The sequence below is a fragment of the Ruegeria sp. K7 genome, assembly GCF_056531785.1.
In genome coordinates this window covers 57,672-173,014 of sequence record NZ_JBQFMJ010000006.1, presented here as the reverse complement: position 1 = coordinate 173,014, position 115,343 = coordinate 57,672, and the positions used below count along the sequence as shown (strand labels likewise).

At 57.7% G+C, this 115,343-nt stretch carries 98 protein-coding genes and 4 pseudogenes (2 of these 102 cut by a window edge); 52 read left to right on the top strand and 50 right to left on the bottom strand.

Annotated elements, in window-relative coordinates; all coding sequences use genetic code 11:
• The 5 genes from ACR0FE_RS12370 to ACR0FE_RS12350 form a co-directional block, all read left to right on the top strand.
• Positions 1-1,979 carry the 3' portion of a protein kinase domain-containing protein gene (locus ACR0FE_RS12370; RefSeq protein WP_480912933.1) on the top strand. It extends 241 nt beyond the left edge of the window, so the window shows 1,979 of its 2,220 coding nt (coding positions 242-2,220); its start codon lies off the left edge, out of view; it ends in the stop codon at positions 1,977-1,979.
• A 209-nt stretch (positions 1,980-2,188) separates the two neighbouring features.
• Positions 2,189-3,226, top strand: a complete 1,038-nt coding sequence (locus tag ACR0FE_RS12365; RefSeq protein ID WP_480912932.1) for an FHA domain-containing protein — start codon at positions 2,189-2,191, stop codon at positions 3,224-3,226.
• 3 nt (positions 3,227-3,229) lie between these two features.
• Entirely contained in the window at positions 3,230-4,015 is a 786-nt protein-coding gene (locus ACR0FE_RS12360; RefSeq protein WP_480523466.1) for a PP2C family protein-serine/threonine phosphatase, read from the top strand.
• Between the two features lie 22 nt (positions 4,016-4,037).
• Entirely contained in the window at positions 4,038-5,300 is a 1,263-nt protein-coding gene (locus ACR0FE_RS12355) for a type 2 periplasmic-binding domain-containing protein (RefSeq protein WP_480912930.1), read from the top strand.
• Between the two features lie 45 nt (positions 5,301-5,345).
• Positions 5,346-6,455 carry a transporter substrate-binding domain-containing protein gene (locus ACR0FE_RS12350; protein WP_170611179.1) on the top strand — a complete coding sequence of 370 codons (1,110 nt, stop codon included), beginning with the start codon at positions 5,346-5,348 and terminating at the stop codon, positions 6,453-6,455.
• Between the two features lie 470 nt (positions 6,456-6,925).
• Here ACR0FE_RS12350 and ACR0FE_RS12345 read toward each other — a convergent pair whose 3' ends face one another.
• The 7 genes from ACR0FE_RS12345 to ACR0FE_RS12315 form a co-directional block, all read right to left on the bottom strand.
• Positions 6,926-9,139: an NADP-dependent isocitrate dehydrogenase gene (locus ACR0FE_RS12345; RefSeq protein WP_480912929.1), complete on the bottom strand. Its 2,214-nt coding sequence runs from the start codon at positions 9,137-9,139 to the stop codon at positions 6,926-6,928.
• A gap of 231 nt (positions 9,140-9,370) precedes the next feature.
• A complete protein-coding gene (locus ACR0FE_RS12340) occupies positions 9,371-10,396 on the bottom strand; it encodes a trans-3-hydroxy-L-proline dehydratase (protein WP_480907880.1) in 1,026 nt (341 codons plus the stop codon).
• Between the two features lie 9 nt (positions 10,397-10,405).
• Positions 10,406-11,647: an NAD(P)/FAD-dependent oxidoreductase gene (locus tag ACR0FE_RS12335; protein WP_480912928.1), complete on the bottom strand. Its 1,242-nt coding sequence runs from the start codon at positions 11,645-11,647 to the stop codon at positions 10,406-10,408.
• Positions 11,644-12,576 (bottom strand): 4-hydroxyproline epimerase, encoded by a 933-nt coding sequence (locus tag ACR0FE_RS12330; RefSeq protein WP_480912927.1) that lies wholly within the window; start codon positions 12,574-12,576, stop codon positions 11,644-11,646. Before ACR0FE_RS12330 ends, ACR0FE_RS12335 begins: the two co-directional genes overlap by 4 nt.
• A complete protein-coding gene (locus ACR0FE_RS12325; RefSeq protein WP_480912926.1) occupies positions 12,567-13,526 on the bottom strand; it encodes a dihydrodipicolinate synthase family protein in 960 nt (319 codons plus the stop codon). The genes ACR0FE_RS12330 and ACR0FE_RS12325 overlap by 10 nt, the downstream gene beginning before the upstream one ends.
• A 173-nt stretch (positions 13,527-13,699) precedes the next feature.
• Entirely contained in the window at positions 13,700-14,758 is a 1,059-nt protein-coding gene (locus ACR0FE_RS12320; RefSeq protein WP_480912925.1) for an ABC transporter ATP-binding protein, read from the bottom strand.
• Entirely contained in the window at positions 14,755-15,561 is an 807-nt protein-coding gene (locus ACR0FE_RS12315; RefSeq protein ID WP_480912924.1) for an IclR family transcriptional regulator, read from the bottom strand. The genes ACR0FE_RS12320 and ACR0FE_RS12315 overlap by 4 nt, the downstream gene beginning before the upstream one ends.
• Before the next feature lie 140 nt (positions 15,562-15,701).
• On the opposite strand from ACR0FE_RS12315, the gene ACR0FE_RS12310 reads away from it, so the two are divergent.
• From ACR0FE_RS12310 to ACR0FE_RS12265, 10 genes are all read left to right on the top strand, one after another.
• A complete protein-coding gene (locus ACR0FE_RS12310) occupies positions 15,702-16,961 on the top strand; it encodes an ABC transporter substrate-binding protein (protein WP_170611203.1) in 1,260 nt (419 codons plus the stop codon).
• Positions 16,962-17,058: 97 nt separating this feature from the next.
• The gene (locus tag ACR0FE_RS12305) at positions 17,059-17,982 is read left to right on the top strand and encodes a carbohydrate ABC transporter permease (protein ID WP_480912923.1); all 924 of its coding nucleotides are present in this window, start codon (positions 17,059-17,061) and stop codon (positions 17,980-17,982) included.
• Between the two features lies 1 nt (position 17,983).
• Complete coding sequence (locus ACR0FE_RS12300; protein WP_170619379.1) at positions 17,984-18,832, top strand: carbohydrate ABC transporter permease; 849 nt, start codon at positions 17,984-17,986, stop codon at positions 18,830-18,832.
• Complete coding sequence (gene melA / locus ACR0FE_RS12295) at positions 18,829-20,169, top strand: alpha-glucosidase/alpha-galactosidase (protein ID WP_170611212.1); 1,341 nt, start codon at positions 18,829-18,831, stop codon at positions 20,167-20,169. The genes ACR0FE_RS12300 and melA overlap by 4 nt, the downstream gene beginning before the upstream one ends.
• A 58-nt stretch (positions 20,170-20,227) precedes the next feature.
• A complete protein-coding gene (locus ACR0FE_RS12290) occupies positions 20,228-21,934 on the top strand; it encodes an IlvD/Edd family dehydratase (RefSeq protein ID WP_170619381.1) in 1,707 nt (568 codons plus the stop codon).
• Positions 21,934-22,701 (top strand): SDR family NAD(P)-dependent oxidoreductase, encoded by a 768-nt coding sequence (locus ACR0FE_RS12285; protein WP_480492027.1) that lies wholly within the window; start codon positions 21,934-21,936, stop codon positions 22,699-22,701. Before ACR0FE_RS12290 ends, ACR0FE_RS12285 begins: the two co-directional genes overlap by 1 nt.
• 4 nt (positions 22,702-22,705) lie before the next feature.
• The gene (locus ACR0FE_RS12280) at positions 22,706-23,599 is read left to right on the top strand and encodes a 2-dehydro-3-deoxygalactonokinase (RefSeq protein WP_480912922.1); all 894 of its coding nucleotides are present in this window, start codon (positions 22,706-22,708) and stop codon (positions 23,597-23,599) included.
• Positions 23,596-24,201, top strand: coding sequence for a 2-dehydro-3-deoxy-6-phosphogalactonate aldolase (locus ACR0FE_RS12275; RefSeq protein ID WP_170681339.1), 606 nt, complete (start codon positions 23,596-23,598; stop codon positions 24,199-24,201). The genes ACR0FE_RS12280 and ACR0FE_RS12275 overlap by 4 nt, the downstream gene beginning before the upstream one ends.
• Positions 24,198-25,058: an SMP-30/gluconolactonase/LRE family protein gene (locus ACR0FE_RS12270; protein WP_480912921.1), complete on the top strand. Its 861-nt coding sequence runs from the start codon at positions 24,198-24,200 to the stop codon at positions 25,056-25,058. Before ACR0FE_RS12275 ends, ACR0FE_RS12270 begins: the two co-directional genes overlap by 4 nt.
• Positions 25,055-26,974, top strand: a complete 1,920-nt coding sequence (locus ACR0FE_RS12265) for a beta-galactosidase (RefSeq protein ID WP_480912920.1) — start codon at positions 25,055-25,057, stop codon at positions 26,972-26,974. The genes ACR0FE_RS12270 and ACR0FE_RS12265 overlap by 4 nt, the downstream gene beginning before the upstream one ends.
• Before the next feature lie 38 nt (positions 26,975-27,012).
• On the opposite strand, the gene ACR0FE_RS12260 is transcribed toward ACR0FE_RS12265, so the two are convergent.
• The 9 genes from ACR0FE_RS12260 to ACR0FE_RS12220 form a co-directional block, all read right to left on the bottom strand.
• Complete coding sequence (locus tag ACR0FE_RS12260; protein ID WP_170807597.1) at positions 27,013-28,290, bottom strand: ABC transporter permease subunit; 1,278 nt, start codon at positions 28,288-28,290, stop codon at positions 27,013-27,015.
• Positions 28,287-29,207: an ABC transporter permease gene (locus ACR0FE_RS12255; protein ID WP_170611235.1), complete on the bottom strand. Its 921-nt coding sequence runs from the start codon at positions 29,205-29,207 to the stop codon at positions 28,287-28,289. The genes ACR0FE_RS12260 and ACR0FE_RS12255 overlap by 4 nt, the downstream gene beginning before the upstream one ends.
• A 12-nt stretch (positions 29,208-29,219) precedes the next feature.
• Positions 29,220-30,332 (bottom strand): ABC transporter ATP-binding protein, encoded by a 1,113-nt coding sequence (locus tag ACR0FE_RS12250; RefSeq protein ID WP_480912919.1) that lies wholly within the window; start codon positions 30,330-30,332, stop codon positions 29,220-29,222.
• A gap of 116 nt (positions 30,333-30,448) precedes the next feature.
• A complete protein-coding gene (locus ACR0FE_RS12245) occupies positions 30,449-31,573 on the bottom strand; it encodes an extracellular solute-binding protein (protein WP_170611241.1) in 1,125 nt (374 codons plus the stop codon).
• 142 nt (positions 31,574-31,715) lie between these two features.
• Positions 31,716-33,689 carry a beta-galactosidase gene (locus ACR0FE_RS12240; RefSeq protein WP_480912918.1) on the bottom strand — a complete coding sequence of 658 codons (1,974 nt, stop codon included), beginning with the start codon at positions 33,687-33,689 and terminating at the stop codon, positions 31,716-31,718.
• Positions 33,686-35,332 carry an amino acid ABC transporter permease gene (locus ACR0FE_RS12235; protein ID WP_480912917.1) on the bottom strand — a complete coding sequence of 549 codons (1,647 nt, stop codon included), beginning with the start codon at positions 35,330-35,332 and terminating at the stop codon, positions 33,686-33,688. Before ACR0FE_RS12235 ends, ACR0FE_RS12240 begins: the two co-directional genes overlap by 4 nt.
• A gap of 74 nt (positions 35,333-35,406) precedes the next feature.
• On the bottom strand, positions 35,407-36,156 hold the full coding sequence (locus ACR0FE_RS12230) for a basic amino acid ABC transporter substrate-binding protein (RefSeq protein WP_170611251.1): 750 nt from the start codon (positions 36,154-36,156) through the stop codon (positions 35,407-35,409).
• Between the two features lie 22 nt (positions 36,157-36,178).
• Positions 36,179-37,225: a LacI family transcriptional regulator gene (locus tag ACR0FE_RS12225; protein WP_170611254.1), complete on the bottom strand. Its 1,047-nt coding sequence runs from the start codon at positions 37,223-37,225 to the stop codon at positions 36,179-36,181.
• The gene (locus ACR0FE_RS12220) at positions 37,225-37,977 is read right to left on the bottom strand and encodes a sugar phosphate isomerase/epimerase family protein (protein ID WP_480912916.1); all 753 of its coding nucleotides are present in this window, start codon (positions 37,975-37,977) and stop codon (positions 37,225-37,227) included. The genes ACR0FE_RS12225 and ACR0FE_RS12220 overlap by 1 nt, the downstream gene beginning before the upstream one ends.
• Positions 37,978-38,190: 213 nt before the next feature.
• Here ACR0FE_RS12220 and ACR0FE_RS12215 point away from each other — a divergent pair, with 213 nt between their 5' ends.
• The 3 genes from ACR0FE_RS12215 to ACR0FE_RS12205 are packed head-to-tail and all read left to right on the top strand — an operon-like array spanning position 38,191 to position 42,024.
• Positions 38,191-40,389 carry a family 1 glycosylhydrolase gene (locus ACR0FE_RS12215; RefSeq protein WP_480912915.1) on the top strand — a complete coding sequence of 733 codons (2,199 nt, stop codon included), beginning with the start codon at positions 38,191-38,193 and terminating at the stop codon, positions 40,387-40,389.
• Positions 40,390-40,414: 25 nt separating this feature from the next.
• Positions 40,415-41,341, top strand: coding sequence for a carbohydrate kinase family protein (locus ACR0FE_RS12210; protein ID WP_480912914.1), 927 nt, complete (start codon positions 40,415-40,417; stop codon positions 41,339-41,341).
• 17 nt (positions 41,342-41,358) lie between these two features.
• On the top strand, positions 41,359-42,024 hold the full coding sequence (locus ACR0FE_RS12205; RefSeq protein WP_480912913.1) for a D-lyxose/D-mannose family sugar isomerase: 666 nt from the start codon (positions 41,359-41,361) through the stop codon (positions 42,022-42,024).
• A gap of 1 nt (position 42,025) precedes the next feature.
• Here ACR0FE_RS12205 and ACR0FE_RS12200 read toward each other — a convergent pair whose 3' ends face one another.
• Both ACR0FE_RS12200 and ACR0FE_RS12195 read right to left on the bottom strand, forming a co-directional pair.
• The gene (locus ACR0FE_RS12200) at positions 42,026-42,574 is read right to left on the bottom strand and encodes a tetratricopeptide repeat protein (protein ID WP_480912912.1); all 549 of its coding nucleotides are present in this window, start codon (positions 42,572-42,574) and stop codon (positions 42,026-42,028) included.
• Positions 42,575-42,628: 54 nt separating this feature from the next.
• A complete protein-coding gene (locus ACR0FE_RS12195) occupies positions 42,629-43,735 on the bottom strand; it encodes a hypothetical protein (protein ID WP_480912911.1) in 1,107 nt (368 codons plus the stop codon).
• A gap of 252 nt (positions 43,736-43,987) precedes the next feature.
• Between ACR0FE_RS12195 and ACR0FE_RS12190 the strand changes: the two genes are divergently transcribed.
• Positions 43,988-44,308 carry a hypothetical protein gene (locus tag ACR0FE_RS12190; protein WP_480912910.1) on the top strand — a complete coding sequence of 107 codons (321 nt, stop codon included), beginning with the start codon at positions 43,988-43,990 and terminating at the stop codon, positions 44,306-44,308.
• Positions 44,309-44,320: 12 nt separating this feature from the next.
• Positions 44,321-46,042 carry an alkyl/aryl-sulfatase gene (locus ACR0FE_RS12185; protein WP_480912909.1) on the top strand — a complete coding sequence of 574 codons (1,722 nt, stop codon included), beginning with the start codon at positions 44,321-44,323 and terminating at the stop codon, positions 46,040-46,042.
• 255 nt (positions 46,043-46,297) lie between these two features.
• On the opposite strand, the gene ACR0FE_RS12180 is transcribed toward ACR0FE_RS12185, so the two are convergent.
• Positions 46,298-47,350: a Hint domain-containing protein gene (locus ACR0FE_RS12180; RefSeq protein WP_480912908.1), complete on the bottom strand. Its 1,053-nt coding sequence runs from the start codon at positions 47,348-47,350 to the stop codon at positions 46,298-46,300.
• A gap of 216 nt (positions 47,351-47,566) precedes the next feature.
• Here ACR0FE_RS12180 and ACR0FE_RS12175 point away from each other — a divergent pair, with 216 nt between their 5' ends.
• Positions 47,567-47,845, top strand: a complete 279-nt coding sequence (locus tag ACR0FE_RS12175; protein WP_170611274.1) for a hypothetical protein — start codon at positions 47,567-47,569, stop codon at positions 47,843-47,845.
• 9 nt (positions 47,846-47,854) lie between these two features.
• A complete protein-coding gene (locus ACR0FE_RS12170) occupies positions 47,855-48,331 on the top strand; it encodes a phage holin family protein (protein ID WP_480912907.1) in 477 nt (158 codons plus the stop codon).
• Positions 48,332-48,492: 161 nt separating this feature from the next.
• Here the strand turns inward: ACR0FE_RS12170 and ACR0FE_RS12165 are convergent, their stop codons facing one another.
• The 9 genes from ACR0FE_RS12165 to ACR0FE_RS12125 form a co-directional block, all read right to left on the bottom strand.
• The gene (locus ACR0FE_RS12165) at positions 48,493-49,740 is read right to left on the bottom strand and encodes a Tm-1-like ATP-binding domain-containing protein (RefSeq protein WP_480912906.1); all 1,248 of its coding nucleotides are present in this window, start codon (positions 49,738-49,740) and stop codon (positions 48,493-48,495) included.
• 78 nt (positions 49,741-49,818) lie between these two features.
• Positions 49,819-52,281, bottom strand: coding sequence for an FAD-dependent oxidoreductase (locus ACR0FE_RS12160; protein WP_480912905.1), 2,463 nt, complete (start codon positions 52,279-52,281; stop codon positions 49,819-49,821).
• A 172-nt stretch (positions 52,282-52,453) separates the two neighbouring features.
• Positions 52,454-53,206: an IclR family transcriptional regulator gene (locus ACR0FE_RS12155; protein WP_480912904.1), complete on the bottom strand. Its 753-nt coding sequence runs from the start codon at positions 53,204-53,206 to the stop codon at positions 52,454-52,456.
• A gap of 81 nt (positions 53,207-53,287) precedes the next feature.
• Positions 53,288-54,343, bottom strand: a complete 1,056-nt coding sequence (locus ACR0FE_RS12150; protein ID WP_480912903.1) for an aldolase/citrate lyase family protein — start codon at positions 54,341-54,343, stop codon at positions 53,288-53,290.
• Positions 54,344-54,355: 12 nt separating this feature from the next.
• A complete protein-coding gene (hpaH, locus tag ACR0FE_RS12145; protein WP_480912902.1) occupies positions 54,356-55,156 on the bottom strand; it encodes a 2-oxo-hept-4-ene-1,7-dioate hydratase in 801 nt (266 codons plus the stop codon).
• On the bottom strand, positions 55,153-56,007 hold the full coding sequence (locus ACR0FE_RS12140; RefSeq protein WP_480912901.1) for a fumarylacetoacetate hydrolase family protein: 855 nt from the start codon (positions 56,005-56,007) through the stop codon (positions 55,153-55,155). The genes hpaH and ACR0FE_RS12140 overlap by 4 nt, the downstream gene beginning before the upstream one ends.
• A 69-nt stretch (positions 56,008-56,076) precedes the next feature.
• Entirely contained in the window at positions 56,077-56,919 is an 843-nt protein-coding gene (hpaD, locus tag ACR0FE_RS12135) for a 3,4-dihydroxyphenylacetate 2,3-dioxygenase (RefSeq protein ID WP_170611288.1), read from the bottom strand.
• Positions 56,920-57,060: 141 nt separating this feature from the next.
• Entirely contained in the window at positions 57,061-58,569 is a 1,509-nt protein-coding gene (gene hpaE / locus ACR0FE_RS12130) for a 5-carboxymethyl-2-hydroxymuconate semialdehyde dehydrogenase (RefSeq protein ID WP_480912900.1), read from the bottom strand.
• A gap of 3 nt (positions 58,570-58,572) precedes the next feature.
• The gene (locus ACR0FE_RS12125; protein ID WP_480912899.1) at positions 58,573-58,986 is read right to left on the bottom strand and encodes a 5-carboxymethyl-2-hydroxymuconate Delta-isomerase; all 414 of its coding nucleotides are present in this window, start codon (positions 58,984-58,986) and stop codon (positions 58,573-58,575) included.
• 109 nt (positions 58,987-59,095) lie between these two features.
• On the opposite strand from ACR0FE_RS12125, the gene hpaR reads away from it, so the two are divergent.
• On the top strand, positions 59,096-59,536 hold the full coding sequence (hpaR, locus tag ACR0FE_RS12120; protein ID WP_480492053.1) for a homoprotocatechuate degradation operon regulator HpaR: 441 nt from the start codon (positions 59,096-59,098) through the stop codon (positions 59,534-59,536).
• A 33-nt stretch (positions 59,537-59,569) separates the two neighbouring features.
• Here hpaR and ACR0FE_RS12115 read toward each other — a convergent pair whose 3' ends face one another.
• Together ACR0FE_RS12115 and ACR0FE_RS12110 are read right to left on the bottom strand one after the other, a co-directional pair.
• On the bottom strand, positions 59,570-60,922 hold the full coding sequence (locus ACR0FE_RS12115; RefSeq protein WP_480912898.1) for an aminotransferase class III-fold pyridoxal phosphate-dependent enzyme: 1,353 nt from the start codon (positions 60,920-60,922) through the stop codon (positions 59,570-59,572).
• 35 nt (positions 60,923-60,957) lie between these two features.
• The gene (locus tag ACR0FE_RS12110) at positions 60,958-61,737 is read right to left on the bottom strand and encodes an IclR family transcriptional regulator (RefSeq protein ID WP_480912897.1); all 780 of its coding nucleotides are present in this window, start codon (positions 61,735-61,737) and stop codon (positions 60,958-60,960) included.
• A 106-nt stretch (positions 61,738-61,843) separates the two neighbouring features.
• On the opposite strand from ACR0FE_RS12110, the gene ACR0FE_RS12105 reads away from it, so the two are divergent.
• The 8 genes from ACR0FE_RS12105 to ACR0FE_RS12070 all read left to right on the top strand — a co-directional run bounded on the left by ACR0FE_RS12105 (position 61,844) and on the right by ACR0FE_RS12070 (position 70,617).
• Positions 61,844-62,773, top strand: coding sequence for a tripartite tricarboxylate transporter substrate binding protein (locus ACR0FE_RS12105; RefSeq protein ID WP_480912896.1), 930 nt, complete (start codon positions 61,844-61,846; stop codon positions 62,771-62,773).
• Between the two features lie 56 nt (positions 62,774-62,829).
• The gene (locus ACR0FE_RS12100; protein WP_480441575.1) at positions 62,830-63,369 is read left to right on the top strand and encodes a tripartite tricarboxylate transporter TctB family protein; all 540 of its coding nucleotides are present in this window, start codon (positions 62,830-62,832) and stop codon (positions 63,367-63,369) included.
• Between the two features lie 7 nt (positions 63,370-63,376).
• A complete protein-coding gene (locus ACR0FE_RS12095) occupies positions 63,377-64,897 on the top strand; it encodes a tripartite tricarboxylate transporter permease (RefSeq protein ID WP_170611302.1) in 1,521 nt (506 codons plus the stop codon).
• Between the two features lie 5 nt (positions 64,898-64,902).
• Positions 64,903-66,387 (top strand): aldehyde dehydrogenase, encoded by a 1,485-nt coding sequence (locus ACR0FE_RS12090; RefSeq protein WP_480912895.1) that lies wholly within the window; start codon positions 64,903-64,905, stop codon positions 66,385-66,387.
• 1 nt (position 66,388) lies between these two features.
• Positions 66,389-67,681, top strand: coding sequence for an aspartate aminotransferase family protein (locus ACR0FE_RS12085; RefSeq protein ID WP_480912894.1), 1,293 nt, complete (start codon positions 66,389-66,391; stop codon positions 67,679-67,681).
• The gene (locus ACR0FE_RS12080; RefSeq protein WP_480912893.1) at positions 67,678-68,619 is read left to right on the top strand and encodes a phosphotransferase enzyme family protein; all 942 of its coding nucleotides are present in this window, start codon (positions 67,678-67,680) and stop codon (positions 68,617-68,619) included. Before ACR0FE_RS12085 ends, ACR0FE_RS12080 begins: the two co-directional genes overlap by 4 nt.
• Positions 68,620-68,890: 271 nt before the next feature.
• The gene (locus ACR0FE_RS12075; RefSeq protein ID WP_480492060.1) at positions 68,891-69,784 is read left to right on the top strand and encodes a tryptophan 2,3-dioxygenase; all 894 of its coding nucleotides are present in this window, start codon (positions 68,891-68,893) and stop codon (positions 69,782-69,784) included.
• Positions 69,781-70,617: an alpha/beta hydrolase gene (locus ACR0FE_RS12070; protein WP_480912892.1), complete on the top strand. Its 837-nt coding sequence runs from the start codon at positions 69,781-69,783 to the stop codon at positions 70,615-70,617. Before ACR0FE_RS12075 ends, ACR0FE_RS12070 begins: the two co-directional genes overlap by 4 nt.
• Here the strand turns inward: ACR0FE_RS12070 and ACR0FE_RS12065 are convergent.
• The 4 genes from ACR0FE_RS12065 to ACR0FE_RS12050 form a co-directional block, all read right to left on the bottom strand.
• Entirely contained in the window at positions 70,608-70,919 is a 312-nt protein-coding gene (locus ACR0FE_RS12065; protein ID WP_480912891.1) for a hypothetical protein, read from the bottom strand. The genes ACR0FE_RS12070 and ACR0FE_RS12065 overlap by 10 nt on opposite strands.
• Positions 70,920-71,404: 485 nt before the next feature.
• Positions 71,405-73,087: a D-lactate dehydrogenase gene (gene dld / locus ACR0FE_RS12060; protein WP_480912890.1), complete on the bottom strand. Its 1,683-nt coding sequence runs from the start codon at positions 73,085-73,087 to the stop codon at positions 71,405-71,407.
• Positions 73,088-73,097: 10 nt separating this feature from the next.
• Positions 73,098-75,164: a TRAP transporter large permease subunit gene (locus tag ACR0FE_RS12055; protein WP_480912889.1), complete on the bottom strand. Its 2,067-nt coding sequence runs from the start codon at positions 75,162-75,164 to the stop codon at positions 73,098-73,100.
• Between the two features lie 124 nt (positions 75,165-75,288).
• A complete protein-coding gene (locus tag ACR0FE_RS12050) occupies positions 75,289-76,341 on the bottom strand; it encodes a TRAP transporter substrate-binding protein (protein ID WP_480912888.1) in 1,053 nt (350 codons plus the stop codon).
• Between the two features lie 328 nt (positions 76,342-76,669).
• On the opposite strand from ACR0FE_RS12050, the gene ACR0FE_RS12045 reads away from it, so the two are divergent.
• The 4 genes from ACR0FE_RS12045 (at position 76,670) to ACR0FE_RS12030 (ending at position 79,596) form a co-directional block, all read left to right on the top strand.
• On the top strand, positions 76,670-77,443 hold the full coding sequence (locus ACR0FE_RS12045; RefSeq protein WP_170611327.1) for a FadR/GntR family transcriptional regulator: 774 nt from the start codon (positions 76,670-76,672) through the stop codon (positions 77,441-77,443).
• Between the two features lie 21 nt (positions 77,444-77,464).
• Positions 77,465-78,124, top strand: coding sequence for a class II aldolase/adducin family protein (locus ACR0FE_RS12040; protein WP_480912887.1), 660 nt, complete (start codon positions 77,465-77,467; stop codon positions 78,122-78,124).
• Positions 78,121-78,747: a class II aldolase/adducin family protein gene (locus tag ACR0FE_RS12035; protein ID WP_480912886.1), complete on the top strand. Its 627-nt coding sequence runs from the start codon at positions 78,121-78,123 to the stop codon at positions 78,745-78,747. The genes ACR0FE_RS12040 and ACR0FE_RS12035 overlap by 4 nt, the downstream gene beginning before the upstream one ends.
• Positions 78,748-78,915: 168 nt before the next feature.
• The gene (locus ACR0FE_RS12030) at positions 78,916-79,596 is read left to right on the top strand and encodes a GntR family transcriptional regulator (protein ID WP_480813568.1); all 681 of its coding nucleotides are present in this window, start codon (positions 78,916-78,918) and stop codon (positions 79,594-79,596) included.
• Between the two features lie 4 nt (positions 79,597-79,600).
• On the opposite strand, the gene ACR0FE_RS12025 is transcribed toward ACR0FE_RS12030, so the two are convergent.
• The 7 genes and pseudogenes from ACR0FE_RS12025 to ACR0FE_RS11995 form a co-directional block, all read right to left on the bottom strand.
• A complete protein-coding gene (locus ACR0FE_RS12025) occupies positions 79,601-80,557 on the bottom strand; it encodes a dipeptide ABC transporter ATP-binding protein (protein ID WP_480912885.1) in 957 nt (318 codons plus the stop codon).
• Positions 80,554-81,531 (bottom strand): annotated as a pseudogene (locus tag ACR0FE_RS12020) (ABC transporter ATP-binding protein). Before ACR0FE_RS12020 ends, ACR0FE_RS12025 begins: the two are co-directional and overlap by 4 nt.
• Positions 81,532-81,535: 4 nt before the next feature.
• A pseudogene (locus ACR0FE_RS12015) lies at positions 81,536-82,437 on the bottom strand (ABC transporter permease subunit).
• A pseudogene (locus ACR0FE_RS12010) lies at positions 82,437-83,383 on the bottom strand (ABC transporter permease subunit). Before ACR0FE_RS12010 ends, ACR0FE_RS12015 begins: the two co-directional pseudogenes overlap by 1 nt.
• The gene (locus ACR0FE_RS12005; RefSeq protein ID WP_170611338.1) at positions 83,383-84,477 is read right to left on the bottom strand and encodes a M24 family metallopeptidase; all 1,095 of its coding nucleotides are present in this window, start codon (positions 84,475-84,477) and stop codon (positions 83,383-83,385) included. The pseudogene ACR0FE_RS12010 and the gene ACR0FE_RS12005 overlap by 1 nt, the downstream one beginning before the upstream one ends.
• 70 nt (positions 84,478-84,547) lie before the next feature.
• A pseudogene (locus ACR0FE_RS12000) lies at positions 84,548-86,131 on the bottom strand (ABC transporter substrate-binding protein).
• A gap of 287 nt (positions 86,132-86,418) precedes the next feature.
• Complete coding sequence (locus tag ACR0FE_RS11995; RefSeq protein ID WP_170611340.1) at positions 86,419-87,036, bottom strand: TetR/AcrR family transcriptional regulator; 618 nt, start codon at positions 87,034-87,036, stop codon at positions 86,419-86,421.
• A gap of 206 nt (positions 87,037-87,242) precedes the next feature.
• On the opposite strand from ACR0FE_RS11995, the gene ACR0FE_RS11990 reads away from it, so the two are divergent.
• From ACR0FE_RS11990 to ACR0FE_RS11955, 8 genes are all read left to right on the top strand, one after another.
• Positions 87,243-88,172, top strand: coding sequence for an AEC family transporter (locus ACR0FE_RS11990; RefSeq protein WP_480912884.1), 930 nt, complete (start codon positions 87,243-87,245; stop codon positions 88,170-88,172).
• 103 nt (positions 88,173-88,275) lie between these two features.
• A complete protein-coding gene (gene fghA / locus ACR0FE_RS11985) occupies positions 88,276-89,109 on the top strand; it encodes an S-formylglutathione hydrolase (protein WP_480912883.1) in 834 nt (277 codons plus the stop codon).
• A 3-nt stretch (positions 89,110-89,112) separates the two neighbouring features.
• Complete coding sequence (gene sthA, locus ACR0FE_RS11980; RefSeq protein WP_170611346.1) at positions 89,113-90,570, top strand: Si-specific NAD(P)(+) transhydrogenase; 1,458 nt, start codon at positions 89,113-89,115, stop codon at positions 90,568-90,570.
• Positions 90,567-91,022, top strand: a complete 456-nt coding sequence (locus ACR0FE_RS11975; RefSeq protein ID WP_480912882.1) for a YaiI/YqxD family protein — start codon at positions 90,567-90,569, stop codon at positions 91,020-91,022. Before sthA ends, ACR0FE_RS11975 begins: the two co-directional genes overlap by 4 nt.
• A 201-nt stretch (positions 91,023-91,223) precedes the next feature.
• Positions 91,224-92,348: an MlaE family lipid ABC transporter permease subunit gene (locus ACR0FE_RS11970; protein ID WP_480912881.1), complete on the top strand. Its 1,125-nt coding sequence runs from the start codon at positions 91,224-91,226 to the stop codon at positions 92,346-92,348.
• Position 92,349: 1 nt separating this feature from the next.
• A complete protein-coding gene (locus ACR0FE_RS11965) occupies positions 92,350-93,165 on the top strand; it encodes an ABC transporter ATP-binding protein (protein WP_480912880.1) in 816 nt (271 codons plus the stop codon).
• 5 nt (positions 93,166-93,170) lie between these two features.
• Positions 93,171-94,487: an MlaD family protein gene (locus ACR0FE_RS11960; protein ID WP_170611354.1), complete on the top strand. Its 1,317-nt coding sequence runs from the start codon at positions 93,171-93,173 to the stop codon at positions 94,485-94,487.
• Entirely contained in the window at positions 94,484-95,134 is a 651-nt protein-coding gene (locus tag ACR0FE_RS11955) for an ABC-type transport auxiliary lipoprotein family protein (protein ID WP_170611356.1), read from the top strand. The genes ACR0FE_RS11960 and ACR0FE_RS11955 overlap by 4 nt, the downstream gene beginning before the upstream one ends.
• A gap of 14 nt (positions 95,135-95,148) precedes the next feature.
• On the opposite strand, the gene ACR0FE_RS11950 is transcribed toward ACR0FE_RS11955, so the two are convergent.
• The 3 genes from ACR0FE_RS11950 to ACR0FE_RS11940 are packed head-to-tail and all read right to left on the bottom strand — an operon-like array spanning position 95,149 to position 99,275.
• Positions 95,149-97,098, bottom strand: coding sequence for a vWA domain-containing protein (locus tag ACR0FE_RS11950; RefSeq protein WP_480912879.1), 1,950 nt, complete (start codon positions 97,096-97,098; stop codon positions 95,149-95,151).
• Positions 97,095-97,634: an RNA polymerase sigma factor gene (locus ACR0FE_RS11945; protein WP_480912878.1), complete on the bottom strand. Its 540-nt coding sequence runs from the start codon at positions 97,632-97,634 to the stop codon at positions 97,095-97,097. Before ACR0FE_RS11945 ends, ACR0FE_RS11950 begins: the two co-directional genes overlap by 4 nt.
• 60 nt (positions 97,635-97,694) lie before the next feature.
• Positions 97,695-99,275: an FMN-binding glutamate synthase family protein gene (locus ACR0FE_RS11940; RefSeq protein WP_480912877.1), complete on the bottom strand. Its 1,581-nt coding sequence runs from the start codon at positions 99,273-99,275 to the stop codon at positions 97,695-97,697.
• Positions 99,276-99,515: 240 nt separating this feature from the next.
• Between ACR0FE_RS11940 and ACR0FE_RS11935 the strand changes: the two genes are divergently transcribed.
• Entirely contained in the window at positions 99,516-99,884 is a 369-nt protein-coding gene (locus ACR0FE_RS11935; RefSeq protein ID WP_170611364.1) for a FluC/FEX family fluoride channel, read from the top strand.
• Positions 99,881-100,243 carry a FluC/FEX family fluoride channel gene (locus ACR0FE_RS11930; RefSeq protein WP_170611366.1) on the top strand — a complete coding sequence of 121 codons (363 nt, stop codon included), beginning with the start codon at positions 99,881-99,883 and terminating at the stop codon, positions 100,241-100,243. Before ACR0FE_RS11935 ends, ACR0FE_RS11930 begins: the two co-directional genes overlap by 4 nt.
• Here ACR0FE_RS11930 and ACR0FE_RS11925 read toward each other — a convergent pair.
• Genes ACR0FE_RS11925 through ACR0FE_RS11900 form a run of 6 tightly spaced genes read right to left on the bottom strand, consistent with a single transcriptional unit; the run spans position 100,240 to position 106,779 of the window.
• Complete coding sequence (locus ACR0FE_RS11925) at positions 100,240-101,763, bottom strand: DHA2 family efflux MFS transporter permease subunit (RefSeq protein WP_170825027.1); 1,524 nt, start codon at positions 101,761-101,763, stop codon at positions 100,240-100,242. The genes ACR0FE_RS11930 and ACR0FE_RS11925 overlap by 4 nt on opposite strands.
• On the bottom strand, positions 101,760-102,743 hold the full coding sequence (locus tag ACR0FE_RS11920) for an HlyD family secretion protein (protein WP_480912876.1): 984 nt from the start codon (positions 102,741-102,743) through the stop codon (positions 101,760-101,762). The genes ACR0FE_RS11925 and ACR0FE_RS11920 overlap by 4 nt, the downstream gene beginning before the upstream one ends.
• A gap of 38 nt (positions 102,744-102,781) precedes the next feature.
• A complete protein-coding gene (locus ACR0FE_RS11915; protein WP_480523335.1) occupies positions 102,782-103,108 on the bottom strand; it encodes a cytochrome o ubiquinol oxidase subunit IV in 327 nt (108 codons plus the stop codon).
• A complete protein-coding gene (locus tag ACR0FE_RS11910) occupies positions 103,101-103,733 on the bottom strand; it encodes a cytochrome c oxidase subunit 3 (RefSeq protein WP_170611372.1) in 633 nt (210 codons plus the stop codon). Before ACR0FE_RS11910 ends, ACR0FE_RS11915 begins: the two co-directional genes overlap by 8 nt.
• On the bottom strand, positions 103,730-105,820 hold the full coding sequence (locus tag ACR0FE_RS11905) for a cbb3-type cytochrome c oxidase subunit I (RefSeq protein WP_480912875.1): 2,091 nt from the start codon (positions 105,818-105,820) through the stop codon (positions 103,730-103,732). The genes ACR0FE_RS11910 and ACR0FE_RS11905 overlap by 4 nt, the downstream gene beginning before the upstream one ends.
• Positions 105,817-106,779 (bottom strand): cytochrome ubiquinol oxidase subunit II, encoded by a 963-nt coding sequence (locus ACR0FE_RS11900; RefSeq protein WP_480912874.1) that lies wholly within the window; start codon positions 106,777-106,779, stop codon positions 105,817-105,819. Before ACR0FE_RS11900 ends, ACR0FE_RS11905 begins: the two co-directional genes overlap by 4 nt.
• A gap of 177 nt (positions 106,780-106,956) precedes the next feature.
• On the opposite strand from ACR0FE_RS11900, the gene ACR0FE_RS11895 reads away from it, so the two are divergent.
• From ACR0FE_RS11895 to ACR0FE_RS11865, 7 genes are all read left to right on the top strand, one after another.
• Entirely contained in the window at positions 106,957-108,192 is a 1,236-nt protein-coding gene (locus tag ACR0FE_RS11895; protein ID WP_480913007.1) for a lytic murein transglycosylase, read from the top strand.
• A gap of 429 nt (positions 108,193-108,621) precedes the next feature.
• Positions 108,622-110,250 (top strand): peptide ABC transporter substrate-binding protein, encoded by a 1,629-nt coding sequence (locus ACR0FE_RS11890; protein WP_480912873.1) that lies wholly within the window; start codon positions 108,622-108,624, stop codon positions 110,248-110,250.
• Positions 110,251-110,316: 66 nt separating this feature from the next.
• On the top strand, positions 110,317-111,240 hold the full coding sequence (oppB, locus tag ACR0FE_RS11885; protein WP_039543927.1) for an oligopeptide ABC transporter permease OppB: 924 nt from the start codon (positions 110,317-110,319) through the stop codon (positions 111,238-111,240).
• A 10-nt stretch (positions 111,241-111,250) separates the two neighbouring features.
• Positions 111,251-112,180: an ABC transporter permease subunit gene (locus ACR0FE_RS11880; protein ID WP_170611380.1), complete on the top strand. Its 930-nt coding sequence runs from the start codon at positions 111,251-111,253 to the stop codon at positions 112,178-112,180.
• Between the two features lies 1 nt (position 112,181).
• Positions 112,182-113,987 (top strand): ABC transporter ATP-binding protein, encoded by a 1,806-nt coding sequence (locus ACR0FE_RS11875; protein WP_170816888.1) that lies wholly within the window; start codon positions 112,182-112,184, stop codon positions 113,985-113,987.
• A 215-nt stretch (positions 113,988-114,202) separates the two neighbouring features.
• Positions 114,203-115,096 carry a UTP--glucose-1-phosphate uridylyltransferase GalU gene (gene galU / locus ACR0FE_RS11870; protein WP_170681231.1) on the top strand — a complete coding sequence of 298 codons (894 nt, stop codon included), beginning with the start codon at positions 114,203-114,205 and terminating at the stop codon, positions 115,094-115,096.
• 57 nt (positions 115,097-115,153) lie between these two features.
• Positions 115,154-115,343, top strand: the start of a protein-coding gene (locus tag ACR0FE_RS11865; RefSeq protein WP_480912872.1) for a mannose-1-phosphate guanylyltransferase/mannose-6-phosphate isomerase. 1,244 nt of this gene lie beyond the right edge of the window; 190 of the gene's 1,434 nt are visible here — the first part of the coding sequence; the start codon lies at positions 115,154-115,156; its stop codon lies off the right edge, out of view.

Below are 115,343 nucleotides of genomic sequence, written 5' to 3'. Positions count from 1 at the left end.
AGGAAGATCTGCGCGCGATCATCGACCTGTTCATTCAGGAAGCCCGCAACCACGCGCGGCTTGTCCACCCCAATATCGTCGATGTGCATCAGGTGTTCGAAGACAATGACACCGCGTATATCGCCATGGACCTGATCCGGGGTTGCGACCTGCTGGACTACGTCGAGAACCCGGAAAACGATGGCGGGCCCGACTTTATCGTTCAGGTCACCGAAAAAATGCTGTCGGCCGTGTCCTTCATTCACCAAAGCGGCATGTTGCATCGTGACATCTCGCCCGACAACATTCTTATCGACGAAAACGGCGATCCTGTTCTGATCGATTTTGGTGCGGCCCGGGAACAGGCAGCACATCAGAGCGCGGCTCTTCTGACGCTTCGCGTGATCAAGGACGGCTATTCCCCCCACGAATTCTATGTGCGCGGGGCCGAGCAAGGCCCAAGCAGCGACCTGTATGTTCTTGCGGCGACCCTGTACCACGCGATCAGTGGCGAACGCCCCATAGATGGCCAGACCCGCCTGAACGCCTTCAACAGCAGCCAGGATGACCCTTACACTCCGTTGTCAGGGCAATTTGAAGGTTATCCCGAGGGATTTCTGGAAGCGATTGACAAGGCGATGGAAGTTCACGCCACGGACCGGTTGCAAAACGCGCTGGAGTGGTTGCGGATGTTCCGTGGCCCGAGCGTGATGTTCGACAGCTTTGCCTATCGCCCTGTGTCGGTCATCGTCGGCATGGACCGCAAAGATGACGAGGAAGAAAAAGCCCGCATCAAGGCCGAAAGCGAAAATGCCGAGGCGGTGGTTACCGCCCTGCTCGCGGGCAACCAGGACATCGTCATCGGCAATGACGATGACAAAGATCTGGCCAAATTCGCGCCCAAGGCCGACGAGCCGGTTGCGGTAGACACCGTTGTACAAAACCGGTCAGGCGGCAGCGGCAAAATGATTGCCGGCCTTGCCGTAGTCGCAGCACTTGCGGCAGGTGGTTACATCTTTATGGAGAGCAACAAAGGCACCGATATCTCCAGCACCACGGAAACAGCCAAACCTGCGGCCGAAACGGCGGAACCTGCGGTAATTGCCGCGGAACCCGCCGAAGAAAAGACCGAAGTTGCAGCCGCCCCAGTCGAAGAACCCCCAGAGGTTGCGGTGCCGGTCAGTGCAGACACCACCGCAGTCGAGACCGTTCAGACCGAAACGGAAACAGCAGTTGTCACACCTGCCGAACCCGTCACCATACAGGAAGAAGACCCCCAGGAGCAGCCTGTCGAGCAGACACAGGCCAAACCGGCGGCCCTGAACGAGGCCGAAGCAAAGACCGCCGAGGGAACAGCGGAAACAGAAACACCCGCGGCCCCGGCGGCACCGGTTAACCTCGCTGAAACGCAAGTTGCATTCGCTCATTGGGACGTAGAAATTCCTTTTGCGACCGCCAAACGCCGCGCCTCAACCGGTAACGTGATCGCCGTTACCGAGGTTGATCCGTCGCTTGACATGGGCGTCATCGGTGAATGGGTCCAGCGCGGTGCCGCGATTTTCACACTGAATGGCAACCCAGTGCGCTCGGATGTGACGTTTGCCGCGCAAGTTCTGGATGACCTAAAGGTCGATCCGGACGGCTATATCCGCGTATCTGCACGCTATCGCCCATTGGGCAAGACCCGCGCTCAGAACGGATTGCTGGCGTTGCCTGCTCATCGCAAGCTCGGGCTGGAGAATGGGTTTGCCTTTGATATCCGTCACAACGGTGACGGCTGGCAGACGGTTGTCACCAGTGCCCCTGCAGGTGAAGCAGGCGGTCTTCGGCAAGGGGATATTCTGCGGAATGAAACGCATACCGGTCTGGCCATTGACGGCCCGGAAAGCCTGGATGCTGTACTGGCCGATCTGGTCTCGGAAAATCAGCCCCAGGCACGGCTGACTGTGTTGCGCAACGGTGCGGACACGTCTGCCACCATGCCTTTGGCGAGGGAGTGATCGGACAGTTCTAAATGTGATCTGCCAGTGTGTGTTTGCTGAGGGTCGCGGGCCAAATCCGCAACCCTGACGGGAACCGGCCCGTCGCGGAAAGTAAAGTTAGTTCTCTGGTTTCTCAAATCGTAGGTGCCGCTGCGCATGTTGCGCGGAGGTGAGTAGCAGCCGCGCGGGACAGTCGTCCTGTGCCCAAAGTCAAAGGTGTCGACACCATGTTCAAATATAAAAGCCCTCTCAGCCGGCTTCTCGAAGGTGCCGGCAAAGCAAGAGAAACCGAAACCGAAGACGTTGCCGCCCCGGCGGAAGAAAGCCCGGAAAACAAGCAGCCGATCGCGGACTTCAACGCACTGCGCGCGGCGTTGGGCGGTGGAAACCTCTCGGCCGAAAGCTATGAAGAAGCCGATGAACTGATCCCTGAAGAAAAGATGCCAGATTTCGCTGAAGGCGAAACTGAAGTGGACTCCTCGGATGGCGAAGCGCAGGACGCGGTCGCAGAACCGGAAGCTCCACAACCCGAAGAGGCACAGGACGATCAAGTTGTAACTCTGCACTTGACGACTGAAGTTACCGAAGTTGAGGCGGTTGAAGAAACCCCTGAGGCCGACGAAGCCGCAGTTGAAGTAATCGAAGACCCTGAAGAGCCGGAAATTCAGCCGGAGCCGGAAGCCGTGCAGTCACACGAACCTCAAGTGATGCAGGTCGCCGAACCGGAAATCGTCCAGGTGCCTGAAACGGAAGTTGCACAGGCCCCGGAGGTCGAGGAAACCCCGGCAGCGCCCGTTGCCGCCGATGATCGCCGCAGCCGCGTGAAGACAACCTTCCTGGGGTTTGAGCGTGCCGACACACATGTGCAGGATCTGATGGAAACGGCCGAACCGGTCGCCAAGTCCGAAGCTGCACAGGAGACCTTTCCTGTTGGCTGGCTGGTTGTCACGTCCGGCCCGGGTCGTGGCGCGTGCAGCACGCTGACCGAAGGCTTGATGCAGATCGGCCGCAATGACGATCAGGCCATTCAGCTGGACTTCGGCGACACAGGCATTTCGCGCAGCAACCACGCCGTGATCGCCTATGACCCCGAAGATCGCAAATGCTACTTGGGGCACGGCGGCAAGGCCAATCTTGTGCGCCTGAACGGCAAGCCGGTGCTCAGCACTGTGGCTCTGTCCAGCGGCGACCTGATCCGGATCAGCGAAACTTCGATCCGCTTCGCCGCCTTCTGTGATGACGGCTTTGACTGGCGGGATTCCTGATAGATGCTGGCGACCCCGGCATATGATATTGCACTGATCCTGGATCAGGGTCAGCGCGACACGCAGGAAGATGCGATTGCATCGCGCATGTTTGACGCGTGCAACGCAGGTTACGTGATTGTGGCCGACGGAATGGGCGGTCACGCTGCAGGTGAAATAGCTTCGGAGTTGGTGATCGCCGCCTGGCGCGGGGCACTGGACGCCGAGCTTGAGACGGACACTCCAAGCGAAGCTAACCTGATCGACGCCCTGCCTCTGGCCGCCATGCAGGCCAATGCCGCTATCGCCAACCACAGCGAAGAACAGGGCGACGGATTCAACATGGGCTCGACCCTGCTTGGTCTTCTGCTGCTGGGCCAACGCGCGTTCTGGATTTCGATCGGTGACAGTCCGCTTTATTTGTTCCGGAATGGCCAGCTGACCCAGATAAATGAGGATCACTCGATGGCGCCCGTGATTGACGCACAAGCCGCCGAAGGTGCTCTGACCCTGGCCGAAGCGCAGGCTCACCCTGACCGCAATCAACTGACTTCAGTAGTCATGGGGGCCGCTATTCCCAAAGTCGATTGCCCTGAACAGCCTTTGAAGCTGGAAGCCGCTGATATCCTGATATTGGGCAGCGATGGGCTGCAATACCTCAACGACGCGGAAATTCGGTCCATCGTGACCGACAATGCGCAGGCCTTGGCACAGGATCTGGCGGATGCGTTGCTTCGCGCCCTGCAAGCCAAAAACGACCCCGATCAGGACAACGTATCAATCGCCGTGGTGAAACCGGCAATACCCTAACACAGGCAAAGCAACAGGACCCATGAGAAACCATCTGATCATATCAAGTCTGGCTCTCGCAGCCGCGACGGGCGCGGCCTCGGCGCAAGAGGCGTGCAGTACCTATGAGATTCAGCGAGGCGACAGCCTGCGGGAACTAGCGATACAGGTCTATTCGACTGAAGACTATCGGTTTATCTACGACGCGAACCGGGATGTCATCGGCTCGAACCCGAACATCATTCGGGTCGGCGATATTCTGACTTTCCCCTGCCTTGAAGAGGTCGGACGCGAGGCAGCAGTGCCGGATACCGAAGCCGGACGCATCGCCGCGGAAATGGCTGCTGAGTTGGTGAAAGCCGCAGAAGAGCGGGCCGAAAAAGCCATTGCCGACTCCGAAGCCCGCGTTGCAGCAGCCGAAGCCGAGGCCAAGAAGGCCAGCGAAGACGCTGTGATCGAGGCCAAAGCAGCGGCCAAAGAAGAAATTGAAGCCGCTCGCGCCGAAGCTGCAGCGCTGATCCGCAACGCTGGCGACAATAAGCAGCCCGAGGTTCGGGATCGCCAGATTTTGCTGATCACCGGCGGAAATTATGCACCCTTCACGGATGAGGCGCTGCCGAACCGCGGGCTATATACCTATCTGGTCGAAACCGCGATGCTGCGGGCCGCGCCCGAGCAATCCTACAAGATCCAGTTCGTCAACGACTGGTCGTCGCATCTGGATCTGCTGATGCCGACGCTGGCGTTCGACGCGACATTCCCCTGGTCGCGCCCCAATTGCGAAGAGGCCGAAGCCCTTTCGGACAAGGACCGTTCGCGGTGTGAGACCTACAATTTTTCCAACCCATTCTACGAGGTTGTTGACACCTTCTTCGCCCGCGAAGGTTCGGGCTATGAACAGACACTGACCTACGCGGATTTCGCGGGCACCACGATCTGCCGCCCCGAAGGCTGGTCTCTGTCGCACATGGATACGGTCGGCCTTTACGAGCCGGCGATCAAGTTGATGCGTCCGGTTTCGCCGGATGACTGCTTTCACGCCGTCATGGAAGGCACCGCCGACATCGTCGCCATCGAGGCACACCTGGCGGTCGAGGCAATCGGTCGGCTGGGTTACGAACACCGCATCATCGAAAACCCCAATCTGGCGGCGATCAAGTCGCTTAACATCATGACCCACAAGGACAATCCTGACGGGGAGGCAATCCTTGAGACGCTGAACCAGGGTCTGGCAATCATGCAGCAATCGGGCGAATGGCGCGACATCGTGTCGACCGCCCTGCGTCACCAAATGGAAAATGGCTAAGGCCGCAATCGGCCTGACTCACAAGAAAGTCTGGAGGAAGTGGACATGTTTAATATTGATCTGAAGAAAGTGGTAATGTCGGCCACCGCCGTCACAGCACTGAGCGCAACCGCGGCGGCGGCACAGGAAGCCTGTACCAACTACACCGTCGAGGATGGCGATACGATGGCAACCATCGCCATCGCGGCTTATGGAACGTCGAACTATCAGCCGATCTTCAACGCGAACCGCAACGTTATTACGAACCCGAACGCACTGGAGCCGGGCCTGGTTCTGGCCCTGCCCTGTGAGGACGGCAGCCTGCCCAACGGTCAGACCGCACAGGAAATCATCGCGGCGGAAGAACAGCGCGCGGCCAGCGTAAAGCGGTCGAGCGTCTACCAACCGCCGATCAAACTGGTCACCGGCAATGGCTGGGCACCGTTTGCCGATGAATCGCTGAACGGCGGCGGTGCAATCACCCGCCTGGGCACCACTGCCCTGCAGCGTGGCGGCAACGCCCGCGACTATTCGGTCAGCTTCGTGGACGACTGGAACTCGCACCTGGAAACGCTGCTGCCTTTGGGGGCGTTTGACGTATCCATGGCGTGGAACATGCCCGACTGCACCAACCGCACCTACGAATGGTCGTGGGAAACTGAAGTGCGCTGCACCCAGTTCGACTCGTCCGTTCCGGTTTATGACATCGTGGTCGGGTTCTACACCCTGCCGGAAAGCAGCTATGCAAGCGCGACAACTTTCGAAGAGCTGAAAGGGTCCACCATCTGCCGCATGGACGGCTGGTTCATCCACGATCTGGAACAGGAAGGCCTGCACAACGGCGAATCCATGACCCTGATGCAACCCATCACCGCGCGCGAATGCCTCGACGCTGTTCTGACAGGTACCGCCGACGTCGCGACGTTCGAAGTTCAGTTGTTCTCGGACACCATGGTCGAAATGGGCCTGAACCAGAACGACATGGTGGAAAACCCCTTCGTGACCTCGCTGTCTTCGCTGCGCTTCATCAGCCACCGGAGCAACCCGTTCGGCAAGCAGTATCTGGCGATGCTGAACAAGGGCCTGAACGAAATGCGTGAATCCGGCGAATGGTACGCCATCGTTTCTGACACGCTGCGCGAGCACAACGAGAAACTTATGGCAGCTTCGAACTGATCCCTCGGTTCAGCTGATACACTGGGGCCGGTTCCGCAACCGGCCCCTTTTTTGTTCGTGATAACCCAGTGCCCTGGCCTGGACATGGTGGTTGGGCGCCGCATCACGGAACTGAAAGAAGCCTAAGCTGATCGCCTTTTTGTCCTTTGTATCCGGGATTATTCTGGACACGGTGACCGTCGGACGGCGGGAAATGAAGCGGCTGCATTATCTCAGCCTGCCAGCACCAATATCCAAATAACGGCACTCGGTCTGCTTTCGGACGGGCAAAAAACTCCCCAACTACGGGAAATCCCCAATATCGGAAGCTGCCGGGTTTGATATTCTGACCCCAACAGCACCGGTGAGGCCTGAGCCTCTCCACTCACTTGAAAAGGGACTGACTTTGGGGGTCAGTCCCTTTTTACTTGGCTCATTGGATATTTACTATCCGTAAAGGGCCGCACAGGTACGCACGGCCCTGGATAGTTTTACCCGATAATGGCGTTCAACGTCGCGCTGGGGCGCATGACCGCGGCTGCCTTCGTCGGATCTGCGTGATAGTATCCACCCAGATCGGCGGGCGCGCCTTGCGCCGCAGCCAGTTCGGACAGGATTTGCTCTTCCTTGTCGGCAAGTTCTTTGGCAACCGGGGCAAATTCGGCGGCCAGATCGGCGTCATCGGATTGCGCAGCCAGCGCCTCGGCCCAATATCGTGCAAACCAGTAGTGGCTGTCGCGGTTGTCGGGCTGGCCAACCTTGCGGCTGGGCGATTTGTTGTTGTCCAGAATGCCTTGCGTCGCGGCTTCGGCTGCAGCACCCAGAACCCCGGCCTTAGTATTGCCCTTGCTGTCGGCCAGGAAGTTCAGCGATTCACCCAGCGCACAGAACTCACCCATCGAGTCCCAGCGCAGGTGGTTTTCCTCCACCAACTGCTGCACGTGTTTGGGCGCCGAGCCACCCGCACCGGTCTCAAACAGACCGCCGCCATTCATCAGTTTGACGATCGACAGCATCTTGGCCGACGTGCCCAGTTCAAGGATCGGGAACAGGTCGGTCAGGTAGTCACGCAGGACGTTGCCGGTGATCGCGATGCTATCCTTGCCTGCTGTAATGGTCTCCAGCGACTGACGGGTCGCCTCACGCGGGGCCATGATCAGGAACTTGTCCGCGACGCCAGCCGCCTCAAGCGCCGGTTTGACGTATTTGATCAGCTCTGCGTCATGGGCGCGGTTTGCGTCCAGCCAGAAGATCGCCTCGGAACCGGTCAGGCGCTGACGATCCTTCGCCAGCTCAATCCAGTTTTCGATCGGAGCCATTTTGACGGTGCAGGACCGCCATATATCGCCCTTTTCGACCTCATGCGAATGCAGCGTCTCACCATTGGCCAATACGATATGGATCGTGCCATCGGCGGGTGCTTGGAAGGTGGTCGGGTGCGAGCCGTATTCTTCCGCCTTCTGCGCCATCAAGCCCACATTGGCCACGGCACCGGCAGTTGCCGGGTTCAGCGCGCCGTTGGCTTTGAAGAAGTTGATGGCCTCATCATAGACGGGCGCATAACAGCGGTCGGGAATCACGCAGTTGGTGTCACCCTTCGCGCCGGTTTCGTCCCAGCCCTTGCCGCCTGCACGGATCACGGCGGGCATCGACGCGTCGATAATCACGTCCGACGGGACGTGCAAGTTGGTGATGCCCTTGTCGCTATCGACCATGTACATCGACGGACGGTCCGCCTTGATCGCGTCGATCGCGGCCATGATGTCGGCGTTGCCCTTCACGCGATCCAGAAGATCACCCAGACCAGAGTTCGGGTTCACGCCCAAAGCGTCCAGTTCCGCGCCAAACTTCTCGAACACCGGTGCCAGCCATGCCGTGACCGCATAGCCGAAGATGATCGGGTCCGAGACCTTCATCATCGTCGCCTTCATGTGCAGCGAGAACATGGTGCCATCTTTTTTAGTGTCCTCGATGGCGTCCGCCAGGAACGAAGACAGTGCCTTGACCGACATGAAGGTCGCGTCGGCAACAGTGCCTTCGGCCAGAGGCCAGGCATCTTTCAGAACGATCACGCTGCCGTCCTTGCCAACAAATTCGATCTTGGCATCACCCGCCTGAGCAGCCGTGATAGTTGCCGATTTCTCATTCGCATAGAAATCGTTGTCAGACATGGAAGACACTTTGGTTTTGCTGTCCGACACCCACTCACCCATCGAATGCGGGTTCTTCTGAGCGTAGTTCTTGACCGCACGGGCCGCGCGACGATCCGAGTTGCCCTCACGCAGTACCGGGTTAACAGCCGAACCTTTGATGGCATCATAACGTGCGCGGATCGCCTTTTCCTCGACAGTCGAAGGCTCTTCCGGGTAGTTCGGAATATTGTAGCCCTGCGATTGAAGCTCTTCGATGGCTGCAACCAGCTGCGGGACCGACGCCGAGATATTCGGCAGCTTGATCACATTGGCATCCGGCGTCTTCACCAGCTCACCCAGAGCGGCCAGATCATCGGTGATGCGCTGATCTTCGGTCAGGTTCTCGGGGAAAGTTGCCAGAATGCGGCCCGCCAGCGAAATATCCTTGGTGCCGACACTCACGCCAGCGGCCGAAGCGAACTTGCGAATGATGGGCAGGAACGATGCGCTCGCCAGCTCCGGCGCTTCGTCTACAATGGTATACAATATATCGAAGTTCGATTTTTCTGCCATATTCCCTTACCTTTTTTAAGCCTTTCAGGGGCGTGCGATCCAAGAGTTGATGCCACATCAACGTGGCGCGGCAGGGGCACGATCAGGATGCTGCCCCTTGGTTACTCTGATTTGACAGGGCCTCCCATAAAACAGGATGGCCCCGGGATCAATCACCGGAACGCGCGCAAATTGACACGGGGTTGGGTGAACCAGATGAAACGGCGCAGAAAAAGGGTCGGCCTTGCTGCCTCAGACGCCCCAGGTGTCGCTCAGACGATAGCCGCCCGGCCAAGGGTCATCGGGATCCAGCATGTGTTGGTGAATGCCGGTAATCCAGCCCTGGCCGCTGATCTCCGGGACAATAGCCGCGCGATCGCCCAGCCGTGTTGCCTCGACGATTCGACCGGTAAAACGCGAACCGATGATGGAAATGGCTTCGAACGTTTGGCCGACCTGCATCTGTCCTTTGGCGGCCATCAACGCCATGCGTGCCGAGACCGCCGTGCCGGTGGGTGAGCGATCGACTTTACCCGGTTGAATGGCCACGGCGGACTTGCCGCGCACCCCTTCGGGAGCTTCCTCCAAAGGACCGCAGAAGGCACAGAAGGAGATGTGATCCCAATCCGGGTTTTCGGGATGGGAAAAACCAATCTGTTCATTCGCCGCATTTGTGATTGCAACACCCATACGCGCGATATCACGCGCCTCGTCTTCGGTGATCTCAAAGCCCAGAGCGGCGGCATCGACGACGACGAAACTGTCCCCTCCAAAGGCCGTATCGACCTGCAACGTTCCCACGCCCGGAACTTCGAGTGGAACGCCAAGCTTGTCGGCAAAGCTGGGCAGGTTCTGCACAAAGATACGTCTGGCCTTGCCGCCCTCGCACTCGGCCCGGACACGGACCAGGCCGCCGGGCGCCTCCAGCGTCAGATGGGTTTCGGGCTCCTGCATCGGGACGATGCCGCCATCCAGCAACACGGTCGATACGCAGATCGAATTCGATCCGGACATCGGCGGCGTATCTTCAGGTTCCATGATGATGAATCCCGCATCAGCGTCAGGATGTTTGGGCGGCACCAGCAGGTTTACATGCCGAAACACTCCGCCCCGCGGTTCGTTCAGGACAAAATTTCGCAGGGTCTGATCTTTTGCGATGAACGAACGCTGGTCCCACAGCGTGTCGCCCGGCGGCGGCGCGACACCGCCAACGATCACATCCCCGACCTCGCCTTCGGCATGGGCTGAAATCACATGAATTGTCTTCACGCTGCGCATGAGGGCTCCTTAAAACCGGGTAGCAGAAAAAGGATCAGGGGAAATCTCAGGAGTATCATCGACAAGGATGTCGGCGACCATTTCAGCGGTCCCTGCTGACTGCGTCAAACCCAGATGACCATGGCCAAACGCATAGATCACATTGCGGGAACGGCGTGCAGGGCCGATCACCGGAATACTGTCCGGTAGCGACGGGCGGAATCCCATCCATTGCGTGCCACCTTCGGTCCTGAGCCCCGGCAGGAACTGCGTCGCCTTTTGCAAAAGGGTGTCCGCCCGCCGGAAGTTCGGCGGCAGTTTCAGCCCACCAAGCTCGACAGCACCCCCGATGCGCACGCCGCCGTTGATGCGACTGGCCACGAATCCGTGGCGGGAAAAGGTCAGATGCATCCGCAGATCGAAGGCGCCCTCGGGCAGGGTCGTGTTATACCCGCGCTCGGTCTCCAGCGGGATGTGATCGCCCAGAGTGCGCGCCAGTTCATGCGACCACGCACCGGAAGCGACGACAACCTTGTCGGCCTCGACTGTTCCACCGGCATGGCTCAGTTGCACCGATGTGTCCCGGGGAATAACGGCGCTAATTTCCATTTGCTCGATCCGGCCGCCGCGATCCAGAAACGCTTGCGCCAGATGGCCTACCCAAGTTTTTGGATCGACCGTGTTCATCCAACCCGGTGTGAAACCGGCATGAGTAAAGCGGGGGCTGAGACCAGGCTGCAACTCGGCAATGGCTTCACGGTTTTCCAGCAGTTCAAACGCGATCCCGTGACGGCGGCGTGTTTCCCATCCGGGCAGGCTGGCACGAAACTCTGCCTCGCCTTCGTAAAGCTGCATCTGACCATCCCGCTGAATCAGCGCCTCGCCATCGACGTCCGAAATCAGACGCTCCAGCGCAGCGCCCGACAGGCGCATGAGGCCCGCCTGTGCGGCCAGAAGCTCGTGATACCGGCGCGGACGGCTGGCCTGCCAGAACCGCATCATCCAAGGAATGATCTGCAGGGCATAGGCAGGGGGAATTGACAAAGGCCCCAGCGGATCCAGCAACCATTTAGGTGCCTTGCGCATGATGCCCGGCGTCGCCAGCGGCTCGACCTCGGTCAGGGCAAACGCTCCGGCATTGCCGGCAGAAGCCTGCGCCGCGACGCCTTCGCGGTCCAGCACGCGGACATTATGACCCCGACGCTGCAGCTCAAGCGCAGTTGTTATGCCGATGACACCGGCACCGATTATCACCACGTCCGAATGCGTCACGTCGCAATCCCGTCTTTGAACGGATCATTTTCGGCAAAGATCAGCTTCGCCTCGGCCATGACATGGGCCTGCCCGGTAATCGAGGGTATGACACCTCCATTCGGGCCCGGCTGATAAGACAGGCGATAGGTGCTTCCGATCACAGATTCCTGCACGATCTCCTCGCCCGGGGCCAGTTTTCCATCCGCCGCCAAACAGGCCAGCCGTGCCGAACTACCGGTGCCGCAGGGCGAGCGGTCGTAATTGTCATCCGGACACAGGACAAAGTTGCGGCTGTACACACCATCCGTCGAGGACGTTCCCTGAAAGATTACATGATCAACCGGTTCACCCCGTTCGCCGCCAATACCCTGCGCGATCGAAGCCTCGCGGATGGCGACGGCCATGTTCGTCAGCTTTGCGATATTCCCGACACAAACCGGAATTGGACTGGGATCGACAATGAAGAACCAGTTGCCACCATAAGCCAGATCGCCCGTCACTGGCCCGTTGTCCGGCACGTCCAGGGTGGCTGAGCGCTGTACCCGGCGGCTTTCGATGTTTGTGACGGTCACCGTGTTTGCGTCATGCAATTCGACCGTCACCACCCCCGCAGGAGTTTCGATGCGATGGGTGCCCTGCCCGATCCGACCCAAGTGGGCCAATGTCACGGTCAGACCAATGGTGCCATGACCACACATGCCAAGCACCGCGTCTACGTCAAAATAAATCACGCCGGTCACACAAGTCGGATCAACCGGTTCGACCAGCAATGCGCCAACCATGGCCGGTTGCCCGCGCGGCTCGAGCATGATGGAGCGGTAAAACTCCTCATGCTCGGTCGCCAGTCGCCGGGCTCGTTCGGCCATGGCGCCATTGCCCAGATCAGGTGCGCCATCCAGGATCACCCGCGTGGGCTCGCCCCCGGTATGGCTGTCGATCACATGCATTCAGCGATCACCCCGCCCTGCGCTGACCAGTCGGCGAACCAGCTTTTGAACAGTTCATACTGCTGTTCACAATAGTTGCGCTGTGCATCATTCAACTCATCGCTTTCGTTAAAGTGCAGGCGGTATTCCGGTTCACCGTTCAGCACTAACAGATGCTTGTAATAGAGCACCAGATCGGGGCCTTCGTCAAAGCTGGAAAGAACATGGAACGCCTCGGTCAATTCCTGAGCGCGCAAACGGGCCTCGGCGCTTCCGGTGGCGGCTTTTTGCGACAACGCCGCCAGCAACAGCGCCTCGCGCGGCAGCGCATTGCCGATTCCGGTAATCGAACCAGTCGCGCCACAGTTTACAAAGCCATGAAAGACTTCGGTATCGACGCCTACCATCAGGGTCACATTGTCATCCTGACTGGTGATGTTCTCTGCTGCGTAGCGCAGATCATCCTTGCCACCGAATTCCTTGAACCCGATCAGATTGGAGTGTTCGGCCCGCAGCGCAAAGAACAACTCGGCGCGGGTGGCGAATCCGTAATAGGGGCTGTTGTAGATCACGGCAGGAATGTCGGGCGCCGCAGTCAGAATATCCCTGAAATGGTTCTTCTGCGCCGCCGGCGAACTGCCACGTGACAGAACGCGCGGGATCACCATCAGGCCGGCGGCGCCCACTTTTTGCGCGTGGGCGGCATGGGCCACGGCGGATTTTGTGTTTATGGCCCCGGTGCCCACGACAACCGGAAGTCCGGCGGCAACCAGACGCTCGACCCCCTCCATCCGCTGTTCGTCGGTCAGCAGGGGCCAATCCCCCATCGAACCGCAATAGACAACCGCCGACATCCCTGCATCGATCATCTCCTGACCCTTGCGGACCAGTGCGTCATAATCCGGTTTGCGGTCCGGTGTGCAGGACGTCATGAGGGCGGGCATGGTGCCGGTGAAGACATTTTTTGGCATGGGGCAAATCCTTTGGAAGCAGCGTTTCGTACGGCAGGAGGAAATCAGGTCAGAGCCGTTTCGAATCGAAATAACGGATATTGGATACAAAATCCATAAAAATTCTGCGCCAAAGCAAAACGCGCCGAACCGGTGGCTCGATGCGCTGTTTGATCAGGGTTTGGGTGTCAGATTCAGCGCAGGCGCTGCCCGGTTTCGGGGTCGAACAGCAATGCGCGGTCAGGTCGGACCGAAATGCCAATTCGCTCGCCCTGCGTGCTGCGTTGATCGTCGCGTTCTTCGACAATCAACCGGTCGCCATTTGGCGTTACCAGGTAAGAATACGACACCCCGCCAAGCGCTTCGGTCAGGTCAACGGTGCAGGTCTCGCTGCCGCGATCAATCTGGATATGCTCTGGCCGAATGCCCAGCGTGACCTTGTTGGCCCCCGAAGGCACGGACGCCGTAACCGGAATCGATTGATTGAGTGCAGGATGATTGACCTGACCATCAACGACATCGCATTCCAGAAAATTCATCGCGGGCGAGCCAATGAAACCGGCCACAAACCGATTGTCCGGATCACGGTACAAATCCATCGGAGCGCCGACCTGTTCGATCCGCCCGTCCCGCAGCACGACGATCTTGTCGGCCATGGTCATCGCTTCGACCTGATCGTGCGTGACATAAATCATCGTCGCGCCGATTTCGTTGTGCAGTCGCGCAATCTCGACCCGCATCTCAACCCGCAACTCGGCATCGAGGTTCGAAAGCGGCTCATCAAACAGGAAAACTTCGGGCCCGCGAACGATGGCGCGCCCGATGGCCACCCTTTGCCGCTGGCCACCCGACAAAGCCTTCGGCTTGCGCTTCAGGTACTGGTCCAGCTTCAGAATTTCCGATGCCTCATGCACCTTCTTGTCGATTTCGGTTTTCGAGACACCATTCATGCGCAAACCGAAGCCCATGTTTTCCGCCACCGACATGTGCGGGTAGAGGGCATAGGTCTGAAACACCATTGCCACACCACGTTTTGCCGGGTCCATATGGGTTACATCCCGCGAACCGATGTTGATTTGCCCTTCGGTCGTTTCTTCAAGCCCGGCGATCATGCGAAGAAGGGTGGACTTGCCGCAACCTGACGGACCCACAAATACGCAGAATTCACCATCTTCGATCTCAAGATCTATGCCGTGAATGACCTGTGTCTGGCCGTACCGCTTGATCGCGCCGTTTAGTGTAACTCCGGTCATGTCGCATGCATCCTGTCTTTGCGGGTGGTCCTACGGGATTCTGGGAATTGCCATGCCTGAGCTTCGGCACCGATCTGATCGGCCACATGGCGGACACGGGGAATCCAGGCTTCGAGCTGGGTGAAATCCATCCGTTCCGTGAAACCGGTTACGGAAATTGCGCCCAACATGCGGCCCCCCGACGTCAGGATCGGGCATGCGATGCAGATGATGCCGGGCTCGTGCTCTTCATCGTCGATCGCATATCCGCGCTGCCGGATCAGTTCCAGATCCGCGCGTAGCGCCTGTTCCGAGGTCAGTGTCTTGTCGGTAAACCGGTGATAGCTTTGTTGCGACACCGCCTTGGTCAACGCCTCGTCATCCAGATGCGCCAACATCGCCTTGCCGACTCCTGTGCAGTATGCGGGGCCGACTTTGCCAGCTTGCGAGAACATCTCGACCGGCTGCGCCGCGTTACGTTTGTCGACATACAAAACCTGACTGGAATCAAGCTGTGCAAGGTGAACTGTTTCCCCTGTTTCCTGACTTAGCGCGTCGAGAAACGGGCGGGCAATCGGGGCCAGTGAGCTTTGGGTCCAGGCATCATGCGCCAACCGCACCAACCTCAGGCCAGGTGCATAGGTCTGACGGTCGGGATCGTAGGACAGCATCCTTTGGTGGGTCAGCGATTGCAGAAACCGGTACAACGTCGCCTTGGGGAAATTGCTGTTGTCCAGCAGCTCCGCGAAACGGACCGGGCGTCCGAATGCAGCCACCTGATCCAGCACATCGCATGCTTTCCCAATTGTTCCATCACCTGCCACGGGCGCTTTTCTCCTCCGTTTGCCCACGGCCGACAGCACGTGGGTCTTGACAAGACTAACCGAGTCGATGTGTAGTTTTCAATATATAAAACTAAGTTTCACTATGTGGAACCTAAATGTGGAAGCTAAGGGAGGAAACCATGCATTCCATCTACAAGCGCACAACGGCCGCGCTGGCCATGAGCGTTGCACTTGCCGTTCCGGCCTATGCCGAACTCACTGGTGAGCTGCGGATTTTCCTGGACACATCCAACCCGGCGCCGCGCGCGACGATGGAAGCGATGATCGGCCGCTTCGCTGAAAAGCACCCGGGGCTGGAAATCGAAACCACAGTGATCGACCGCGAGGCGTATAAGACGCAAATCCGCAACTTCCTGACCGCCGACACGCCGGACGTTGCCACCTGGTATGCCGCCAACCGCATGAAGCCTTATGTCGAAGCAGGCCTGTTCGAGGATGTTTCAGACCTGTGGGCCGAGCCTGAGATTGCTGAAAACCTCGCCTCGACCAAGGGCGCGATGACCATCGATGACAAGCAATGGGGTGTACCCTACACCTACTACCAGTGGGGAGTTTATTACCGCAAAGACATCTTTGATGAGTTGGGCCTTAGCGAACCCACCACCTGGGAAGAGGAACTGGCCAACTGCCAGAAAATCGTCGACTCGGGCCGCGCCTGCTATACCATCGGCACCAAATTCCTTTGGACCGCAGGCGGCTGGTTCGACTACCTGAATATGCGCACCAACGGCTTCGACTTCCACAACCAGCTTGCCAATGGCGAAATCAGCTGGGAAGACGACCGGGTCAAGCAAACCTTCGCCAACTGGAAACAGTTGATCGACATGGGCGCATTCATCGACAATCACCAGACCTACAGCTGGCAAGAGGCCCTGCCCTTCATGGTAAACGGCGAAGCGGCTGCATATCTGATGGGGAATTTCGCTGTCGCGCCGCTAAGGGATGGCGGCCTGACCGACGATCAGCTGGACTTCTACCAGTTCGTTTCCATCAACCCTGATGTCGAAATGGCTGAAGATGCCCCGACAGATACATTCCACATTCCTGCGAATGCATCGAACAAGGAAGCAGCGCGTGAGTTCCTGCGCTTTGTGGTCTCTGCGGAAGAGCAGACCGAAATCAACAATGGCTCGAACCTTGGGCAATTGCCGGTGAACGCACAATCCTCGGTGGATGATGACAAATTCCTCCAGCAGGGTTTCCAGATGTTGTCGTCGAACAGCCCGGGCGGCGTGGCGCAATTCTGGGACCGGGATGCACCGGCGGAAATGGCAAAAGTGTCTATGGAAGGCTTCCAGGAATTCATGGTCAAACCGGACAATCTGGACCGTATCCTGGCCAAGCTGGAACGCGCACGTGAGCGCATTTACGAAAACTAATCCGGTCGGGCCGAGCACACGCCCGGCCTGCACCTGAACCTGTGTAAGGCGGGTGCCAACCTGCCTTGCTCCTTCCACCTAAACCATGAGTATCCGCATGTCTGCCGTCGACGTCCCCGAACAGGAAAGCTGGTTTCACAGAAATCAGCAGCGCATCGCGCCCTGGCTGTTTCTGGCCCCCGGCCTGCTGTTCTTTATGGTCTATGTGATCATTCCGGTGTTTCAGTCCTTTAACCTGTCGCTTTATGAATGGGACGGTCTTGGTGCGGCTGAATATGTCGGGTTCCGCAACTACGAGGATTTGTACTGGGAATGGGTTGATCGGGATGCATTTTACATCTCTCTCAAAAACAACCTGATCTGGCTGATCCTGTATCTGGCTGCGATTCCCGCCGGCTTGTTCATTGCGCTGTTCCTGAACCAAACGGTCTGGGGCATTCGCCTCTACAAGTCGCTTTTCTTCTTCCCGTTCGTCATCTCTCAGGTCGTTGTGGGCCTCGTCTTCACATGGTTCTACGATCCGACTTTCGGACTTCTCAACGAGTTCCTGGGTTTATTTGGCGCCGGACCGCTGAATGTCCTAGGAGACGAACGTTTTGTCACCTATGGCATCATCTTGGCGGGCCTCTGGCCTCAAACCGCGTATTGCATGATCTTGTACCTCACCGGTTTGAATGCCGTTGACCCCGAACAGATCGAAGCTGGGCGTCTTGATGGGGCCAAAGGCATGCGGATGCTCTGGCACATCATCCTGCCACAACTGCGCCCGGCCACTTTCATCGCCTTCGTTGTCACCATCATCGGTGCTCTGCGCAGCTTTGACCTTATCTCGATCATGACGCAGGGCGGCCCCTTCGGTTCCTCCCGCGTCTTGGCTTACTACATGTTCGAGGTCGCCCTGTCCGAATACGGCTTCCGCATGGGGTACGGCGCGGCCATCGCGGTCATCCTGTTCCTGATCATGCTGTGCTTCATCGCTTATTTCCTCTGGTCAATGTACCGCGAAGAGAAGGGGCACTGAGATGTTTCCCAAACCCATCGAAAAACAACCCCGCTCGGCGCAGATTACCTATCAGGCCATGCTGCCACTGGCGCTGCTTCTGTGGTTGGGACCATTGCTGGCCGTCGCGCTGTTCTCTGTCAAACCGGCAGCGGATTTCACCAACGCAAACTACTGGGGCATGCCCTCCAGCTTTGAAGGCGCGTTCAACTACGGTCAGGTATTCTTCAACTCGGACATGCCGCGCTATCTGCTGAACTCGTTCATGATCACCATCCCAACGGTGATCGGAGCGGTCGCGCTCAGCTGCATGACGGGGTTTGCGCTGGGGATCTACAAATTCAAGTCAAACATCTGGATCTTCTTCATGTTCGTGGCGGGCAACTTCGTGCCGTTCCAGATCCTGATGGTTCCCGTGCGCGACCTGACGCTGCAACTGGGTCTCTACAATACAAAAACAGGGCTGGTCCTGTTCCACATCGCCTTCCAGACCGGGTTCTGCACCCTGTTCATGCGCAACTTCATCCGCGCCCTGCCCTTTGAACTGATCGAGGCCGCCCGGGTCGAAGGCATCAGCGAGTGGCGTATCTTCTGGTATGTCGTTCTGCCGCTTATGAAGCCTGCAATCGCTGCCCTCAGCGTCCTTATCTTCACGTTCATCTGGAACGACTACTTCTGGGCCGTGGTTCTGACCCAAGGCGCAGAAAGCCAGCCCGTGACAGCCGGTATCACAAGTTTCAACGCTCAGTTCCGGGCCGCCTACCAGTTAATGAGCGCAGGCTCGATCGTCGCCGCTTTGCCGCCTGTGGCCATGTTCTTTCTCATGCAGAAACACTTCATCGCGGGTCTGACCCTCGGAGCAGTCAAATGACCAAAATCACCTTTATCGGTGCGGGTTCCACGATCTTCATGCAGAACATAGTGGGCGACGCGCTGCTGACCCCCGCGCTTGCCGACAGCCATTTTGCACTGATGGATATCAACCCGGTGCGCCTGGCGGAAAGCGAGGCCGTAGCAAGGGCGATGATCCGTTCGGTTGGAACCGGCGCGACCGTGTCCACCCACACCGACCGTCGGTCAGCATTGGATGGGGCGGACTTCGTAATCACCGCGTTCCAGGTCGGGGGATACCAGCCCTGCACTGTCACCGATTTCGAGATCCCCAAGCAATATGGCTTGCGTCAGACCATCGCCGACACGCTGGGGGTTGGCGGCATCATGCGCGGGTTACGGACCGTTCCGGTTCTCTGGGACGTGGCGCAGGACATGATGCAGCTTTGTCCCGACGCGACGCTGCTGCAATACGTCAACCCGATGGCCATCAATACATGGGCCCTGGCGGAAAGATTCCCGTCGCTGAAACACGTGGGCCTCTGCCATTCGGTCCAGAACACGGTCGAGGAACTGGCCCACGATCTGGACTTGCCCAAAAGCGATATCCGCTACCGGGTGGCCGGCGTCAATCACGTCGCCTTCTTCCTTCGACTCGAGCACGCGGGGCGCGATCTCTACCCAGCCCTGCGGCAAGGCTACGCCACCGGGAAGCTTCCCAAAGCCCCTCTTTTGATGCCGCGTTGCCCCAACAAGGTGCGCTACGAGGTGATGGACCATTTGGGCTATTTCTGCACGGAAAGCTCCGAGCATCTGGCCGAATACGTTCCGTGGTTCATCAAGGACGGGCGCGATGATCTGATCGAGCAGTTCTCGATTCCGCTGGACGAGTACCCGACCCGGTGCGAGGAACAGATCGCCGACTGGCAGCAGAAGGCAAAAACTCTGACTGATGGGGGCAACATAGACGTGATCCGCAGTCACGAATTCGCCGCCGACCTCATGAACGCCATCATCACAGACGAACCTTATACGGCCTACGGCAACTTGCCAAACACCGGCCAGATTCCGCAACTTCCATTGGGCGCTGCGGTGGAAACGCCATGTCTGGTGGACAGCAACGGTGTTCAGCCTTCGATTGTGGCTGATGTTCCGCCACAACTGATCGCCCTGATGCGCACTCAGATCAACGTGCAGGAATTGACCGTCCGCGCCCTGACCGAGCAGAACCCGGAGCATATCTATCACGCGGCCATGATGGACCCACACACCGCAGCGGAACTGGACCTGCGGCAGATCCGAGGCCTGGTTACCGATCTGCTGACTGCCCATTCCGACTGGCTTCCCGATTGGTGCCGCCCGGCCCGCGCGGCCTGACCTTCATCTTTTCACAAATACTCAAACCCAACCCGAACCACGAAAAGCAAAACAAGAAATGAAAAAGCGCCGCTCACAACACTGGTACGGAAAACTCGACAAAGATGGGTTCATCCATCGCTCCTGGATGAAAAACCAGGGATTTCCTGATCATGCCTTTGACGGGCGCCCAATCATCGGCATTTGCAACACCTGGTCTGAATTGACACCCTGCAATTCAGGCCTGCGCGATCTGGCCGAGGGCGTGAAACGCGGCGTTTGGGAGGCCGGTGGCTTTCCCGTCGAATTCCCGGTGATGTCGCTGGGCGAAACCCAGATGAAGCCCACCGCCATGCTGTTCCGCAATCTGCTGGCGATGGATGTCGAGGAATCTATCCGCGCCTATGGCATCGACGGCGTCGTGTTGCTGGGCGGTTGCGACAAGACCACGCCGGGCCAGTTGATGGGTGCGGCCTCGGTTGATCTGCCCTCGATCGTCGTCAGCTCGGGCCCGATGCTGAACGGCAAGTATCGCGGGCAGGATATCGGTTCCGGCACCGACGTGTGGAAATTCTCCGAGGCTATACGCGCGGGGGAAATGACCCTGCAGGATTTCATGAACGCAGAATCCGGCATGTCCCGCAGCGCAGGTGTTTGCATGACGATGGGCACGGCCTCGACCATGGCGTCTCTGGTCGAGGCGATGGGCATGAGCCTGCCGACCAACGCTGCCCTGCCCGCTGTCGACGCCCGCCGCATGGCGCTGGCGCATATGACCGGCAAGCGGATTGTCGAGATGGTCGACGAAGACCTCAAACCCTCGGACATCCTGACCAAAGAAGCTTTCGAGAACGCCATCCTCGCCAATGCCGCCGTCGGTGGTTCGACCAATGCGGTTGTCCACCTGCTGGCTCTGGCCGGTCGTGTTGGCGTGGATCTGACACTCAAGGATTTCGAGATCGGGTCCGAAATTCCCCTGCTGGTCAACTGCATGCCTTCGGGAAAGTACTTGATGGAGGATTTCTGTTACGCAGGCGGCGTTCCGGTTGTTCTGAACGAGCTCAAACCCTTTCTGCGCCCGGCCAGAACAGTTTTGAACAAGGATATTTCCGCCCATTACGAGGGTGCCGAATGCTTCAACACAGACGTCATCCGTCCCTTTGCCGATCCGGTGAAACCCGCCGCGGGCCTGCGGGTTCTTCGCGGCAATCTTGCACCCAACGGTGCCATCGTGAAACCTTCGGCGGCCACGGACGCTCTGCTTGAAACCGAAGGCGAGGCATATGTTTTCGAGAGTATCGAAGACCTAAAGGCCAATATCGACCGCGACGATCTGCCGGTGACGCCCGAAACTATTCTGGTCCTCAAAGGATGCGGCCCCAAAGGTTATCCGGGGATGCCCGAGGTCGGCAACATGCCGATCCCCGCCAGGCTGGTGAAAGAGGGCGTGCGCGACATGATCCGCATTTCCGACGCCCGTATGTCCGGCACCGCATATGGCACTGTCATCCTGCATGTCAGCCCCGAGGCGCAGGCCGGTGGCACGCTGGGCTTGGTCAAAACCGGTGATCGCATCCGGGTTTCCGCCAGCAAGGGCGAACTGGAACTGTTGGTCGATGAAAAGGAACTGGACGCCCGCCGCGCCGCGTGGCAACCGGACGACCCCCATTATTCCCGCGGCTACGCGAAACTCTATATCGACCACGTGCTACAGGCCGATCAGGGAGCAGACCTTGATTTCCTTGTCGGCAAAGACACCCGCCTTGTGACCCGAGAGAGCCACTGATGACCCAAGCCGCCACATTCCACGACCTCAACGGCGCGTCCGTTTTCATCACCGGCGGCGGATCGGGCGTCGGAGCGTCCCTGACCGACGGATTCCTCGCACAGGGCGCAAATGTTGCCTTCATTGGCCGCTCGGACGCCAGCGCTTTTGTCGACGAGATGCACGAGAAGCACGAGCGCGCACCGCTGTTCTTGCAGGGCGACATCACCGATACAGAGTTGCTGCACGCGACCATGGCAAAAGCCGCCGAGGCTTACGGGCCGATCAAGGTGCTGGTCAATAACGCTGCGAACGACAAACGGCACGGACTGTCCGAAACCACCACGGAGTTCTGGGACTGGATGATTGAGGTAAACCTCAAGGCTTATTACTTCGCCTGCCAGGAGGCCGCGCGGCAAATGCAGGAGGCCGGCGGGTCGATCATCAATTTCTCTTCAATCAGCTACATGATGGGCAACGCGGGATATCCGATCTACACCACATCGAACGCCGGGATCACGGGGATGACAAGGTCGCTTGCGCGCGAGTTGGGTCCGCAGAAAATCCGCGTGAACGCGCTGGCCCCCGGTTGGGTTCTGACGCAGAAACAGCTGGACATGTGGGCCACGCCCGAGGATTTGGCGGCACATATGGAGCGCCAATGTCTGAAAGAACACCTGACACCGGACGACATGATTGCGCCGACACTGTTTCTGGCTTCGGACGCCAGCCGCGCGATGACGGGGCAGTGCATGGTGGTCGATGGCGGCGTCGTTGTTACGGGGTGAGAACATGAACACAGAATGGATCGCGGTTGATTGGGGAACCTCCCATCTGCGCGCCTGGGCAATGCAAGGCGATTCCGTACTGGATCACGCCCAATCCGACCGGGGCATGTCACGTGTTGCGGGGCGCGATTTTCAGCAGGCCCTGCTGGACCTGATTGGAGGCTGGCTTGGCGCTGGTCCGACCGATGTGGTTGCCTGCGGCATGGTTGGCGCCAGGCAGGGTTGGGTCGAGGCCCCCTACTCTGCGGTTCCGTCCGCGCCGCTTCCGGAAATGCCAATCCGTGTGCCGGACACTGATCCGAATATTCGCGCGTTTGTGGTGCCGGGACTAAAACAGAGCGATCCCGCCGATGTCATGCGCGGCGAAGAAACCCAGATCGCAGGATTTCTGGCAACACGTCCAAACTGGGACGGTGTGATTTGCTTGCCCGGGACACACACGAAATGGGTTCAGGTCAGCGCTGGCGAGGTCGTCAGTTTCCGCACGTTCATGACCGGCGAAATGTTTGATCTGCTTCAGGGGCAATCGGTCCTGCAACACTCGGTTGGCACCGGCTGGGATGAGGCCGCTTTTGCGGAAGCCTTATCAGACACCCTTTCAAAGCCGGAGCAGATGGCGGCCCGTCTATTCGGCCTGCGCGCGGCTGACCTACTGCATGGCCAGGGCAAGGACGGGGCGCGCGCGCGCCTTTCCGGTATTTTGATCGGTGCGGAACTTGCAGCCACGCGCCCCTACTGGCTGGGCCAACAACTGGCCATCATTGGCGCGGAAGGACCATCAGAGGTTTACGCCAAGGCGCTACAGCTACAAGGTGCGTTTGTGGAAACGGCGGACGCCACTTTAGTAACACTGGCAGGTCTGGCTCAAGCGCGTCAACTCACGAGGCAAACCGCATGAGCCGTCCGATCATAGCCATTTTGCGCGGATTGCGCCCGGATGAGGCAGTCCCAGTTGGTCAAGCGCTGCTTGAGGCCGGTATCGACCGGATCGAAGTCCCCCTGAACTCTCCTGACCCGCTGGAGAGCATCCGCATTTTGTCCGCCACCTTCGGCGGTCGCGCTCTTATCGGTGCAGGAACCGTGCTGACACCTGAACAGGCCGAGGCAGTTGCAGCCGCAGGCGGGAGACTGATCGTTTCCCCGAATTGCGATGTGGATGTCATCAGCAAATCCGTTGCGCTGAACATGCAAAGCTGGCCGGGCGTCTACACACCAACCGAGGCATTCGCTGCACTTCGCGCCGGCGCCACCGGGTTGAAACTGTTTCCCGGCATTCTTGCCGGTCCCACAGGACTGGCAGCGTTGCGCCCTGTCCTTCCCGACGGAACACTGGTATTTGCCGTCGGCGGAGCGGGCCCGGACAACTTCCGGGACTGGATCAGGGCAGGCGCGGACGGTTTCGGAATCGGATCAGCCCTGTTCAAACCCGGAATGAGCGTCACGGAGATTGCCGACCGCGCCGGAAAGATCGTGGCGGCGTATGATGAGGCCGTGGAATGACCGAAATCTATGACGAGCGTCCCTGCGCGTTGGGCGAAGGGCCGCTCTGGCATCCGGAACGGCAGCAGTTGTTCTGGTTTGACATCCTTAACCGGTGCCTGATGACAAGGGATCAATCCGGGCAAAAAAGCTGGGATCTTGCCGAACATGTTTCTGCAGCTGGCTGGGTGGATCTTGACACGTTACTGATTGCGTCGGAAACGGGATTGTGGCGCTTTGGCCTGAGCAATGGCAGAAAGGAACTGGTCACACCGCTTGAAACCGATAACCCGGTGACACGTTCGAATGACGGGCGGGCTGACCCATGGGGCGGGTTCTGGATCGGGACCATGGGCAAAAACGCTGAACACGGCGCCGGGGCGATCTACAGATATTGGCGGGGTGAATTGCGGCAACTGGTCCCGGACGTGACAATCTCGAACGCGATTTGCTTCGCACCTGACAGGTCCTGCGCATATTTCGCGGACACCGCTGCCGGGCAGGTGCGTCGTTGGAAACTGGAGGGCAAAACCGGTTGGCCCATTGGCGACAGCTCAACGTTTCTGGACTTTCGCGAAGCCGGGCTGAACCCTGATGGAGCCGTAACGGATGCCGCAGGCAACATCTGGATCGCGCAATGGGGGGCAAGCCGTGTCGCTGTTTACAGTCCCGAGGGCGCTTTTCTCCGCGCGGTTTCCGTTCCGGCCGCCCACACCTCGTGCCCCGCATTCGGTGGTGAAGACCTGACCACTTTGTTCTGCACAACGGCCCGCCAGGGTCTGGATGCGGACGTAATCGAAGCACAACCCACCAATGGCATGACCTTCGCCGCCCGCGGCGCTGGTCAGGGTAGGGCAGAATATCGGGTCATCCTATGAAGCCGGAATTGGGCGTTTGCTATTATCCCGAACATTGGCCCGAAGAGATGTGGCGAGAAGACGCCAGAAGCATGATCGAGGCCGGCCTGCATTGGGTTCGGATCGGGGAATTCGCCTGGAGTAGGATGGAACCCCGCCCGGGAGAATTGCAGTTCGACTGGCTGGACCGGGCGATTGAAACGCTTGGCTCGGCCGGTCTGAAGATTGTTCTGGGTACGCCAACGGCAACACCACCACGCTGGATGCTGGACCGTCATCCGGACATGCTGGCAGTGGACGTTGTGGGGAACCCTCGAAAGTTTGGATCAAGGCGTCACTATTGCTTCAGTCACAAGGGTTACGCGAACGAATGCGGCCGCATCGCCCGGATCATGGGTGAGCGGTACGGGCGCAATCCTCATGTCGTGGCCTGGCAAATCGACAACGAATACGGCTGTCATGACACCACAATCAGCTACAGTCCGGCGGCCTTGCAGGCTTTCCGCCTTTGGCTCGCCGCCGAATACACGAGCATAGACGCGCTGAATGAAGCCTGGGGTAACGTGTTCTGGTCAATGGAATACAGTGAATTCGACCAGATCGACCTTCCAAACCTGACGGTGACCGAGCCGAACCCGGCGCATGTCCTGGCCTTTCGTCGCTTCAGTTCTGATCAGGTCGCGGCTTTCAATAAGGTGCAGGTAGATGAACTGCGTCCGCTGACGGATGCACAATTGCTGCACAACTACATGGGCCGCGTGTTGGAATTCGACCATTTCGCGGTGGGCAAAGACCTCGATATCGCCACGTGGGACAGCTATCCCATCGGTTTTCTGTCTGACAGGCTTGAAGCGGATGAGGATCATAAATCTGCGTTTCTGCAGCAGGGTGATCCGGACATGCAGGCCTTTCACCATGATCTTTATCGTGCTGTTGGGCGCGGGCGCTGGTGGGTGATGGAACAACAACCCGGACCGGTGAACTGGGCCCCCTATAACCCAGCCCCCCTGCCCGGAATGGTTCGGCTTTGGTCCCTTGAGGCCGTCGCCCATGGTGCCGAGGTGATAAGCTACTTTCGTTGGCGGCAGGCCCCGTTCGGGCAGGAACAGATGCATGCCGGTCTGTTGACACCGGACAATCGCCCCGCTCCTGCATTGGATGAGGTCAGGCAGACCGCAGACGTTCTGACCGGATTGGGGGAAGTGAGGCCATCGCGTGCCCCAGTTGCAATCGTGTTCGACTACGCCTCGGACTGGGCTTGGAGAACACAGCCGCAAGGTGCCGGTTTCGATTACTTTCGGCTGGTTTTTTCGGCCTATTGCGCCCTTCGCCGTGCTGGGTTGTCTGTTGATTTCGTAACTTCAGCGGACAAGTCCGCGGAAAAGTACAGGCTGATCCTTGCCCCCGGTCTGGCAACGCTGGATGACGGGTTTGAAAGCAGGCTGTCGGAAAGCTGTGATCTTGCCATCCTCGGGCCCCGAACAGGGGCAATCACATCTGAATTTCAAATACCCCAGACAGGCCGTCCCGGCCTGAAGGCACTTAGTTGCAATGTTGACCTTGTGGAAACGCTACCCCCCAACGTTGACCGCGCGGTCGTCGGCGGCGGAGCTGCGAAACACTGGGTCGACCGCGTGTCAGGGGACGCCCCCAATCTGCTTCTGTTTCAGGACAAGTCCCCGGCGCTGAAAGGCGCTGATGGGCTTTGGTATCTGGCGGGGTTTCCGGACGAGGCCCTTTGGGACCGCGTGATTGCTTTGGCCGCTCAAGAGATTGGCCTGTCCTTGCAACCAATGCCACGTGGCCTGCGCCGCCGCGAAACTGCGGATCACGAGATCCTGATTAACTACAACGCTGATCCCGTGGAATGGAACGGCCATGTAATTGATGGATGCGATGTGATCATCCTAAATCGCAAACCGCCCGAACAAGACTGACTTGTCCGGGCGGTGGTCTGGTGTTGGGCGAGTTACGTCTAGTCGCCGCTGTTCAGGCTGTTGGGGTCAAATGCCCCGCCGAAACCCCCGCTTCCACCGTTCGAATCCGAGGGCTGTTCTTCGGGTTCCGAAGCACCGTCGCTCTCGTCTCCGCCCAGTGTATTTGGCGCGAACACGTTTCCAAAGCCGCTGTTGTTCGACGGTTTCGGAGCCGATTGCTGGGCGTCGCCCTGTTCGGCCTGTTCCGCCTCGCGCTTTTTGCGCTGTTCTTCGCGCTGCTTGCGCAGCTCCTGAATCCGCTGTTCTGCCTCGAGGCGCTTCTCTTCTTTCACGTTGGCAATGCACTGCGCAGGGTTATACGCCGTAGCAGTACCCACAACGGTGATCGTTGCGACCGAGAAGATAACCAGCAATACGGCGGCGGTGTTGCCTGAAAAGAAGCTGGGCAGTTTGATCTTGCCAGCCAATTCCTCAACCGTGGCCTGTTTGCGGGCCGCCGCGACCAGTTCCTGACGCTTCAGCTTTGCCTCGTTCAGCAACGCAAAGAACACGGTCAACGCCACGATGATGAAGGCCAGGGCCGAGATCGCAGGCGTGATACCATAGCGGACCTTCTGCGCCAGTTCGATTGTCAGGGTCGGGTATTCACCGAAGGTGAATGTGGTCGTGTTGTAGTTCTCGAACGAAGCGAGGAACGCCAACACTGCCGCCGACGCAATCGCGGGGCGCATGAAGGGCAACAGAATTTTGCGGAACGCCTGGGCATGGCTTGCCCCGAGATCCAGCGCCGCTTCGGTCAATGCCACATCATAGCGCTGCAGACGCGCCACCAGCACCAGCATGCAATAGCTGGCAATAAAGGTGGACTGGCCGATCACCGTCAGGAAGATACCGTTGGACAGGAAGCTGTCAGCCCCCAGGCCCAGAAACCGGTTGATCCTGTCCCAAAAGACCAGGGTCGAGATACCCAGAACAACACCGGGGATCAGGATCGGTGCGATGATGACGGTGTAGTAGGTCGCCCGAAGCTTGGGCCAGATCTGGGTCAGCATCAGCGCCCCGGCCAGACCCATCGCCACCGACAGGACAACCGTTCCGGCCCCGATGATCAGCGAGTTCTTGATGCCGTTCAGGATACGCTGATCCTGAAACAGCTCGCCGAACCACTGGAAGGTTAGGCATTCCCACGGACTCATCCTCGGGAACCCGGACGAGTTGAAAGCGGTGATCGACATGATCACCAGCGGGCCCAGCAGGTACAGGAAAAAGATGACCAGATAGACCCAGATGCTTATACGGAGGAAGGAATTATTCATTTCCCGATGTCCCCCATGTTCACTTTGAACACACGCATCATCGCCAGAACGAACAGGATACAGGTCACCAGCAGCACGATGGCGTAGGCGGCCCCCTGCGGCCAGTCATTGTTGTCGTTGAACTGCTGATAGATCAGCTGCGTGAACCACAGCGACGATGGACCGCCCAGAATCTGTGGCGCGGCCAGCGCACCGGCGGACAGCATGAACACCATGGTACAGCCAGAACTGATACCCGGTTTGGCATATGGAATGACCACGCGCCAGTGAATCCGCCACCAGGGCGCACCCAGATCCCGCGCCGCTTCGATCTGGTTTTTGTCCAGACTTTCAATGACGTTATACATCGGGAAAATCATCAGCAGGATATAGGCATAGCCTAGGCCGGCATAGAGCGCGATGTCATTGCGGATGAAATCGAAGGGTGTATCCCATATCCCCAGTCCCACGAACAGCGTATTCAGAACACCGGTCTCGCCAAAGATAATCCGCAGGGCAAAGGCGCGCAGGATTTCATTGATCCAGTATGGAATGATCAACATGATCGCGAAAATACGGATTTGATTGCCCTCGGTCTGGCCGAGGTAATAGGCAATCGGATAACAGATGATCAGGTTGAAGATCGTCACACAGACCGCCGCGACAAGCGTTCGAAAGAACACCCGCAGATCGACCACGTTATAATCCTGACTACCACCTTCGGGGCCATAGATCAGGTATTTGTAGTTCTCCAGCGTATAAACGTCCTTGGGCCCGCCGATTTCAGGCGGCGGAAGGTTTGGACGGAAAGAGAAGTCCAACATCGACAGCTGAGGCAAAATGATCAGGCCAATGGTCCAGAAGACCACCAAACCCAAAATTGCCAGTCCCATGCCGGTGCCGTTGCGATTGAAAAATTCTTTCAGAAACCGGGGCATAAGTTCTTCCCCTTATTCCGCTGCCAGCTCACCAGCAGGAACCAGAACCGCGTTGCGGGTCTCGTATTCCAGCGTGATGTTCCGACCGGTGTGATCCTCGAAAGACTGTCCGTGGTTCGGGATCGATACTTTGATCTCTTTGCCGCCTTCACCTTCGGTGAAAATGTTAAAGACGTTGCCCTCGAATTCTTCGTGGTTGACGCGGGCAGTGACGAAATGATTGCCCCTTGCGCTGTCCGGCGCTATGGCGAAGGCTTCGGGACGAATGAACATCATCGCGTCGTCGCCTGCCTTCATCTTGCCCTGATTGGCGGTCGAAATCCGTGCAACCAGCTCACCCGAGCGGTTGGTCGAAATCAGGGCCTCATTGCCCATCACCTGCTTGATCTTGCCGCGGAAGACGTTGTTTTCGCCCACGAAAGAGGCTGCAAAAGCCGTATTGGGATCGTTGTAAATGGTTTTACCGTCGGCGATCTGGTCGATGACACCTGCTCGCATCACGGCGATGTTGTCCGACATGGTCAGCGCCTCACCCTGATCGTGCGTGATGTAGATGAACGTGATGCCCACACGCTGTTGAATTTCTCGCAGTTCGGTCCGCATGTGCTGGCGCAGCTTGAGGTCCAGGGCGGACAGTGGTTCGTCCAGCAACAGCACATCGGGTTCGGCACACAGGGCACGTGCGATTGCCACACGCTGACGCTGACCGCCCGACAATTCGCTGGGCAGTTTGTCGCCCTGCCCCGGCAGCGCGATCATGTCCAGCAGTTCGTCCGCACGTTTGCGACGTTCGGCAGCGCTGGCGCCCTTGATTTCCATCGAGAAGGTGATGTTTTCCCAGACCTTCATCAGCGGAAACAGGGCCAGGTTTTGAAAGATCAGCGCAGTAGGACGCTTGTTGGGCCCGATCCCCCGCATATTGTTGCCGCCGATCAGGACGTTCCCTTCACTCGGCTCCAGAAAACCCGACACAGCGCGCAGGATGGTTGTCTTGCCGCAGCCCGAGGGGCCGAGGAACGAAAAGAAGTCGCCCCCGTTGATATTTACGTTTGCATCTCGCACGGCGACAAAATCACCGAAACGGATCCACAGGTTTTCCAGATCGACTCCGACCCCTGCACTCATTTTTGGTATCTCCCTGGAGCACGGCCCGCGACCGTGTCACATTTCGGTCCGTCGCACCGGGGCGGCGTACGGAAACAGCCCCCCGCGCCAGCGCGAGGGGCCAGATTTCAAGGCGATCAGGCGCTCTTGAACTTGTTGACGAACTCGGTCCGGGTTTCCGCGTACCAAGGTGCTTCGGCCGGCCACGGATTGAGGTTGGCCAGCGAGTCGCCTGGATAGGCCTCGGCGAAGTTCTTCTTGTAGGTGTCGCCCGAATATTGGTCGGCACCCAGCACCGGCGAGTTGTAGCCGTGGCTGTCAATTGCAACACCGGCAGGCTTGGCCTGATAGGCAAAGTCGATGAATGCATAGACCTGGTCGATATTCGCCGCACCTGACGGCATCGAAATACCGTCAACCCAGGCCATTGCGCCTTCGACAGGTGCCTGATAGTGCACAGGCTCACCTGCGGACTTGAGCGCCAGCGGCGGGCCGTCCCAGGTTTGGCCGACAACAACGCCTTCATTTAAAAGACCGTTCTTCTGTGTGTCCGCGTCGTTCCAGATCAGCTTGATCCGGTCCTTGCGCGCGATGCACCAGTCGGCGATCTGACCCCAGACTTTGCGCATGGTCTCTTCGTCGCCATATGCGGCCCAGACCGAACCCGGCTCCATCTCACCGGAACGTTCCATATAAAGACCCGCACCCAGCATCATCGAGTGCGCGCGGCCCATGGTCTTGCCGGCGTTTTCCTCGGACCAGACGTCGCCATAAGACGGTGCGTCACCTTCAGGCAGCCACAGATCAGTGCGATATGCGATGCCTTCGGTGCCCCAGATATGCGGCAGCCAGTGCGCGCCACTATCGCCGAAGTTCCAGGCATCCGTACCGATCTTCGCCATCGCCGGGTTCACCAGATCAATCGGAACCTTGTTCATGTCAAACGGCTGCAGCAGTTCCAGCGGCTCCCACTGGAGCGAACGGTTGTTGGTGGGCGAGATGATGTCAAAGCCCTGGCCTTTGGTGGCCTTCATCTTGTTGATGATTTCTTCGTTCGACCCGATACCGGTGTAGTTGACCTTGATACCAGTCAGGGTCTCGAACTCTTCGATGAAGGACGGCGGCAGGTAATCCGACCACATCAGGATGTTGATCTCACCCGAAGATGCCAAAGCGGACTTGCTGTATAGTGGCGCTGCCAGCGCCGCTGCACCGGCCCCTTTAAGGACTGTACGACGTGTTACAGTTTTACGGTTTTCCATTGAGTGTACTCCCATTGTTGGAACGTCTTGTTTTTGTTTTGTAGTCGCAGGCTAGAACTTTGCGGCAAGCCTGTCAGGCCAAAAGTGACAGTTGACAAAAATAATAGGTCCAGATCGTCGGCCAACCGATTGGAAAACCTGGTTAAGCCACTGAGCCATCACGCCAGATGGCCAGGTCACACGGGCCAATACTGGCTTGTCCGACCAAAAATCGGCGGTTTTTGTCTTCAGGCAATGTTACTGCGACGTCACCAAAATTGAATGCGAATGTCAGGTCGCCACGGCGGGTGATGCGCACGTCAGGCCCAAGATCACTGCCAATTACTCCTGCCCAGTCCAAAGTTTCGGCGACAATCGCGTGCAGCAGCCCTTTTAGCGGAATCATCGCCAGGTAAGTGGCACGCGCCGAACGCACGGCCGCCGGGCTTCCATCGCGGTAGGGGCTTTCAAATCGCGCGATAACGTCCTGATCCGTCTCCACGATCTCGCGCCAGCCTGTGAACCCATGCGTCTCTCCATTAGTCAGGCGAACGCGTTCCGCCGCCAAATCCGGCAGCGACTCCACCCGCAGGACACGCAGTCCGGTCAAATTTGACAAAAGTCCGGGTGCCAGCCCCTCGGGGGTATGCATGTCGGGCGTTTTGCTGCCAGACCGTGCGCCGATCAGCAATTTTGCCGTGCAGTTCTTCAACTTCTCGGCAAGATCGGGTGTGATGATCATGCTTTGCGGCAATGCAACCAGCGCATAGCCTGACAAATCGCTGTCCGGCCCCACGAAATCCAGATCCACCCCATACCGCCGGAATGCGGCATACCATTCACGCACGATCTGCGCGTTTGGAAACGCATCGTCATGCGGAAGGATATCCGCAGCCCAAATCGACTCGTAGTCCAGCAGCATGGCGACCTGCGCCCGTTCACGGACTTGTTCCGGCAGGTTATCGCGTTCCGCTGCAACCTGCGCCAGCTCGACCGATGCCTGATCAGGGCTGCCATCCGATCTCTGCAAAGCAGTGTGGAATTGTTCCTGAGCGAACTTGGCCTGGCGCCACCGAAAAAACATCACTGCCTGAGCGCCATGCGCATAGGCCGCCCACGTCCATAGCCGCACCATTCCATCCGCTGGCGAGGGGTTTTTCTCTGCCCAATCCACCGGACCTGGCTGCTGTTCCAGCACCCACATCCGGCCATTTCCCTGACTTCGGTACAGATCGCAATGAAACCCCTGATAATCCGGTGCCCCGGTGCGTAGGTACCGGTGCTTTTCCTCGTCCGTCAGCGTCGAACCCAGCAAGTTTCCCAGCGGGTAACTGTCGAAACCCACGATATCCAGATCAGCACCAACGGCGTGATGATCAAACTCGAAACTGCCCGCCATGAAGTTATGCGTGATGTCCCGGCCCGGTGAAAACTGCCGCAGGATATCCACCTGGGTCCGATTGAACAGCCGCACCCGGTCCGAAGAATACCGCGCGAAATCAAGCGAATGGGTCGGGTTGGGCATGGCAACCAACCCGTTCGGCAGCCCGATCTGATCAAAGTCCGAATAGACCGTGCTCCAGAAAACCGTTCCCCAAATCCGGTTCAGGTTTTCAATCGTCGCGTACCGCTCGGCCAGCCAGCGCTGAAAACCGCGGCGCGCCGCGTCCGAATAGCTGAGAACGGTATCGTGGTCATTGTATTCATTGTCGATCTGCCAGGCGTGAACATGGGGGTTCTGCCCGTAACGGCGGGCATATTCGGTGGCGATCCGGCTGGCTTCAGCCAGGTAAATGTCGCTGGAGAAACAGTAATGCCTGCGCGATCCGAACCCGCGCACCCGGCCATCCGGACCCACAGGAAGGATCTCAGGATGCTGATCAATCAACCATTTCGGCGGCGCGGCAGTGGGCGTGGACATCATCACGCGCAAGCCAGCCTCGCCCAGAATGCCAATCACCTCGTCCAGCCAGCCCCATTTGAACCGCCCGCGCTCAGGCTCGATCAGACCCCACGTGAACTCGGCAATGCGCACCCAGTCCAGCCCCATGTCCGCCATCCGCGCAGCATCGTCACGCCACTGCGACGCGTCCCATTGTTCCGGGTAATAGCAGACCCCAAGTTCCAGTTTACTCATCTGTTTTCTCTTGCGGTCCGCCGCTCGATCCATTTCAGGAAGCTGGCGCAGCCAAGGGTAATGACCACGTACAAAATGGCCGCAGTGTTGAACGGAGCGAAAGGCAGAAAGCTGGCGGCCTGAAACTCGCGCATGCGCTGAGTCATGTCGCGCACCGACAGAATTGACAGCAATGACGTATCTTTGATCATGGCGATGAATTCATTGCCCAATGGGGGGGTCACGATCCGCAGCGCTTGTGGCAGAATGATCAGCCGCGCAGTCTGCCAGCGCGACAGGCCCAATGACCCGCCCGCCTCGATCTGTCCTCGTGGGATGGCCTCGATGCCGGACCGGAAGATTTCGGCCATATAAGCCGAATAGCCCACCGAAATGGCGATGATACCACGGGTCATATTGGTCATGTCGATGCCGCCGCCAGTGGCATCCTTTACCGCGCCCGCCAGCGGCAGACCGATGTAAAGGATGATAACCAGCATCGGTATGCCCCGGATCGTGTCCACAAAGAACTCGGCCCCGACCGCAAGAGGATGCAGTTTGTGCTGCGCCCCACCTATCGTCAGGGTCAGAAGCAGAAAGCCGAAAACCGCAAAGGCCAGCGCCGGGTTTCGGTATTTGTCGGGCAGGAACGTGGTCTGCCAGATCACCGGGTACCCTTTGGTATTTGTCCCGGCGGGAACAAAGGCACCCGACACGCTGTCCACGGACTCGATCTGATCCAGCGCGCTGACGGCATCCGGTGCACTGCGAATGCGATATTGCTGACCTTCGCCGCCCTCGAATTCGCCAAACCGAATGATGTCTGCCTGCGCCTGCGGCGTACCGCGCACAATGGCAATGCGGGCCTCGGTTGTACCGATCAGTTCATAGCTGACCTGCGGCTGCATGAAGAAAAAGGCCGAGACTGCCAGCAGGGCCAGACTGATCGAGCCATAGACCACCGTTGTTCTGGCCTTGGGCTTGAAAGACTGCAATCCGACCCAGATCAGCCCCAGGATCGCGGCAAAGATATAGGCAAATATTGCCGCCCGAAAGGTGATTGCGACACCGGTCGCAAACTGCCAGTGCGCCATGAACATCAGATAAAACAGTGCGGCACCGGTAAGAATCTCTAGCCCCAACCGGACATAACCGCGCATGGCAGGTGGCAGGTTTGGCGAAATCAGGATCACGGCCACCAAAACCGCATAGACGCAAAGCAGTACCTGCAAACCGCTCTGAACCTGTTGAACCACTTCCGGGAACAGAACCCATGTCTGCTCTGATCGGTCAATAAGCGCTGACGTATTTTCGCTGAGTGCGTGAAAGAACACGGATTCGGCAAATGGCATCAAAATTTGTGGGGCCACGAAGCCCAGAACCGCCAGCGCTGCGGCCGCTGGCAATGCCGCCAAAGCCGCGCCGCGCAGCCACAAGGGCGCGACCGTCTGAAACCGGGCGTTGCGGGCGCAAAGATAACCCAGCGCGGCCACTGTCAGGATCAGCAGGAACCCGACAAAGATCGCGCCTGCATTGTTGCCAATACCCAGAATGGCAATCAGGGATCGAAGATATTTTGAAGACGTTGCAAAGAGATAGATGATAAACGGAGCCGCGGCGAGCAATACAAGATTGCTCGGCCGGATCGAGCTGAGGCGGGACATGGGATTTCTTCGACCTCTCTGCTGGGGTTGGATCCGGCGGTCAGAACCGCCGGACCATCTGTTCGTTCAGAGGATCACTCAGTACTCCAGTACTTGCCGACCAGGGCGTCCAGCGTGCCATCTTCCTTGATCGCCGCCAGCCCTTCGTTGATCGCGTCAACGGTGGCGTCACCTTCCTGAAACACGATGCCCAGCGGATCGGACTGCAGACCGGTGATGCCCACGGTCAGTTCACCTGCAAACTCCTGCTCGTAAGCCGCAGCCGAAGTTCCGTCGATGATGACGCCCTGCACATCGGCGTTCTGCAGTGCCAAAATGGCGGCCGAGAAATTATCATACAGGCTGACATTCTCACGCCCAACCAGTTCTTCGGCCAACTGTGCATTGGTGGTACCGGTTTGCGCCGCCAGTTTCTGGCCGCCAGCCTTGAAGTCATCCAGTGTCATGTCAGAGTTATCGACCTGCAGCAGGATGGCCTGGCTGACCACGATATAGGGGTCCGAGAAATCCATGGTTTCTTCGCGTTCCGGCGTGATCGACACGCCCGAGATCACCAGATCGAACTCGCCCTGTTGAAGCGCCGCAAAGATGCCGTCCCAGGCGGTGTTCACGAAGTTCGGAACGCAATTCACCTTTTCACAGATCGCGTTCATCACATCCACGTCAAAACCCACGATCTGGCCCGTGGATTCATCAACGGTTTCCATCGGTGGATAGGTGGCATCGGTTCCGATTTTGAGCACGCGCCCTTCCAGATCGGCGGCCATGGCCACGGGTGCGGTCAGCGCGGTCAGCGCCGCTGCGGCAAACAAGTTCTTGAACATTTTCATCTACTCCTCTGTTGGTTCAATTTGTGTGCGCCGTTTGCGGCGCGGCAGTGTCAGGTTGCCGCTCGATCAATCTGGCCCTGATCTTTTTTTGTGTCCTTGTGGGGTCGGCCCCCTCCAGCGTTTTCAGCATGTACTCGCCCAGCAATTGGCTGGTCTCTTCGATCGGCACATAATAGGTGCTGGGTGGCGGCACGAAGTACCGACTGAGTTGCAGGTCATCGGTCGAGATGACGACAAGATCCCGTCCAACCTTTACACCGGCGCGATGCGCGCCGGACAATACACCAAGCGTCATCGCTTCGTTTGCGCATATGCAGGCGCTGGGTCGGTTCGGCAGGCGCATCAGATCATCGAAAACCCGCTGCCCCGTTTTTGCAGTGACCGGACCGTTGAAGATCAGTTCCGGCTCTACCGGCAAGCCCCCGGCCAACAGCGCTGTGGCATAGCCTTGCTGTCGTTGCGTCGCATAAATCAGATTCTTTGGCGGGTTGGCCAAGGCTATACGTCGGTGCCCAAGCCGGATCAGGCGGGCCGTTGCATCATGCGCTGCGGCCTGACTGTCCAGATCGACGTAGGCATGTGGGGCTTTGCTTTCGCTCATGCCCATGGTGACGAAGGGAAAGTCTTTTTTCTGCAGGAACGCGATGCGCGGATCGTCGTGTAATGTACCGGAAAAGATCACACCATCGGCCAGACCGTCCTGAACAATCCGGCCCAGTTTTGCCATTGCATCTGTGACGTCCGAGACGCTGAACACACTCAACTCATACCGCGACCCCTGAAGCGCACTGGAGATTCCAGCCACGATACGGGTGAATTCCACCCCTTCCCACTCATCGGCCGTGTCCGGGGATACGCTGACCAAAACCGCAATGCGATAGGATTTGTTGGTGCGCAGTTTCAGCCCGTCCAGATTGACCCGATAGCCCATTTTAGCTGCTGCGGCCTGGATCACTTCGCGGGTTTCCGCCTTGACCGACGCCGCCCCGCGCAGCGCATTGGAAACGGTTCCCACCGAATAGCCGGTTTGTCTGGCTATCGACTTGATCGTAGCCCGCGCCATTACCCGACCCCGGCCAAAAACCGGTCGCACAGAAAACGACGACCGGAGTTGAGTATTTCGGCATGGTTTTGCGTGTCGTCATGTTCGACAAAAATGTCAGTGCAGGCACTGTCGGCCAGGGCCTGCAACACCAGCGCCCAGTCGACCAGCCCCTGCCCCGGCGCACACCAGAGATCACCCTCGGGCCCGATTCGGGGCTTCACGTCCTTTGCGTGCGCCGACGTTATCCGGGTGGAATATCGGCGCAGTAAATGGTGGGGTTCCGAAACGGCAGATGCCAGCCATCCTATATCCGGCTGCCAATACAACGCCTTTCTGGACAATATGATATCCAGCGGCGTTTCGCCCCTGGGGCCGACCAGTTCAAAGTCATGATTGTGATACGCCAGACATATGCCGTGCTCAGCCAGACGCGCGGCCCAGCTTGCCAACTGGCCCGACACTACCCACCATCCCTGGGCAGTGTCGGGCCTGGCCTCGGGCGCCAGCCAAGGCATGACGGCCACTCGGCATTCCAAACCCTTCAGCAAGGTGATGATTTCTTCGAACCGGTTTTCGAAGTCTTCCCATTCAAAATGTGCCGACCGAACCTTCAATCCGGATTGCCCCACCTGCTTTGTCATTTCCGATACAGAGAGACCGTGAAACCCGACCGTCTCAACATCGGCAAATCCGCAGTGCGCGACCAGATCAAGCTGAGATCGTAGATCGCCAAGCTGGCGCACGGTATATAGCTGGGCTGATATCCGCATTTACACCGGTTTAAGTTCATTGAAACGTTTCAAACATCGTGAAACAACCCGCCCTTCTTTGTCAAGCACCGAAAAAAGCTGATGTCCCGACCGGATTCCAAGACGGGTATTTGAGCAGAAGAAGTCATTTTTGACTGCGCATACATCTGGATTGCCGCAAAAGGACCTGATAAATGGTAGCGCAATCATTCCCGACCCCGGCAGGTTCCGAGCATGAATTTCAAACGCAGCGACTTTCCCAAAGATTTCCTCTTTGGCGTGGTGTCACCTGCCTGCCAGGGCGAGGAAGCCAACAGGGATGATCCGCGTCAGGTCGGGCGGGAAACACTTCCGGCTTCGACCGAAAACTCGGATGGTTCGGCGTATGACCCCCTCAGCAAGCTGGAACAGTGGCTCGATCCGGTAAGCGAAGCCGGGTTTGACGGCTTGGCTTTCACGGTCAGCTGGACGCGGGTGATGCCCGAAGGCCGCGGCGCGGCCAGCCCGGATGGTCTTGATTATTATGACCGGCTGGCAGACGCTTTGCTGGACCGTGGCATACGCCCCTGCGCCACCCTTTTTCACCAGGGCTTGCCCACGGCGCTTGCGGACCTGGGGGGTTGGCGAAATCGCGACATTGCCGGTTGGTTCGCTGACTTTACGGAAATCATAATGGGCCGTGTCGGCGACAGGATGTACAGCGTCGCGCCAATTTGTCCGCCACTGGACGTTATTGAATCAAATCGCCAAATCCCTGGACAGCGCTTTACACGAACTACGGCGCGTACCATGCACCATCTGCTTTTGGCGCATGGGCAGTCGATCCAGTCCATGCGCGGGCTGGGCATGACAAATCTTGGCGTCATGCTGGATATCGATCAGGCTGAAATTGCGACTGCTGATGACCAAGGAGAGCGCACAGTCGGGAATGGCTCCCGATCATACGTGCGCTACATCAACAACGCCCTGTTCCGCAAAACCTATTCCGTAGACGAACCGGACAAGTTGGAGCAACTTCTGCCACATGGTTGGCAGGATGATTTCGAAACGATTGGCGTGCCGATAGACTGGTGTGCCCTCAACTGTATTTCGAGCGAAATCGCCGATCCGCCAGACCGGCCGGAACAGAAAATCAGTCCTGAACTTCCGAAGCTTCTGTTACACATACAACAGGAATACACCGGCGACCTGCCCATCTATGTCACTGATGGCATTCAGCGGAACCTCGGTCAGCGCACAATTGAACAAGGGACCGAACGCCTGAACCAAGCTCTTGGAGCGGTTCAAACTGCAATGGATCAAGGCGTGCCGGTCGAAGGGTTTTTTGCCCGATCCTTGCCTGGCGATGATAAGTTTGCAGAAAACGGATCGTTCGAGGCAATAAAGAGCGCGTTGTCAAAAGTAGAGGTTCTGGCGCGTCCCATGACGCAGCCTGCTGGTCGCATGCATGAGCATTGGAACCTAGTTGCCGATATCGGTGGGACCAACACCCGGCTCGGAGTGATTTCGAACGGGCAACTGACTGAATTGCGAAAACACCCGACAGGCAATCTTTCCCAATTGCTCACGGCCTTCCACGAGATGAGGGACGACATCGGAACCGACCCGCGCGCGGTGGTCGCGGCCGGGGCCGGGCCGGTAAAAAATGGAACGATCCGGTTGACCAACGCCCATCTGGACCTTTCCGAAACAGACATCGGGCGGGCAACGGGCGCGAAGAATACATTCGTCATTAACGACTTCACGGCGGCCGCCTGGTCGGTAGCGGATATCTCATCAAGTGATGTCGATGTCCTGCAAGGATCCGAAACACCTCCGCCCGGAACCCGGCTGGTGGTTGGACCGGGCACTGGTCTTGGCGTTGGCGCCTTGCTCTACTCGGACGAGCGCTACCATACCGTTTCGGGCGAAGGCGGCCATATCGGCCTCTCTCCGCGCCATGATGACGAGGTCGAGGTCTTCCGCGCTGCCCGAAGTATCGCGCCCGATTGTTTCTTTGACGACAGTCTGGTGTTGGAAGCCGAGATGTTTCTGAGCGGAACGGGCCTACCGGTTCTGTATCAGGCTATTGGCTTGGCCGCAGGTTATGCCGACACGCCAAAACGCAACGCCCGGGACATCCTACAGGATGCACGTGCGCAAACTGATCCGTTCGCGGTGAAGGCGGCGCAAATGTTCACCACGCATCTTGGCGCCATGATGGGCGATCTGACGGTGACCCTCATGCCAATAGGTGGCGTTTATCTGGTTGGTGGTGTGGCAGAAAAGAACCGCTGGCTGTTTCGTGACGCATTCTGTGCGGCCTTCAATGCAGGTGGCCGCTTCAGTGAGTTGCGCCGGTCGATGAACCTCTATGTTTCAGAGCAGGCTGAATTCGGCATAATCGGAGCAAACAACTTCTGCAAAAACGCCCTGCGCGACAAGGGCATCTGATCTCCAATCCGAAAGGACCCCTATCTTGATCCTGTGTTGTGGCGAAGCTTTGATTGATATGATTGCCTCTCCGACGCTGTCCGGGGAACAGGGGTTTGTGCCCCATTCCGGCGGTGCCGTTTTCAATACGGCCATTGCACTGGGTCGTCTTGGGGCGCCGGCCGCGATGCTGACAGGTTTGTCTACGGACATGTTTGGCCGACAACTGGAAAAGGCGCTCAACGACAGTCATGTCGATACCACGCATCTGATAACATCAGACCGCCCAACAACGCTGGCCTTTGTGCAATTGCAGAACGGGCAAGCCACATACAGTTTCGTTGACGAGAACACCGCAGGACGCATGCTGCGCCCCGAAGACATGCCAGAACAGCTGACAACGGTATCAGCAATGTATTTCGGCGGGATAAGTCTGGCGTGTGAGCCTTGTGCTGATGCGTATGCCGCGTTGCTTGACCGCCACGGATCGGATCGCGCTGTCATGCTGGATCCGAATATCCGCCCGGGCTTTATCAAGGAACCGACCAGATACCGCACCCGCCTGAACCGCATGATTTCGCAAACCGATATCCTCAAGGTTTCGGACGAAGATTTGAACTGGATCATACCGGGCCCGGAACCTTTGGAAGAAAAGGTTCCTTTGCTGCTGCAGGCCGGTCCTGCCGTGGTTTTGGTCACTCGGGGCAGCAACGGCGCTTCCGGGTATCTTGCTGATGGATCGAACGTCTCGGTGCCAGTGAAACCGGCAGAGGTTGTCGACACGGTAGGCGCCGGCGACACATTCAATGCAGGAGTGTTGGCCCAGTTGAACGGGTCGGGTCATCTGACCAAACCGGGCTTGCGTAATCTGTCCGGCACCCAGTTGCGCGCGGCCCTTGAGATGGGGGCCGAAGTAGCCGCCGTTACCGTATCCCGCGCCGGGGCAAACCCGCCGTGGCAGCATGAGCTATAAGAGAAGGAAGGTCTTTCGTGAAACGATCCGAAATCAATCGCATCAAGGCAGAAGCTCAGGCCTTCATCCAGTCTTTCGGGGCGGTTCTGCCACCCTTTGCGAACTGGTCGCCCGACGAAATCCGCAGCCCGCAAGCTGCAGGTATCCGCGAACGAGGGTTGGGCTGGGATATTACCGATTACGGACAAGGTCGGTTTGATGAACTGGGCTTGTTTCTGTTCACCCTGCGCAATGGCGACGTGACCCAACTAAATCAGGGGCGTGGCATGCTGTATGCCGAGAAACTGCTGATTTCGCGGGACAAACAGCTCTCGCCCATGCACCGGCATATCATCAAGGCTGAAGACATCATCAACCGTGGCGGTGGCGATCTGGTTATGGAAATCTATGGATCTGACGCCGGGGGCGGCATCGACCACGATAATGCCGTGACCGTACCCAGTGACAGTTGCCCCGTGACAATCCAACCGGGCGAGCACCTGCGGCTGAAACCGGGCCAGAGTGTCACGCTTATGCCGGGCATCTGGCATGCTTTCTGGGCGGAACAGGGCGATTGTCTGATTGGTGAGGTGTCCACGGTTAACGATGACCGTACCGACAACGTGTTCGAAGATCCCATTCCCCGCTTCGCCTCAATCGAGGAAGATGTGGCACCCGACTTTTTGCTGGTTGCGGACTATTAAATCAGGTGTCGCCGGGCAGTCCGGCGTCGCTGAGACTGCGCAGCAGTTTCTGCTTGAATGCTTCATCCAGTTGCCAGATGGAGAGTGTTTTCAACGCGTTGGCGGGAAAATCCGACTGAAGTCTCAGCAGGTCGCGGATTGCAGCCCTGGCCCGATCCGGCTGACCGGCTTCGTGACTGAGGGCTGCGCGCCACAGATGCGTCCAGAAAAAATCCGGCATCTCGATCTGGTTCAGCTCCGCCAGGGCCTGTTCGAATTCACCCTGATCAAACAGGTAGAAGACACGCGGGAACCGATACCAATGGGGGTAAACCGGATTCAGCGCAATCGCGCGATCCACCAGTGCCAACCCCTCATCCCAGTCTCCGCTGAAGGCCAGGCGCATACCGTATTGCGCCAAGATGGCCGCGTCATTTGGATTTAGGTCAATCGCTACTGCACCCGACTTCCGGAAACCATCCATATCACCCATGACAAACCTCAGGTTCGCCAGCATCAGATGGGCCGTCGGCAGGTTGGGATCGATCTGCAACGCCCGGCGCGCAGCCACGTTTGCAGATTGCAGTACCTGGGTACGATCGCCACCCAGATTAAACCGGACCTGCTACAGATAAAGGTTCGACAGAACCGCCCATGCCTCGGCGTAGTCAGGATTTTGGTCAACCGCTTTCAGAATGCAGGATTTGACCTCGGCGTGGCGACTGAGGTTCATGCGGATCTGATAGGCGTAATACTCGAGAACGCAGTCATAGGCGTCCCGGTTTCTGGGCGGTGTGCGGGCTGCGGACCGCATCGCGTCATGGTTCAGCAATCCGTATTTGCCGGCCAACTGCCCGGTAACGTCCCGGATGATCTGATCCTGAGCACGATAGATCTCGGTCGGGGACCGCCCGACAGAATAACTGCGCACCCAGACATACCGCGCCTCGGCCAGATTGATCAGCCGTGCTGACAAGCGCAGGGAATCTCTGGTTTCCAGAACGCTGCCTTCAAGCGCGTAGTCCGCTTTGAATTCAGTCCGGAGCGTCTGCGGATCGGTGTCGCCGCCCTGAAAACGGCCAACAGTCCCCAGTGGCAGAACCCACAAATCGTTGAACCTGATCAGTTCGGTCGTCAGTTGTTGCGCAATGCCATCAGCCAGAACCAAGGACGCCTCGCCCATTGAATCAAACGGCAAGACCGCAATGATTGGCCCCTTGGGCAACCCCGGGTCTCGTTCCGAGGGCGGGTCATACAAGACAGACCATCCCGTCCATATCACTGCACATACCACCCCAAGGCACGCACCCAGAAATATTCTGGTGGATCGCGACCGGCTTTCCTTTTTCATAGGCTCTGATGCGGGTTGAACAGAACTGGGTTCGGCGGACGTCATCCGTTCGAACCGCGGCGCATAACCGCCCTTGGGAATGCTGAGACGTATCGGATCGTCGCGACCAGGACCGGCATAGTAACCATCGATGTCCTGACGCAGACGGCGCGCTTCAAGCCGGACAACCGGATCGGATTGCTGATCGAAACTGGCATCGCCATCAAAGACCGACATGGCAATCGACACGCCCTTGATATGGCCAGCCCGCCCGGCCAGATACTCGTCGACCACATAAGCCAAAAAGGTTCTGCGCTGGGGCGTCGCTGAAAACTCCGGGTGGTCAAGAAGGCGCTGCAACTGCGCGCGGATATCCTGCTCTGATATGGACAAATCCGGCATCCAGTTCTGAAAAATGGTTTTGTTATCGGCTCTTATGGCAAATGTTTCACCGCTTTTACATCCACTACCGCCCAGGTAGCAACATGTTCGCACTTCACGAGCGCGCGCGAATGCATAACAGCCTTTGCTTCAACAGGAGTTGCAGCAGGTGATCGGTTTGTCTTTCCAAACTTCCAAGAAAGCGGAACGGAACATCTGAACACGCTCCTGAAAACCACGATCGAGCATTTATCAATTGGAGCTGCCCAACCTATGGCACGTCGACACATTCTGGCCCATTCCACCGCTTTGCCGACTGTCTCCGCCAGTCTTGTAGCCGCACAGGAGCATTTTGATCCCAAGGGCAAACTGCCCTCGGAGTTCACGGTCAAGTTTCAGGAAAAATTGCGCAACACCCTGCCGTTCGAGGATCAGCGGGATTTTGAAGAAAGCCGTAAAGGCCTGATCGCCCTTCCCGATTATCGCCAGATCACGACCGAGGACGGAACTGTGGCCTGGGATATCGGCAGCTATGACTTCCTGCTGGAAGACGGACAGGAGTTCGATTCGATCCACCCGTCGCTGCAACGTTAGGCAGTTTTGAACATGAACTACGGCCTGTTTGAAATTCTGGAAGGCCAGATCTATCAGGTGCGTGGCTTTGACCTGTCGAATATTTCCTTTATTCGCGGCGAAAACGGCTGGATCATCTTTGACCCGCTGGCGTCGAAGGAAACCGCCGCGGCCGCATTGAAACTGCTGAACGACACGGTGGGTGAGTTGCCGGTCAAAGCGGTGGTTTATTCACACTCTCACGCCGACCACTATGGCGGTGTGCGCAGTGTCATTACCGACGAAGATGTCGCCAATGGCGTTGAAGTCATCGCGCCTGCCGGTTTCATGGAACATGCTGTTTCCGAGAACGTTTACGCAGGCAATGTGATGAACCGCCGGCTGTTCTTCCAATACGGCGTTCTGCTGCCGCGAAATCCTTACGGCCATGTGGACCAGTCGATCGGCAAGAACACCTCAGCCGGAACCACCGGCCTGATTGAACCGACCCGCTATGTCTCGGATGACTATGAAGAGATCACTATCGACGGCGTGCGCATGATCTTCCAGAACACACCGGGTACCGAGGCCCCGGCGGAGATGAACACCTACTTCCCCGACCTCAAAGCGTTCTGGGCGGCTGAAAACATCACCGGCACCATCCATAACATTTACACCCTGCGCGGCGCGCTGGTCCGTGATGCGCTGAGCTGGTCCAAGCATATCAACGATGCGCTTTACGAATTCGGGCAGGATGCCGAACTGATGTTTGCCTCGCACTCATGGCCGCGTTTCGGCAATGATCGTATTCAGGAGGTGATGCGGGCACAGCGCGACACCTATGCCAACCTCAACAACGGGGTTCTGAACCTGGCCAACAAGGGCGTAACCATCAATCAGGTCCACAACGTCTATGAGGTGCCGCAGAGCCTTCAGGATCAATGGGCGGCACGCAGCTATCATGGCTCGGTCGAGCATAACAGCCGCGCAGTGATTAACCGCTATCTGGGTTATTGGGATGCCAACCCGACAACGCTGACGCCCCCTTCACCCGAAGACAGCGCACCACTGTTTGTCGAGATGATGGGCGGCGCCGGACCGATCATAACAAAAGGTCAGGAACTGGTGGCTGCCGGGAGATATCTCGAAGCGACCGAGATCCTCAACAAACTTGTCTACGCCGAGCCGCAGAACCAGACCGCCAAGGACTTGCTGGCCGATGCCTTCGAACAGATTGGATATCAGAAGGAAAGCCCCTCGGTCCGCAACTCGTTCCTGGGGGCGGCATATGAACTGCGCAATGGCATCCCTCAGGGCGCCACCATCGAAACCACCGGCCCGGATACGATCAAGGCCATGCCGACAAGCATGTGGCTGGACTTTCTTGGCATCCGCGTCAACAGCGCCAAAGCGGCAGGGATGGAGTTCACGATCAATCTGACGATCCCCGATCGGGACGAAAACATCGTGGTCGAGATGAGCAACGCCACGCTGACCCACATCGTGGGCCAAAAAGCTGATGACGCCGACCTTTCGATTGCTCTGAACCGCACCGACCTGGAACAGGTCATGACCGGAGAGCGGAAGCTGACAGATATGCTGGCGGACGGAACGGCGAAGTCCGAAGGCAATGCGGATCTGGTGGCGCAACTGGCCTCAACTCTGGACCAGATCGATCTGGGGTTTGAGCTGATGCCCGGGACCGGCGTGCAGGACCTGACGGCCCCTGCCAACGATTTTGCTCAGCCACCCCTTGCGAACTCCATCGGCAGCTGATTCCCCGATCAGCCAACCGGTTCCTTATCAACGCGAACCGGCAACGTTGTGGAGGGCAGGTTTGTCCTGCCGAAAGACGGGCTGCCCCAGCGGCCCGTCTTTTTCGCCTTTCTTGTGAGGCTAGAATGTCCTTTTGCCGCCGAGCGCCACCACAGGGACGTGCGTGAAATCAGACCTCATCCGCAAAACAATGGCGCTTCGTGAGCCTTCAGGCCCCCGCAATCAACGATCTTCAGGTTGGTTCCAGTCCGGAAGTCAGCCCACCATGATGGTGGCTTCGTGTTTTTTCAGAACCCGCGCCGCCGTCGGGCCATAGTTCTTACATACTCCATCGGCGATCTCGGGAAAAATCTCGGCAATCTCGTTCCAGGACTCCTCTGAGAAGCCTCGCGCGGCGATGTCACCGGGATAAAGGCTTTCAGAAAACGCGCCATTTGAATGCACGATTTCATGCCTGTCGAAGATGAAGTGGAAATAGGTTACCTGCGACACGTCCGCCGCGACTGACACGCCGGGTAGGCCCAGCAAATGCTTGGCCGCGACCAGCACCGCCTCGTCACCAAAGTGGATTTCATTGACAGGCTTCGTCACCAGCATCCGGTGGTTTGGCGATACCATCAGATCCGACGATGGAGAGTTCGGCGCGAGTGCCCCTTGCGCTATCCGGAGCGGTGTCAGATGCCGCTGCGCGGACAAATCCAGGGTGCGTGATCCGATCCATCGAATTTTCCTGGCCTGCCCGTCCGCTGTATCAACCAGATCTCCGGCCATCAGGCTTTCGACAGGCCTTGAACCGACTGGTGTGCCGATCAGGGTACCTTTCACGAAACAGGGTACATCGACAATTGCGTCGGGGTCAGTGGTATCCGGCGCGTTTCCTGGCGTTACATTCGAGATTGAAAACGGGTAGTTGGTGCCCGGAACAAGCGGTTCGGACGTGATATAACCGGCCAAGGTGCCGTCGACCTCGACCCGGAACACGTCGATCGTCCCGCCGCCCGGTTTGAAAAGCTGATAGGATTCTTCGAGGTAGATATTGCCACTCAGGAACGTGACAGACCCGTCCAGACTGGTCACGTCGCCTGTCTGCGTCAGGTCATCGCCAACTTCGTTGTTGAATCTGTCACCGTTGAAATCCGTGCCATTGTCCGGCGCGCCATTGACCAGCGTCCCTCCGGCGCCGTCAACCACCGAAAACAACACCCGGTCCGCATTCGGGTCATACGTATTGGACAGCGTGACACCGCCGCCAAAAAACGAGACGGTTATTACGCTGGGATCATACCCGATATACGAATAATTCGCCATAAAGTGACCTCACACTCGCGAAACACGCTTCATTTGTTATACTGGGTTAAGTTGGGCTTAAATAAGGAACTTTTGTGCAGCGGAACCGATCACACATGTCCACGAAGTTGCTACCTTGCACGCCAATCGATTAATTGTTGATGAACAGAGACCCCGGACACCAACCGCGAGGCTCAGGTAGCCAAACAGAACACCGGGGCAGAAGGGTCCAAAGGGATGGTCACAAAAGCAGAGCTTGAACAGCAGGTTGCTGAGTTAAAGCGCCAATTGGCGGAGTATTCCCGCAACGAGAAGCCGATTGAACATCGCGAAACCAATGACCCACAGACACCTGATCACGAGATAATATCAGAAGCTTGGGCCGAAAATCTGCGACATCTTCCCGGGCAGATCGAAGATGTGCTGACCGAACTGGAAGATTTGCCCCACAAAAAGCCGATCCTGTTTGCCCTTGGTGTCTTTGCCCTTGGGTACTTGATTGGCCGGTCCCGGTAGGAGCGTATCATGAGCCGTATTTCCAGAAACTTGTCGATCGTCCTACGTTCAGAACGGCTGATTGCCCAGCGGCAATTTACCATCGCGGCGCGCCGCACCGGGCTATATGCCGCGGCCGGTCTGGCCGTGGGGCTGGCTGTGATCATGCTGAATGTCGCAGGCTATTTCGCATTGTCAGATACACTATCGAAACCGCTGTCGGCGCTTCTGGTTGCCGCAGCGAACCTTGTGTTGGCGGTTTTGCTGGCCCTCTTTGCCAAATCAATGTCCTCGCAGTCCGACAGTGAAACAGTGACTGAATTGCGCGACATGGCGCTGGCAGACATCGAAGAAGAAATCCGCGACGGGCTGACACAGGCGCAGGACGCGATTACGCATGTCAAAAAGATGTCACGGGACCCTTTTGGGACAATCGCGCCCGAACTGGCCGCCGTAATTGTGAAGATACTGGCGCGACGCGCTTCCGATCGCTCAAAAACGGACTAGAAAGCCTAAGAGTCAAAGACTGACGCCTAATCTAACTAAACGAACGGCCACTACAGAAGTCGAAATGTCCTTCACCGATGCCCTCGCGCCTACAGGCTGTGCGAGGGTCACAGTCGACAGGCCAAAGGTTCCCAAGCGAACTCCGGACGGAAGCAGCGCGCTTAGGCAGTAGGTTCGCCGGTGGGAACAATACCCTGCGCGACCCATTGATCGAATATCTCCAGGGCGATTATGCAGAATTCCGGGTCATTGATATGGGCGTCCAGTTCGGTTGCATGAACCGAAGGCGCGACAGTAGTTGTCAGAGCCTCAATAAACGCGCTCAGGCCATCTGGGTCGTGACAATCTCCACCCGGGCGGTCCCATTCCTCGATGCCGCCGCGCGGTATGATCAGATGGGTGGGCGCGGGACTTTCGCCAAGGCGCTTGTTTAGTTCGTGGGCAATCTCGCGCCGCTCGTCAGCAGTGTAGTAGGTGTTCTTGACCAATTTGTTGTGGGTGTGGATCGGACGGTTCAAAAACCGTTCCGGGATGTCTTGCCAGCCCGCAAAATCGATCAGGTCCATACATCCCGGGGCCACGATCTGCGGAATGCCGGCCCGCCCTGCCCCGCGATGCCTGTCCTTGCCTGCGTTCACGACGGAACCGGCCAGCAGATTGCCCAATTCGCACCCGGCAAAGTCCATAACGCAGACAAAACCGTTTTGGCCTGCGATCTGTTCGAAGGCCATGCCGCCCATGCCCATGGCATGAAATACGGCAACTTCATAACCGCGCTCTTCCAACGCAGGTTTGAGTGTCTTGATGTATTTGAGGCATGAGGTCCCCAACGAGGTGACACCCACCATCGGACGCCCGCTTTTGGCCGGTTCTGCCGCGCGTGCGGCCCCCAAAACGGCGCCTGCCGCCTGTGACAGCGACGATTTGCAGATCGCGTTCAACCCATACAGCCCCCCGGCCCAGAGGATCATCTGGATGTCCGGCGAAAGACGCTCGGCCGGGATCAGGGCCGAGAAGGACACGGTCGAGACGACGTATTTGGGCACCCCGATGGGCAACGATTGACAGACATCCAGCGCAAGATCGGTACCCATGGTGCCGCCCAAAATGATCACACCATCAATCAGGCCCTGATCGTGCAAGCGGCGGGTCAGATCACTGGCACCGGCGGACATGATCTGCATAGCCACATGTTCGCTGCCACTGTCTATGGCGGCCTGGATCGAGCTGCCACCCGCCTTGGCCACATCATGTTTCGAATAGTCGGTGGGATTGGCGGGGTCGCCCAGAACACTGACGTCTAGGGTCAACACACCACCGCCCAAGGAACGGATCTTTGCCGCCATGAACTCCAACTCGTCGTTTTTGGTGTCATATGTCCCAACGACAAGGATCGTCTTGTCCACCATGAGGTCCTCCGCTGAATTTTAATTAACATATTAAGAACTAGGCTGCGCGATTGTCAATTGAGCTTCCCTGGTCTGGTGTCAGCCCCGCATCAACTCTCCTTTGAGGTCGTAGTACGGCGCAAACTGAACCCTTAGCGGGTACATTTCCCCGGCGATTTGAACGTCAAAGCCGCCCTCGTCGATCCAGGCCTTCGAGACACCTTCCTCATGGTGCAGGCTGGCCAAACCGACCATCGCCTGCAACCGGAAGCCCCAGTCGCCCGAGGTGACATGCCCCACAATCCTGCCGTTCTTCCACACTGGTTCGTTGTGAATCAGATACGGACCGGTTTCAGCATCCAGGTCGTCAACTTTGCAGGATACGATGCGGTGCGCAGTCGCGGCACCGCCAGCCTTCTGTTCAGTCAGAACGTCCTTGCCGAGGAAGTCGCCAGCCTTATCCAGCGCTACTGCAAAACCCAGCCCGGTTTCATAAGGCGTGTCATCCTCGGCGATGTCATGCCCGAAATGTCGGAAGCCCTTCTCGAGCCTGCAAGCGTTCATGGCGAACATTCCCATATGGAGCAGTCCGTGCGGTTTGCCCGCCCCAATCAGCGCTTCATAGACACCGGCGACGAACTCCGTGGGTATCATCAGTTCGTACCCGAGTTCACCAATGAACGAGCGCCGGATGGCCCACCCTCGGGCATAAGCCATGTCGATTTCTCGCGCCGCGCCAAAGGGGAAGGCCTCGTTCGACAGGTCGTCGCCCGAGATGGCTGACAGTATGTCGCGCGATCTTGGACCGTGGATCGTGATCAGGCCATAGCCCGAGGTCGCGTCGAACACCTCGAACCGCCAGGCCGGTTCGGCGTGATCCTTGATCCATGCCTGATCGCGCATCTGGCTGGGATGGCCTGAAATTACAATGAAACAATCCTGCGCTGTTCGGGTCACGGTCACATCGGCCTCGATCCCGCCGCGCGCGTTCAGGAACTGGGTGTAGACCGAGGTGCCGACCGTGACATCCATCTGCGCGCCGCAGACCTTGTTCAGCGCTTTGACCGCGTCCGGACCCTGCACCTGAATTTTCGAATACATCGATTGATCGATCAGCACAGCAGCATCCCGGGCGGCCAGACATTCGGCGCTGACGTGCGGTGCCCAGTCTTTGCGCCGCAGGCTTGGCTCTTCGTTCCAACCCTTTTTTTCGGGGTCGAAGTACATCGGCACCTCCCAGCCGATCCGCTCGGCAAATGTCGCGCCTGCCTCTTTCAGCCGATCATGCAACGGCACCCGACGCACGCCGCGTGCCGAATGGACCTGCCGTCCGACCCAGTTGACGCCATAATGGAAGCCCACTGACTCGGCGCTGCGGTCATGATTGTATTTGGTATTGCGCTGGAATGGGTGCGCCCGGCGGACCAGCATCGGGCCCATGCCCCGCGACGGCGCGCCGTCGATCATCCATTCCGCCATTGTCAGGCCAACACCACCCGAGTTCAGGATTCCGTTCGAGTTCATGCCGGCGGCGACAAACAGGCCCTCGATCTCGCTGGTCGGACCCAGATAGGGACGTCCATCGGGTGTAAAACTCTCGGGCCCGTTGAAAAAAGTCTGAATGCCCATCTCGCCTAGTGCAGGCATGCGTTCGAACATCTTTTCAAGGTTCGGTTCGACGTGTTCCATGTCAAACGGTAGTTCGTCGAATTCGAAGTCTTCGGGGATGCCGTTCCTGCCATAGGGCTTGCCATGCTTTTCGAATGACCCGATCAGCAGCTTGCCAGTGTCTTCTTTCCAATAGGTCCGCTCTTCGGCGATGTTCAAAATCGGCTGGGTCCTGAGCAGGCCGTCCACAGGTTCAGTAACAATGTAGAAATGTTCAGTCGCGTGCAGCGGCACGGTAACTCCGTGTGCCTTGGCAAACAGGTGGCTCCACATGCCGCCCGCCAGCAACACCTTGTTGGTCGCGATCACGCCCCTTTCTGTGCCGACACCAGCCACCTTGCCATCCCGGATGACAAGACGATCAACCCTGGTGTTTTCGAACACCATTGCTCCCATGGCCCGCGCGCCCTTGCTAAGCGCGACCGTAACGTCAAGCGGGTTCACCTGGCCATTCGACGGAACAAAGAATGCGGATTTCACGTCGTCGGTTTCGATCCATGGCCATTTCTCTTTCAACTCATCGCGGGGCAGCATGAAGGTCTCGATCCCCATGCGGGCTGCGTGGTCGTGGCTGCGCAGCAGTTGTTCGTGGCGCACATCGCCGATTGCCAGATTGATCGTGCCGTTTGGCTTGTAGCCGGTCGCCTGTCCGGTTTCGATTTCCAGATCGCTGAAAAGGCGCGCTGTATATTTGCCCAGCTCGGTCTGTGCCGTGCTGTCGCGTAACTGCCCGACGATCCCGGCTGCATGCCAGGTTGTTCCGCTGGCGATCTTCCGCCGCTCGACCAGAACTGCGGGAACACCGCGCTTTGCCAGATGATACAGGGTCGAGATGCCGATGATACCACCACCGATGATCACCACAGGTGCTTGTTCAGGAAAAGAGTCGGGCATCAAAACAATCCTTCAGTCTGCAAGGCAGCCGATCTTCGGGGTTTCGGATCACAAACGCCGTGGGGTCAAGCTGTGCCGGATCCACCCTGCGCTGTCGGGTGATGTGTGCCAAAGAATGGTCAGCAATCACAATAAATCGCACCATTGGTGCGATTATCGCACCATTTCTTTATCAGGGCCTTGGTGCGCCAGTCAGTGCGATTTCAAGCTTTTCCACTGCGGTTTGAAGAAGCACTGCAAGTTCCTCTGTTCGGGCTTCATCCAAACTCGCATCGGGAACGGCAATGGCAACGGTACCCGCTGGATCCTTGCCATCGATGAAGAACGGTCTCGCCACGCTGGCAACGCCGATGTCAACCGCATTGCGACTGCAGGCAAACCCTCGGGCTCGGGTCTCCGAGATCAGCTTCCTGAGCGTCTCCAAATCCGTCACGGTGTACGGCGTCAGCTTTTCCCGTTTGAGTGCCAACAATTGCTCGCGCGTCTGATCCGAACAGAACGACAAATACGCAAGACCCGAAGACGACGAATGAAATGGGTAGGAATCCGCGGGCCGCAGGTTGATCACATTCCCACGCGGCGGCAATGTGAAGGCCGCGGTCGCCATCCCCTTGTCGCCGGGAATACCGACATGCACCGTTTCATTTGCCTGGGCGGACAACCATTGCGATACGATTTGCGTTGCTTTCACCATCGGAACGGTGGCCTCTCTCAACCTGGCCAGCGAGAGAAATCCGTGGCCCAAACGGTATTTTCGGTTCTCAGGGTTCTGTTCGATGAACCCATGACTGATGAGTGAGACCAGCAGCCTGCGCGTGACCGCCTTGTCCTGCCCTGTTGCCCGCGCCAGGTCGTTCAAACCGATCTCGAGGCTTTCCAACGAAAACTGGCGCAGCAGCATCATGGCTTTGTCGACAGTTTTCATTTCGATCTCCTCTCAAAGGCATAATCCAGAAATGACAAGACAATCATGCCACCGCACCCTCGTCTGCATGTCAGAACGTGACTAAGACGCCCAGTCGATGCTGAACTCCTCACGAAAAGCAAACCGCGCCAGGTGGGCTTCGATCACCTCTTGCCACCGGGCAAGGTCGCCCCGGGGTCCGGTTGCGGCCGAGATGGTCAGGCTGTTTTCGTCCGCCGTCAGCGTGACAGCATTGCCGCTCGCAAAGGCCACACTCCCTTGGGTGTCGTCAAAGAAAACTTCGGCCTTGTGGGACCAATGCTTGCACAGCTGCTGTAGATATTTGCTGCCAGCACTTGTCTGTGCAACGCCCGTGACACTTTGGTCCGGCAACAACGCCAGCGCCGCGTCGGCAGCGCCGCGCATAGCCGAGGCAAACAGGGTTACATCAATACTTGTCGCCAGAAAGGTCACGCCCAGATCCAGGCATTTGCGTTGCATTCCGGGGTCGAGTGTCAGGATACCAGCAGCCTTGCCAGCGGCGGTGATCCGCGTCAGGGCATCAAAAATCGCCTCGACCACATCGGGATGACTGGCGTCACCCAGGTGGCCCATATCCGCGGCAAGATCGGCAGGGCCAATAAAAACACCGTCCACATCCGTTGTCAGTATGTCATCCAGAGCGGCCATCCCCAGTCGGTTCTCAACCTGAACCAGCAGGCACACCTGTTCGTCCGCTGTTGTCAGATAGTCCGGAATTGCGCCAAATCGCGAAGCCCGCGCCATTGATGAACCAACCCCCCGGACACCTTGCGGTGGGTATTGCACAGCTCGAACCAGTTCCCTCGCCTGATCACCGCTTTCGACCATCGGCACAAGAATGGTCTGCACCCCGGCATCCAGATACTGCTTGATCATCCAGGTCTCGCCAATCGGCAACCGGGCCACCGGATGGCTGCCCGAAACGTCGATAACCCGCACTTGCTCCAATACCGTGCGCAGGTCGTTGGGCGCATGCTCACCATCCACCAATAGCCAGTCGAACCGTGATGTGGCCGCTATTTCAGCGGCATAGGCATCGGCCATACCCAACCAGCAACCGATCTGAGGTTGCCCGGCCTTCAGTGCGGCTTTGAACGGGTTCTGTGGCGCGGGCATTCTGAGCCTCCTTTAAGCGAATTGTATGTCGACCGAGCCGAACGAGCCGAAATCGGCGTGGATTTCGGTGCCCGAAGGACATTCGACAGGGCGAATGAAGCTACCCGACAGGATCACCTGGCCCGGCTCGATGCTCTGACCATATTGTGCCATACGCCGGGCAAGCCAGACAACGCTTTCGACAGGATCATTCAGAACACCTGCACCCAGGCCGGTTTCTTCGATTTCGCCATTGCGGAATGTCAGTGCGCCGACCCAGCGCAGATCGAAAGTGTCAATGGCGTGGCGTTCTGCACCCAGTACAATGCCGGCATTGGCGGCGTTGTCGCTGATCGTGTCAAACACGGTGCGTGCCTTCCCGGTCTTTGGATCGACCCGCTGAATGCGAGTATCAAGGATTTCGATGGACGGCGTGACATAATCAGTCGCAGCAATGACGTCTGCGCGGGTGACATGTTCCCCGGCCAAGGCGGTTTTCATGACAAAGGCGATCTCGGCCTCGATCCGAGGCTGGATGAAACGGCCCGCAGGCACAGTGCCACCATTTTCAAACGCCATGTCATCGAACAGGATGCCACTGTCTGGAATGTCGATATTTAGCGCATATTGCATCGCCTTCGAGGTCAGCCCAATCTTCCAGCCAATCACCTTGCGCCCTTCGGCCAGTTTGGCGCGATGGATGGCGTTCTGCACCGCATAGGCATCGTCCATTCCCATGTCGGGATGCCGCAGTGTCAGCAGACCGATCTGTACGCGCGTCTGCTCGGCCCGCAACAGATCGGCGGCGGCGCGAGCGTGATCTTCAGGGGTCATACCTGTTCATCCTCGACGGTGTTGCGCAGTGTGCCGATGCCGTCGACCGAAACCTCGACCACATCGCCGGGGACCAGGTATTCCGGCGGGTCAAACCGTGCACCTGCGCCGGTTGGCGTCCCGGTGACGATGATATCGCCGGGCTGTAGCGTCATGAAGGTCGAGATGTACTCGATCTCGCGCCGGATCGGGAACATCATACGATTCAACGTATCGTCCTGACGCAACTCGCCGTTGACATGCGTCTGAATACGGGCGTCGTCCAACTGGGCCGCGTCGGTGAAAGGCACCAGCCAAGGGCCGATCGCGCCGGTTCTGTCCCAGTTCTTACCCTGTGTGACGTTGAACTTGGCGTGGCGCACCCAATCGCGGATCGTACCCTCATTGCAAAGCGTCAGTGCCGCGATGTGATCATAGGCGTCGTCTTGCGAAATCCTGCGGCCTGCCCTGCCGATCACGATGGCCACCTCGCCCTCGTAATCCAGCGTGTGGTTTTCCGGCGGGCGGATCAGAGGGCAGTCATGTCCCGTAAAACCGCTGGCAAAACGCGGGAACAAAGACATGTATTTCGGTTGCGCGCTGCCATCCTTGTATTCCGCGTTGCGGTCAGGGAAGTTCACGCCGACGCAGAGGATACGGCGGGCGTCGGGCATCACCATTTCATAGGTGAAATCTTCGTGAGTTACGGGTTTGCCGTTCGCTCTTTCGACCAGTTGGTCGAACGCTCCGGCGGCGATGACCTCGAACAGGCTGCTGTGGCTAGGAAATTCGCCGTTAAGCGCAATTGCGCCGTCCTTGGTCATGGCACCGAAAAAGGTTTCGCCATTGGCGGTGTAAGTTGCAAAGCGCATCAGGCCTCCTCGGCGGCCTTGCTGCCACCCATGCAGAGAAAACATAGCATACGAACCCGCGTCCCGACCTCAGACCGAGAAGCTGATGTTGGCCTGCCCCGTGCCGGAGCTTCCGAAATACGGTGTGTAAATATCGATCTGGCCCTTGTAGCTGCCCCAACCCAGCGCGCCGAACAGCAATGCGGTGTCGTTCATCGCGCACTCACCCGTGCATTTCCTGGCGTAGTCGGGAAGCATTTCAAGGAACTCTTCAAACCGACCCTGTTCCCACAGCTCCAGTACACGCATATCCATCTGACGATTGAACTCGCCATTCACGGCGTTCAGCCCTTCGACCGAGCGCTCGTTGGGCGTAAAGTCATGGCTCAGTGAACCCGATGCGAGAATTGACACATTGCGGTCGGAACGACGGATACCTTCGGCGATGGCCTCGCCCCAGACACGGTTTTCGGCAATCGACGAGAACTGGTTGACCGCGACGGGTAGCACCCGCGCATTTACACCGTCATTGATGAAATGCATGGGCAAAAGGGTGCCGTATTCCATGCCCATATCGGGATGTGAATGGCCAAGGGCCCTCTCGCCCCGCTCACGCAGGACGTCAAGGATGGTTTCCCCCAATTCGTGATCCCCGCGATAGTCAAACTCCATGTCCGCCAACATGTGCGGCAACTCGTGGCTGATGAAACGGCCTTTGTGGTGCTCTTTCGTGTTCAGATGGAATCCCTGATTGGTGATCCAGTGCGTGTCGAACACAACAAACGTATCTACCTTGCGGTCAATTGCATCCTGACGCAGGCGCGCATATCCGTCTATGGCAGGTTGCCGGATGCCTTTGTATTTCGGCATCGTGTGGGACATCCAGATGCTGGGCACATGCGTGATTTTCGCGGCCTGTACAATCTTTCCCATGACGGTTCCTCCTTATGATCGTGACGTCAGGCCTGACTGCCAGAACGTCCTATGGTCCGAGCGTTTGATGGACCAATGATGCGCAATTCCTGATTCAACTATAGTCAGCCAACCCCTGCCAAGGGATCAGGTTGCACGATATTATTTTCCAAGTTGCATGATCTTGTGCTGACCGGTGGCAAAGCCAACATGTTTTTGTTCCATGTAGAATTCAAAACTCCAGTCGCCGCCGTCCCGGCCGATACCCGAAGCCTTGACGCCGCCGAAGGGCGTGGGCAGGTGGCGCACATTTTCCGAGTTCACCCAGATCATACCTGCTTCCAGTTTGTCCGTGAACCGCAGGGCACGCGTCAGGTCGTTGGTCCAGACGTAACCGGTAAGGCCGTAAGGCGTGTCATTTGCAATCTGTAGCGCCTCTTCTTCGGTCGAGAATGGGATGGACGTCAGAACCGGACCAAATATTTCCTCGCGCGCGATGCGCATCAGGTTGTTGGCATTTGTAAACAAGGTTGGCCGCACGAAATACCCTTCGTCCCCCACTTTGACACCGCCGGCTGCGATCGTCGCGCCATCGTCTTTGGCGATGTCGAAATACGAGGTGACTTTATTGTAGTGCTCTTCCGTTACCAGCGGGCCGATCTCGGTCGCCGGGTCCAACGGGTGACCAACCTTGATGTTGTTCACGCGTTCTACCAGCTTGGCTTCGAACTCGGTTTTGATGGTGTCTTGTACCAGCAAACGCGAAGACGATGTGCAACGTTCCCCATTGATCGAGTAGATCATGAAAATCACGGCATCCAGCGCGCGGTCCAGGTCGGCGTCATCGAAGACTATCACCGGGTTCTTACCGCCCAGTTCCAGATGCATTCGCTTGAGTGTATCCGCGCCCTGCTTTGTGATTATGCTGCCGGTGCGGCTTTCTCCGACAAAAGCAATGGCCTTGATCAGCGGATGTTCGGTCAACGCCTTACCGGCATCCGGACCAAACCCGTTCACGGTGTTCAGAACACCCTTGGGCAGACCGGCCTCTTCCGCGATTTCGACCAGTAAACGCGCCGACAGCGGTGAATCTTCGGCCGGTTTGTGAACGACGGTACAACCCGCTGCCAGTGCCGGTGCGATCTTCCAGGTCGACAGCATGAACGGCGTGTTCCACGGAGTAATGACACCCACCGGGCCAATTGGAACGCGGGTGGTGATGTTCATCAAGGTCGGTGACTTAAGATGCTGTCCGTCCCTTGCCTGCACCACCTGATCAGCGAAATAACGGAAGTTCTCGGCACCGCGCAGCGCCGCCTTGGACATGAAACGCAGGGTTTGACCGGTGTCCCAGCACTCACACAGGGCAATTTCCTCGGCACGCGCCTCGATCGCGTCGGCCACGTTCAGCAGGATGCGGCGGCGTTCGGTGGCGGGCATATCGCGCCACGCGGCGAATGTTGAATGGGCTGCGTTGGCCGCCGCATCGATGTCATCCGCCGTCCCATGGGCCACATCGCAGATCACGGATTTGTCCACTGGCGAAGTGGATTGAAACACTCCGGCCGCCCCGTCGCGATCTTCGCCCGCAACGCGGTTCTTGATGCCTGCCTCTTTGAACCGGGCCAGAAACCCCGCCAATTTTTTGATATTGGTGTCCAAGGCGCTCATGGTTTAGGTCTCCTGCTGGGTTGCAGCCAATTGGTCCCGGCCCAGATGCTCTCTGATAGTGCCGGTCTTGGGCGAAAGGTCCGGATCGATGTCACGCATCTCAAGCGACAGAGCGATGGAGTGCTTCGAAAAGGCCGGTTCAAGATACGCCCTTGCCGCTTCGAATATGCGCTGCGTTGCGTCCTGCTTGAAGTCTTGGGGGCGACCGGCGCGCAGTCGGATCGAAATATCGACAAAACCATGCGCCGGGTTCCCGTCGGCAATGGAATAGTGATCGACCCGCGTGGCGCGTACGCGAATACCTGCCACCGGAAACATGTCAATTGCGGCGGCCGTTGCGCGCACACACTCGCACAAACCATCCATATCGACCCAGTCTTCAAGGTTGCCAGAGTAATCGATGTGGAAATGCGGCATGGTTCCCTTTCCCTTAATTAGTAAACATGTTTAGTATTTTCGTCACCACGTGTCAAGAACTTGACTTGTTAATCTTTGCAATTCCGGAAGCAGCGCTCTAGAAAACGGCATGACCACACAAAGCCACACCAAAAGCACTTCCCGCGCGCTTCCGATTGCGCTGCTGCGTGCCCGCGAAACAGTCATGGCGCCCATTCGGGACATGTTGAACAACATTCAGCTTACAGAACAGAAGTGGCGCATTCTTCGCGTTCTGGACGAATTTGGTGAAATGGAACAAAGCGCCATCTCGAAAGAGGCCTGTCTTCTGTTGCCCAGCCTCACCCGCATTCTGCGCGCCATGGAAGCAGACGGCCAGATTACACGTCGCCAGGACAGTCAGGACAAGCGCCGGTCGATGGTGAAGATCACGGATGCAGGTCGTGGAATCCTGACCGAGAACCTTCCGACATCACTGGCAATCTATGATCGCATTGAAGAACAGATGGGTCAGGACAAGCTGGACGAACTTTTGGACCTGCTTGAGGAGTTGCAGGCCGTCAAGGTCTGACCCCGGCCAAACCGGACGGGGCCAGCCACACATCTACAGCGTCGACAGACCGGTATCCAGTGCCGACAGGATCTTGGCCACATCATCGGACGTAATGACCAGCGGTGGCGACAGAATGATGTTGTTGCCCGACACACGGACCATCACGCCATCTTCGTATGCCGCCTTCTGCACCTGCAAGGGCAGATGCTTGGCAATCGGCGCCTTGGTTGCACGATCAGATACCAGTTCCAGCGCACACATCAGGCCCTCGCCCCCGCGCACATCTCCGATTGCGTCGTGTTTTTCAGCCAGTTTTTTCAATCCGGTAAAAAGTTCTTCACCGCGGGCCGCGGCGTTTTCCCAAACACGCAGACGATTGATTTCAGACAGAGCCGCCAGTGCAGCCGCTGCGCCGACCGGATGGCCGGAATAGGTATAGCCCTGATCGACTGACGCCATACCAGTGTTGTCGCTTTCAAAAACCTCGGCGACTGCGCCCGAAATCATTGCCGCACCGAAAGGGAAGTAACCGTTGGTGATCGCCTTGGCTGTCGTCATGATGTCGGGCTGCACACCCCAATGCCGCGCGCCGCTTTCGCTGCCGGTACGACCAAAAGCAGTGATGATCTCGTCCGATATAAGAAGAATACCGTTTTTCGAACAGACCTCGCGCACCATCGGCATGAAGCTTTTGTGTGGTGGGATCACGCCGCCTGCGCCCAGAACCGGCTCCATGATGTATGCGGCGACGGTATTTGCCCCCTGGAATGCGATCTCGGCCTCCAGCGCCTTGACGCAAAGCTGCGCCAGACGCTCGGGGTCTGTTTCGTCGAACGGATTGCGATAGGTCCACGGCGCGGGCACATGGAAACAGCCCGGCATCATCGGCTCGTAAACCGCGCGGAACTTCTGGTTGCCATTGACCGAAGCGGCCGCGAAATGGGTGCCGTGGTATCCTTGCTTGAGGCTGATGAACTTGGTCCGGCCGGCTTCGCCTCGCACTTTGTGATACTGTCGCGCAAGCTTCAGCGCGATTTCAACTGAATCCGATCCGCCCGAAGTGAAAAAAGCTCGGGTCAGACCATCAGGCTCGAAAAACTGCGCCAACTCATAGGACAGTTCAATCGCCTTGTCGTTGCTGGTGCCCCGGAAGGTCGAGTAATACGGCAGCGCATTCAACTGATCGGTAATGGCCTGCTTAACCGGATCACAGGAATAGCCAAGATTGACGTTCCACAACCCGCCAACCGCGTCGACGGCCTTGTGGCCGTCTATATCGATGATGCTGACCCCTTCCCCTCCGGTCAGGATGGTGGGCGGATTGTTTTGACTGTCGGCAGGATGTGCCATCGGGTGCCAGAAATGGCGCGCGTTGTTTTCCTTCAGGAAATTGGAGTCTTTCATATCACGGGTCTCCGAGGATCTTGTCCGCCCATCGGTCAGGGCTGGAACGCGGTTGGGAAGTTTCGCGGAAACTGACCACCGAAATTCGCAGTCAGTTCGAGCGAAAGGGAATGCAATGTCGTCAGGATCAAAGGCAGGTAATCGCCGTTTGCACGAATTTCAGGCACCGCAATTGCGATTGTGCCTATCGCCACCTGATCAATTCCAAAGACAGGCGCGGCGTATCCATAAACGCCTGCTTCAAACCCGCCTGCGCTGTTTGACCAGCCCTTGCGCCTGATCTCAGAAACCCGTTCACGTATCAGGTCAGGGGACACCAGGGTTTCCGCTGTGTAGGACGTCAAGGCTTGAGCATCCAGATCTTCAAGCAGGTGAGTGGGGCCAAAACTCAGCAGGCACAGTCCGGAAGCCGTTGCATTGATCGGCAGAATTTCCGCCGGATCAAGGCTGACCCGCACGGTGTACCGTGTGGTTTCCAGCGCCAGAGCGGTTTGCAATTTGCCTTGTTGCAGCAGCGAAAGGTGCATGCTTTCGCCGATTACCTGCATGGCGGACTGCATCCTTGCGCGCGCGCCTTCAAGCCCCGGATTTGCGATTTCCCGCAGCGCGGCAAGACGCACCACAGCCGGTCCGATCGCGTAGGACTTGGAGTGCGGGTTTTGTTCGATCAGGCCAAACTCTTCCAATGCGCGAAGGTGGCGGAGAGTCGTTGCCTTGTTCGTACCGGACAGCCTGGCAAGGTTGCTCAGGCCGATCTCCGGCTGAGCACTTGAAAACAACTCGAGCAATTTCAAAGCATTAAGAGCGGTGCCCATGCGTTTTTCTCTCCTTCGCACGTAATACTTGACAGAAAGCATTTAACAAAGCAACATTATTGTTGTTACTTCGGTTCAAATATTGAACCAAGCCAGGGAGGCGTCAATGAAAAAATTTCTAACCGCTGCCGTTTTTGCAGCCTCTGCAACAGCAGCACTTGCTGAATACCCGGAAAAGCCGGTGACCTTTGTGGTTCCGTGGCCTCCGGGCGATCTGGAAGACGTGTTAACCCGGATGATCGCAGATGAATTCCAGGCCATGTACGGCGTTCCGGCCGCGGTTGTGAACAAGCCTGGCGGCGGAGGCGGCCCCTTCCCCGGCGCGGTTGAGGTCGCAACGGCTCCGGCAGATGGCTACACCATCGGGTCCTTCGTTATTGGCGTTCCTGTCATCGGGCCAGAGATCGGAATCCCGGAGCTGAACCCGAATCCATTCGATCCCATCGGAATTTTCCTGACCTATCCGTTCGTGATCGCATCCAGCAAAGATGCGCCATTCTCGAATTGGGACGAACTTGTAGCGCACGGTAAGGAAAACGATGTGGCGCTTGGCCATTTCGGCTCGGTCCTGCCGCCCACGCAGGTTACGTTTGCGGCTGCGGTCAGCAGCGGCTTCGACTTTGCAAGCGAAGCGGCGTTCGACGCGCTGGACTGCAACACATTGGCGTCAGGTGACGTGGACGTCATCAATACCACGCTGCAACTCGTGCTGCCCTGCCTCGACAATGTGAACATTCTGGCCAGCATCGGTGGTGAACGAATTTCGCTTGTACCGGACACACCAACGGTTGTCGAAATGAACCCGGACCTGCCGCTTGCGTTGTGGAACGGGTTGTTCGTGCACAAGGACACTCCGGCAGATGCCCGTGAAAAGATCACTGCCGCCGCGCAAAAGGCGTTGGAGTCCGACAAGGCCAAAAAGCTGGCTGAAGAAACCGGTGCGTTGATCTATTGGCAGGACCCTGACGCGTCAAATGCGCAAATCGAACAGGACAAAGCGTCGTTCGCGAAAATCGAAGAGATTCTGGGCGAATAAGCACCTAACAGGGCGCGGGTGGAAAGCCCGCGCCTTGTTGCATGTCGGGGAGGGACATGATGATTGCAAAAACGCTTCAGGACATGTTCAGAAGGTATCGCCGACCTGGCGACATCATCTTTGCCGTCTTTTTCCTTGCCTTCTCGTTGTTCCTGCTCAGCCAGTTGGGCACCGAGACAAAGTTGGTAAAGCGCACCAAGTGGTTTGCGCAGCCGTCGCTGTGGCCGACCATCGCCATATGGGGCATGGTGATTTTCAGCGCCCTGCATCTGATCGGCTCAGCCGTTTCCCCCCGTATTCCCGGGCGCTGGAGAGAGCTAACTTTTTGGCTCATGTCTCTTGAATATGTTGTCTATTTCCTGATCTACGTGGTGGCCGTGCCGTGGCTGGGGTACTTGCCCTCGACCATGCTGTTCGCCGCTTTTCTGGCCGCGCGCACCGGTTTTCGAACGCCCGGCACAATCGGGATTTCACTGCTGTTCGGCGCCAGCGTCGCCATTCTTTTCAGAGCATTTCTTCAGGTGAATATCCCGGCAGGTCGGGTTTACGAGTTCCTTCCGGACTCCGTCCGCGTCTTTGCCCTGACCTATCTGTGAGGCCGCTATGGACAATCTGATTTCCGGCTTTGCAATTCTGGCCCAATGGCAGGTTTTGATCGCACTGCTCATCGGGTCTGTTGGCGGAGTCATCATCGGCGCACTGCCCGGCGTCGGGGCGGCTGTCGCCATCGCCATTCTGCTGCCTGCTACGTTCGCCTTCGAGCCTATTGTTGGTCTGACCCTGCTGCTGGGTATCTACGGCTCATCGATGTACGGCGGCGCAATCCCTGCAATTCTGATCAACACGCCGGGCACGGCAGTGAATGCGCTGACAACCTATGACGGTTATCCAATGACAAAGCGGGGCGAGGGCCATCGCGCGCTGTCGCTGGCTTATTCCGCGTCGTTCTTTGGCGGCATCTTCTCGATCCTCTGCCTGATCATCCTGTCCCCGGTTCTGGCATGGGTCGCCCCGCATTTCGGCAGCCGCGAGATCTTTCTGGCCGCGTTTCTGGGCATCCTTCTGGTGATCCTGGCCCATCGTGGCCAGACATTTTCGGCGGCAATGCTGGCCTTCTTCGGCATCTTCCTGAACACGGTCGGGCTGGAGCCCGTCAAATACACAAAGCGTTTTACGTTTGACCAAAGCTGGTTGTCTTCGGGGATCGACCTTATTGTCGTTGTGCTGGGTTTGTTTGCCATCAGCCAGGCGCTATTGCTTCTGGTCGACAAGGAACACGCGCCCGGTGAGGCGCATGTTCGAGGCAACATCTTCGCCGGCCTCAAAGAACTGTTGGGCATCAAGCGCATCGCGACGGTGTCGTCTTCGTTAGGTGTCCTGATGGGCATGATTCCCGGAACCGGCGAATTCACTTCGCAATTCCTGTCCTACACCTATGCGCAAAAAAGCTCGAAGACTCCGGAAGCTTTCGGCAATGGCTCTCCTGAAGGTCTGGTTGCCTCTGAGGCTGCGAACAACGCGGTACCAGGTGCCGCAATGATCCCCTTGCTGGCGTTGGGTATCCCGGGTGAGGCGCTGACGGCAATGATGCTGTCGGTCTTTTATGTCCACAACGTAGTCCCCGGGCCGCAACTGTTTGCCGAGCAGATGGATTTTGTTCTGGCACTGTACATGTCGCTGATCCTGCTGAACGTGATCGTTCTGGTCTTTCTGTTGTTTTCGACAAATCTGCTGCTGAAGATCATTCAGATCCCGACCCGGTTCCTGGGCATCATGATCCTGACCTTGTCTTTTGTCGGGGTGTTCAGCCTGCGCAATTCGGTCACTGACTGCGCCATTGCGGCAGGGTTCGGAGTGTTTGGTCTGATCCTCAAACGTCTGAACCTGCCGATCGTGCCGATCATTCTGGGCATGGTTCTGGGCGGCATCATGGAGGTCAAGCTGCGCAGCGCCATGGCGCGGGTCAAAACGCCGCTCGATTTCATTGACAGGCCAATCGCAGCGATCCTGTTCATCATGATCCTGGGCATCATTCTGCTGCATATCCGCACGCTGGTGAAGGAACACAAGGAACGGATCAAACCGCAGCCGATTGGCGACGAAGACTCGACACAGCAAGGATAACCCTCATGGACCAGTCCTCGATTGATGCGCTGCGCGCGCAGGAAATCTCCCCTCGTGGTCATTTCATCAATGGTGCTTATCAGGCCGCAGAGAACGGCGCGCAGCAGGAAGTGTTGTCGCCCATCGACGGTCAGCCCCTGGCACGCATTGCCGAGGGAACGCTTTCGGACGTTGACACGGCGGTGCACGCCGCGCGCCTGGCGTTCGAAGATGGCCGCTGGTCCCGTATGTCGCCTGCCGGCCGCAAGAAAGTGCTGCTGAAGCTGGCCGATCTCATCGAAAGCCACGCACTCGAGATCGCCGTTATGGGCGTGCGTGACAACGGAACCGAGATAAACATGGCCTATAAGGCCGAGGCGCTCTCGGCCGCCGGCACCTTTCGCTATTATGCCGAGGCGATTGACAAGGTCTACGGTCAGGTCGCCCCGACCGGACATAACGTACTGGGACTGATCCACCACGCTCCGGTGGGTGTCGTGGGTGCAATCGTGCCTTGGAACTTTCCGCTGATGATCGGAAGCTGGAAGATAGCACCTGCTCTGGCTGCGGGCAATTCCATTGTTCTGAAACCGGCAGAGAGCGCCTCTCTCAGCCTGCTGAAAATCGCCGAACTTGCGGCTGCGGCAGGCGTTCCGGACGGCGTGTTCAACGTTGTTACGGGGCGCGGATCAGTCGTGGGCGAGGCGCTGGCACTGTCGATGGACGTGGACATCATGGTGTTCACAGGATCAGGCGCAACAGGCCGCCGTCTGCTGGAATATTCCGCACGCTCGAACCTGAAACGCTGCTATCTGGAACTTGGCGGAAAATCCGCCAACATCGTCTTCAACGATGCCCCCGATCTGGCCGAGGCCGCGAAGGTTTCGGCAGCGGGTATCTTCCGCAACTCGGGACAGGTCTGCGTTGCGGGGTCTCGCCTGCTGGTGCAGGAAGACATATATGAAGACTTCGTGGCCGAAATCTCGCGCCACGCCGAGAGTTTCCTCGTGGGTGATCCGCTGGATCTGAACAGCCAGATCGGCGCCGTTCACAGCCTGCCCGAGCTGGAAGCCAATCTGGACTTCGTCACCAGGGCCGAAGCTGAAGGTGCCGTACGCCGCACCGGCGGTTACCGTATCCTGACCGAATCCGGCGGCTACTATATGGCGCCGACGGTGATGGCGGGTGTGAAAGAGACCGATAACCTGTTTCAGAACGAGGTATTCGGCCCGGTTCTTGCGGTGACACCCTTCAAGGACGAGGAAGAAGCGATCCGCCTGGCCAATGCCACTGTATACGGGCTTGCTGGAGGCGTATGGACGTCAAACCTCAGCCGGGCGCACCGCATGGTGGCAGGCGTGCGGGCGGGTGTCGTGCATGTGAACACTTATGGCGGTTCCGATCTGACGGTGCCGCTGGGCGGGGTACGTCAATCGGGCAACGGGCACGACAAATCACTGCACGCTCTTGAAAAATATGTGGACTTGAAAACAGCCTGGATAAAGCTCTGAAATGTTGTCTGAACAATCCGCAGAACTGATCGAACGCAGAACCAGGCTGCTGGGTCCCAACGTCTCGACCTTTTATGACGAGCCTATTCATTTCGTGAAAGGCGAAGGCGTCTGGCTGTGGGACGCCGAAGGGCGCAGATACCTGGATTGCTACAACAACGTTCCACATGTGGGCCACTGCAACCCGCGCGTGGTCGAGGCGATCTGCCGACAGGCAAGCACGCTCAATACGCACACGCGATACCTGCATGGCGGTATTCTTGATTATGTAGAAAGGCTGACCGGAACAATGGATGTCTCGCTGGACACGGCGATCCTGACCTGTACCGGATCCGAAGCCAATGACATCGCCCTGCGCATGGCCGAGGGCATGACTGGCAGGCGCGGCATCATCGCTACCGATGCGACCTATCACGGCAACACCTCACTGGTCAGTCAGTTGAGCAAATCGAACACCCCTGCCGTGGGTTTTGGACTGGGCCAGTATTTCCGCTTTGTCGAAGCGCCCGACAGCTTTCGCAACCCGGACCCGGACGGCACCAGGTTCGCGGATGCGGTGGCCGAACAAATCGCCGAACATGAGAAGTCCGGTCTTGGGTTTGCGGCCCTGATTGTCTGCCCGTATTTCCTGAACGAAGGGTTCCCGGACCATCCCGATGGCTGGCTGGAACCCGCCGCCGATATTGTCCGCAAGGCCGGCGGGCTACTGATTTGCGACGAGGTACAATCCGGTTTTGGCCGCACCGGCACCCATATGTGGGCGCATCAGAAAATGGGCGCGGTGCCGGATATCATGACACTTGGCAAGCCGATGGCCAATGGTCACCCGGTGGGTGGTGTCGTCACACGCACCGAAATACTGACCAAATTCCGCAAGGGCTATCGCTATTTCAATACATTTGGCGGCAACCCGGTCTCGTGCGCAGCGGCCATGGCCGTGCTGGAAGAGATCGAAGACAAGCAATTGCTGGAAAACGCCAGAACGGTCGGGAAACACGCCCGATCGCGCATGGGGGCTTTGGCCCGGAAGTACGAGTTCATCGGCGACGTGCGCGGCTCGGGCCTGATCTTCGGAGCGGAGATGGTGCTGGATCGGGACAGCAAGGAACCGGCCAGCGCCTTCACCGACCGGGTGATCAACGAAATGCGGCAGCGTGGGATCATTCATTCCAAGCTGGGACGTCACAAGAACACTCTGAAAATCCGCCCGCCGATGCCTTTCTCGGTCGAGAATGCCGACTTGCTGTTTGACACGCTGGACGACGTTCTGGCCGAAACACCGATTTGCTCATGATAGACGCCGCAGAAAAGGCACTGGCGCTTTGGGGGCTTCAAGACGCAGTTTGCACGTTGGCAGCGGCCCGCGAAAACCACGTTTATCAGGTACAGCTGGATGGGCGCAGCTTTGCGCTACGATTGCATCGTCCCGGCTATCGCACAGATGCCGAACTGTGGTCGGAACTGGAATGGATGGGTGTGTTGGCCGCAGAACATGTCGGGGTACCCGAACCCATTGCCAGCATCCGGGGCAACTTTCTCGAGGTCATTGAGAACATGCAAGTCGATGTTCTGACCTGGTTGCCGGGGCGGCCACAGGGGTCCACAACAACCGGGATCGACCACGAAGACCGCATCGGCCTTTTCCATTCCTTGGGCCGGGAAATGGCCCGCCTGCACTCCATCAGCGACGAGTGGGAGCGCCCTGCAGGGTTTTCGCGCTGGTCCTGGGACCGACCGGGATTGGTCGGTCAGGAACCCGTTTGGGGCCGGTTCTGGGAAAACCCGACGCTTGGCGACGAAGATCGAGCGCTGTTCATGCGCTTCCGTGAAAGGGCAGAGCGGGATTTGAAACGCATTGAATCGGAACTGGACTATGGCCTGATCCATGCGGATCTGGTCCGTGAGAACGTAATGATTGCGAATGGTCAGGTCTCATTGATCGATTTTGACGATTCCGGTTTCGGTTTTCGCCTTTTTGACATCGCCACCAGTATGATCAAAAACCTCGCGGAACCCGATTGTGATCGACTGCAAGCTGCGCTTTTGGCCGGATACCGATCACAGCGTCCGATTGACACGGACCATCTTGATCTGTTTCTGGCAGTGAGATCGGCAACTTATGTAGGCTGGGTTTCGACCCGGTTGCACGAAGATGGCTCAGAAGATCGGAACAGCCGATTTGTGGAAAACACCAGAAAACTGGCGCGCCGATACCTCAGGTTAAACGTTTGACATGGAGCCTCAATTTCGAGGTCGTCCACGCTCGCCAGCCGACTCCCAACTTTGAAGTGGCACCGCAAAATTCAGGCCTAACCCACGTTCGGGTTCCTGTTTCATTTAGGCTTCGGATTGGACCGTCCCGTATAGGTCGTAATGACGCGGCCCAATCACGTCAATTAGGCAACGGAGCCTGCATGTCGCGGTAGCCTCACAGCCCAAGTCGGCATAGAGAGGTTAAGAATAGAAAACGCATAGCGTTAACGCCGCTTTCAGGAGATCAAAAATGGTAAGTGACGAAAAGGACCAGCGGCTTTTGAAGCGCGGCATCGAGGACACTCTGGTTACCGATTTCGCAACCAAGCACCGCAGCAGCTATGGAGACTTTCTGGAACTCAAGACCTTGCTGAGCATTCAGAAGACTTTTCAGGACCCTGCGGAACCGGATGAGCTGTTGTTTGTGATCATTCACCAAGTCAGCGAGCTTTGGCTGAAACTGATGCATCACCAACTTGTGGAAGTCCGACGTTTTCTGCGCCAGGACGCCTTTGGTCCCGCTCTCAAGAACATTGATCGGATCAAGGCAATCCAGCGTCAGCTGATTGCGGCCTGGGAAACGCTGCTGACCATGACCCCGGCAGACTACATGACGTTCCGCGATGCGCTGGGAAGTTCATCGGGTTTCCAGAGTTATGGCTATCGCCAGATCGAGTTCATTCTGGGCAACAAGGACACCTCAACGCTCAAGGTTCATGCACACGACCCCGAGGTCATGGAGGAGTTGACCGCAGCGTTGACCAAGCCGTCTTTGTACGACGAGGTCATCATGATGCTGGCGCGTCAGGGCTTCGATGTTCCGCAGGACCTTGTCGAACGTGATTTTTCCCAGCCATATGCGGGTGATCCGCGCATTGTGAAAATCTGGGTCGAAGTTTACAGGAACAAAGACAAGTATTGGGACTTATATGCCCTGGCTGAAAAGCTGATGGATGTGGAAACACTGTTCCAAAGATGGCGCTTTGACCACGCAACAGCCGTTGAGCGGGTCATCGGAATGCAACCGGGCACAGGCGGGTCCAGCGGTGTCGCCTTCCTGAAAAAGGCGCTGGAGCTCAAGTTCTTCCACGACTTGTACGACATGCGTTCCGAGCTTTTCTATGCGGGCGGAGAAAAGAAGTGACCTATCACGGGTTTTCCCCGGACGAGCTGGAAAGACAATACTCGCCAAGTGTCATGGTTGGCGGAGATATCTCTCATTATCTGGCGGCCTATGCGGATATGAGTGCAGCCGCACGTGTCGAGCTGGAAGTGCTGGAATACCAGAAATATGGGGACCTCGAGTCCAATGTTTTAGATTTCTTTCCCGCAAGCAAAGCCAACGCACCGCTGCACGTTTTCATCCACGGCGGGTATTGGCAGGCGCTCAGCCAGCGTGAGTCAGCTTTGGTCGCGAAGCCGCTGGTTCGCGCGGGTCAGGCCTTTGCAACACTGAATTATACACTGGCCCCCAAAGCGCGTCTGGACGAGATGATCACGGAATGCGGCCGGGCGCTGTTGTGGCTTGCAGAACGGGCCGAGAAACTGGGGTTTGACCCCGGCCGGATCACTTTGTCCGGCCACAGTGCCGGGGCGCATCTGGCAGCAATGGCACTGAACCGCTTTGGCGAAGAAATGAAGCAGACGGGTTTGGTGATCCGAGACCTGGTTCTGATCAGCGGCATCTATGATCTGGAGCCGATCGCGCAGACATCGGTCAACAACCCCCTGCAGTTGACCGACGACGATATCCTCAGCCTGTCACCGATCCATCACCTGCCACCGGCGGATGTTCGCACCCGCGTCACAGTCGCCGAACGTGATACACGCGAATTTATCCGGCAAAGCCGGGATTTTGCTGCGCTACTACGCAAGGCCGGTCGGGATGTATCATTTGACGTGCAAAAGGGGATGCACCATTTCGATATTATTATGCATCCAAACAGCTTCTTCCCGGCACCCAGAACTCAGGTATAGCAGCAGGATAAAGGCATCTTAATCTCATAGACACCCACTGCCGGGACCCGTGAATTGCGTGGCAGCACTTCCGGCATGCCCTCGCCAAACATCCGTTCCAGCACGTTTTCGTGGCGGTTTTCCGACAATATGACGGTGCCGAAAGGCGAAGCGAAACGTTGTGACACGGTTGACTCTCGCGGAGTTGGCTTGGTTTGCGAGATGGGAATACGCACGTCGTTGCGGCCTTCCGGTTCGTCGGTCGGATAGTCTTCTTTCCGCCGCTTTGTCAGCGACATGGTCATCAGGACCAGCACCACCATCAGGGGCAGCGACAGCTTCCGCGCACCTTCTGTACCGCCCCGAAATTGACAGGTGTAAGACCATATTGTGCGTCTTACAGATCGGGCATCAGTCCGAGGCCAACCACCGCGACGAGGAGGACTTAAATCACGAACAATTATCGTGCCACTTCAGTTTCCTCTCTAAAGTTCAATGTCTCAACAAGTGAATAGTGATGGGTTTGTCCAACTTGCCTAAACGTCAGAACGACGTCTATTGCCTCTGTTGCGCCAGCATTTCCCGGGATGCTGACTGTTTCCGTGCCTTGTGAACCGGCAATTCACGTCAGTTCCTCCAGCGGACCAAAGACCACATTAGGACCTAAATCTCTTTGAAAACCGAAACCTGAGATTGAAGTCGAGTTGTCCAGAAACGCTCAGGGTCTGGTTTGACAGGCGTCACAGCACAGAATGGCTGATACCCGAAACACTTAAGAGCATCTGTGTGCAGAGCATTGGAAACTGGATCAGGAATAATGCTTGTTCCTGGACGTCCTGCCAATCCCCGGATTCATGCTGTTCGTGGGATCCACAGATCTGTAAAAATCAGCCAGATCGGGTTTGGCGGGGTACAGATGGCCAACATTGTGCTCGGCCGGGTATTCGGCGCCGCGGCGGTCGAGGATCTTAAGCATCTCGGCTTTGATCGCTTTGGGATCAGCACCTTTCTTCACAATATAGTCCTGGTGCAGAACGTGGCACATGAAGTGACCATAATAAAGCTTTCCCACGAGTTGCTTTGCCAGTTCCGGCGGCAATTCTTCGAACCAGTCGGTGTCATTGCGGCGTAACGCTATGTCGAGCGCAATGATGTCTTCAACTTCATGCGCATGTACCTTCATGTAACGAATAGCGGCACCAGCCGCTGCAAAACGGTGCAATCCCGCGATTTTCGCTTCACGCGGATCACACTCGAAGTAGTCCAGCTCTGTCTTGCCCAACATATCACTGAGCAGCACACCGGCCTCGTCGATACCGCCGTCGCGCATTTTCAGGATCAAGTGGTGCGGGTATCGCTTGCGAAACCCGCGCATCCGCTGCGGAAGGATATCCGGCCAAAACCGCATCGCAAACTGCATGAATCGGTCAGTGAAGTTTGTCAGACCGGGAATATCTTCAAGCCGCGCATCTACCGCGCCCTTGATGGCAAAGAAAGTCGGCAGCCGGTCCGTTCCCAGCTTGTCGATCATTACCATGGTATCCTTGCCGTATCGGTCCGAGATGTCGAAAACCTCATGGTGCATGTATTCAGCGCTGACCGGCAAGGTCTTGAATGTCGACAGGATGCATCGGCGCAATTCGGTCAGGGCATCGGTATCCTCAGCGCCAATATAGAAAGTGCGCTCATTTTCGTTCTTCGGGTAGGTGTCCAGCCGGACTGCAAAGACAGCCAGTTTCCCGGCGCAACCGGACGCTTCGTAGAGCCGCGATTTATCGGCATTGAAGCGCGCCGGTGTATCCGCGTCGACATTCCTTACGCGCCGGGCATAGTCTGTGTCCGAGGCTTCTCGGTTGTCGGTTTCGGTATCGCCTGGCCCGAAGTCGCCCTGTTGCAAGCGAGTCAGAATCTCTTCGACCGTGTCGCCCAGGTGGATGCCCAGATGATTGACCAGCTCCAGCGTTCCATCCTGCGCAATACGCGCGTATAGCGACAGTTCGGTATAGGATGGGCCACGTTCGACCAGCGACCCACCCGAGTTGTTGCACACGCCCCCGACAACCGACGCACCGATACAGGACGACCCGATCACCGAATGCGGTTGCCGTCCGATGGGATCCAGCAGCTTTTCCAGTGCGAAAAGGGTCGAGCCAGGCAAACTGATAACCTGTTTGCCTTCGTTTATCAGATGCAGGCCGTCCATCCGGCGGGTGTTGATCAGCACAACATCGCGATCATAGCGCCCCTTTGGAGTGGAGCCTTCGGTCAGCCCGGTGTTGGCCGCTTGCATGATGACGATCTTGTCCGCCTCAACACAGGCCTCAAGCACCTTCCATTGTTCCAGCAACGTGGCGGGCCGCACCACCGCCAGCGCGTCCCCTTCCCCCGATCTGAATCCCCGGCGAAAGCGGCGGGTGCTGCGGGCGGTTGTCAGCACATGACGCCGCCCGCAAATGGCCTGAAAGCGCTTGATCAGATCGGTATCGGTCATCCGGAACTCCTCAGTAAGCCACCGAAGGCAGCCACGTGGCCAGTTGCGGCCAGAGGAACACGAAGAACAGGCCGGTCAACTGCAGGATCACAAAAGGAACGATGCCTTTGTAAATGTCGGTCAACTTGATTTCAGGCGGGCACACGCCTTTCAGGTAGAACAGTGCAAACCCCACGGGCGGCGTCAGGAACGAGGTTTGCAGCGTGACCGCGACAAGGATCACAAACCATACCAGCGCCGGTTCGTCGATGACGCCAAAGCCTTCGATATCCAGACCCAGCCCGTTCACAATGGGGCGCATCAGGGGCAGAACGATCAGGGTGATCTCGATCCAATCCAGAACAAAGCCCAGAAGAAAAACGATGAACAGGATCATGAAGACAGTGCCGTTGGGGCCAAGACCCGTGCCGTGGATCATGTCTTCGATCAGTGCATCGCCACCCAGTTCCCGCAGGACATAGGAAAACACCGTCGCACCCAGGAAGATCGCAAAGATATAAGCGGTGGTGTTGAACGTAGCTTTCAGAACATTGATCAGTTTTGCCAGCGTCAGTTTGCGATATCCCAGCGCCAGCAGCGTCGCACCCAATGCGCCCACGCCCGAGGCTTCGGTCGGTGTGGTCAGGCCCGCAAAGATTGAACCCAGAACGGCAAGGATCAGGGCAAGGGTCGGCAGTACAGCAATCAGCACATCCTTGACCGCCGCCCAATCCGGGCGGGTCGCCCCTTCGGGCACTGGAGCGACTTCGCGTTTGATCAGGGCGATCACAAAGATATAAGTCAGATACAACACTCCGATGATCACGCCGGGGAACACCGCGGCCATGAACAGGTCCCCAACTGACAGGGCCATCTGGTCCGCCATGATCACCAGCATGATCGAGGGCGGGATCAGGATACCCAGCGTGCCTGATGCGCTAACCACACCGGCGGCCAGCGAGGGGCTGTATTTCTGCTCCATCATCGACGGCAGAGACAGCACGCCCAGCAAAACTACAGAGGCACCGATAATCCCGGTCGAGGCCGCAAGAATGATGCCAATCATCGTCACCGTGATCGCCAGCCCACCCCTTACCGTGCCGAACAAGCGCTGCATCGAAGACATCAGCCGCTCGGCCACACCAGACTCGTCCAGCATCAGGCCCATGAAAATGAACATCGGCAAGGCCACCAGAACCGCGTTCGACATCGTGGCGTAGACACGGTTTACCACGGCGCCCAGCGTCAGATAATCCAGTCCGGTCAGAGTTTCCTCCAGACCTGTCCAGTTCATCATTCCGTTGTCGAACAGATAGGCCAGTCCGCAATACGCGACCCCGACGCCAGCCAGCGTCCACGCCACCGGGAAACCGGTGAACAGCAGCGCGATGAAGGTCAGGAACATGGCGATGACCAGCTTTTCCTCAGTCGTCTCAACCAGGAAGGTCAACGCGGTCGCCACGACGGCGAAGCCCAAGAGCGCCCAGATGATCAGACGCAGGCCCTTGCCTTGACGCTCTTCATCCAAATTCATGAACAGAGCGTGGATGTCGTGGATAAGCCGCGCGCCTGCTGCCAGAGCCAGCAGAATGAAACTGGCCGGGATCACGCCCTTCAAGGCCCAACGCGCAGGCAGACCAGTCGGGCTGTCCGACGACTCGTTTACACGCCAGCTTTCATAGAAATAGTCATAGCCCTGATCAATCATCAGCCAGATGAACGGCACCAGCAGCGCAAAGATCCCGATGATCTCGATAATCCGGCGGGCACGCTGGCTGAGTTGCATGTGCAGCAGGTCCACGCGCACATGGCTGTCCGTGACCAGCGCATAAGAGATGCCGATCATCGTGACCAGACCGTAAAAATGCCACTGGATTTCATCCAGCTTCGGGTAGTTCTGGTTCAGCAGATACCGCAGGGCTACCTGCGAAACGATGGCGGCAACAAGCAGCAGGTTGGCCCACATGACCACGTGACCCACGGTCTTGACCACATCGTCAACGGCGACTGCCAGTTTCTGACGGTCAGGCTCATCGTGTTCAAGAATGTCCTCGTAGATTTCGATCGGGTCGTGATATGTCCGCTTGGTCTCAGCCATGGTCTCCTCCTAAAGATGCAGGCTTCGGGGCGGGAATACGCCCGTGTCAGTTTGGAAATGACGAAAGTCGGGAAAGGTGGGGGCGGCGAAATAAGCCGCCCCCAGGGAGGCGCAAGTGCTCAGGTCACTTGCGAGGGAGGAACGCGTTTTCTTTCCATACGGCATAGCCATCCCGGAATTCGTTCATATCGGTCAGAACATTGTTGAAGAATTCGTCATTGGCGGCCTGTTCGGCGGCAACCTCTTCCCAGGTGGTGCGGAAGGTGGCCAGCATCTCGTCATTCCACTGTTTGATCTGCACGTCGTTGTTTTCGACGTTGTCGATCAGTGCTGCGTGCTGGATCGCCTCGCCTTCGGCAAAACTGTCCGCCATCGAAGCCTTACATGCGTTTTCGATGATCGCTTTGTGCTGATCGCTTGCCTCGCTCCACACATCCTTGTTGATCATCAGTTCGAACACGGTCGCCTGCTGGTGCCAACCGGGGAAGTAGTTGTACTTGACCAGTTTGTGGAACCCCAGACGCGCATCGATGGCAGGCATCGAGAATTCAGTCGCGTCTATCGCGCCTTTTTCAAGAGCCGGGAAGATCTCACCACCAGGCAGCAGCGACGTGGCAACGCCCAGCTTCTGCATGACTTCACCGCCCAGGCCGAAGAAGCGCATCTTCAGGCCATTCAGGTCTTCGGGGCTGTTGATTTCATTTGCGAACCAGCCCGAGGTTTCCGGTGCAATGATCGCGCAGGGGATGACATGGACGTTGAATCCGGCCTGATCATACATCTCCTGATACAGGCTCAGCCCGTTGCCATAGTAAAGCCATGCCATGTATTCGCCGGCTTCCGGGCCGAAAGGCACGGCCGAGAACAGCGGAGCGGCGGGGATTTTGCCAGCCCAGTACCCGGCCGTGGTGTAGCCCGAATTGATCTTACCCGAGGATACGGCGTCCAGAATTTCAAACGGCGGAACCAGCTTTCCCGGCTCATAAACTTTCATTTTCAAAGTGCCGCCGGACATCAGGTCCAGTTGCTCGGCCACGCGCGGGATCGGCGAGCCAAGGCCCGGAAGCGCCGTGGAAAACGCAATCGGGGTTTTCAGCAACATCTTGTCAGCGGCCTGAACGGCGGGTGCGGCCAGAAGCGAGGCCGCAACGGCGAGCGAGGTCAGGGTGGTTTTCATGTGTACTCCTCCAAAGTGCAGGTCAGCCATCAGATCTGACCGGTCTCACCGCAGTGGCGGTATATGAGGTAAATATTGTTGACCACTTTATTCAGTCAACTATTTTATTTACCTCTTGGCGTCACATTCTCCGTTTTCGAGCTCAGGCGATTATTCGCTTTCGAAAAGCCGAAATTGATCAAGAAAATCTATTTTATAATTTTTACAAAGATATACGCTGCTCACACCCATCCGTATTTTTGGGTATTTTTCCTTGCATTACAGACCTTCAGTGGTAAATTTTAAAGACAACTGGATTTTTGTGATTTCCGGCAAGCGAGGAAAAGAATTGAGCACCAGCGGGCCTTTTGAACCTGTCGGCCACGAATCAATCGCCGACGCGGTGGTCGAACAAATCGAGACGATGATCGTCGACGGCATCCTCAAGGAAGGGCGCAGATTACCATCGGAACGGGACCTTGCTGAAGCGATGGGCGTATCGCGCCCAAAGCTGCGGGAGGCGTTGCAAACTCTGGAGCAACAGGGGCTGGTAACTGTCCGTCACGGCGAAGGGACATTTATCGCGCCTCTGACCGGACGGGCTATGTCACCCGCACTGCTGTCGCTTTACGCCCGTCATGGCGGCGCATTCTATGACTATCTTGAATACCGACGCGAACAGGAAGCCTTTGCCAGCCGGCTTGCGGCGCAGCGCGCGACACAATCCGACAAGGAACGCATCTCGGACATTATCGCGGAAATGCAGAAAGCCTGGGAAGAAGATGATACCGACGCCAGCCAGGAAGCTGATTTTCGCCTGCACACCGCCGTGGTCGACGCCAGCCAGAACACGACCCTTATTCATATGATGGCCTCGATCTACGATCTGACGCGCCAGGGCGTATTCTACAATCGAAGGTTTTTGCGCACGATGGACGGGACCGGAGAAGTGCTGTTGCAACAGCACAAGGACATTGCGCAGGCTATTCTGGATGGCGACCCGGACAGGGCCGAGGCCGCCGCGCGAAACCATATGGACTTTGTGGAAACGTCGTTTCGGACAGGGCAGGAACAACAGGCCCGGGAAATCAGGGCCGCTAAGCGCCGTCAGTTTTCCAACTGAGCCTGCCAGTGGAGAGCGGATATGGTTGAATTCGAGCAGCAACGCCAATCGGTAATCAAAACCTGTTTGCACCTAGCCGGTGAAGGGTATCTTGCGGGCACCGGCGGCAATGCCTCCTTGCGTCTGAGTGATGAACTATTTGCAATCACACCGTCCGCTACGGAATATCCGTCGCTTACACCGGAAGACATCGCGGTGCTGAGGCTGGATACTTTGGAACAAGTGGATGGAACCAAACCGGCCTCCATTGAAAAAGCGATGCACGCGCAATTGCACCATGCATTCCCCGGCCGCCAAGCCTGCATTCACACGCATCAACCAGTGGCAAGTGCCGTTGCACTGCTGCATCAGCGACTTGAGTGGCCAGAAGGCACGGAAACAGATCTGCACGGGGATCACGTCGGGCTCGCGGAATACCAGTTCTCCGGCACCAAAGAACTGGTCAACACCTTGAAACAGGCTTTGCGCCCGAATGTGTTTTGTTACCTTCTTGCCAGCCATGGTGTCATCGCTTCGGCCTCATCTCTGGAAAAAGGCGCGGAATTGGTGGCTGCGATCGAATTTGCCGCCGCGCAATACCTTGCTGCTTTGATCCGGAATTCCAATGAATTGCCTGAGATGACTCGTCAGTTGGTATCTGAAACGCTGAGCATGGTCCACGAACAAGGGCTCATGTCATGACCCGCAATGTGGACGTCGAACACCAATTGCAGTTGGCTGCGTCTCGCTTGGCGGCCAAAGGCTTGCTGCAATCCGGCGATATGATGTCGATGCGGGTACCTGACGAGAATGCGACGGTCAGCGTACATACGGACGGCTCGTTCAGTCGCAGCGAAATCGAAGCATCCGGAACCACGCATGCGCGTATCTACGCGGCGCGTCCCGATGTCGGCGCGGTGTTGCAGTTCGATCTGATCTGGACCCGCGCCATGCATGAGATGCGCGCCACAATGCCCTCAGTTTTCGATGAACAGATGATCCGATTGGGACGCTCTGTTCCTTGTCTCGGCATCTCAAGCGACGATAACCTTCTGATCCCTGCTATCGCAGGACAAAACAACGCCTTTGTCTGCAACGATACTACGTTTTGCTTCGGAACAGGCCTTGAAAGGTTGTTGCTGAACGCCGAGTTGCTGGAAAAATGCGCTAAAGCCTTTGTACTGGCGCGCGCCTCGGGCCAGCCAGTGCACGAAATTCCCATCGCCGAGCAAGACATGGCCGCAGACCGCCTGAAGAACGAAGAAGACGCTGCAGCCGCGCGGCACAGGCAAGGGCTCTACTCCGTTCTCACCAAGGGTTACTGATCCACCGGCAAAGGTGAAGAGATCGATTGCATCGTTTGCGGCCATCTAATCGCCGACCTCCTGAGGCCAACATTTTGTTACCTGAAACACCTGGCCGTAAAACCTCTTTGAAATTCAGCGCCCATTTTGTATTTTGGATACAAAATCACCCAAGTTCGAGATCAAGCAATGCCCCAAACGCGCGCAATTCCAAGACAAAGCCTACCAGATGTCATCACCAACGATCTGCGCGAAAGAATTCTGAGCGGTGAAATGACCGAGGGTGAAACAATCAGGCAGGAAGCGCTGGCGGAAGAGTACGACGTATCCCGCATGCCCATTCGCGAAGCGCTAAAACGGCTCGACGCCGAAGGGCTGGTACAGTTGACCAACAACCGGGGCGCGTCCGTCACCAGGCATTCGCTGTCCGAGATTGGTGAAATTTTCGACCTGCGCGTTTTGATGGAGGTCGATTTGTTCAAGCGCGCAATTCCACATATGACCGATGCTGATTTTTCAAAATGCGAAAAACTGCTGGATGAGATGGAAAAGTCATATGACGCCTATGATGTCGGGCGGTGGGGCAATCTGAATTATCAATATCACATGGCCCTTTACGCCGCCGCGGGGCGTGCGCTGACGAACGAAATCCTGCAACGGGTCAATCGTCAGTCAGACCGATATGTCCGGCTGCATCTGAGCGTCATGGAGCAGCGCGAGCCCGCCAAAAAGGACCATCAGAAACTGTTAACTCTGGCACGCGAAGGTCGCGCAGACGAAGCATGCGATCTGCTGACCAGACATATTCAGCGCACCAAGGATCAGCTATTGGAAATGGTCGTGGCCAGACGTGCAGCCGAAGACCGCTGACAGATCAGGACAAAGGATAAAGACAGGCGACCTGATGGTCAGTACCGCGCAGACCCGGTGGAGCCGCTCGGCACTGGTCAGTTGCCAGCCAGCATCGCTGGGCAAATGCGCAACCTTTTGGAACGTTCATCGGTGACGGCAGTTCCCCCTCCAGCTTGATCCTTTCCTTGCGGGCATCCGGGTCGGCCCGGGGTGTCGTGGACAACAGCGCCTTGGAATAGGGATGACGCGGGGCGGCGAACAGCTGCTCTTTGGGGGCTTTTTCGACCGCACGGCCCAGATACATGACAATCACGTCATCAGCAAAATGCCTGACAACCGAAAGGTCGTGAGAAATGAACAGGTAAGCCAGGTTCAGCCTCTGCTGCAAATCCACCAGAAGGTTCAGGATTTGCGACTGAATGGAAACGTCCAGTGCCGAAACCGGCTCATCCAGCACCAGAACCTTGGGGTTCAGCATCAATGCGCGGGCAATGGCGATCCGCTGACGCTGACCACCCGAGAACATGTGAGGATAACGATCATAGTGCTCTGGTCGCAGGCCAACCATCTCGATCATTTTCCGCGCGCTGGCTTCGCGATCCGCAGCGGACATATCGGGTCGGTTGATCATCAATGGCTCCTGAAGGATCTGACCGATCCTCTGACGCGGGTTCAAGGAGCCGTATGGATCCTGAAACACGATCTGCACCGTTTCGCGCATTTGCGCCCATGTCGACGGTGTTATGTCGACCCCGTCAATTGTCAGACTTCCCGAAGTCGGCTCTTCGATCATCGTTACCAGCCGGGCCAGAGTTGACTTTCCGCATCCCGATTCGCCGACAACGGCCAGTGTTTTTCCGGGTTTCAGATCAAAATCGACCCCAGACAAGGCTTTGACCGTTGCCGGTCTTGACAACAGCCCGCCCTTGACGGTGTAGAAACGCGCAAGCGCGGTCGCCCGTACGATAGGTGCAGTCATGCGATTTCTCCGGCTGCAATCTTTTCGACATGATGGCATCTCGCCTTGCCGAATGCGTCACCATGCGGTGTCGGGGGTGTCTGGACACAGGTTTCGTCGGCGAAACGGCAACGCGGGCCGAAAAGGCAACCCTTGGGCCGGTCGAACTACCCCGGCACCACGCCGGGAATTGTTGGCAGCGTTTTGGACGTCGCCCGTTCAGGCAGAGCGCTCAGCAAAGCCGAAGTATAGGGGTGGCGCGGCGTGCGGAACAGATCGCCCACCGGCTGTTCCTCGACCTTCTGCCCGGCATATTGAACCTGAACCCGCTCGGCGGTTTCTGCCACCACACCCATGTCGTGGGTGATCAGAACCAGCCCCATGTCCTGCTCGTCCCGCAACCGGACCAGCAGATCGAGGATCTGCGCCTGAATGGTCACGTCCAGCGCCGTGGTCGGCTCATCCGCAATCAGAAGCTTGGGCTTACAAGCGATGGCCATCGCGATCATGACACGCTGATTTATACCACCGGACATCTGGTGCGGAAACGTGTTCAGACGGCTGGCCGGAGCGGGAATACCCACCTGATCGAACAGTTCGATCGCGCGTTCGTGCCGTTCCTTGCGATTCAGTCCAAGATGGATGCGCAGCGCTTCTTTGATCTGGGGGCCGACCGTGAAACAAGGATTCAGCGATGACATTGGCTCCTGAAAGATCATCGCCATATCCTTGCCGATGATCTTGCGCCGTTCGCGGGCCGAAATACCGACAAGATCGCGCCCTTCAAAGCTCATCTCATCAGCCGTGATTGTCGCTGTCCACGGCGACAGGCCCATCAGAGCCAGCATCGACATCGATTTGCCAGAAGCGCTTTCACCCACGATGGCCAGCAACTCGCCCTTGTTGACCGACAGGTCGACACCGTCGACGGCGCGGAACTTGCCCGAGGCGGTAGCGAATTCCACTGTCAGATTGCGGATCTGCAAAAGGCTCATGCGATCAGCTCCGTTTCAGTTTCGGGTCCAGCGCGTCGCGCAACCCATCGCCCATCAGGTTGATGGCAAGTACCGTGATCAGGATGGCCAGACCCGGAAAAGTTACCACCCACCAAGCGCGCAGAATGAATTCGCGCGCTTCGGCAAGCATGGTGCCCCATTCCGGTGTTGGCGGCTGTGCGCCCATGCCCAGAAAGCCAAGAGCGGCCGCATCCAGTATGGCCGTTGAAAACGACAGCGCCGCCTGCACGATGATCGGCGCAAGGCAATTGGGCAGCACCGTGATGAACATCAGCCGCGCTTTGCCCGCTCCGGCCACCCGGGCGGAAGTGACATAGTCTTTCTGGCGTTCCGCCAAAACCGAAGCCCGGGTCAGACGCACGTAATGCGGCTGGAACACGATGGCGATAGCGATCATCGCATTGGTTAGTGACGGCCCGAGGATGGCAACCAGAACCAGAGCCAACAGCAATGACGGGAAGGCCAGAATGATGTCCATCACCCGCATGATCAAAGTGTCCACCCATTTCGGTGCGAACCCTGACAGCAATCCGATCATCACCCCGCCCGACACTGCGACACAGACCACGACAATCCCCACAAAGAAGGAATAACGTGACCCCATGATCACCGTGACAGCATGTCCCGGCCGAGTGGGTCTGTACCCAACGGGAAAGCCCAGCTACCGCCCTCTTGCCAGGCGGGAGGTTGCAGGATGTGTTCGCGGAATTGCTCGGTCGGGTCATACGGGGCCAACAGGGGCGCGAAGGTTGCACAAAAGACAAAGATGGCAAAGACCCACAAACCGATGACCGCGCCTCAGTTTTCGCTAAAATAATACCAGAACTCACGCAGTGCGCTGGGGCGGCTTTCGGATTTGGGTTGGGTTGCGGAAAGCTCGGCCATCACCGCCTCCGGATCTTGGGGTTGATGATGCCGTAAAGGACATCGACCAGCAGGTTCACAAGCATCACGATCACCGCAATCATCAGCAGACCGCCCTGCACCACCGGATAGTCACGGCGGAAAATGCTGTCGACCATCCACTTGCCGATGCCCGGCCAGCTAAAGATCGTCTCGGTCAGGATCGCACCGGCCAACAAGGTGCCGACGGACAGACCGATCACCGTAACCACCGGAATCAATGCGTTGCGCAAGGCATGCAGCCCGTTGATCCGAGCCGGAGACAGACCCTTGGCACGAGCCGTTCGGATATAGTCTTCGCCCAGAACTTCCAGCATCGCGGAACGTGTCTGCCGGGCAATCACCGCCAGGGGGATCGTACCCAGAACGATCGTCGGCAGGATCAGGTGTCGCACGGCTGATCCAAACGCACCCGACTGACCGGACAACAGACTGTCGATCAGCATGAACCCCGTGACACTTGGGAAGTAATACAGCAGATCAATCCGCCCCGAGACCGGTGTCCAGCCCAGATTGCCGGAAAAAACGATGATCAGCAGCAGCGCCCACCAGAAGATGGGCATTGAATAACCCACCAGAGCCGAGGACATCAGTGCCCGGTCAAAGAACTTGCCCCGGTTTACCGCCGCAATAACGCCCGCCGGCAGCCCAAGGACAACCGCAAATATCATCGCGCAGAGCGACAATTCCAGAGTTGCCGGGAACAGGGCAAAGAACTCATCCCAGACTGGTTTTTTGGTGACAAAGCTTTCGCCCAGCCCAGCTTCTCGACCATTTCCTGATAGCGTTCCTCGGTCATGCCGCGTTCACCTGCCATGACAATGATGGGATCGCCCGGAAGAACCCGGATGAACATGAAGGAAATCAGCGTCACACCCAGAAAGGTTGGGATGAACATACCCAGACGGGTGAGAAAATAGCCAAACATCAGCGACCTATGATTCTGAGATCCTTGGGAAAGCTGGTCAATGACCGGCAACCGTCATCCGTCACCAGTACGTCATCTTCAATGCGCACACCGAAATTGTCCAGTTCATAAAGCCCCGGCTCATTGGTCCACACCATGCCAGCACGGATCACCTGATCGTTGCCGCGCATGATATAGGGGGCCTCATGCACATCGCGACCCAGCCCGTGGCCTGTCTTTGTGCGGATACGGTCGGCAAATGGCGAAGCCTCAAGCACGCCTATTACCGCGTCATCTATGTCATGAGCGGTCACGCCTGGACGGCACATTTCGAAACCCTTCAGATTTGCACGCAGCACAGTGTCATAAACCGCCCTGCCCTCGTCCGAGACCTCACCCACAAAAAAAGTACGTGTGATATCCGCTGCGAAGCCGCGCTTGCGGGCCCCGAAGTCGAACAGCAGCGCATCTCCTGACTGTATCTTGTAATCCGCACGCGCCTTGCCATGCGGACGGGCCGAATTGTCCCCGGCTGCCACGATTGGGTTGAATGCCAGCGACTCTGCCCCTTCGGCGAACAATGCCTGTATCAGCGCCTGCTCAACCTGCTTTTCGGTCTGGCCTATGCGCACATTCGCGATGACCTGCTCCAACGCGCGTTCGGAAACATCAATGGCCGCCTGCAAAGCCGCGATATCATCGTCGGTCTTGACGATCCGCAACCCTGAAATCTCACGCTCGCCATCCACGATCTTCAGGTTCGGCATTGCGCGGGTCAGCGCTTTGGACACAAACACTCGCATGACCTGACCTTCCACCGCCACGGACGACAGCGGCATGTGATCGGCCAGCGCCGCAAAAGCACCATCATAACCGGTCTGATCGAACCAGTCGTACACAGCGCCATCAAATCCGACCAGTTCCCACGAACCAAGTTCAAGGTTGGGTACGATAGCTGCCGGTTCACCGTTTGCGGGGATCACAACCAGAAAGGGGCGTTCGTGACTCATGAAAGCCTTGCCCAGCGCGCGGGTGAAATTCGGGCCGGGCACCAGCGCCACGGCATCAACTGACATATCGCGTGCCAGTTGGCTGTATTCGGACAAATCCGGCATTCCGGCCAGTCTCCAATAGCAAGAAAGCCAGAGCCGCCAAATCGGGCGGCTCTGACAAGTGAGTGGTGGTTTATTCGACGCTCACACCATAGAAGATGTGGCCGCCCAGCGGGTGCACCTTGTAACCCTGCACCTTGTTGCTCATCGGCATGTAGACAACCGAATGTGCGATGGTTGCCCACGGCGCCTGATCCTTGAAGACCACCTGCGCGTCTTCGTACAGTTTGGAACGCTCGGCCTGATCAGTGCTTTGCTTGGCTTTCTGGATCAGTTCTTCGAAGGGCTCGTGGCACCATTGTGCGCGGTTGGACGCTTCGCGACCGTCACAGCCCAGCAGCACGGCCAGGAAATTGTCCGGGTCGCCATTGTCACCTGTCCAACCCAGCAGAACCGCGCCATCCCGGTTCAGCTCTTTCGAGCGCGACAGGTACTCGCCCCATTCGTAGGACACGATTTCGACGTCCACACCGACCTTGGAAAAGTCTTCTTGGATCAGCTCGGCCATACGACGTGCATTCGGGTTGTAGGGACGCTGCACAGGCATCGCCCAGACCTTCATCGACAGATCAGACACGCCTTCAGCTTCCAGCATCGCCTTGGCCGCTTCCGGGTCATAGGCGTCGTCTTCGATGGCATCGTTATAGCCCTACATGGTTGGCGGGATCGGGTTCTTGGCCGCTTGGCCCGAGCCCTGGAAGACCACGTCGATGATCGCCTGCTTGTCGATCGCCATGTTCAGCGCCTTGCGCACCTTCGGATTGTCGAACGGCGCCATGGTGGTGTTGTAGGCCAGATAACCAACGTTCAGACCTTCCTGCTCCATCATGTTGATGTCGGCGTCATCCTTCATCGCGTGAATATCGGCAGGGTTCGGATACGGCATCACGTGGCATTCGCCCACTTTCAGTTTCTGATAGCTTACCGACGCGTCCGGAGTGATTGCGAAAATCAGGTTTTCGACCTGAGCCGGGTCTTTCCAGTAATCGGCATTCTGAGCATAACGGATCACCGCGTCCTTCTGATGGGCCACGAACGAGAACGGTCCGGTGCCGATGGGCGCTGTGTTCAGCTTTTCAGGTGTCCCGGCCGCCATCATCGCGTCCGCATATTCCGCCGACAGGATCGAGGCGAAATCCATCGCCATGTTGGCCACAAACGGCGCTTCAGGCTTGGAGAGTGTAAATTTCACCGTATAGTCGTCGATCTTTTCCACCGACTCGACCAGATCCGGCATACCCATACCCTGGAAATACTCCCAGGCGCCGCCCGAGACCTGATTATAGGGGTGGCTTTCTTCTTTCTGGCGCATGAACGAGAATATCACGTCATCCGCGTTGAAATCACGGGTCGGGGTGAACTCGTCATTGGAATGGAATTTCACGCCCTGACGCAGTTTGAATGTATAGACCAGACCATCATCGCTGGCCTCGACACTTTCGGCCAGACCGGGGATCACATTTGTCGTGCCGGTTTCAAACTCGAGCAGTCGGTTATAGATCGGGTGCGAAGAGGCATCAAAGGTTGTTCCGGCAGTAAACAGCGCCGGGTCGAACCCCTCAGGTGATCCCTCAGAGCAATAGACCAGAGTGTTAGCCTGCGCCACGGCACCCGTCAGGGCAATCGCCGTGGTTGCGGCCAGCAATTTGAGTTTCATGAATTTCTCCCAGAAATGGACTTCTCAAGACAATCGCAGGGCTCATTGTCGTCAGAGCATTCAGTGACAGCACAGGTCGATGCGATCTGTCTCAGCAATGTATCCAAAATACAATATCCATTGTCAACTGGCAGGCTGCTGCAAACTTGGTTTTCCGGAAATGCCTTCCGGTTATCCCTATCGAGGAGTCCGATGTCTTTGCGCGACATCAAATGCAGTTTCAGTAAATTGGATTGCGGAATACACCTCCGCGTCGGCATCAGAATCTTTGTGAAATTGTGTGTAAGTCAGGCCCCGTAGCGCGCCATGAACATGTCAACGGCCTGCTGCGCGACTTCATCGATCTCGGCCCGGGTGAAGCTTTTCTGAAAACCAAAAATCGCCCGGGTCCAGATCCGCACCTTGCACAACTCCGAAAATTGTTCGGCGGCGATAAGGACATCGTCGATGGCCAATTCTCCCTTGGACACCGCTTTCTCAAGATACTCCGCCAACTGGCACTGACCATTTCGGGGACCCGCATCATAAAACGCCCGAACCAACTCAGGGAACCTGTCACGTTCAGCAACACAGATCCGAAACATTTGCTGGGCAATATCCGAAACCAGAAATTCGGTTAGCTGCGTCGCTGCGATAGTCAGCACTTCCCTTGCCGGTTTGCTGTCGTCCACCATCGCAACCACACGATCAGCCATGCGGGTACATTCGGTTTGGGCGACCTCCATGAACAGCAGCCTTTTGTCCGGGAAGTAGCTGTACAACGTTGCCTTCGAAACCCCGGCCACCCGAGCTATGTCGTCGACACTTGCACCCTCGAACCCATCCGCCAAAAAAACCTCTCGGGCGCCGCGCAGAACCTGATCGAATTTCCGGCCTGTGCGCAGAATTGTGGCGGCTTGGGTCATGTCTTCTCCTGAAGTGGTGCCTGACCTGAATTTATAAACCGTTCAGTTCAGATACAACGATTCTCGTATTTCCAAGCGGATCAAACCGACAATTGCAACGAACCGAGTGCCATTTCCCCGCTAAAAGCACAACAAGCCTTTCCGAAAATTCGATCTTCATACGCCGAAGGCTTGCGACGCGGAAAATCCGTGCTACCAGTCTGCCCATGGTCGATATTTTCCTGCGCACGCTGCCCTTCTTCGCGATTATCGGCCTGGGATACTGGGCCGGGCGCAGTCGGTTTTTTTCCGAGGAAGCGACCGCATATCTAACCAAGTTCGTTTTCTACTTCGCGCTGTCGGCCATGTTGTTCCGATTTGCGGCCACATTGCCCTTTGCCGAGATTTTCAACGGACGGCTGGTACTGGGATATCTGATCGGCACTGTCACCGTTTACTTGCTGGCCACGTTTGTGGCGTGGCTGCGTGGTCTGGATGTTCCGACCGCCGCGGTCGAGGCGCAATGCGCAGCCATCGGAAATGTGGGCTTTCTGGGTTTACCTATGCTGGCGATGATGTTCGGGCAGGCCGCGATCGGCCCTATCATGCTGGTCCTGACGGTCGACCTTGTGGTGTTTTCGTCGCTGATCGTAATCCTGATCAATGGCGGACGGGACGGTGCGCTGAAACCCGCAACCCTTCGACTGATCGGCATGGGTCTTCTGAAAAACCCGATGATCGTGTCGATCTCTGCCGGTTTGATATGGTCAGCCCTGCAGGTCCCCGTGCCTGCGCCGTTGAATGACTTCCTGACAATCCTCGGAGGTGCGGCGACACCGGGTGCGTTGTTTGCCATCGGCGCATCTTTGGCGGGCAAATCGGCCGAACGCGTGCAAATCGCCGCCTGGCTGAGCTTTTGCAAACTGATTGCGCATCCGATCTGCGTGGCCATTGCCCTGATCTGGCTGATCCCTGTCGCCGCCTTCCCCGCTTCGGTTGCAATCGCCGCTGCCGCCCTTCCTGTTGCAGGCAACGTGTATATGCTGGCAGCCCATTATGGGGTCGCACCGCATCGGGCCTCGGCCGCGATTTTGTTGTCGACGATTACCAGCATCCTGACGATACCGCTTGTCATTGCCTGGGTGGGCACTCCCTGATCTTCACCTTTTCGAAAAATACTCTCGCCGAAGGCACCTGCACTTTACGGCAGGGCCTGTGACCGTTAGCCATGGGTCGAACCCAATACGAGGACAATACCTGATGGAAACCCTTTCCGAGAATGCCTGTTTCGGCGGCGTACAGGGCGTTTATCGCCATGCCTCAGCCGCGTGCAAATGTGACATGACCTTTGGGCTGTTTTTGCCGGCCGAGGCCAAGGACGGCCCGGTTCCTGTCCTGTGGTATCTGTCTGGCCTGACCTGCACCCACGAAAACGCCATGACCAAGGCCGGTGCGCAGGCCTGGGCCGCGAAACAGGGCATTGCCGTGGTATTTCCTGACACATCACCCCGGGGCGAAGGCGTCGCAGATCACGAAGACTATGATCTGGGCCAAGGCGCGGGTTTCTACGTGAACGCAACCCAGACCCCATGGGCACCGCATTTCAACATGTGGGACTACGTTGCCGAGGAACTACCCGCCCTGCTGGCTGAAAACTTCGCCGTCGACAGTGATCGTCAAGCCATCACCGGTCACTCCATGGGCGGGCATGGCGCGTTGACGCTGGCGATGAATCTGCCCGGCCGGTTCCGGTCGGTTTCGGCTTTTGCACCAATCTCCAACCCGACTGGCGCAGATTGGGGCCGCAAGCAGCTTGGCGCTTATCTGGGCGATGATGAAGCGGTTTGGGCCAAACATGATGCGTCCTTGCTGATGAAGGAAAAGGGCTTTGACGGCCCAATCCTAATCGATACCGGAACCGATGATCAGTTCATCGATCTTCTGCGCCCGGAAAAGCTGGCGCAGGCCATCGCCGAGCGCCGTCAACAGGCGATCTGCCGCCTGCAACCTAGTTATGATCATTCGTATTTCTTCGTGTCCACATTCATGGAAGACCACATAACCTTCCATGCCGAGGCCCTGTACGGAGACTGAGGAATGAGCAAGTTTGACTATGACCTGATCATCATCGGGTCCGGCCCTTCGGGTCGTGCTGCGGCAATTCAGGCGGGCAAACTGCAACGCCGTGTTCTGGTGATCGACCGCAAGGACCGGTTGGGAGGTGTTTCCGTTCACACTGGAACAATCCCGTCAAAGACCTTGCGCGAAACTGTTCTGAACCTGTCCGGCTGGCGCGAGCGCAGCTTTTACGGGCGCTCCTACCGGGTCAAGGACCAGATCCGCGCCGAGGATCTGAAGGCGCGATTGCACATGACTTTGGACCACGAGGTCGATGTGCTGGAGCACCAGTTCAACCGCAACCACGTGGAGACCCTGAACGGTCTGGCGAAATTCATCGGCCCGCACGAGCTTGAAGTTGCGACCGACGCGGGCGAAACAACGCGACTGACCGCCGCCAAATTTCTGATTGCCACGGGCACCAAAACATATCGCCCCGATTACGTTCCCTTCAACGGCAGAACGGTTGTCGATGGCGACGAGTTTTTGGAGATGGCCGAAATTCCACGTTCACTCTGCGTGATCGGTGCCGGGGTTATCGGTGTGGAATACGCCACCATGTTTTCGGCTCTGGACGTGCGTGTCACTCTGATCGAACCGCGCGAGACGTTCCTCGACTTCATCGACAAGCGCCTAATTCACGACTTCACCCATCAGATTCGCGAAAACGGTGTCGATCTTCGTCTTGGTTCGGCGGTCGAAAAGATCGAGGATGCCGGCGGGCATGTCGAGATCACGCTGGACAATGGACGCCACGTTCGGGCCGAGATGCTGCTGTTTGCCGCCGGTCGCATGGGCGCGACCTCGGCCCTTAATCTGGACGCGGTCGGGCTGGCAACCGACCATCGCAACCGGATTGAAGTGAATCGGAAAACCTATCAGACCGCTGTGCCCCATATCTATGCCACCGGCGATGTGATCGGGCATCCGTCGCTGGCCTCGACCTCGTTGCAACAGGGCCGCGTCGCCGCCTGTCACGCACTCGAAACGCCCACACTGCCGGAAAGCCCCTGGTATCCATACGGCATCTATTCTGTCCCCGAGATTTCCACCTGCGGCATGTCCGAGGAAGAGTTGCAGGAACGCGGCATTCCCTACGAAGTCGGCGTGGCGCGATTCCGTGAGACTTCGCGCGGGCATATCATGGGGCTCGAGCATGGCATGTTGAAAATGCTGTTCTCGTTGAAAACCCGCCGGGTTCTGGGGGTTCAGATCGTCGGCGAAGGTGCGACCGAACTGATCCACATCGCACAGGCGGTGCTGAACCTGAAAGGCACGGTGGACTACTTTGTTCAGAACACGTTCAACTATCCGACGCTGGCCGAGGCCTACAAGATCGCCGGTCTGGACGCGTTCAACCGGATGCCCATCCCTGAAGAGTTCAAGGTCCGCAAGAAATCTACTGAACCCTCCAAGAAAGAGGCAACAAAGGCGTGACAACCCTTTACGTCGATGGCGATGCTTGCCCGGTGAAGGCCGAGGCTGAACGAGTGGCCACGCGGCACAAGGTGCCCATGGCGCTGGTGTCGAACGGCGGACATCGTCCATCGGCGAACCCCTTGGTGCAGATCGTCATCGTCGCCGAAGGGGCCGACGAGGCAGACAAGTGGATCGCCGAACGGTGCGGGCCGGGGGATGTGGTGATCACTTCAGACATTCCTTTGGCTGCGAAATGCGTTGAAGCAGGCGCACGGGTTCTGCGCCCCAATGGCGAAGCGCTCACTGCCGCCAATATCGGGCAGCAACTTGCCATGCGGGACCTGATGGCGGATCTGCGGGCCGCCAATCCCCTGGGTTCGGGAGGCGGCGGAAAACCGTTTGGAAAAGCGGACCGGTCGCGGTTTCTGGACGCGCTGGAACGTGAGTTGCGTGCAGCACTCAGGAGTTAGTGCCCTTGCTGGGTGCGGCCACGTTGCAAACGCGCTTCTCTCTGTGGTGTCAGGCGGCACGACGTGCTGGATTTGGGCGGACCGGCTGCGTGACACAATGGAATCCCAAACTGTCACTCTGACGCAATTGCGCCGCGCGAAAACCGGAAGACCCTGCACATTGCCGTTGCAGCGACCGCGCAATTACAATCACATACGCCCATGACTCTGCCAACGATCACATCAGAGCAAAACGGCGACGGCCTGCGCATATCAGTGGCCGGTGATCTGGTGACTCAGTCGTTGGAACACATTGAGCGCGCCTTTGTCGCGATGCCAACGTCAGGCAAAGACGTGATCTTGGACCTGTCAGCCGTTGACTCTCTGGATACCGGCGGCGCATGGCTGGTGGCCGATCTCGCGCGCCGATACAAGGCTGCGGGGGCTGAAACGCAGTTTTTGGGCGCTTCTCCCGCTCATTCCGCGCTGATCGATACCGTATCCCGCAACATGCCGGAAAAGTCCAGCACGGTGGAGGGGCGCCGCAGCTTTGTCGACTGGGTCGGTCATCTGGGCGAGAAAACCGTTGGCGCAGGAAAAGATGCCCTGTCGATTCTGGAATTCACGGGGCTGACTTTGCACCGCCTGACCCGGACACTGGTGAAACCATGGCGCCTGCGCCGCGCGGCATTGGTCACCCATATGGAGGAGACCGGCTTCAAAGCCCTGCCAATTGTTGGATTGATGGGTTTCCTGATCGGCGTGGTTCTGGCGTTTCAGGGGGCGACGCAGCTCAAACAGTTCGGCGCCGAAATTTTTGTGGTCGAACTGATCTCGATCTCGGTTCTGCGGGAACTGGGCATCCTGCTGACGGCCATCATCGTTGCGGGCCGGTCCGGCTCGGCCTTTACCGCGTCTATCGGGTCAATGAAGGTACAGGAAGAAATCGACGCCATGCGCACGTTGGGCCTGGATCCGATTGAGGTACTGGTGGTACCGCGTGTGCTGGCGCTGTTGATCATGTTGCCGATCCTCGGCTTCGTCGCCGACATGGCCGGCCTGATCGGCGGCGCGTTGATGAGCTGGATCGACCTTGGTGTCAGCCCGGGAATGTTTCTGACGCGCCTGAAGGAAAACACAGGTGTCTGGCAACTGGCGGTCGGACTGATCAAGGCCCCGTTTTTCGCCTTTGTGATCGGCATCATTTCCTGCTGGCAGGCAATGCAGGTGAAAGGATCAGCCCAAAGCGTGGGCCAGAGAACAACCGCGTCCGTCGTGCAGTCCATTTTCTTGGTGATCGCCATCGACGCCCTGTTTTCGATCTTCTTCTCCGAGATCGGGGTCTGACATGGACGGTACGGCCCCTCAGAAATCCCAACAGACGAATACGCAGCGCGAAGCGGTAATCCGAGTGCGCGGATTGAGAAACCAGTTCGGACCACAGGTTGTGCATGACGGCCTGGATCTTGATGTTTGGCGCGGTGAGGTACTGGGCATCGTCGGTGGTTCGGGCACCGGGAAATCGGTGCTGTTGCGAACCATTGTGGGGCTGAACAGACCCGCCGCTGGTAGTATCGAGGTTCTGGGTGTCGATGTACTGAACGCACCCGATGAAGAACGTCAACGGATCGAAAAACGCTGGGGGGTGGCCTTTCAGGATGGGGCTTTGTTTTCGTCGCTCAGCGTGCTGCAGAATGTCATGACCCCGCTGCGTGAACACACCGGGATCAGCGAAAAGCTGATGGAAGCACTGGGAAGCCTGAAGATAAGTCTTGTCGGGTTGCCACAACTGAGCTGCGGCAAGTTTCCGTCCGAGTTATCAGGCGGTATGCGCAAACGCGCGGCTTTGGCACGGGCTCTGGCACTGGACCCCGAGATCGTGTTTCTGGATGAGCCGACGGCCGGGCTGGACCCGATCGGGGCTGCTGCCTATGACGATCTGATCGGTGAATTGCAGCAGGCGCTTGGGCTGACGGTCTTCATGGTAACGCATGATCTGGACAGCCTTTATGCGATTTGCGACCGCATTGCCGTGCTTGCAGAAAAACGCGTGCTGGTTGAAGGTCCGATTGAGGATATGGTCAAAGTAGATCATCCTTGGGTGCAGGAGTATTTCACAGGCCCCCGCGCGCGTGCAGCGCAACAGAAGGGGCAGGACAGGTAGAGGCGATGGAAACTCGGGCGAACTATATCCTGATCGGAGCGTTTACCCTGGCGGGCATACTGGGCGTGTTTGGGTTTTTCCTGTGGCTGGCCAAGTTCGAGGTCAATCGCCAATACGCCTATTACGACGTTCTGTTCGAAAACGTGTCAGGTCTGTCAGCCGCTGGCGGCGTCAGTTTCAATGGTCTGCCCGTTGGTCAGGTGGTTTCACTCAGGCTGGATGAGGGTGACCCCTCAAAAGTCCGCGTTAAGCTCGAGGTGGACGCCGACATTCCCGTAACATCGGAAACCGTCGCCCAGCTTCAGTCGCTTGGCGTCACGGGAGTTGGCTATGTCGAACTGACCGGGGGATCGGTCAATGCGCAGCGGCTGCCGGAAAACAGCGTCATCAAAAGCAAGCGCAGCACGATACAGTCACTGTTCGAAGGAGCCCCGAAGGTTCTGGATCAGGCGATCGTGCTTTTGGAAGACCTGAGCGCCGTGGTGGACGAAAAAAACCGCAAGGCAGTCTCGGATATTCTGAACAATCTGGCGTCAGCGTCCGGGCGGCTGGATAACACTTTGTCGGATTTCGAAAGCCTTTCAAAAGACATCAGCGGAGCCGCAAAGAACATCGGCGCGTTTACCGATCGGCTGGACCAGTTGGCAGACACCGCGGACACCACCCTGAAGGCGGGCACGGACACACTGCAAAGCATAAAAACCGCCTCAGACTCAGCTGTCGGCGCATTGGATGAGGCCAAGACAACTCTGGCCACGGCCGATCAGGTGTTGAAGCAGGACATCAAGCCGTTCCTGGATCGTGGCTCACAACTGGCCGAACGTCTGATCGGCCTGTCTGACGAGGGCAGCGTGGCACTGGGCGTAATTTCGGAAACGGTGCTGAACGCAAATTCGACCTTGGCCACGATCTCATCGACAATGGACACGGCCAATGGGGCGCTCGCTTCGGCCGAGCGTGCTTTTGATTCAGCCAACCGTGTCATGGACGAAGATGTTTCGGTCGTCGTGGAAGACATTCGGAACGCAGCCAATCAGGTGGCGGAGACAGTTTCAAATGTCACGGAGCGGATCGACAAGATATCTGACGACATTCTCAATGCCTCGAAATCCGCATCCGAATTGCTGGAAACGATCGATGGCATCGTGCAGGACAACCGCCGGCAGGTCTCGGATTTCCTGCGGGTCGGATTGCCGCAATTCGTCCGCTTCATCGAGGAATCCCAGCGTCTGGTCATCAGTCTGGATCGCCTGGTCGACAAGGTCGAGCGTGACCCGGCGCGCTTCCTGCTGGGCACACAAGCTTCGGAGTTTCGCCAATGATTAAACGCCTCTCTCTGGCTCTGATGATCGGGGCGCTTGGCGGTTGCACGGGGTTGGGCACGCTGAAACAGGCGTCGAAGCCGAACGATCTGTATCTGCTGACGCCCAAAAGCACGTTTTCGTCATCGCTGCCGCGCATCAGCAAGCAGATCGTCGTCGAGGAGCCAACGGCAACGGCGGCCGTCAACACCGACCAGATTGCGGTGCAGCCTAACCCGTTGCAGGTCCAATACCTTCCACGTGCCAGATGGGTCGACCGTGCGCCGTTGATCGTTCAGGCCCTTTTGGTGGAGAGCTTTGAAAACAGCAACAAGGTAGCCGCAGTGGGTCGGTCCACAGTCGGTCTGCGCGCTGATTATGTGATTGTGCCTGATCTGCGCGAGTTTCAGGGGATCGTGGTCGCCGATACCGAAAACACCAAAACCGTGCGTGTCGAAGTGCGGATGAACATCAAGATCATCGATGATTTCGACGACAAGATCATCGCTTCGAACTCGTTCCAGGAATTTGTCGTCTCAGCCAGCGACCAGACGCCAGATCTGGTCGAGGCTTTTGACGTCGCACTGGGAAAAACCATGCGCGACGCCGTGGAATGGAGTGTCCGCAGGATCAACAATCACGCGGCCAGCAACCCCCGCGCATTCTGATCCTGCACCAAAGACTACTCGGACAGCGACTCGGACAGCCGCATCAGCGTCACGGCTTCCGCACGGTAGCCGAACGGGTCATCGCCTTTGGCTGCATTTGCCAGTGAAATGGCGTCGTCGTGGGACCAGGTGCCCAAATATTCACCGCCGCGCAACAACTGGCCAAACCCCGCAATCGCAGTTGAAAAGCGTACATCATCGGTCGGCACCCCCTGCCCCAGCAGAATAGGTTGCTCGATCAGCTGGCTTTGGCTGGCACCCGGGACCTTGTAGCGCAACTTGAAAAACCCGATCTCATCCAAGCCGTCCGGCGCGGTTTCATTTGCATAGCGCAGCGGTCCGTTTCGAATGGCGTCCGAGCCTGTGGGCGTCACCTCGTAGATGGCGGTCACGCTATGGCCCGCACCGATATCTCCGGCGTCCACCTTATCGTTTGAAAAGTCCTCGCGCCGCAGGGCACGGGTTTCATAGCCGATCAGACGGTATTCAGCGATTTGTGCAGGATTGAACTCGACCTGTATCTTGACGTCATTGGCAATGGGGAACAGCGCCCCGGTCAGTTGATCGACCAGAACTTTACGCGCCTCGCCCAGCGTATCGATATAGGCCGCCTGGCCGTTTCCATATTGCGCCAGCGCCTGCATGGTCGCGTCATCCAGATTACCCCGGCCAAAACCAAGCACGCTGAGATAGGTTCCGCTGTCCCGTTTGCGGGCAATGAAATCCTTCAGCGCGTCCGGGTCCGACAAACCGACATTGAAATCCCCATCCGTCGCCAGGATCACGCGCGTGACGTCCCCGTCATCTGCCATGGCCTCGGCAACCTGATAAGCCTGCTGCAACCCCGCCTGACCGGCCGTCGATCCACCCGCCTGCAACTGATCAAGGGCGTTCATGATCTTGGTCCGATCCGCCGCTGTGGTCGGCTCCAGAACCTGACCCGCACTGCCGGCATATGTCACGATCGAGACCTGATCTTCGGGACGAAGCTCGGACAACAATAGGCGGAAGGATTGCTTGAGCAGTGGCAACTTGTTCGGCTGCTGCATGGACCCCGACGTATCGATCAGAAAAACAAGGTTCAGCGGCGGCCGATCTTCAATCTGCGGCAACGCGCCCTGAATACCGATATGCACAAGCTGAGTACCCTCGTTCCAGGGCGTCGGTGTCACCGTGATCGTCGGCCGGAAAGGCGCATCTCCTTCGGGAGCAGGATAAGTGTAGGGGAAATAGTTCACCATCTCTTCGACCCGCACCGCATCTTTGGACGGCAGCCGACCGTTCATCAGAGAGGATCGGACGATGCCATAGGACGCCGTATCCACATCAATTGAAAACGTAGAGACCGGATCGTCAGTGGTGATCTTCAACGGGTTGGTTTCGGTGTTGGAAAATGTTTCTGTGTTTTGGTCTTGTTCGGCAACCGGTGCAAGCATGCGTTTCGCAGAATGTTCGGACGCGCCGGTCGCATATCCCAGGACGACACCGTCAACGAGCGCCTCAGCCATGCCCCTCTCGGGTTTTGCAGACGGCGGCACTAAGGTCTCTGCCTCGGGGATATCGGCAATCGGCTCCTCTAGCAGGGGCTGGGGCACAGCATGGTCAATATCTGCCTCCGGTTTTGAACCCACTTGTGGAGATGACGCGTTGCTTTCGCTGCGGGACAATGGATTGACAACGAGGTCCTGCGCCTGCGGTACGATCAGGATCAGGGCAACAGCGGCTATCGCGGTGGTCGCGGTTAGCGCGCCACGGTGGGAGAGGGCATTCAACATCGATTTCGCTCCTTCAGTCATGCGGGCCAAGAGGCCTCGCTTGACAGTGGGACGCGCCCCGTTGCCCGATCCTTGGACGCGGGAGAATTTTTTTTGCGCCATGGCCAGGTTTTCAGCCCGGCGCCGGGCATCCGGTGCGGGCGTTGCCGCATCCATCAGCGCCTTGAGATCATCCAGATCGTCGGTCATTGCGCCAACTCCTCTTGCCGCATTGCCTTCAGGCGTTTGCGGACATCCGACATCCGCCAGGATATCGTCCCTTCCGAGACACCCAGGACCTGAGCCGCCTCGGCGTGGGTCATTTCATCCTCAAGCGTCAGTGCCAATGTGTCCTGCAGCTCCTGCGGCAGCGACCGCATAGCCCGTTGCAGCCAATCCATGGCTTCTGTGGTTTCTGCCGCCTCCGCGCGGCGCATTTGTTCGACATCGCCCCACCCTGCCGCGGCTTTTTCATGGCTTGCCCGGCGCCGTCGCGCATCTTCTGCCGCGTTGACCACGACGCGGTACAGCCACGTGGTGAACTTTGCCTGTGCCCGAAACCCCTTGATCTTGGCCGGTAGAGCGGCACAGATATCCTGCGTCAGATCCTCGGCCCTGTCCGCGTGACCGGTCAGCCGAAACGCCAATCGGAAGACGAGATCATAGTGGCGCGCCAACAAGGTGGCGAACGCGTTCGCGTCGCCTTTGGCTGCCGCCTTTGCCAGGTTTTCGTCAAACGTCGTCATCCGCATCACGTTGATAAGACGGATACCAGGCGTCAATCCTTGGCGCGTTCCGAAAAAGAATCAAAAATGATCGGCCGAGGCTGTTTTCCAGTCTTCTGCAAACATCTCGGGTATCGCTTCAGTCAGCAGAGCACCGTCGTCGATGAAGGAATACAGTTCGGCATACGTTCGCTCGCACTCATCCGCCGTGCGGCGGTGAATATCCGAAGGACGCAGGTCAGCAACCTTTTCTTTACCCATCGCGCCAAGCAAATCGCGAAAGCTCTCCAACGTGGCGTCATGATACCGGTGAACGCGCTGACGCTTCTGCGGGACGTTCACGGCCCGACCCCGGACCGGATCCTGTGTCGCCACGCCCGAAGGACAGCGGTTGGTGTTGCAGTGCAAGGCCTGGATACAGCCCACCGCGAACATCATGGCCCGCGCCGCGTTACACATGTCCGCCCCCAACGCAAATTTCTCGATCATGTCATAACCAGTCGCTACCTTGCCCGAGCAGATGACGCGTATCTGGTCGCGCAAACCTACGCCGCGCAGGCAGTTGTTCACAAAGATCAGAGCCTCATTCAGAGGCATGCCCAACCGATTGGTAAACTCGACCGGGGCCGCCCCGGTGCCACCCTCCGCACCGTCAACGGTAATGAAATCGGGCAGAATACCGGTCTCCAGCATGGCCTTGCAGATCGCCATGAATTCGGACGGTTTGCCGATGCACAGCTTGAACCCCACCGGTTTGCCACCCGACATTTCCCGCAGGTGCTGAACGAAATGCATCAGGCCCGTCGGGCCTTCAAACGCAGAATGCGTGGGGGGTGAGATGACATCCTGGTGCACCGGAACACCACGAATCTCGGCAATCTCTTCATCAACCTTGGCCGCGGGCAGAACGCCACCATGCGAAGGCTTTGCCCCCTGTGACAGCTTGATTTCTATGGCCTTGACCACCTCTTTTTTTGCTTTTTCGGCAAAGAGATCCTTGTCAAAACCACCCTCCGGGGTGCGGCATCCGAAATAACCGGTCCCGATCTGCCAGATGATATCCCCACCTTCGGCCAGATGGTGCGGCGACAGCCCGCCTTCGCCGGTGTTATGCGCAAACCCACCATCCCTGGCTCCGCCGTTCAGCGCCCGGATCGCGTTGGCGCTGAGGGCCCCAAAGCTCATGGCAGAAACATTCAGTCGGGACGCGCTGTAGGGTTGGTCACATTGCGGCCCGCCCAGCGTCACCCTCTCCTCGCTTTCGGGCACGTGTTTGGGTGCCAGTGAATGCGCCGCGCGAGTGTAGCCAACAGTGAGGATATCGTATTGTGTCCCGAAGGCCTGCGTATCCACCTGACCCTTGGCGCGGGAATAGACCAACGACCGGACGATCCGGTTGTAAGGCCGACCGCTTTCATTGGTTTCCACGAAATACTGGCGGATTTCCGGGCTTACGAATTCCAGCATATAGCGGAAGTGCCCAAGGACCGGATAGTTGTTCAGCACATTGTGCCGGGTTGTCATCAAGTCATATGCCCCAACCGCGGCATAGGGCACCAGCAGGACCAGCAGCCAATGGATCGGAGACCAGAAAAATCCCAGCAGCAGGGTCAACGGCAAAACGACGCAACTGAGCACGAAATAAAGCCTGCGAACGATCATTTTCGGTCTCCTTGCGCTTGGCGGGCCGGGGTTTGCTTGGCTTAACGAGAGGCTTTTTGGTTATGGATTGCAAGCCCTTGTATGTCCTGCATTCTGATCAGACGGAAATGTGATGATCCGCGATGGGTCCCGACTTTGGTTGATCCCACACCTGCCAGTCTGTATGCCAAACAGACACCAGAACAGGCCCGACCCTTGGCAGAGCGAGCGAAACAGGCAACATACCGGCACCATGCGCTTATGTTCACTGCCGTATTCGTAGGCGGAGCGGCAGGGTCGCTGCTGCGCGAGGTGTTTGCCGTCAACTTACCCGGGTTGCCCTACCTAACCTCAACTTTCGGGATCAACGTGGTCGCGTGCTTTGTTCTGGGCTGGCTGTACTCCGTACGCCACCGTGTCCATGCACATGTGCTGCATCTGGGTGCGGTCGGGTTTTGCGGGGGGCTTTCGACCTTTTCCTCCTTCGTTGCCGATCTTGAAGTCATGGCAATGTCCAGCGGCTGGATGGCCGCTGTCGCCGCCGTGGCGGAAATTGCTGTCGGTCTGGGAGCCGCAATTCTGGGTGAGATGACGGGGCGGCGGTTCCAATCAGGTGGTTCCCGGACATGACCGACCTGTATCTGCACGCAATGTTTGGCCTGGGTGGGGGTATTGGCGCCGTGATGCGACATTGGCTTGCGCTTAAAGTCACGCACCAACTGCCATTGTCCACGCTGATCGTGAATATTCTGGGCAGTCTCTTTTTGGGCCTGTGGATAGGGTATCTGGGCGGTGCCGCAGACATGGGCGAAGAAGAAAAACGGCTGGTTTTTGGGTTTTGCGGCGGGTTCACGACCTTTTCCAGCTTCGCCTATCAGTCGCTGGAACTGCACCGCGAACGGACAATCGCTTTGGCAGCCGGGAATATCCTGCTCAGCCTTGTTTTGTGCTGGGCGAGCTTGTGGTTGGGTCTGACGGTCATGCGCTAATGTGCATGAACGCTGACTTCCGTTCCCGGTTTCGGCGCCCGACAAAAGAATACCAGTGGGATCGTGGTTAATGCCAGTAGCCCAAGGTTGTTGAATACAGTCAGATAAGAGATCATCTCAGCCTGCCGCGCGATCTCCTGCCCCAGAATTGCCGCCCCTTGCGGGCTGTCCGGTGTCAGGCCAAGCGGCTTCAGATATGCCTGTGCGGCGGGATTGTACGGCGTCACGTTCTGGCTGAGGGTCGCGGTATTCGTCTGCAGACCACGCACGACCCAAGTACCAACCAGCGATATGCCAACTGACGAGCCCAACTGCCGGGTCACGTTGAACAGCCCCGAGGCTTCGTCCTGGCGGGCCTTGCTAATGCTTTCGAAGGCAAGAATGGACATGGGTACAAAAACCAGTCCCATGCCCAATCCGCTGACCGCACCTGGCCAGGCCAATTGCCAGAAACCGGCATTCAGATTGAGCGCGCCCAACATGAAGTTCCCGATGGCTGTCAGCAATAAACCCAGACCGGTCAGAAGCCTGGGATCGAACCGTGTAACCAGCACGGACCCCGTCAACACCATCGACAATCCCGCCGCAATCCCGCGCGGGATGAACAAATGCCCGGACTCGATGACCGGAAAGTCCAGAAGGTTCTGGACAAAGGTCGGCAGGATCGCGATCCCTCCGAACAGGGAAATCGCAAAACCTGCGATGATCAGATTGCACAGCGCGAAATTGCGATCCGCAAACAGCCGCAGGTCGACAACCGCGTTTTTGGCGGACAGGGCATGAACAATAAAACCCAGCGCGCCCAGAACCGAGGCGATCAACGCGACCTGAATGACCCGAGAGGACAGCCAATCCTTGGTCTCGCCCTGATCGAGTATGAATTGAAGGCATCCGATCCCGACCGCCAGCAGCGCAAGACCTTTCCAGTCAATCCGGACGTCTTCGGTCTTGTCATCAGGCAGTTCCCCGGCCAGCAGCAACAGTGCCATGGCCGCCACGGGAAGGTTGACGAAGAACACCATGCGCCACGAGAAATACTCGGTCAGGATTGCACCGACTGTAGGCCCAAGAACCGGCGCGACGACCACACCCAACCCGAATACAGCCATAGCATTGCCGCGTTTTTCCTTTGGAAACGCATCAAACAGGATGGATTGCGACAGGGGGATCAGGAACGCCCCGAACATGCCTTGCGCCAGACGGAACGCGACAATGGTCTCAAGGCTCCAGGACAGGCCACACATCACCGACATGGTGGCGAATCCGGTAACAGCGGTCAGGATCAGGCGGCGGCGGCCCACTCGCCGCGCAACAAACCCGGTCAAAGGCATAACCACAACAGCCGAGACGATATAGCTGGTCAATATCCATGTCGCCTGATCGGTGGTCGCTCCGAATGCCGCCTGAATATGAGGCAGAGCGACGTTGACGATCGTACTGTCCAGCACCTCAAGGATGGCGCTCAGCAATACGGCGATAACGATCACCGGATTCACATGGCTGGCGACCGTAAATGTCACTTTTCAGCCTGATCAGTCGTTGTGTCCACGGTCACTTTACTGCTGCCACCGACGCGCAAGGGTGCGTCGGTCGGATCCAGCGCGATGCGCACGGGAAACCGGCGTGTAACCTTGACCCAGTTCCCGCTGGAATTCTCGGTCGGCAATAGAGAGAATGTATCGCCCGACCCCCGACCGATCGAGGCGACCTTGCCGGTCAGGGACATGCCCGGCAACATATCGACCCTGACGGTCACGGGTTGGCCGGAACGAATACGCGGCAATGCAGTTTCCTTGAAATTGGCATCCACCCACCAATCGGAAGACTCGATAATTGAAAATTGCGGGGCGTTGGCAGATACAGCTGAGCCGGGCCGTAGGGTCAGATTGGCGATCCAGCCGTCTGCCGCGGCGTAAACTTTGGTCCAGTTCAGGTTCGCCTTCGCAATTTCAAGCTGCGCCTGTGCCGCCAGCACATCGTCCTTTTTCGCCGCCAATCCGCTGCGCAATGCCAGAAGGCTGGACTGGCTTGTCGTCAGCCGTGCCGAGGCCTGCGCAGCATCGGTCGTGGCCTGATCCAGCGAGACCTGCGCGACATCCCCGCTGGCGAACAACGCCTTTGAGCGCTCGAAATTCTTCTGTGCAGTATCAAATGCAGATTGCGCCGACTTCACTGATGCTTCGGCCGCCGCGATCTGGGTTGAATAGGACTGAGCCTGCTGCCTGGCACTGTCCAGATCGGCCTGGGCCTGATCGACCGACGCGCTGAATTGTGTGGCATCGATTTCAAACAAAAGATCGCCCGCTTTGACCTTTTGGTTTTCTACGACAGAAAGGCCGGACACCTGCCCTGTGACCTGCGCAGCAACATAAATGATGTTGGCCCCGACATAGGCGTCCTTGGTCGACGGGTAACGCTCCTCATGGCGCCAGTACAAAAGCAGTCCGGCGGCAATCGCGCCCAGCATGGCAATGACAGCAACGGTTTTCAGGGATTTCATGTGATCCGTTCCAAATGAGTGCCGAAGTGGCGGGTCCGTCACATCGGGATCGTGTGCATCCGCACAGACAGATTGCCCAGAATCCAGACGGTTCCAAGGATGATGATGAGCAGGACCAATGTCGAAAACAGGACCAGATCCAGATCCTCGCGGCTGCTGCGGCGACGGTCGATGTGCAGAAAATAGACCAGTTGAACAATCAACTGCGCCAGACCCAGAAGGCCAATGGTCAGATAGACCCCGGGTGTTTCGATACCGTACCGATAGGCGATCATGAATACGGCCAGGGTCAGCACCAGCGACCCGCCATATCCTATCAGATATCGGCGCCGTTCGCGGCGGAACATCTCGGTCTGCTTATCCATAAGTCAGCCCTCCGAAGTAGACGATGGTGATGATGCCGATCCAGATCAGGTCAAGGAAATGCCAGAACAGCGCCAGCCTTATGACGCGCGAGATCACCTTGTCGGTCATCCCCATCACCCGAAGCTGAATACCCAGCACGACCAGCCAGACACAGCCAGCGGCCACATGCAACCCGTGCAGCGGGACCAACCCGAAGAAGGCAGACAGAAACCCGCTGCGCTGTGGTACCCCACCCTTTTCCGCCATGGCCATGAAGTCGCGAACCTCGAGCACCAGAAAGCTGATGCCCAGCAGCAATGTCAGGCAGAACCAGAAAATGACACGCACGCGCGGCCGGTTGTATTTCAACGCCAGCATGGCCAGACCAACCGTCAGGCTGCTGGTCAGCAGGATCATGGTCTGGGCGAAGATGCTGTAAAGGTCGAACAGTTCATGCGGTCCGGGGCCACCCGCCTGCGCGTCGATCATCGTGATATAGATCGCGAACATCAGGCCGAAATAGACCAGATCGCTCATCAGGAAGACCCAGAAGCCGAAGGTGACGACCTCGCTCGATTTATCGGCGCTAGCGTGGTTTTCGCCCAAATTCAGACCCGGATAGCTATGTGAGGGTGCGCGTCTCATGTCGCGGCCTCCAGATCGGGGCCGGCAAGACCGCGGTTTTCCGATGCAGTTTCCAGATCGCGGTTCACGGGTTGGGATTTGCGCACCAGATCCAGCCAGGCTTCATGCTGTTTGCGAACAACTTCGGCCGGGATCACCTCCTCGGTGTCGGTGTTAAAAGTCCAGATGATGACCGCCAGGATCATCAGAACGGTCATCAGAATGGCCAGCCACCAGATCCACCAGACCAAAGCGAACATCCAAACACCGCTGAGCACGCAAAGCACAAAGCCGATGGCTGTATTGCGGGGCATCTCGATGTCTTCATAGGCATCCGCGGATGAGTAGGCCGTTCCGTTTTCCTTGGCTGCGGCAAAGTCATCCCGGTCGGACACCTGCGGAATGATCGCAAAATTGTAAGACGGCGGCGGTGCCGGTGTCGCCCATTCCAGCGTTCGCGCGTCCCACGGGTCGCCAACCGGTACCCGTGTCTTTGCGCGATCCCTGATACTGACCCAAAGTTGCACCAGCACCGACAAAAGCGCCATCAGAATGACGAGCGAGCCGACAACCGCGACGATCATATAGGGGTGGAAGCTCGGATCCTCCCAACTGAAGGACCGGCGCGGCATACCCATCAGGCCAACAAAATAAAGCGGCAGGAAGGTCAGCATAAAGCCGACGGTCCACAGGGCCACAGACACCCTGCCCCAAAACTCGCTCAGCCGAAAGCCAAACGCCTTGGGGAACCAGTAATTGTATCCGGCCAACAGGCCAAACAGCACACCCGGCAACAGCACGTTGTGGAAGTGAGCCACCAGAAACAGGGTGTTGTGTACCTGATAATCCACGGTGGGATTGGCCAGTATCACGCCGCTAAGCCCGCCGATGACAAACAGCATCAGAAACGACAGGCCATACAGCATAGGCACCGAGAACCGGATACGGCCACGGTACAGAGTCGCCATCCAGTCATAGACCTTTACGCCGGTCGGGATGGCAATCAGCATGGTCGCGATGCCGAAAACCGCGTTGATCAGGGCGCTTTGGCCCATGGTGAAGAAGTGGTGCAACCAGACGGTAAAGGACAGCACCGCAATCGACATCGTGGCGATGACCAGTGAGTTATATCCATACAACCGTTTGGCCGAAAAGGTCGCGAAGATCTCGGAATAGATACCATAGGCGGGCAGAACCAAAAGGTAGACCTCGGGGTGGCCGAACAGCCAGAACAGGTTGGCATAGTTCATCATGTTGCCGCCAAGGTCGTTGGTGAAAAAGTGGAAGTCGAGATAGCGATCGGCCGCCAGCAACAGCGCGGCGACCCCAAGCGGCGGCATGGCGAAGATGATCAGGATCGAACTGCAGATGATCGTCCAGCAGTACATCGGAAGCCGCATGAACGTCATTCCGGGCGCGCGCAGTTTGTAAATCGTGACGGCAAAGTTGATGCCCGTCAGCGTTGTGCCGACGCCCGAGACGACAATGGCCCAGATCCAGTAATCCGGTCCAACGCCCGGATTGAAGGTTGCACCCGTGTAGGGCGGATAGGCCGTCCAGCCGCCCGTCGAGAACTCACCCACAACCAACGACACCATCAGCATCATGCCAGCCGAAACGGTCAGTCCCAACCCGATCTGGTTCATCACCGGAAACGCCACATCCCGCGCGCCAATCATCAACGGGACTAGATAATTTGCGACCCCAAAGACAAACGGAACGGCGACAAAAAACACCATTATCGTACCATGGGTGCTGAACAGTTCCGCGAAATGTTCAGCCTCAAGAAATCCGTCGCCCGGTCCCGCCGCTTGCTGGGCGCGCATGACAACGCCCTCCAACACGCCGCGCGCCAACATGACGATGGCGAAGACGATATACATGATGCCGATCTTCTTGTGGTCCGCACTGGTCAGCCAGTCCCGCCACAACGGTCCCCAAAGGCGGAACCACGTCAGCAGGCCCAAAACCGCAATGGCACCGACGATCACGATGCCCGCCGCCACATTGGCCACGATTTCATTGGCGTTGGGATCCCGGATCAGTCCGCTGATCGGAAAGGCATCCCAGTCGAGGCGGCCAAAGAACCCTGATCCAACCGTCGTCATTGACTGACCTCCTGCCCGAACTGCGCGGTTCCCGGCTGTTGATCCCGAGGCAACGGTTCGCCGCTGTGGTATCGGTGAAGAATGGACATGAACAGATCTTTGTCATCCAGAGTAAAATAGAGCGCGTTTTCCGGCATTTTCGCCGTGCCAAGCGCCGCCTGAACCTCATCCCGGTCAGTTCGCTTGGCCAAAGTCCGATAGGTTTCAGGGTCAAGCGGGATACCATTGGAACGCACACTTTCCACCCATGCATTGAAATCGTCAGGCTGCATCGCCAGCGTCTGAAACTTCTGTTTTGTAAAACCCCGACCATTGTACTGAGTGTTTTCCCCCTGCATCCGTTCAGGATGGTCAGCAACAAGGTGCAGTTTGGTTGTCATCCCCGGCATGGCATAGATCTGACCCGCCAAGGCCGGGATCATGAAGGACTGCATTACAGTGTCGGTTGTCAGCGTCATCGCCACCTGCTGCTTGACCGGGATGCCCAGCTCTCCGACACTTGCAATGCCCAGGTCGGGGTAGATGAACAGCCATTTCCAGTCGAGCCCGACAACCTGCACCTCCAACGCGGGCGCATCACCGAAAGGCGCGGCATAAGGGTCAAGACGATGGGTCGCCTTCCACAGGTAGAAGGACAGTATCGCCACTATGACAACAGGCACCCCCCACATCAGGAATTCCAGCCTGGACGAAAAGTCCCAGTTTGGTCGATACTGGGCAGTGCTGCCCTTGTGGCGGCGGTAACGCAGGGCAATCAAGGGAACCAACACCAGGACAGGAATGACAGCGACCATGATCAATATTGTTGCGCGCAGCAGATGGGTTTTCTGAACAGCCGCAATTGGCCCTTGCGGGTTCATGAAACTGTCGCTTGCGCCAGCCAATTGGGCCGAGGCAAACAAAACCACCAATGCCGCCAGTATTGGAACTGGCGCAGGAGAGATCCTGAAACTGGTCACGCCTGCCCGTCCTCTCATGCCGTTGTTTTCCGCCCAACTATCGACACTGTCACAGATTTTCTCAAGGTTTTTTACCGTACCGGAGATTGATCGGCGCGCTGGCGGCTCAACCAAAGCCGACAGACGGAGGCCATGGCTGTTGACTTGGACTGCGCCAGAGTCGAAACCGGAGTGGTGATGAAACTGGTTGTTTTTGTTCTTTCCCTTCTATGCCTGCCAGCCGCAACGCTGGCGCAGGATCGTGCCACGGTTGAAAAACAGTTTCAAACCTGGCTGAACACCACGGTCTGGCCTCAGGCCCGCGCCAAGGGCGTTTCGCGTCGCACGATGGAAGCGGCTTTCGAGGGCGTGACCCTGAATTGGGACCTGCCCGACCTCGTCCCTCCCGGTACGAAGGCAAAAACCCCCAGACAGCAAAAACAGGCCGAGTTCGGGTCCCCGGGGCGTTACTTCAACGCTGGTTCCGTAAACGGCGCCACATCGGAAGGGCGAAGAATGGCGGCCCGCCATTCCACCACACTGGACCAGGTCGAAAGACAGACGGGTGTGCCAGGCCGGATCATTCTGGCGATATGGGGTCGTGAAAGCGGGTATGGTCAGGTGCCGATCCGGTACGACGCGTTCGAGGTTCTTGGCACCAAGGGGTTCATGAGCACACGCGCCGAGTACTTCACAGCCGAACTGGTCGCCGCCCTGCAGATCGCGCAGGCCGGCCACATGACTGCGCGCACCATGAAAAGCAGTTGGGCCGGGGCGCTTGGGCAGCCGCAATTCATGCCATCGAACTTCCTGACCTATGCAGTAGATGGAAACGGCGACGGACGCACCGACATCTGGGGCTCGGCGGAAGACACCATAGCGTCAATCGGGAACTATCTGCACCGTCATGGCTGGATCTCTGGTCGGGACTGGGGGTTCGAGGTTGATGTACCCGGGTCGGTTTCCTGTGCGCTTGAAGGCCCCGATCAGGGTCGCCCCATCCATGAATGGGAGGCGATGGGGATCACGCGCGTCTCCGGCAAACCGTTTCCGGCCCACGACAGGGACGGCGTTGGGTATCTGATGATGCCGGCGGGACGGTTCGGGCCTGCCTTTGTCGTGACACCCAATTTCTATGTGCTCAAAGAGTACAACAAAAGCGACCTCTACGCCCTGTTCGTGGGCCACGTCGGCGACCGTATTCAATATGGGGTCGGTGATTTCACCGGGCGCTGGGGCAAGGTCGGCGGGCTTTATCGATCAGACGTTGCCACAATGCAACGGGCGCTGGAGAAACAGGGGCACGATGTCGGTGGAGCGGACGGATTGCCGGGGTTCAAAACGCGCCGGTCAATCGGGCGCTGGCAGTCTTCGACAGGTCAGTCCCCCACCTGCTTTCCGCAAGCGCACATGAAAGCGGACCTGAGGGGCTGAGCGTCATTCGATCGGCACCAAGGGTATAGCGATTCGCTGTCTCCCGGCCTTGGAAGCGCAGGTCTTGGCGGTTTTCCAAAGACACATTCTGGATGCAGGTTCACGAAAATGTCACGCCCCCCCCGGGGTTCCTTCCTAAAATTTCCGACGCACCCACGGTTTAGGAAGTAATCCACCTTTGGTTGTTCAAACGAACGACCAAGGCTTTAACCTTTTCGAAAACAATGTCACCTTCTGCCGCAGTGAAAGGCGACTTTCGCAAACAGTTCCCGACTGCATACCGAAAGACTGCGACGCGGTGTTCATTGCGATCAGTAACAAGACATATGGACCCCTCCCGGTTTTGTTCGGAGTCGGACAACCAAGGCAGGCGCGCGCCACCCCGACCGGGGTTTTGCGCCTTGGCTTCAAAAAACGGGAGTACATAACATGAAAAAGACCATTCGGATGTCGCTGGCGGGGCTGTTGTCCTCGACCATCATTGCAGGCACGGCCTTTGCCGCCGGAACCCATCCTGTAACCGGTGAGGCACTGGCCGACGACCAGACCTTTACCTATCGCATTTTGGACGAGCACAGCTCGGTCGATCCGCAGGTTGTCGAAGATGTCTCGGGCGCGGAAATCGTTCGCGACCTGTTCGAGGGTCTGATGAACCAGGACGAAGATGGCAACCTGGTGCCCGGTGTGGCTACGGAATTTTCCGTCAATGACACCAAGGACGTCTACACCTTCACACTGCGTGACAATGCAAAGTGGTCGAACGGCGATCCGGTCACGGCGGGTGATTTCGTTTATGCCTGGAAGCGCGCGGTCGATCCTGAACTGTCCTCGCCCTACGCCTGGTTCATGGAACTGATGTCGATCGAGAACGCCGCTGCAATTATTGCCGGTGAAAAGCCCGTGGATGAACTGGGCGTCAAGGCAATCGACGACAAGACTCTGGAAGTCCGCCTGAGCGCCCCACTGCCATATTTCCCGCAGATGACCACACATTCGACCACCTTCCCTGCCCCGCAGAAAGTGATCGAAGAGTTCGGCGATGCATGGACCAAACCCGGAAACATCGTATCGAACGGTGCCTATGTACTGACCGAGCATTTGCCGCAGGAACGTTCGGTTCGCGAACGCAATGAAATGTACTGGGACAACGACAACACCATCATCGACAAGGTTGTGTCACTGGTGATCAACGACGAAAACGTCGCCCTGACCCGGTATCTGGCTGGTGAACTTGACCGCACCGAAATTCCCGCCGGTCAGTACCCGCGCCTGAAAGAGGAACACCCTGAAGAAGCCATCAGCTTCCCGCGTCTGTGCAACTACTATTACACGTTCAACCTGTCCGAGGGTGGCCCTGAGGCATTCAAGGACCCCAACGTCCGTCAAGCCTTGTCTCTTGCCGTCGACCGCGCAATCATCACTGAAAAGGTCATGGCGGGCGGACAGCCGCAGGCATACACCTTTGCGCCCGAGGCCACTGCCGGCTTCACAGTCCCGGCTGTAGAAATGGCTTCGATGACCCAGCCAGAACGGGACGAGCTGGCCAAGGAACTGCTGGCCGAAGCAGGATTTGGCCCCGACAATCCGCTGAGCTTCGAGATGGTCTACAACACCTCGGAAGACCACAAAAAGGTTGCCGTGGCACTGAGCCAGATGTGGAAACAGAAACTGGGTGTTCAGGTCGAACTCGCCAACATGGAGTGGAAAGTCTTCCTGGAAGAGCGCGGCAACCAGAACTTTGATCTGGCTCGTGGCGCATGGTGTGGCGACTATAACGAAGCGTCCACTTTCCTTGACCTGCTGCAATCCGATTCCGGTTATAACGACGGCAAGTACAATAACGCGCGCGTCGACGAGTTGCTGGCCGAGGCCAAAACCTCGAACGATCCGGCACCGCTTTACACGGAAGTCGAGCGCATTATCGCGCAGGAAACCCCTGTGATCCCGATCTACCACTACGCCGGTGTCTACATGATGGACAGCGACGTCGGGAACTGGCCGGTGAACAATGTCGAGCAGAACTGGTATTCAAGAAACCTCTACAAGCTCGCTGAATAATCGTTTTTGAACCGCGCCCTGTCCCGGTCACATCCGGGGCAGGGCCAATAAAAATGGGGGCATGAAATGCTTGCCTATAGTTTGCGGCGATTGCTCGTCGCCATTCCGACGATCCTGTTGCTGATCGTCGCCTGTTTCTTTCTGATGCACTTCGCGCCCGGCGGGCCCTTCACCTCGGAACGGCCGCTGCCGCCGCAGGTTCTGGCCAATATCGAGGCGCGGTACGGGTTGGACCAGCCACTGTGGAAGCAGCTGTGGGACTACCTTTACAACATCGTCGTTCATTTTGACTTCGGCCCGTCCTTCAAGTTCAAGGACCGGGACGTCAACGACATCATCGCGCAGGGTTTCCCGATCTCGCTGACCTATGGTTCGCTGTCGTTTCTTGTGGCGACCGCAGTCGGTGTGAGCCTTGGGATTGCCGCCGCGATCAAGCACAATAGCTGGATCGATTATTTCGCGGTTGGTCTGGGCATCGCGGCGCAAGCGCTGCCCAACTTCATCATGGGCCCGATCCTGATCCTGACCTTTACCCTGTGGCTGGGCTGGCTGCCGGGCGGCGGCTGGAATGGCGGTCAGTGGCAGTACCTGATCATGCCGGTCATCGCGCTGGCGACGTCCTATATGGGCTCGATCGCGCGGATTACCCGGTCATCGATGCTGGAGGTTCTGAACTCGAACTTCATCCGAACCGCCCGCGCCAAGGGGCTGCCGACCAGAACCGTGATCTGGCGCCATGCGCTGAAACCCACGCTGCTGCCGGTCGTGTCCTATCTGGGACCGGTCTTCGTTTACGTGCTGACCGGCTCGGTCTTTGTCGACATCTATTTTTCGACCGGCGGTCTGGGTCAGGCCTACGTCGGCTCGGCCCTGTCGCGTGACTATGCCGTGCTGCTGGGGGTTACGATCCTGTACGGCGCGCTGACCGTTGTCGTGAACCTGCTTACCGACCTGGCCTATGCCTGGTTCGATCCGAAAATCCGTTACTGAGGGGCAGGCAATGCTTGGAAAATCTCAAAAAGCCGCCCATCTGGCCGAGGAAATCACCGATTACACGGTCATTCAGGGGCGCTCACTCTGGCAGGACGCGCGGATGCGTTTTGTCCGCAACAAGGCCGCGATGGCCAGTGTCTTCATTCTGGGGATGATCGTCCTGTTCACGATTATCGGACCCTATTTCGCAGCCTGGAACAACGAAGAGATCGACTGGAACGTCATGGGTGACGTGCGCGGCATGGGAATGCCGTCCATCGAGACCGGACACTATTTCGGCGTCGATGATCTGGGGCGCGATCTGTACAGCCGTGTCATTCAGGCAACCACGACGTCCCTGCTGGTGGGTCTGATCGGGGCGGCAACGGCGCTGATCGTGGGCACCTGCTACGGCATCGCTGCAGGTTATATCGGCGGCCGTACCGACAGTGTCATGATGCGCTTTGTCGACATCCTGCTGGCGATCCCGGCTACGCTGGTCATCATCCTGCTGCTTGTCGTGGCAGGGCGGTCATTCTTCATGCTGTTCATCGCCCTTGGGGCGGTCGGCTGGCTGACCATGGCGCGGATCGTGCGGGGACAAACTCTGACTCTTAAAAACCGCGAGTTTATCGAGGCCGCCCGCGCCGCCGGGGTCAGCGAGTTTACCATCATGTACCGCCACATCCTGCCCAACCTGCTGGGCGTGGTGATCGTCTATGCCTCGCTACTGGTGCCCGAGATGATCCTGACCGAAAGCTTCATCTCGTTCCTGGGTCTCGGGATTTCGGAACCTTACACCTCATTGGGCCGTCTGATTGCCGAAGGGGCCGGCACGATGAGCTATGGCACGCTGTGGCAGTTGATGTACCCCCTGACATTCTATGTCGCAATCATCATCACCATGTTCTTCATCGGTGACGGTCTGCGTGACGCTCTGGACCCGAAGGATCGTTGATATGAGCCTGTTTTCCGTAAAAGACCTGAGCGTCCGGTTCGACACTCCAGATGGCGTGGTCGAGGCCGTCAACGGCATCAGCTTCGACATAAATCCGGGTGAGTGCCTGGGCATTGTTGGCGAAAGTGGGTCGGGCAAAAGCCAGACCTTCATGGCCGCGATGGGGCTGTTGCCATCTGCAGGCCACGCGAGCGGGTCGGCAATGCTGAACGGCAGGGAAATCCTGAACCTGCCGGTGCAAAAGCTTAATCAGATCCGCGGTGCCGATGTGGGAATGATCTTTCAGGATCCACTCACGGCCTTGACGCCGCATTTGCGGGTTGGCCAGCAAATGCGCGAAGTGCTGCAGGTTCACGAAGGCCTGCAAGGTTCGGCTGCTCGTGCCCGGTGTCTGGACTGGCTGGACCGTGTACGCATCCCCGAAGCCGCGCGCCGGTTGGATCAATACCCGCACGAGTTGTCCGGCGGGATGCGCCAGCGTGTCATGATCGCCATGTCGATGCTGTGCAATCCCAAGCTGCTGATCGCGGATGAACCAACGACCGCCCTAGATGTAACGGTGCAGGCCGACATTCTGGACCTGATGGTTCGACTGCAAAAGGACGAGGGTACGGCGATCGCGCTTATCACTCATGACATGGGCGTCGTGGCGCGGATGTGCGACCGCCTTCAGGTCATGCGGCTTGGTCAATTCGTCGAGGGCGGTGACACCCGGGAGATTTTCCGCGCGCCGCAGCATGAATATACCCGCACATTGCTTGAGGCGATGCCGCGCATCGACGCCGGTGATGCCCCCAAAGCTCTGGCCAAGGTCGAAGAGCCGCTGCTCAAGGTCGATAACGTCAAGGTTCACTTCCCGATCCACGTCAAGGGCGGTTTGTTCGGGTGCAAGGTTCCACTGAAAGCGGTCGACGGTGTCAGCTTCGATATCCGCAAGGGTGAAACGCTGGGCGTTGTTGGCGAGTCGGGTTGCGGAAAATCCACGCTGGCACGGGCCGTACTTCAACTGATCGAGCCAAGCGCGGGCAATGTCAGCTGGCTGGGGCATCCGATCGTCGGACTGAGACGGGCTGAGCTTAACAAGTATCGCAAGGACCTGCAGATCGTGTTCCAGGATCCGCTGGCCAGTCTGGATCCGCGCATGACGATCTCGGCCTCGATTGCCGAGCCGCTGAAAACCTACCGCCCCGACCTGACCGAGCGGGAACGCAAGGAACTGGTCGCCGAGATGATGGAGCGGGTCGGCCTCAAGGCGAACATGATCAACCGTTATCCGCACGAATTGTCTGGCGGACAAAATCAGCGCGTGGGAATCGCCCGGGCGATGATCAACAAGCCAAAGCTGATCATCTGTGATGAAGCAGTTTCGGCTCTAGATGTGTCCATTCAAGCTCAGATCGTGGAATTGTTGCGAGAATTGCAACAGGAATTTGGCCTGTCGATGATCTTCATCAGCCATGATCTGTCCGTAGTGCGCGCGGTGTCGAACCGGATCATGGTCCTGTATCTTGGCCGTATCGTCGAACTGGGCGATGGCGAAGTGATTTGTTCCGATCCGGTTCACCCATACACAAAGTCGCTGATTTCGGCGGTACCGATACCCGACCCCGATGTGGAGCGAACACGCCAACGTCTGAAATTACCGGGAGAATTGCCCTCACCCATGGATCCCAAGGCGGCTTTGCGTTTCCTTCCCAGTCGCCTGTCGGCCGGACAGTCGGACTATGTTCCACAACTCAGCGAGATCGCGCCGGATCACTATGTGGCCGAACATGACCCGCTTGAGATCATCATGGCGACGTCCTGAACACCTTCCCCCCGGGGCCTATACAGGGACTCGGGGGAGAGTTCGGCATAAATGTTCTGACGGGTTGTTTTTGACTCTCCCCCACCAAGGTGGCACCTTTTGTCCAGTTATAGCCCGGCGGCCCGGGCGACGTTGATTGTTCAGGCGTTGCAGCATAAGAGGAGAGACCGGCCACACCACACCCTGCCGGGCTCGTATTGAATTTGAGAGGTATCATGGCACGTAAGGTCACCAAGGCAATTTTCCCGGTTGCAGGGTTGGGCACACGTTTTTTGCCAGCAACAAAATCCGTTCCCAAAGAAATCATGACCCTGGTCGACCGGCCGCTGGTTCAATACGCCATCGACGAAGCCCGTGCCGCAGGAATTACCGAATTCATCTTTGTCACCTCGCGCGGGAAATCCGCGCTTGAGGATTATTTCGATCACAATCTCGTGCTCGAACAGGAACTCAAAGCCAAGGGCAAGGACGACCTGCTGGAAACCCTTAGCGCAACCAACATGGAAAGCGGCGCCATCGCCTATATTCGCCAGCACAAGGCACTGGGCCTTGGCCACGCGGTTTGGTGCGCCCGGCGTCTGATCGGGGACGAGCCCTTTGCCGTCATGCTGCCCGACGATGTGATCGCGGCGGACAAACCCTGCCTGCAGCAAATGGTCGAGGCCTATGAAGAAACCGGTGGCAACATGGTTGCCGCGATGGAAATTCCCAAGGACAAAACCAGTTCCTACGGTGTTCTCGATGTTGGTGAGAATATCGGTACGGTTGTCCGGACCAAGGGCATGGTCGAAAAGCCAGACCCCGATGATGCCCCGTCCAACCTGGCGGTGATCGGGCGTTATATTCTGGGGCCGTCGGTCCTGTATAACCTCAATCAGAAAAAGAAGGGCAGCGGCGGTGAAATCCAACTGACTGACGCGATTGCCGAAGACATTGTGAACGGTGTCCCTGTTTTTGGATACAAGTTCAACGGTCAGAGGTTCGATTGCGGTTCCAAATCCGGGTTCCTGCAAGCCACCGTGGCCTTTGCGTTGGCACGCAACGATTTGCGCGACGATCTGAGCCAGTATCTCCATGATGTCGTTGTTGCGGGAAAGGCGGCGCAATAGGTCTTTGCGCAACCCGAACACCTCTTTCAGGGCAACTGAAATCCAAAGGCAAACGTCATGACAACTGTCCATCCCGTCATTCTCTGCGGTGGCTCCGGGACCCGGCTGTGGCCCTTATCCCGCAAGAGCTATCCCAAGCAATTTGTGCCGCTGCTTGGCGAAACCAGCCTGCTGCAGGATTGTGCCGCGCGGATGTGCGGACCGTCTGACGCGCCTTATGCCAAACCGCTGATCCTGACCAATGAAG

Bases quoted from the DNA above. Each gene is read 5' to 3' on its own strand.
- ACR0FE_RS12105 (WP_480912896.1), top strand. From the start codon at position 61,844: ATGAAAAAATTTCTAACCGCTGCCGTTTTTGCAGCCTCTGCAACAGCA.
- ACR0FE_RS12245 (WP_170611241.1), bottom strand. From the start codon at position 31,573: ATGGAAAACCGTAAAACTGTAACACGTCGTACAGTCCTTAAAGGGGCC.
- sthA (WP_170611346.1), top strand. From the start codon at position 89,113: ATGAGCAAGTTTGACTATGACCTGATCATCATCGGGTCCGGCCCTTCG.
- ACR0FE_RS12220 (WP_480912916.1), bottom strand. From the start codon at position 37,977: ATGCGGATATCAGCCCAGCTATATACCGTGCGCCAGCTTGGCGATCTA.
- ACR0FE_RS12100 (WP_480441575.1), top strand. From the start codon at position 62,830: ATGATGATTGCAAAAACGCTTCAGGACATGTTCAGAAGGTATCGCCGA.
- ACR0FE_RS12050 (WP_480912888.1), bottom strand. From the start codon at position 76,341: ATGAAAACCACCCTGACCTCGCTCGCCGTTGCGGCCTCGCTTCTGGCC.
- ACR0FE_RS12080 (WP_480912893.1), top strand. From the start codon at position 67,678: ATGATAGACGCCGCAGAAAAGGCACTGGCGCTTTGGGGGCTTCAAGAC.
- ACR0FE_RS11915 (WP_480523335.1), bottom strand. From the start codon at position 103,108: ATGGATAAGCAGACCGAGATGTTCCGCCGCGAACGGCGCCGATATCTG.
- ACR0FE_RS12085 (WP_480912894.1), top strand. From the start codon at position 66,389: ATGTTGTCTGAACAATCCGCAGAACTGATCGAACGCAGAACCAGGCTG.
- ACR0FE_RS12005 (WP_170611338.1), bottom strand. From the start codon at position 84,477: ATGCCGGATTTGTCCGAATACAGCCAACTGGCACGCGATATGTCAGTT.
- ACR0FE_RS11910 (WP_170611372.1), bottom strand. From the start codon at position 103,733: ATGAGACGCGCACCCTCACATAGCTATCCGGGTCTGAATTTGGGCGAA.
- ACR0FE_RS12260 (WP_170807597.1), bottom strand. From the start codon at position 28,290: ATGAATAATTCCTTCCTCCGTATAAGCATCTGGGTCTATCTGGTCATC.
- ACR0FE_RS12310 (WP_170611203.1), top strand. From the start codon at position 15,702: ATGCATTCCATCTACAAGCGCACAACGGCCGCGCTGGCCATGAGCGTT.
- ACR0FE_RS12140 (WP_480912901.1), bottom strand. From the start codon at position 56,007: ATGCGCTTTGCAACTTACACCGCCAATGGCGAAACCTTTTTCGGTGCC.
- ACR0FE_RS12030 (WP_480813568.1), top strand. From the start codon at position 78,916: ATGCCCCAAACGCGCGCAATTCCAAGACAAAGCCTACCAGATGTCATC.
- ACR0FE_RS12115 (WP_480912898.1), bottom strand. From the start codon at position 60,922: ATGAAAGACTCCAATTTCCTGAAGGAAAACAACGCGCGCCATTTCTGG.
- fghA (WP_480912883.1), top strand. From the start codon at position 88,276: ATGGAAACCCTTTCCGAGAATGCCTGTTTCGGCGGCGTACAGGGCGTT.
- ACR0FE_RS12350 (WP_170611179.1), top strand. From the start codon at position 5,346: ATGTTTAATATTGATCTGAAGAAAGTGGTAATGTCGGCCACCGCCGTC.
- ACR0FE_RS11905 (WP_480912875.1), bottom strand. From the start codon at position 105,820: ATGACGACGGTTGGATCAGGGTTCTTTGGCCGCCTCGACTGGGATGCC.
- ACR0FE_RS12215 (WP_480912915.1), top strand. From the start codon at position 38,191: ATGAATTTCAAACGCAGCGACTTTCCCAAAGATTTCCTCTTTGGCGTG.
- ACR0FE_RS12325 (WP_480912926.1), bottom strand. From the start codon at position 13,526: ATGCCAAAAAATGTCTTCACCGGCACCATGCCCGCCCTCATGACGTCC.
- ACR0FE_RS11945 (WP_480912878.1), bottom strand. From the start codon at position 97,634: ATGACGACGTTTGACGAAAACCTGGCAAAGGCGGCAGCCAAAGGCGAC.
- ACR0FE_RS12355 (WP_480912930.1), top strand. From the start codon at position 4,038: ATGAGAAACCATCTGATCATATCAAGTCTGGCTCTCGCAGCCGCGACG.
- ACR0FE_RS11875 (WP_170816888.1), top strand. From the start codon at position 112,182: ATGAGCCTGTTTTCCGTAAAAGACCTGAGCGTCCGGTTCGACACTCCA.
- ACR0FE_RS12160 (WP_480912905.1), bottom strand. From the start codon at position 52,281: ATGCCCGACTCTTTTCCTGAACAAGCACCTGTGGTGATCATCGGTGGT.
- ACR0FE_RS11970 (WP_480912881.1), top strand. From the start codon at position 91,224: ATGACTCTGCCAACGATCACATCAGAGCAAAACGGCGACGGCCTGCGC.
- ACR0FE_RS12300 (WP_170619379.1), top strand. From the start codon at position 17,984: ATGTTTCCCAAACCCATCGAAAAACAACCCCGCTCGGCGCAGATTACC.
- ACR0FE_RS12110 (WP_480912897.1), bottom strand. From the start codon at position 61,737: ATGGGCACCGCTCTTAATGCTTTGAAATTGCTCGAGTTGTTTTCAAGT.
- ACR0FE_RS12265 (WP_480912920.1), top strand. From the start codon at position 25,055: ATGAAGCCGGAATTGGGCGTTTGCTATTATCCCGAACATTGGCCCGAA.
- ACR0FE_RS12185 (WP_480912909.1), top strand. From the start codon at position 44,321: ATGAACTACGGCCTGTTTGAAATTCTGGAAGGCCAGATCTATCAGGTG.
- ACR0FE_RS12280 (WP_480912922.1), top strand. From the start codon at position 22,706: ATGAACACAGAATGGATCGCGGTTGATTGGGGAACCTCCCATCTGCGC.
- ACR0FE_RS11960 (WP_170611354.1), top strand. From the start codon at position 93,171: ATGGAAACTCGGGCGAACTATATCCTGATCGGAGCGTTTACCCTGGCG.
- ACR0FE_RS12225 (WP_170611254.1), bottom strand. From the start codon at position 37,225: ATGGCGCGGGCTACGATCAAGTCGATAGCCAGACAAACCGGCTATTCG.
- ACR0FE_RS12125 (WP_480912899.1), bottom strand. From the start codon at position 58,986: ATGCCGCATTTCCACATCGATTACTCTGGCAACCTTGAAGACTGGGTC.
- ACR0FE_RS12240 (WP_480912918.1), bottom strand. From the start codon at position 33,689: ATGAGTAAACTGGAACTTGGGGTCTGCTATTACCCGGAACAATGGGAC.
- ACR0FE_RS11890 (WP_480912873.1), top strand. From the start codon at position 108,622: ATGAAAAAGACCATTCGGATGTCGCTGGCGGGGCTGTTGTCCTCGACC.
- hpaH (WP_480912902.1), bottom strand. From the start codon at position 55,156: ATGACCCCTGAAGATCACGCTCGCGCCGCCGCCGATCTGTTGCGGGCC.
- ACR0FE_RS12190 (WP_480912910.1), top strand. From the start codon at position 43,988: ATGGCACGTCGACACATTCTGGCCCATTCCACCGCTTTGCCGACTGTC.
- ACR0FE_RS12090 (WP_480912895.1), top strand. From the start codon at position 64,903: ATGGACCAGTCCTCGATTGATGCGCTGCGCGCGCAGGAAATCTCCCCT.
- ACR0FE_RS12150 (WP_480912903.1), bottom strand. From the start codon at position 54,343: ATGCCCGCGCCACAGAACCCGTTCAAAGCCGCACTGAAGGCCGGGCAA.
- ACR0FE_RS12320 (WP_480912925.1), bottom strand. From the start codon at position 14,758: ATGACCGGAGTTACACTAAACGGCGCGATCAAGCGGTACGGCCAGACA.
- ACR0FE_RS11930 (WP_170611366.1), top strand. From the start codon at position 99,881: ATGACCGACCTGTATCTGCACGCAATGTTTGGCCTGGGTGGGGGTATT.
- ACR0FE_RS11950 (WP_480912879.1), bottom strand. From the start codon at position 97,098: ATGACCGACGATCTGGATGATCTCAAGGCGCTGATGGATGCGGCAACG.
- ACR0FE_RS12025 (WP_480912885.1), bottom strand. From the start codon at position 80,557: ATGACTGCACCTATCGTACGGGCGACCGCGCTTGCGCGTTTCTACACC.
- ACR0FE_RS12290 (WP_170619381.1), top strand. From the start codon at position 20,228: ATGAAAAAGCGCCGCTCACAACACTGGTACGGAAAACTCGACAAAGAT.
- hpaR (WP_480492053.1), top strand. From the start codon at position 59,096: ATGACCACACAAAGCCACACCAAAAGCACTTCCCGCGCGCTTCCGATT.
- ACR0FE_RS12330 (WP_480912927.1), bottom strand. From the start codon at position 12,576: ATGCATGTGATCGACAGCCATACCGGGGGCGAGCCCACGCGGGTGATC.
- ACR0FE_RS12165 (WP_480912906.1), bottom strand. From the start codon at position 49,740: ATGGTGGACAAGACGATCCTTGTCGTTGGGACATATGACACCAAAAAC.
- ACR0FE_RS12365 (WP_480912932.1), top strand. From the start codon at position 2,189: ATGTTCAAATATAAAAGCCCTCTCAGCCGGCTTCTCGAAGGTGCCGGC.
- ACR0FE_RS12095 (WP_170611302.1), top strand. From the start codon at position 63,377: ATGGACAATCTGATTTCCGGCTTTGCAATTCTGGCCCAATGGCAGGTT.
- ACR0FE_RS12270 (WP_480912921.1), top strand. From the start codon at position 24,198: ATGACCGAAATCTATGACGAGCGTCCCTGCGCGTTGGGCGAAGGGCCG.
- ACR0FE_RS11880 (WP_170611380.1), top strand. From the start codon at position 111,251: ATGCTTGGAAAATCTCAAAAAGCCGCCCATCTGGCCGAGGAAATCACC.
- ACR0FE_RS12195 (WP_480912911.1), bottom strand. From the start codon at position 43,735: ATGCCGGATTTGTCCATATCAGAGCAGGATATCCGCGCGCAGTTGCAG.
- ACR0FE_RS12055 (WP_480912889.1), bottom strand. From the start codon at position 75,164: ATGGCTGAGACCAAGCGGACATATCACGACCCGATCGAAATCTACGAG.
- ACR0FE_RS11935 (WP_170611364.1), top strand. From the start codon at position 99,516: ATGTTCACTGCCGTATTCGTAGGCGGAGCGGCAGGGTCGCTGCTGCGC.
- ACR0FE_RS12360 (WP_480523466.1), top strand. From the start codon at position 3,230: ATGCTGGCGACCCCGGCATATGATATTGCACTGATCCTGGATCAGGGT.
- ACR0FE_RS12155 (WP_480912904.1), bottom strand. From the start codon at position 53,206: ATGAAAACTGTCGACAAAGCCATGATGCTGCTGCGCCAGTTTTCGTTG.
- ACR0FE_RS11995 (WP_170611340.1), bottom strand. From the start codon at position 87,036: ATGACCCAAGCCGCCACAATTCTGCGCACAGGCCGGAAATTCGATCAG.
- ACR0FE_RS12170 (WP_480912907.1), top strand. From the start codon at position 47,855: ATGAGCCGTATTTCCAGAAACTTGTCGATCGTCCTACGTTCAGAACGG.
- ACR0FE_RS11920 (WP_480912876.1), bottom strand. From the start codon at position 102,743: ATGAAATCCCTGAAAACCGTTGCTGTCATTGCCATGCTGGGCGCGATT.
- galU (WP_170681231.1), top strand. From the start codon at position 114,203: ATGGCACGTAAGGTCACCAAGGCAATTTTCCCGGTTGCAGGGTTGGGC.
- ACR0FE_RS12305 (WP_480912923.1), top strand. From the start codon at position 17,059: ATGTCTGCCGTCGACGTCCCCGAACAGGAAAGCTGGTTTCACAGAAAT.
- ACR0FE_RS12065 (WP_480912891.1), bottom strand. From the start codon at position 70,919: ATGGTGGTGCTGGTCCTGATGACCATGTCGCTGACAAAGCGGCGGAAA.
- ACR0FE_RS12040 (WP_480912887.1), top strand. From the start codon at position 77,465: ATGGTTGAATTCGAGCAGCAACGCCAATCGGTAATCAAAACCTGTTTG.
- ACR0FE_RS11940 (WP_480912877.1), bottom strand. From the start codon at position 99,275: ATGATCGTTCGCAGGCTTTATTTCGTGCTCAGTTGCGTCGTTTTGCCG.
- ACR0FE_RS12345 (WP_480912929.1), bottom strand. From the start codon at position 9,139: ATGGCAGAAAAATCGAACTTCGATATATTGTATACCATTGTAGACGAA.
- oppB (WP_039543927.1), top strand. From the start codon at position 110,317: ATGCTTGCCTATAGTTTGCGGCGATTGCTCGTCGCCATTCCGACGATC.
- hpaD (WP_170611288.1), bottom strand. From the start codon at position 56,919: ATGGGAAAGATTGTACAGGCCGCGAAAATCACGCATGTGCCCAGCATC.
- ACR0FE_RS12250 (WP_480912919.1), bottom strand. From the start codon at position 30,332: ATGAGTGCAGGGGTCGGAGTCGATCTGGAAAACCTGTGGATCCGTTTC.
- ACR0FE_RS12275 (WP_170681339.1), top strand. From the start codon at position 23,596: ATGAGCCGTCCGATCATAGCCATTTTGCGCGGATTGCGCCCGGATGAG.
- ACR0FE_RS11955 (WP_170611356.1), top strand. From the start codon at position 94,484: ATGATTAAACGCCTCTCTCTGGCTCTGATGATCGGGGCGCTTGGCGGT.
- ACR0FE_RS12235 (WP_480912917.1), bottom strand. From the start codon at position 35,332: ATGTCCCGCCTCAGCTCGATCCGGCCGAGCAATCTTGTATTGCTCGCC.
- ACR0FE_RS12180 (WP_480912908.1), bottom strand. From the start codon at position 47,350: ATGGCGAATTATTCGTATATCGGGTATGATCCCAGCGTAATAACCGTC.
- ACR0FE_RS12175 (WP_170611274.1), top strand. From the start codon at position 47,567: ATGGTCACAAAAGCAGAGCTTGAACAGCAGGTTGCTGAGTTAAAGCGC.
- melA (WP_170611212.1), top strand. From the start codon at position 18,829: ATGACCAAAATCACCTTTATCGGTGCGGGTTCCACGATCTTCATGCAG.
- ACR0FE_RS12230 (WP_170611251.1), bottom strand. From the start codon at position 36,156: ATGTTCAAGAACTTGTTTGCCGCAGCGGCGCTGACCGCGCTGACCGCA.
- ACR0FE_RS12340 (WP_480907880.1), bottom strand. From the start codon at position 10,396: ATGCGCAGCGTGAAGACAATTCATGTGATTTCAGCCCATGCCGAAGGC.
- ACR0FE_RS11895 (WP_480913007.1), top strand. From the start codon at position 106,957: ATGAAACTGGTTGTTTTTGTTCTTTCCCTTCTATGCCTGCCAGCCGCA.
- dld (WP_480912890.1), bottom strand. From the start codon at position 73,087: ATGACCGATACCGATCTGATCAAGCGCTTTCAGGCCATTTGCGGGCGG.
- ACR0FE_RS11965 (WP_480912880.1), top strand. From the start codon at position 92,350: ATGGACGGTACGGCCCCTCAGAAATCCCAACAGACGAATACGCAGCGC.
- ACR0FE_RS12285 (WP_480492027.1), top strand. From the start codon at position 21,934: ATGACCCAAGCCGCCACATTCCACGACCTCAACGGCGCGTCCGTTTTC.
- ACR0FE_RS12255 (WP_170611235.1), bottom strand. From the start codon at position 29,207: ATGCCCCGGTTTCTGAAAGAATTTTTCAATCGCAACGGCACCGGCATG.
- ACR0FE_RS11990 (WP_480912884.1), top strand. From the start codon at position 87,243: ATGGTCGATATTTTCCTGCGCACGCTGCCCTTCTTCGCGATTATCGGC.
- ACR0FE_RS12075 (WP_480492060.1), top strand. From the start codon at position 68,891: ATGGTAAGTGACGAAAAGGACCAGCGGCTTTTGAAGCGCGGCATCGAG.
- ACR0FE_RS12035 (WP_480912886.1), top strand. From the start codon at position 78,121: ATGACCCGCAATGTGGACGTCGAACACCAATTGCAGTTGGCTGCGTCT.
- hpaE (WP_480912900.1), bottom strand. From the start codon at position 58,569: ATGAGCGCCTTGGACACCAATATCAAAAAATTGGCGGGGTTTCTGGCC.